The organism is Erwinia sp. HR93, assembly GCF_034555055.1.
Taxonomy (GTDB): domain Bacteria; phylum Pseudomonadota; class Gammaproteobacteria; order Enterobacterales; family Enterobacteriaceae; genus Apirhabdus; species Apirhabdus apintestini.
Genome location: NZ_JAXUDP010000001.1, coordinates 3,682,345 through 3,797,687, shown reverse-complemented (window position 1 = coordinate 3,797,687; position 115,343 = coordinate 3,682,345). Strand labels below are relative to the sequence as shown.

The window sequence follows — 115,343 nt, the reverse complement described above, 5'->3', positions numbered from 1 at the left end:
TATGACGTTTCTGGGATCAACAGCCGGCGCGCTGCTGGTCCAGCACGTGAAGGCCGATATTTTGCGTCAGGTTCTGCCGCTATTAATCATCTGTATCGGCCTCTATTTTTTACTCACCCCCCGTTTGGGGGAAGTGGACAGGCAGCGGCGTTTATACGGTCTGCCGTTTGCGCTGATAGCCGGCGGCTGCGTTGGGTTTTACGACGGCTTTTTCGGCCCGGGCGCGGGATCGTTTTATGCGCTGGCGTTTGTAACGCTGTGCGGCTATAACCTGGCAAAATCCACGGCGCACGCCAAAGTCTTGAACGCGACTTCCAACGTGGGCGGCCTGCTGCTGTTTATTTTAGGTGGCAAAGTGATTTGGGGAACCGGGGCCGTCATGATGATCGGCCAGTTTTGCGGAGCGCGCATGGGATCGCGTCTGGTGCTGAGCAAAGGACAGCGCCTGATACGGCCCATGATAGTCATTGTGTCTGCGGTGATGAGCGCAAAATTATTATTTGACAGCCACGGACAGGCGCTCCTGCGCTGGCTGGGATACGTATAAGATGACACACCACTATCAGCAATTAATCTCTCTTTTTGATGGCTGTTTCGCCAGCGAATTTAATACTCGTCTGATTAAAGGAGACGATGAGCCGATTTATCTCCCTGCCGATAGGGAAGTTCCGTATCATCGCATTATCTTCGCGCACGGGTTTTACGCCAGCGCGCTGCATGAGATTTCGCATTGGTGCATTGCCGGTGAGGAGCGGCGCCAAAAAGTTGATTTTGGCTACTGGTATTGCCCTGACGGGCGAGATGCCCAGACTCAAAGCCAATTTGAAGATGTGGAAGTCAAGCCGCAGGCGCTGGACTGGCTATTTTGCATGGCGGCGAATTACCCGTTTAATGTAAGCTGCGACAATCTGGAGGGCGATTTTGAGCCCGATCGCGTTGCTTTTCAGCGCCGCGTGCACGCTCAGGTTATCAGTTATCTGGAACGCGGTGATACTCCGCCGCGTGCCGCACGCTTTATCGACGCTTTGCGTCATTATTATCATACGCCGCCGCTGGTGGCGGAACGGTTTCCATGGCCTCAAGAATGACAGCATTGGCCCTCTGAACCTGAACCCGAGGATACGCGATGATCGCCGAATTTGAAGCCCGTATACTGACGCTCATTGACGATATGGTGGAGCGCGCCAGCGACGATGAACTATTTGCCGGCGGGTACTTACGTGGGCACCTGACTCTTGCCGTCGCTGAGCTGGAAAACACCAGCGACCGTTCTCCGCAGGCCGTTTCCGCAACAGTAGCGCGGAGCCTTGAAAAGGCGATTCAGGCGGGCGAACTATCGCCGCGCGATCGGGCGCTGGTGTTGGCCATGTGGGATAAATTGTTCCATCAGGCGAACGCTGCCTGACGGCGCAGTGTATTTAAGCAATCAGCCGAACGCCGGTCAGGCATTCGGCTTTTTATTGCCAACTGAAAACCACGTCCTGTGGACGTGGTCATCAACAGGTTTTGGCTCTGCCCTGTTGTTTTGGGATTTAAATCTCACAAGACTGGCAGTAAGGAATTTGGTATGTCTCTTTGGGGCATCAAAGCAATGCCGCCTTCTATGAAGGCGGATTCTTACTTCCAGCTGAAAACCACGTCCTGTGGACATGGTTTTCAGTTAAGAATAAGAACCGCAGATTTGCGGCTGACAGACAAATAGCGAGCGTCTTTTTTAATCTGCGCTCACGGCGCCTGGCGGAGGCATTTTTCTGTCTCACCGGCGCTTATCACTATTAAAACCGGGTTGCACCGGCTGGCTCGCCGTGAGCAACCCATTGGCTAAGTATGTTATGCCCCAGCCCGGGCGGTTTTAACCTGTTTTCCTTTTAACAACTTACGAACCCAAAAGCGATTGGGGCTAAGCGCTGCCAGCGTCTGCGCGTCCAGCGGCAGCGGCTCAGCGCTCATTTGAGCGGCAAGAAGTTCTGCTGCGAGCGGTGCGCTGCACAGGCCGCGTGATCCCAGTGCGCCTAGCATAAACAGATTCCGGTAAACGGGAGCCTGCGCGACCTGCTCTGGCGTGATGGCCTGGGTATCCAGACTCGCATAGCTCTCAAGCGTTGCCGCGTAGTTAGGCACATTGCCCACCAGCGGTAAATGATCGCGGATTGCGCAGCGGATGCCGCAGCGCGCCTCTCCGGCGCTGACATCCACCTCATAAACCCAGCGCTGCTGTGGCAGACAGTGGATCAAACGCTGTCGGTTGTTATCCTGATCCTCTGCGCTGTATATCGCCTGTGCCGCCCCGCGGTGATAGCTGGCCCCGATGCAGTGACGCTGGTTCGCGGGATTGCAGGGCGTGAGATAGCCGTCGTAGCACAATACCTGGCGTAATTCCTTCAGCGCAGGGGTTGTGGGGATATGACTGACCTGGCCGCCGACCGAATAGCAGGGCAGCCGGGTCGTTTGCGCAAACTGGTCAAGACGGTGGCCGTTAGCCAGCGCCACGCTTTGGTGCGTTTGCGTCTCGCCGCTGGTGAAAGTGATACGCCAGCTATCACCGTCCGGGAGTAACCCGGCGGCCTCTTTACGATAATGTAACGCCAGCCCCTGCTGTTGTGCCAGTTCAAGCGCGGCGGCGGTGAGCTGCGCCGGGTATAGCCAGCCACCGGCGGGATAAGTGATACCTTCGCAGGCGGTTTCCAGCCCGCAAAGCGCGGCGCTTTGCTGTGCATCAACGGCATGCGCCAGTTCAGGCGGCAGATCCAGTGTCAGCATGCGCGCGATCTTACGGCGGCTTTTATCATCCCACCCGAGCTGCGTAACGCCGCACCAGGCGTGCTCGAAGGTAAATGGCAGTGTGTCATAGCAGCGGCGGGCAAAGGTAAACGCGGCGGGAAAGAATTGCGTTAGCGCGGGATCGTGACCGTTTAGCAGCGGGTAAAGCGCTCCCTGACGGTTGCCAGAAGCGCCGGCGGCCGGCCGCTCATCCTGACAGTAGAGTGTGACCTGCCAGCCGCGCCGCAATAGCGCCAGCGCCAGTAGCGCGCTGGCGACGCCGCCGCCGATAATTGCCGTTTCGGGCCTGCCGTGCGCCGCATCGCGCGCATACCACGGTGTTTGAATGAGCGCAGGCAGAGCCTGGGGCAGTATGCCGGTGAGCATTTCACGTTTGCGGCCAAAGCCTTTACGCTTTTGCATCCGAAAGCCGGCTGCTTCCAGCCCGCGTCGTACAAAACCGGCTGCGGTAAAGGTTGATAATGTACCGCCCGCCCGCGCCAGTCGCGCCATGCCGTGGAATAGCGTTGGTGTCCACATATCGGGATTTCGGGACGGGGCGAAGCCGTCCAAAAACCAGGCGTCGACCTGGCCCTGAAGACTGTCATCCAGACAGGAAAGCGTGTGGTTAATATCGCCATACCACAAATCGAGAGTAACGGCGCCCTCGTCAAGTATTACGCGCTGGCAGCCAGGCAGCGGCAGCGGCCACTGCTCCTGAAGCTGCTGCGCCATATCACGTAACTCAGGCCAGCGCGCGTGAGCGGCCCGTAAGTCAGCGGGGGTAAGCGGATGCTTCTCAAAGCTGATGAAATGTAGGCGACGCAGCGGAGCTTCTGGATGTGCCCGACGAAAATCGCGAAACGCCTGCCACAGCGTTAGAAAATTAAGCCCGGTACCGAAGCCGCTTTCCGCCACAATCATGAGTGGCCGCGGGTGCAGGGCGAAACGTTCGGGGAGTTGATTGCCGTTTAGGAAGACGTGTCGCGTCTCTTCCAGCCCATTGTCATTGGAAAAATAAACATCATCAAACTCTCGGGATACAGGTGTACCCTCATGGTTAAAGGTAATCGCGGCAGGCTGTATGCGGGTTTGTTTCACGTAAGTTACTCGTGTGACAGGCGGTGGGCCGATCTTAACGATGTGTGGCGGAGCGTGCAAATTTCCCTCTTAATTTGCTGATCGGACTTGTTCGGCGTACAAGTGTACGCTATTGTGCCAATCGAATTCTTATATAAGTACGACATACAGAGGTATTGAATGAAACGTGCAGTGATTACTGGCCTGGGCATCGTTTCCAGCATCGGTAATAACCAGCAGGAAGTCCTGGCATCCCTGCGTGAAGGCCGCTCGGGGATCACTTTCTCTCAAGAACTGAAAGATTCTGGCATGCGCAGCCATGTCTGGGGCAATGTAAAACTGGATACCACGGGCCTTATTGACCGTAAAATTGTGCGTTTCATGAGCGATGCGTCTATTTACGCCTACCTTTCTATGGAACAGGCGGTGCAGGATGCGAAGCTTGATGCGGACGTTTACCAGAATAATCCGCGCGTGGGTCTGATTGCCGGTTCGGGCGGCGGGTCTCCGCGATATCAGGTTTTTGGCGCTGATGCGATGCGCAGCGCGCGCGGCCTGAAAGCCGTTGGGCCGTATGTTGTGACTAAAGCGATGGCTTCTGGCGTTTCCGCCTGTCTCGCCACGCCTTTCAAAATTCACGGCGTAAACTATTCCATTAGCTCTGCCTGTGCCACATCTGCGCACTGTATCGGTAATGCCGTAGAACAAATTCAGTTAGGTAAACAGGATATCGTCTTTGCCGGCGGCGGCGAAGAGCTGTGCTGGGAACTGGCCTGTGAGTTTGACGCGATGGGCGCGCTGTCGACTAAATACAACGATAATCCGGAATGTGCTTCCCGTACTTACGATGCCAATCGCGATGGATTTGTTATCGCCGGCGGCGGCGGTATGGTGGTTGTAGAAGAGCTGGAACACGCCCTGGCGCGCGGCGCGCATATTTATGCGGAGATAGTTGGTTACGGTGCCACCTCCGACGGTGCTGATATGGTAGCGCCATCGGGTGAAGGTGCGGTGCGCTGCATGCAGATGGCGATGCACGGCGTTGATACGCCTATCGATTATTTGAACTCGCACGGTACTTCTACGCCGGTTGGCGATGTGAAAGAACTGGGCGCAATTCGGGAAGTCTTTGGGGATAAGAGCCCGGCGATTTCCGCAACCAAAGCGATGACCGGACACTCTTTGGGCGCTGCAGGAGTTCAGGAAGCCATCTATTCTCTGCTGATGCTGGAACACGGTTTTATCGCGCCGAGCATCAATATTGATGAGATGGATGAGCAGGCGGCCGGGTTGAATATTGTTACCCAACCGACCGATCGTGAGTTGAATACCGTGATGTCGAACAGTTTTGGCTTCGGCGGAACTAACGCTACGCTGGTTATGCGTAAGTATCGCGCCTAGACAGTGATGCTGGCCTCATTTTGGTGAGGCTTAGCGCAATGCGCGTTAAAACCCGGCAGATTGCGACGGCAATCCGCCGGGTTTTTTATTGCCAACTGAAAACCACGTCCTGTGAGCGTGGTCATCAACGGGCTCTGCCTTGTTGTTTTGGGATTTAAACCTCACAAGACTGGCAGAGACTTTTTTAAGGGATTTGGGATGTCCCTCTGGGGCATCAAAGCAGTGCCGCCTTCTATGAAGGCGGATTTTTACTGTTACCCCTAAACACCTCCTGGGGAGGTGGTGATTTATCCTGTAGGGCTATAGTCTGAAGAATGCCCATGCCGGAATAGCTCTGCTTACTCATCGCAAGTAAAAGGAGACAAACCAACACGGGGCTTTACAGGCGTTCATCACAGGTATATTGGCGTTGCAAATACCGACGCCAACGTATCGATTCAGGAGCCTTAAAGACAGGCCGGGCAAGGAGCTTTACAGGGCAATCTACATTCTATGCGGACTATGCGGCATAAAGGATTGTGAAGTTCCGGCGTTAAATGTTCAGCCAGCTCATGTACATCTGGTGGTCATCGTCCGACCTAAAATATTGATATCAACGCGAATGGGTCATTTGAAAGGTCGCAGTGCCATCAGGCTCTGTAATCGTTTTCCACCCATCGGGAAGAAGCTCCGGGGAAACCCTTTTGGACCCCGTGGGTAGTTTGTAGATACGGCAGGTGTGAACGAAGAAAGAATCAGAAGATATGTGCGGCATCAGGGGAAAACGGAGCAAACACATGAACAGCAGATGAAATTGCCGGAAGGTGACAATAGCCCTAGGGGCTTTCTCAAAAGCCACCGTCTAAGAAGGTGGTTTTTTACTGTCCGTTAAATGGGGTGTTTTGCCGGAGACGTCATCGCCTGGGGTGTGGCCTGGCCGGGAAAATCTACGCATGCCAAATCCCATTTTGTGGCTCACAGCTGATAAAAACTGGCGGAGAAACTGCGCGGGAGCGGGTTTCAAAAAGCTTTCGACGGCGGTGACTTTGCCAATGTCATATTGTCTTAACGTGAACTTGTCGCTTTCGGATACCGAAGAGAAAACCTGTTACTAAATGGCAGTCATCCAACAACTGTGAGGCAAAAGTCACCCTGTTCAAGCTCCCGCCGCGCGGCGCTGTCCAGCGCGCCGTCGGTAACGATATCAGTGAGCGCCCCCAACGGAGCGGCGTGAAATAAAGACCAGGTACCGTATTTGCTGCTGTCTGCCAGTAAAACCCGCCGACGGGCATTACCCACCACGCTACGCTTTAATGCGGCTTTTTCTTCGGTGGGAGCGGTAATGCCTTTTTCCAGACTCCAGCCGTTGCAGCTCACGAAAGCGATATCTGGCCAGATATTTTGCAGAAGCTGCCGCCCGTGTTCGCCTACGCAGGACTGGCTGCTATCGTCAATACGCCCGCCAATCACGGTGACTTCTATTTGTCGAAAGTCGGCGAAGAACAGCGCGATATGCAAATCGCTGGTGATAACGCGCAGCGGCAGATGCGTAACCTGGCGCGCCAGTTCAAACGTGGTGGTGCCGGCATCGAACAATACGGCATCGCCCGGCCTAACCATAGATGCGGCTGCGGTGGCAATCGCGCACTTTTCTGCCAGATTGCGCTGGCGTTTTTCGCGCGTTGTTGGCTGGGCGGGGATAAATCGGTTTAAGGTGACTCCCCCGTGAGTGCGGCTAATCACACCTTCTTTATCAAGCCGAATTAAATCGCGGCGAATGGTCGCGGGCGAAGCGTGAGTAACGGTGACTAATTGCTCGACCGTCACCAGATTCTGGCTTTTGAGAAAGTCCATAATCCGTTCAATGCGGTTATCGCCCTTCATACTGTTGCGCGCGCTCTTCATACCTTTAGAAAGAGCCGTTATGCTCGCAAACTTTTATCAGCCTGTCCAGGCAATCTCCGCCTGCGAAAGCCGCAGGGACGTTGACACTTTCCCCTGATTACAGGCACACTTGCAGCGCCGTCGCTTCTGGCGGCACGCAAATACAGTCACATTGACTCCACGCACCCTTGTTAACCTGAAATCGGGGGAGAGGGCGCGGTTATTCCTCGCCTTATTTTGTGCTCCCCTGGAGTGAGCGGTATGTCTGCAGTAAATCAAAAGAAAAAAACGCGGTCTGAAAATCTCTCTTTGTTCCGCATCGCCTTTGCGGTGTTCCTGTGTTATTTGACGGTGGGATTGCCGCTGCCGGTGATCCCTTTATTTGTGCATCAGGAGTTGGGGTTCGGTAACACACTGGTAGGCGTCGCGGTAGGGATCCAGTTTCTGGCAACGGTGCTGACTCGCGGCTACGCGGGTAAGCTGGCCGACCAGCGCGGCGCAAAACGTTCTGTTTTACAGGGCATGTTTTCCTGCGCGCTGGCGGGAGGCGCATGGCTACTGGCGGCGCTGCTCCCCGTAGATGCGGCAATCAAGCTGGGGTTACTTCTGCTCGGAAGGCTGGTCCTTGGATTTGGCGAAAGCCAGTTACTCACCGGCACGCTGGCCTGGGGAATGGGGCTGGTAGGGCCAGCCCGCTCAGGTAAAGTGATGTCCTGGAACGGCATGGCGATTTACGGCGCGCTGGCGGCAGGGGCGCCGCTGGGGCTGTGGATCCACGCGCGCTTCGGGTATGTGACCCTCGCGGGTGTAATCATGGTGCTGCCATTTGTCGCATGGTTATTTAACGGCGGCGTTAAAAAAATCGCGCCACAGCAGGGGGTGCGCCCTTCGCTGTTGAGCGTGGTTGGGTTAATTTGGCAGCCGGGGTTGGGGCTGGCGCTACAGGGCGTGGGATTTGCGGCTATTGGTACATTTGTCTCTCTGTGGTTTGCCAGCCGGGGCTGGCCGATGGCTGGCTTTACGCTGACGGCGTTTGGCGGAGCATTCGTACTGATGCGTATTTTGTTTGGCTGGATGCCGGACCGCTTCGGCGGCGTGCGGGTCGCTGCGGTGTCGCTGATGATTGAAACCGGTGGCCTGCTGCTGCTCTGGCAGGCTTCTAACGCCTGGCTGGCGCTGCTGGGCGCGGCCCTGACCGGCTGTGGCTGTTCGCTTATTTTCCCGGCGCTGGGCGTTGAAGTAGTTAAACGCGTGCCGGCCCAGGTACGTGGGACGGCGCTGGGCGGCTACGCCGCATTTCAGGATATCGCATATGCGGCCACCGGCCCGTTAACCGGGCTGGTGGCAACGTCGCTGGGGTATCCGTCGGTGTTTCTTACCGGTGCTATTTCCGCCGGGACAGGCATTCTGGTGACGTTAGTTGCTTTTCGCAGGAAAAAAATGCCGCCTGGCGAAAAGCAGCCTTAGCGCAATTTATATCAATAACCAGAATAAAATCACTAGTATCAGCACGATGAGCAGGCGACCCGGATGTGCAGCAACCAGTGTCTTAATGGGGTCAAGCACTGGTGCAATAAGCGGCGTATACTCCGGCGCCTCTTCTTCATGGCGGATTGCAGAGAGACGCTCCGCCCGCTTGAAAAATAAGTGGTTAAGAATATCAAGCGTTTGTGCCGGAGTTAGTACTGTCTGCGGCGTAACATTATGCCGCTGCTGGGCGTAATCATTTATTTCACGCCATTCGGTGCTCTCCAGCGGCTGTTTTAACGCTGCCTGCAGCGTATGTAAGTTCGGCGCCGGCTGCTGCGTCAGCGTCTGGCGCGCGGTTAGCCACGTGGTTAATAACGCGTAATGGCGCGCGGGGATTAAGTCTCCGTGTTTAACGCCGGAAAGTTCCATCATTGATTGCCAAATCAGCCGGGTTGATTCGCCGGTAGTGGCGCTCAGCCGGGCGGCCAGTTTATTCAACGCGCTGTGTTCCACCGGAAGTAGCGGCCTGTCGGTGGCTGGCCGCTGCTGCGGCTGCGGTATCGCTAATTGGCCGTTCTGCAATTTAACCAACACGTCTTTCAGCTGCTCGGGACTCAGTTGACTAAGAACCGTTTGCCCCCACGTAGCGCGAATAAATTCGCTGACCGCCTGCCGGTTGTTGCCCTGCTGCAGCAAACTGGTCAGTTGCTGGAGCGTCTGTCGCGTGGATTGATGAGACTGCGCCTGTTCAAGGCGCTGATTAAGGTAATGTTCGGCCGCTGGAAAATGCTGCGCGCTCAGCGGCCGATCGTTGCGCAAATTAATCGCGTGTTTAAGTCCGGCCCACACCTCAGCGGTTTGTTGCTGGGTCAGTGCGACAATACGCGTAATAATACGCTCCAGCGCGGTGTGCTGCTGGGGCGTGAGCGGCTGGCTCTGGGGGCCGCCAACAGGAAGATCTCCCGGAGGACGCGCGCCAGCGCCCGGAATGGGGTGCATCATTGATAATCCTTACGTTGACCAGAGAAGGGGGTATGCGCCGGGCCTGACCGCGGTTGAGTATGCCTGGCGGCGAGATTATGGCACACTTATTCTCTTTATACTGCAACCTTGCCTCTGCGTTGAACAATGCGGCGAACAAGCGGTGAAATGGCGCGCAATAGCGCCGCATTGTTGAACATTTTCACCGCTTTCTGGTTTTTAATTTCGCACTCAAACAGGTATTCGCGTGAAAATTCTCGTTGATGAAAATATGCCTTACGCCCGCGAGCTTTTTAGCCGGCTGGGCGTGGTTAAATGCGTGCCGGGGCGCCCCGTTCCCGACGCTGAATTGCAGGATGCCGATGCGCTGATGGTGAGGTCGGTAACGAAGGTAAACGCCGATCTGCTTTCCGGTACCGGAGTCCAGTTCGTTGGCACCGCCACTGCGGGTACCGATCATGTGGACCAGGACTGGCTACAACGGGCGGGGATCGGTTTCTCCGGCGCGCCGGGATGCAATGCTATTGCAGTGGTGGAATATGTATTTTCCGCGCTGCTGATGCTCGGTGAGCGCGATGGATTTCATTTGCGCGATCGCGTGGTGGGGATTGTTGGCGTTGGCAACGTCGGCGCCAGGCTGCAGGCGCGGCTTGAAGCGCTGGGAGTACGAACGCTGCTTTGCGATCCGCCGCGCGCCGATCGCGGCGATGACGGCCAATTTTATCCTCTGGAAACCCTGGTGGCACAGGCCGATGTGCTGACGTTTCACACGCCGCTATACGACGCTGGCCCTTATCAAACGCGGCATTTAGCCGATGAAGCTCTGCTGCGCGGGTTAAAACCGGGCGCTATCTTAATTAACGCCTGTCGCGGCCCGGTAGTCGATAACGCGGCGCTGCTGCGTTGCCTGGAGGAGGGGCAATCCCTGAGCGTGGTGCTGGATGTTTGGGAAAATGAGCCAGAGCTGAATACGGCGCTGCTGCAGCGGGTAGATTTAGGCACCGCCCATATCGCAGGTTATACCCTTGAAGGCAAAGCGAGGGGGACGACACAGGTGTTTGAGGCCTATAGTACATTTATCGGCCAGCCGCAGCAGGTGGCTCTGGAAACACTGCTGCCAGCGCCTGATATTACGCGCCTCGCGTTGCATGGTCCGCTGGATGAACCTACGCTCAAAAAACTGGTGCACCTGGTGTATGATGTGCGCCGCGACGATGCGCTGCTACGCCCGGTAGCGGACATACCCGGCGCGTTTGATAAATTGCGTAAGCATTACTGCGAACGGCGTGAGTGGTCTTCGCTGTACGTGCAGTGCGACGATGCTAACGCCGCGACGCTTTTACAGATGCTGGGCTTTAATGCCGTGCATCATCCTATACGTTAATCCGCATAAGCTGGCCCGCTGAGACTGACGGCGGGCATCACATTTTGTTGTCTGGAGTAAATCACCATGTCAGAAGGCTGGAACATTGCCGTATTAGGCGCAACCGGAGCCGTGGGCGAAGCGTTGTTAGAACAACTTGCCGAACGCCAGTTTCCCGTCGGAGAGCTTATCCCGCTCGCCCGGAGTGAGAGCAGCGGTGAAACCCTGCGCTTTGCCGGTAAAAGCGTTGTCGTGGAAGATGCGGAAACGTTTGACTGGACTCGCGCTCAGCTTGCCTTTTTTGTCGCAGGTAGTGACGCCTCAGCGCGCTATGCGGAGGAAGCGGCCAGCGCGGGATGTCTGATTATTGATAGCAGCGGACTGTATGCAATGGAGCCGGATGTGCCGCTGGTGGTGCCGGACGTGAATCCAGACGTGCTGGCGGATTATCGCAACCGAAATCTGGTGGCCGTCGCCGATAGTTTGACCAGCCAGCTTCTAACGGCGCTAAAACCTCTGATTGATGAAAACGGGCTGGCGCGAGTCCAGGTAACCAGTCTGCTTTCAGCCTCGGCCCACGGTAAAAAAGCCGTAGACGCATTGGCAGGTCAAAGCGCCCGTTTATTAAACGGGATGCCGGTAGACGACGATGATTTTTTTGGCCGTCAGCTCGCTTTTAATATGCTGCCCCTGTTGCCCGACCGTGAGGGAAGCGTTCGGGAGGAGCGGTGCCTGGTAGACCAGGTGCGTAAAGTACTGCAGGACGACGGTGCAATTGTTTCAGCAAGCTGCGTGCAGTCGCCGGTATTCTACGGACACGCACAAATGGTTAGCGTGGAAGGATTGCGCCCGGTATCGGCCGAGGAAGCCCGCGATGCGCTGGGGCGCGCTGAGGATATCACGCTGTCGGAAGAGGATGACTTCCCAACCCAGGTCGGCGATGCATCCGATAATGCCCGGCTTTCCGTTGGCTGTGTGCGCAATGATTACGGCGCACCGGATGTCATTCAATTCTGGTCGGTTGCCGATAATGTTCGCTTTGGCGGGGCTCTGATGGCTATCAAAACCGCAGAGAAACTGATTCAGGAGTACCTGTACTGATGGACGCGCAGCCAACGTCGCTTTACCGCCTGGCGCTGGGCATTGAGTATGACGGCAGCCGCTACTACGGCTGGCAGCGCCAGCGTGAAGTGCGCAGCGTACAGGAAAAGCTGGAAAAAGCGCTGTCGCAGGTTGCTAATGAATCCGTTAGCGTTTTTTGCGCAGGGCGAACCGATGCCGGCGTTCATGCGACCGGCCAGGTGGTTCATTTCGAAACCCAGGCAGCGCGCAAAGATGCGGCGTGGACGCTGGGGGTTAACGCCAATTTGCCGGGTGATATCGCCGTGCGCTGGGTGACGGAGGTGCCTGAATCTTTTCATGCGCGCTTTAGCGCGACGGCGCGCCGCTATCGCTACATTATCTATAATCACCGGCTACGCCCGGCGGTATTACAGCGTGGGGTAACGCATTTCCATATGCCGCTTGACGCCGGGCGTATGCACCGTGCGGCGCAGTGCCTGTTAGGCGAAAATGACTTCACGTCGTTTCGCGCCGTACAGTGCCAGTCTCGCACCCCGTGGCGTAATGTGATGCATATTCAGGTTGAGCGCTACGGAGCCTGGGTGGTGGTGGACATTAAAGCCAATGCGTTTGTACATCATATGGTGAGGAATATTGTCGGTAGCCTCCTCGAAGTGGGCTGCGGTAATCAGCCCGAAGCCTGGATTGCTGAACTGCTGGCGGCGAAAGACAGAACGCTTGCGGCGGCGACGGCAAAAGCCGAAGGACTTTATCTGGTTGCGGTGGATTATCCAGACGCGTACGCTATCCCCCGTACCCCATTAGGGCCGCTTTTTTTAGCGGATTGATATCCGTTGAGGAAATAAATCATTATGGATTTTATCCGTTTTGTTATTGATTTTATTCTGCATATCGATACGCATCTTGCGGAAATGGTTGCCCAGTATGGCATTTGGGTGTACGCCATCTTATTCCTGATCCTATTTTGTGAAACGGGGCTGGTGGTGACGCCTTTTTTACCCGGTGACTCACTGCTGTTTGTGGCCGGCGCGCTCTCGGCGCTGCCAGGTAATGATTTGAATGTTCACGCAATGGCGCTATTAATGACGCTGGCGGCGATTATCGGTGATGCGGTGAATTACGCGATTGGCCGGCTGTTTGGGGAAAAACTGTTTAGTCATCCCGACTCGCGAATTTTTCGCCGAAGCTATCTCGATAAGACGCATGCATTTTATGAGAAGCACGGTGGTAAAACGATAATTTTGGCCCGTTTTGTGCCAATTGTGCGCACTTTTGCTCCGTTTGTCGCTGGAATGGGACATATGTCATATCGCCATTTTGCCGCCTGGAACGTCTCCGGCGCGCTGGTTTGGGTACTGTTGTTTACCTATGCCGGGTATTTGTTCGGTGATTTACCTATTGTGCAGGAGAATCTGAAATTATTGATTGTGGCGATTATTGTCGTTTCTGTATTGCCCGGAATTATAGAAGTTGTGCGTCATAAGCGAGCCAGCGCTCGCCAGGTAAAAGAGTGATTCTTGGTCAATACCACCACTTTTTTATCCAAACTCGCCCGACGTTGTGTTTTAATGGGCGGCATTTATGGTCTGTGGGCGGCAAAAATGACATCATTTTCCCCATGGAAAAACTGGCATAGACCAGGTTCAGGCAGAAAGGTCATCAATGAGCTGGATTGAACGAATTCTCAACAAAAGCAATATCTCCCCAACGCGTAAAGCAAGTATTCCAGAAGGGGTGTGGACCAAATGTGATAGCTGCGGCCAGGTGCTGTATCGCGCCGAACTGGAGCGCAATCTGGAAGTGTGCCCGAAGTGCGATCACCATATGCGGATGTCCGCGCGCGAACGTTTGCACAGCCTTCTCGATCCCGAATCTATGGTTGAACTGGGCAGCGAACTGGAACCCAAAGATATACTGAAGTTTCGCGACTCGAAGAAGTATAAAGATCGTTTAACCAGCGCCCAGAAAGAAACCGGTGAGAAAGATGCGCTGGTGGTTATGAAGGGCACTCTGTATGGCAATCCTGTGGTAGCTGCGGCCTTTGAGTTCGCCTTTATGGGCGGTTCGATGGGATCGGTAGTTGGGGCGCGCTTTGTGCGTGCGGTGGAGCAGGCGCTGGAAGACAATTGTCCGCTGGTGTGTTTCTCCGCGTCAGGCGGTGCCCGAATGCAGGAAGCGCTGATGTCGCTAATGCAAATGGCAAAAACCAGCGCTGCGTTGGCGAAAATGCAGGAGCGCGGTTTACCGTATATTTCGGTATTAACCGATCCGACGATGGGCGGCGTCTCGGCGAGCTTTGCGATGCTGGGCGATCTGAATATCGCGGAACCAAAAGCGCTGATTGGCTTTGCCGGCCCGCGCGTGATTGAACAGACTGTACGTGAGAAACTGCCGCCGGGCTTCCAGCGCAGCGAGTTTTTGATTGAGAAAGGCGCCATCGATATGATTGTGCGACGCCCGGAAATGCGGTTTAAACTCGCGGATATTCTGGCGAAACTCATGAATCTTCCCGCCCCGGATCCTGAAATACAGCCGGCCCCGGTAGCGGAAACCGCACAGGACACCGATGCCTGACGGTTAACAGGCAGCGCTTCGGCGCTGCCTTTGCATCTCTGAACGCCTGCCACGGCGCGCCGCATTCGCGACAGGTTACGGTTAGCGTCTTTGGCGGGCCTGAACTGAAGCAGGTAACATGGCACAGACAATTCCTCAGGCTACGTCGTCTCTCCCTACGTGGCTTTCTTATCTGGAAAACCTCCACGCAAAAACCATTGATTTAGGCCTTGATCGGGTACGTCAGGTCGCAGAGCGGCTCGATGTGGTTAAGCCTGCGCCGTTTATTTTTACCGTAGCTGGCACCAATGGAAAAGGCACAACCTGCCGGGCGCTGGAGGCTATGCTGATGGCGGCGGGTTTGCGCGTTGGGGTATACAGTTCACCTCATTTGGTGCGATACACCGAGCGCGTGCGCATTCAGGGCGATGAACTGGCAGAAGCGAAGCATACCGCTTCATTTGCGGCCATTGAAGCGGCGCGCGCAGCTATCAGCCTGACCTATTTTGAATTCGGCACGCTGTCCGCTCTGTGGTTGTTCAGACAGGCACAGCTGGATGTCGTGATACTGGAGGTTGGGTTAGGCGGGCGTTTGGATGCTACCAACCTGGTTGATGCCGATGTTGCCGCGATAGCCAGTATCGCGCTCGATCATACCGACTGGCTGGGGCCGGACAGAGAGAGTATTGGGCGCGAAAAAGCGGGCATTTTTCGTGCGCATAAGCCTGCCATTGTTGGTGAACCCGATATGCCGCGCAGCATTGCCGCCGTGGCTGAAGCAACGGGCGCGCTGCTTCAGGCGCGCAACGACGCCTGGCGCTATAGCGCAGATGATACAAGCTGGGCATTTTCCGATACGTGCGGCGAACTGGCCGCGCTTCCGCTGCCGCAGGTTCCATTGCCCAATGCGGCTACTGCGCTGGCCGCGCTGCGCGCTAGCGGTTTGCCGGTGAGCGAGGCGGCGATACGCGCCGGTCTGGCGCAGGCGGCGTTGCCCGGCCGTTTTCAAATAGCGGGTAAAGCGCCGTGTGTGATACTCGATGTGGCGCATAACCCTCATGCCGCCGCGTATCTGGTTGATCGTTTAAATCAGCGGCCGCGCGCTGGCCGTCTACTGGCCGTGGTCGGGATGCTGCACGATAAAGATATTGCCGGTACGCTTGCGTGTCTGGAGCCGCTGGTGGATAGCTGGTATTGTGCTTCTCTTGAAGGGCCGCGCGGCGCAACGGCTCAGCGGTTGCTCGCGCACCTGCCCGCAGGGGTTGGGCCGGGGTTTGATAGCGTAGCCGAGGCGTGGCGCGCGGCGTGCGCAGAGGCGAATAAAGACGATACCGTGCTGGTATGCGGCTCTTTTCATACCGTAGCGCAGGTCATGTCGTTAATGGAGGCAGAGAAACGCGGTGGCGAGTAAATTTCAGAATCGATTAGTTGGGACGATTGTGCTGGTGGCCGTGGGGGTTATCGTGCTGCCGGGGCTGCTGGACGGGCAAAAAAAACACTATAAAGATGAATTCGCCGCTATTCCGCTGGTGCCAAAGCCCGGTGATAACAATGAGCAGGATATGCTTCCACCCGTTAGCCAGTCTTTGCCCAGCCAGCCGCCGGAAGGCGCGGCGGAGGAGATTAGGGCCAGTAACGCCGCAGGCGTAGATGCATCTCGCCTGCCTGAGATGGCCGGTGAGCGTATGGACGACACGCCGGTGAACGAGGTGAGTACGCCGGCGCCGAAACCCCAGCCAAAATCAAAACCACAGGTTCAGCCCCAACAAAAACCTGCGCCAAAGCCGGAAAATAAACCTCAGCCAGCGCCGCCGCCAGCGCCAAAACCGCAGGTTAAGGATATCGCGCCAGCGGGCAGCGCCTGGGTTATTCAACTGGGTGCGTTAAAGAATGCGGATAAAGCCAATGAAATTGTGGCGAAACTTCGCGGGGCAGGTTACCGAGCCTATACCATTCCTGCTACGCCGGTACAGGGCAAGATAAATCGTATCCTGGTTGGGCCTGATGCTTCTCGTGAACGGCTGGAAGCTTCTCGCGCAGAATTAACGCGGTTATCAGGTGGTTTGAGCGGCGTAGTAAAAAAATATACCCCGTAACAGCACGCTGTAACATAATGCATCCGCGCCGGCGAGAGTGGGTCACACACCGCCGGCAGCCTAAATAGTGAACTATTTTGCGCCGTTTTCTTTTTGTGCCAGAGGACGGAAACCTCTACGCAAACGTTTTCTTTTTCTGTTAGAATCTGCCCCGGACGGGAAGCCAGGGTAGATTTGTGTGGGATTTTTATGGTTTGGATTGATTACGCCATTATTGCAGTTGTAGGTTTTTCGAGCCTGGTAAGCCTGATTCGCGGGTTTGTACGGGAAGCGCTTTCACTGATTACCTGGGGATGCGCTTTTTTTGTCGCCAGCCATTATTACACTTACCTGGCAAGCTGGTTCACAGGCTTTAATGATGCACTGGTACGAAACGGGATTGCGATCGCGGTACTGTTTATCGCAACGCTGATTGTCGGCGCCGTGGTGAATTATGTAATAGGGCAGTTGGTAGAGAAAACAGGGCTTTCAGGGACCGATCGCGTTTTAGGCGTCTGCTTTGGCGCGCTGCGTGGCGTGTTGATAGTCGCCGCGCTACTATTTTTCCTGGATACTTTTACCGGTTTGTCAAAAAGCGCCGACTGGCAGCAGTCGCAATTGGTTCCGCAGTTCAGTTTCATCATTAGGTGGTTTTTCGACTACCTTCAAAGCTCGTCGAGTTTCTTACCCCGGTAATAACGCCGGGGGCGCGGCTTAATGAGGAAAAGACAGTATGTGCGGTATTGTCGGTATCGCCGGTGTTATGCCGGTAAACCAGTCGATTTATGATGCGTTAACGGTGTTGCAGCATCGGGGCCAGGATGCCGCTGGCATTATCACGATTGATAAAGCCAATCATTTTAGGCTGCGTAAAGCGAATGGCCTGGTGAACGATGTGTTTGACGTGCGTCATATGCAGCGCCTGCAGGGCAATATGGGGATCGGGCACGTCCGTTATCCGACCGCTGGCAGTTCCAGCGCTTCTGAAGCGCAACCATTTTATGTGAACTCACCGTACGGTATTACCCTGGCGCACAACGGTAACCTCACTAATGCGCATGAACTTCGGCGTCAGCTTTTTGAAGAAAAACGGCGCCATATCAATACGACTTCCGACTCGGAAATTCTGCTAAATATTTTTGCCAGCGCGCTGGATAGCTTTCAGCATTATCCGCTGCAGGCTGACAATATCTTCGCCGCCGTCGCGGCGACCAACCGGCAAATTCGCGGCGCTTATGCCTGCGTGGCGATGATTATCGGCCATGGCATGGTGGCTTTTCGCGATCCTAACGGGATCCGTCCTCTGGTGTTAGGAAAGCGCGACGTTGACGGAAGCGGCACTGAATATATGGTGGCGTCCGAAAGCGTGGCGCTGGACACGCTGGGCTTTGCGTTTTTACGCGACGTTGCGCCGGGTGAAGCCGTTTATATTACCGAGCAGGGGCAGCTTTATACGCGCCAGTGTGCGGATAATCCGGGCTATTCCCCGTGTTTGTTTGAGTATGTCTATTTCGCGCGCCCGGATTCATTTTTGGATAAAATTTCCGTGTATAGCGCTCGTATTGGTATGGGGAAAAAACTCGGTGAGAAAATTGCGCGCGAATGGGAAGATTTGGATATCGATGTGGTCATTCCAATCCCCGAAACATCGTGCGATATTGCGCCGGAAATCGCTCGAATTCTTGATAAGCCTTACCGGCAAGGTTTTGTCAAAAATCGCTATGTTGGACGGACGTTTATTATGCCGGGCCAGCACTTACGTCGTAAATCCGTGCGGCGAAAATTAAACGCGAACCGGGCTGAGTTTCGCGGTAAAAACGTGCTGCTGGTGGATGACTCGATTGTCCGCGGCACCACGTCCGAGCAGATTATCGAAATGGCCCGCGAGGCGGGTGCGAAAAAAGTTTATCTCGCCTCGGCGGCGCCGGAAATCCGGTTTCCCAATGTCTATGGTATCGATATGCCAAGCGCACACGAGCTGATTGCTCACGGGCGTGAAGTCGAGGAGATCCGTCAGATAATCGGGGCGGATGCGCTGATTTTCCAAAGTCTGGATGATTTAATTGACGCCGTGCGCGCCGGGAACCCGGATATTCCTCAGTTTGAATGTTCAGTTTTTAATGGGATATATGTCACCAAAGATGTGGACCTTGCCTATCTGGAATATCTTGAATCGCTGCGCAGTGACGATGCGAAAGCCTTACAGTGCCAAAGCGAAGAAGAAAACCTGGAGATGCATAACGAAGGTTAAGGCGCCGGGGCGATACGTTGACGCGGCGCGGATTCTCCGGCAAAGTCAGCCCTTCTATGCGTGAAGGGATGAACACTATGAAACGATTGATTATCGGGATTTCTGGCGCCAGCGGCGCCGTTTACGGCGTACGCCTGCTCGAAGTATTAAAACCGATATCGGACGTTGAAACGCATTTAATCATGAGCCAGGCTGCGCGCCAAACGCTGGCGCTGGAGACGGATTATGCGCTGCGCGACGTACAGGCGCTGGCGGATGTGGTACACGATGCGCGGGATATTGCCGCCAGCGTCTCGTCAGGATCGTTTCAGACACACGGAATGGTGATTGCACCTTGTTCTATTAAGACGCTTTCCGGCATTGTACACAGTTACACCGACGGGCTGTTGACGCGTGCCGCCGATGTAGCGCTGAAAGAGCGGCGGCCTCTGGTGCTGTGTGTGCGTGAAACTCCGCTGCACCTTGGGCATTTGCGCCTGATGACCCAGGCGGCGGAAATGGGCGCCGTTATCATGCCACCTTTGCCCGCTTTTTATCACCGCCCCGACGGCCTGCAGGCGGTTATTGATCAGACCGTTAACCGTATTCTCGATCAGTTTTCCATTGCGTTACCTGAGGATTTATTTACGCGCTGGCCCGGTGAGGGGCGTTAATTTGTTTTGCCAGCGCGGCCGCTTGTCTTTATCCGCGAAGCAGGACGCTGAATACAGGTACCTGAGTCATAGGCCGCATTTTATCCTGTAAGGGCAGCGCTGTTCTGAGGATCGCTAAAACTGCATCAAGGTTTATCTGCAGCGCTGCGGGCTGGAATACACGGGCGCAGACGCGCTGTGATTAACGCAACAGATTACGCAGTGCATCTTCCAGCTCAAACCAGCGAAATTCAAATCCTGCCGCCTCAAGCCTTTTGGGTAGCGCTCGCTGCCCGCCGAGTACCAGCACCGCAGATTCTCCCATAAGCAACCGAATGGCGGCGGCGGGGACGCGTATGAGCGCCGGGCGATGTAAAACGCGTCCCAGCGTGTGCGCAAAGTGTTCGTTGCGCACCGGATAGGGAGAGGTCATATTGAACGGCCCGTGCAGTGGGTTATCCAGAAGCCAGAGCAGCGCGTTAACCATATCCTCAATATGAATCCAGGGAATATACTGGCGACCATTGCCGGTTGGGCCGCCCAGACCGGCGCGAAATAGCGGTAATAGTTTATGTAGCATACCGCCCTCGGCGGATAGCACGATACCCGTGCGTACGAGGCAGACTCGGGTGCGATCGCTGCGCGCCTGGCAGGCGATTTGTTCCCAGCGTGCGCACAGCTTATGGGTAAATTCGTTATGGGGAGGTTCTTCTTCAGTGACAACCACTTCGCCAAGGTCACCGTAATAGCCGATGGCAGAGCCGGAAATAAGGGCTGAAGGGGGCGTGTGGCTGGCGTTGATTAAATCGACCAGCCGCTGAGTGAGTTCCCAGCGGCTGCGGCACAGGCGCTCTTTCTGCGCGGCCGTCCAGCGTTTATCCGCGATGGGTTCGCCGGCGAGATTTATCACCGCGTCGTAGCCATCGAGCGTGCTGCGATTATTCAGCCCCTGCCACAGCGTCACCCGGTCACCCAGTTTACTCTGGGCATCATTGGGGCTGCGCGTGACGACGGTGATTTCGTGTCCCAGCGCTAAAAGTCTGGAGACCAGCCGTTGACCTATTAGCCCCGTGCCGCCGGTAATCACAACGTTCATATTTCCTCCGCCTGTGCTTCTCGTCTATTTTTACGGTTTATATTATTCAGTAAAGCAGGGTATAGGTGGGACGCGGTTAGCGGCGCCAGCTCATCGTGATGGAGACCGAGTCGGTGTAGCGAAGCGCGTGAAGTTTATCGATCTCTACTTCAGCATAGGTTACCCATGGATTATCGTGAACGATATTAAGTACGTCCTGGGTTAATTTTTCCAGCAGCGCGAAGCGCTGGTTTTCAACGTGCTGAATAACGGCCTTTGTGATAGTGCGGTAATTGAGCGCGTCGGCGATATCTTCGCTCTCGCGAGCGCGCTCGGCCGGATAGTGCAGTACGATATTGATAACGATGTCCTGACGGTTGGCGATTTCTTCTGCTTTGATACCGATATAAGTGCGCAGATGCAGGTTTTTAATACGGATCACGGCGTCCGGTAGCGGTGGCATAGGGATTCCTCAGGAGTGATGCGCGGGTGAGTGGCGCGGTTTGCGGATAATCAGTCGGTGGCCCGGCGTAACTAAAACTATTTACGGCGTACCCTATGATACATGAGGCGGCTCCCGGCGACATTGATTACCTGAGCGAAGGTAACCTTTGCAACACCGCCGGGGAGCAGACGATGGACTTGTCTGGCTGCACATCTCTATTGTCGTATTAGCTTGCAGTAGTAAGGATGAGATGTCGCGTATCCCGACGGCTGAATCGGGGTATTGAATAAGGTATTATGAGTGCCGTCCGGTGTGAAAAGGGGTTGGATAAATGAAGATGATGTTTGCGTCTGATATTCACGGCAGCCTGCCTGCTACAGAGCGGGTATTGGCGCAGTTTACTCGCAGTGGAGCGCGCTGGCTGGTGCTGTTAGGCGATATCCTCAACCACGGTCCGCGCAATACGCTGCCTGAAAGTTACAATCCTGCCGGTGTTGCATCAGCGCTGAACCGCTATGCGTCCAGCATCATTGCCGTACGCGGCAACTGTGACAGCGAGGTGGATCAGATGCTGCTGGACTTTCCAATAACCGCGCCGTGGCAACAAATAGTGACAGGCGACCGGCGCCTGTTTTTAACTCACGGGCACCTCTATCACCCCGATAATCTTCCCCCCCTTACTTCCAATGATGTATTAGTATTTGGACATACACATTTGCCGCTGGCTGAACGCCGCGCGCAGGCGCTATTGTTTAACCCAGGATCGATAAGTATTCCTAAAGGCGGCTACCCCGCAAGCTATGGCACGCTGGATGCTGGCATTCTGAGCATTTATGCTCTTGATGATAACGCCGTTATTGCACGTCTTGAGATTACGCCGTAACTTACTGGCGACGCAGGCCGTTTGTGAAGAGCAACATGGCCGTTGTCCGAGTCTGAAACAGTCATGCGCCTTACAGAGCGCCCGGAATAAAAGGTTTCCCGATGGTGGAGCAGAGTCTAACTGGCACAGAATGGGTTGATATCGTCAACGAAGAAAATGCAGTGATCGCACAGGCCAGCCGCGAGCAGATGCGCGCTCAGCGTCTACGCCATCGTGCAACATTTATTGTGGTGCATGACGGAATGGGTAAAATTCTGGTGCAGCGGCGGACGGAAACAAAAGATTTTATGCCGGGTATGCTGGATGCAACCGCCGGCGGCGTGGTAATGGCCGATGAAGCCATCCTTGATTCTGCGCGCCGCGAGGCGGAAGAGGAACTGGGCATTGCCGGAGTCCCTTTTGCCGAGCATGGTCTTTTTTACTTTGAAGATGAGCATTGTCGGGTTTGGGGCGCGCTATTTAGCTGCGTTTCACATGGGCCATTCGCACTGCAGGAAGATGAAGTCAGCGAGGTTTGCTGGATGGCGCCAGAGGAGATAACGGCTCGCTGTGATGAGTTTACCCAGGATTCACTTAAGGCTCTGGCCTTATGGATGAGCCGCAACGCGCACAATTCGCCGCTTCGGGTGCCGGAACCTGCGGAGTCAGTGCTTTCTGACATCGCGGCGGAAAGCGATCGCGACGGTATTTCCGATGAAATAAAGTAGCGCGGTTTTTACGCCGGTGTCGCGGTATGGCGCGCTGACGATCGCCTCTTGCTTCTCATCCCTGCGTGGTCCGGGCTTCTCGGGCCATCGTCCTCTTTTCCCTCTACACGCTTGAGCCTCCGGAAAAAGGTGAGCAAGAAAGGCGGCTGCGTTTGGGCGCAATACGAGCGCCCGCCGGGCGTTGCTTAAGCTGTCACGAATGCGCGGAGCGTTTAGCGGTGAAGCCAGAAGTGTGCACACGATAATCTCTTAACCTCAGGCCTGTTAATTGATTTAAAAACCCATGAACTAAAAATGATTACCGGGCGGGCGATCAATTATGTGAACAGAAGCTCAATGGCGCGCCGGAAAGGCGCCTATAAAAAAGGCCGCCTTATTAAGGCGGCCCCGAGTGTATATCAATACTAAAGTTTACTGCTGGCTTGACTGAATTGCCGTCAGCGCGATGGTATACACGATATCATCGACCAGCGCGCCGCGCGAGAGATCGTTAACCGGTTTGCGCATACCCTGCAGCATTGGACCAATGGAAATCAGATCCGCCGAGCGCTGCACCGCTTTATAGGTCGTATTACCGGTGTTCAGATCCGGGAAGATGAACACGGTAGCACGGCCTGCAACCGGTGAGTTTGGCGCTTTTGATTTCGCAACGTCTGCCATTACGGCAGCGTCATACTGCAGCGGGCCGTCAATCATCAGATCCGGGCGTTTTTCCTGCGCCAGACGCGTCGCTTCGCGTACTTTCTCTACGTCACTGCCCGCGCCGGAGTTGCCGGTGGAGTAGGAAAGCATCGCTACGCGCGGTTCAATACCAAAAGCGGTAGCGGAATCGGCGGATTGAATAGCGATTTCAGCCAACTGCTCTGCGGTGGGATCCGGGTTAATGGCGCAGTCGCCATACACATAAACCTGCTCAGGCAGCAGCATGAAGAAGACGGAAGAAACCAGGGAGCTTCCCGGTGCCGTTTTGATTAGCTGTAGCGGCGGGCGAATAGTATTCGCCGTGGTGTGCACCGCGCCGGAAACCAGGCCATCGACTTCGTTCTGCTCCAGCATCATAGTGCCCAGCACAACGTTATCTTCCAGCTGTTCGCGGGCGACGGCTTCTGTCATCCCTTTATTTTTGCGCAGCTCGACCAGGCGCGCAATATAGCTTTCACGTACCACGTCCGGGTCTACAATTTCGATGCCTTTACCGAGCTCAACGCCCTGAGCGGCGGCAACGCGGTTAATGACTTCTGGGTTGCCCAGAAGCACGCAGGTTGCGATGCCACGCTGGGCACAGATAGCTGCGGCTTTAACGGTACGCGGCTCATCGCCTTCTGGCAGTACCACGCGCTTACCGGCTTTACGCGCCAGCTCAGTGAGCTGATAACGGAAAGCGGGTGGTGACAGACGGCGACTGCGTTCAGACGTTGCGCTCAGGGATTCAATCCATGTGGCATCAATGTAACCCGCCACATATTCCTGTACTTTCTCGATGCGCTCATGATCGTCAACCGGCACTTCCAGATTAAAGCTTTGCAGGTTGAGTGAGGTCTGCCAGGTATTAGATGTGACGGTAAATACCGGTAAACCGGTGGCGAAAGCGCGTTCACATAGTTGCTTAATACGCGGGTCAATTTCATAGCCGCCGGTTAATAGCAGTGCGCCGATTTCTACGCCGTTCATCGCTGCCAGGCAGGCCGCTACCAGCACATCCGGGCGATCCGCTGAGGTCACTAATAGTGAGCCAGGACGGAAATGCTCCAGCATATTTGGCAGGCTGCGCGCGCAGAAGGTAACGGATTTTACGCGGCGAGTATTGATATCGCCCTCGTTGATTACCGTGGCGTTTAAGTGGCGCGCCATATCGATAGCCCTGGTGGCAATCAGATCGAAGCTCCAGGGGATACAGCCCAGCACCGGCAATGCGCTTTGCTGTTTAAACTGCTGGGGGTCGACGCTGATGATCTGCGCTTTGTTGGAATCATCAAAGATCTCTGACAGATCGGGACGGGTGCGCCCCTGCTCGTCAACCGGTGCGTTGAGTTTATTTACGATAACGCCGGTGATATTAGTATTCTTTGTGCCGCCGAAGCTGCTGCGGGTCAGTTCCAGGCGCTCTTTAAGCTGTTCTGCCGTGTCGGTGCCCTGAGACATCACGAAAACAATTTCTGCATTTAGCGTTTTCGCAATTTCATAATTTAGCGATTGCGCGAACTGGTGCTTGCGGGTAGGGACCAGGCCTTCAACCAGCACGACTTCCGCATCTTTGGTATTCGCATGGTAGCGTGCGATGATCTCTTCCATCAGCACGTCTTTTTGGTTGCTGGACAGCAGCGACTCAACGTGGCTCATATTGAGCGGCTCAGCGGTCGGCAAATCGGAGTTTGCGCGCACGATGCTGGTAGTTTGATCGGGCGCATCGCCGCCGGTGCGCGGCTGAGCGATAGGTTTAAAGACGCTCAAACGGACGCCTTTACGTTCCATAGCACGGATAACGCCAAGGCTGACGCTGGTCAGGCCGACGCTGGTTCCGGTAGGGATGAGCATGATAGTACGGGACACGGTATAACCTCTTTCGTTAACGCCCGGCATAGGCGAGCGCGACACAAAACAGTACCGCCAGCGAGGCTGGCGGTAGAGAATCAGGCAGTCAGGCGGCTGGCGTCCTGAGCGATAACCAGCTCTTCATTGGTTGGAATCACCATTGCCGGCACAGTGCCTTCTTTGTTGATGAAGCCTGATTTACCAAAGCGAGCGGCCAGGTTGCGTTCATGATCCACTTCCAAACCCAGTACGCCCAGTTTAGCTAACGACAGCTCGCGCACCATTGCGGCGTTTTCACCGATACCGCCGGTAAAGACAACGCCGTCCAGACGGCCGTCCATCAGCGCCGTGTAGGCACCAATGTATTTCGCGAGGCGATGGCAGTAAACGTCCATTGCGCGTTTAGCATCGGCTTTGCTGTCGTAGTTATCTTCAACGTAGCGGCAATCGCTGGTGACTTCAGTCAGACCCTGCAGACCAGACTCTTTGGTCAGCGTTTTATTAATCTGATCGATGCTCATACCCAGATTATCATGCAGGAAGAAAATGATAGCCGGGTCGATATCGCCAGAGCGCGTACCCATTACCAGGCCTTCCAGCGGCGTCAGCCCCATTGAAGTATCAACGCACTGGCCGTTGCGGATGGCTGAAACGGAACCACCGTTGCCCAAGTGACAGGTAATAATATTAATCTGCTCAACCGGTTTGTTCAGCATTTTGGCCGCTTCCTGGGTCACATAGAAGTGGCTGGTGCCGTGGAAACCATAGCGACGCACGCCGTGGTCTTTATACATTTTGTAGGGCAGAGCGTAGAGGTACGACTCTTCCGGCATTGTCTGATGGAATGCGGTATCAAATACGGCCACATTCTTTTTCGCCAAAGATGGGAAGGATTTCAGCGCTTCCTCAATACCGATCAGGTGAGCCGGGTTATGCAGCGGGGCAAAAGGCGCCGCGTCTTTAATTCCCTGAATCACGCTATCATCGATAATGACGGAGCGGGTGTATTTCTCGCCGCCGTGTACAATACGGTGGCCAATTGCCGTGAGCTGTGCGGACAATTCAGGTTTTTGAGCCAGAATCGTGTTAACAATAAAGTTCAGCGCTTCGCTGTGGGCTGCGCCAGCACCCAGCGCCGCTTCCTGTTTTGCACCATCCATTTTCCATTTAATGCGGGCTTCAGGAAGATGGAAGCATTCGGCCAGGCCAGAAAGGTGCTCTTCGCCGTTCGCTGCATCGATAACTGCGAATTTAAGAGAGGAGCTACCGCAATTCAGAACCAGTACTAACTTACTCGACATGGAAGTACCTACTTTATATATGTGGCTAAAAAAACGTCAAACATCTTCTCATCGTAGCGCAAGACGACGCGGACGTTTATGATTAACGTCATGCCAGGTCCGATTTTTGGCATGATGAATAAAAAGGCGCACGCTAATATAGAAAAGCGTAAGGGCGGGCCGTTAGCAACCCCCTTTCTTGACAGGCGGCGCATTGCCTTCTACGACCATCGTGAAACCCAGAAGGATACCTGATTGCGTCCCGCGATGACAAAATATTTTGAAGATTGCCCGATTCAGTTGTTATCTTGCTTGAAAAGTTTATTTTTTGCTTATGTATTTGAGGTAAAGCCATGTCAAAACTTCCAGAATATCGTACCGGTGGCTTGCGCCTGTTCCAGCGCGGGCAGCGTTACGCAAAAACGTGGCCCCTTGAAAAGCGGCTGGCACCGGTATTTATTGAAAACCGCATTATTCGTGCGACCCGCTTTGCGATACGATTTATGCCGCCCGTCGCCATGTTTACGCTCTGCTGGCAAATTTCGCTGGGCGGGCAGTTAGGCCCTGCGGTTGCAACCGCGCTGTTTGCGTTGAGTCTGCCATTGCAGGGGTTATGGTGGCTCGGAAAACGCTCTGTGACACCGCTACCGCCGTCAATATTAAACTGGTTTTACGATATTCGCGGTAAGCTTGAACTGTCCGGGATGGCGCTGACGCCGGTGGATGGTAAGCCGGACTATCAGGCGCTGGCCGATACGTTAAAGCGCGCATTTCGTCAATTGGATAAAACTTTCCTCGACGACTTATAAATTATCTTTTCATATTACGCCCTGTAATAAGCGCGGGTATACCAGTCAGGAAGCAGGGCGCGGGTATAAAATTTCGATATTTTACTAATACTATTCTTTGCAGGAGTAACGCCGAAATGGAAATGACGAATGCCCAACGCCTGATACTTTCGAACCAGTACAAAATGATGGTTATGCTCGATCCTGAGAATGCCGAGCGTTATCGCCGCCTGCAAACCATCGTTGAGCGTGGATTTGGGTTGCAAATGCGTGAATTGGATCGGGAATTTGGTCAGTTGACGGAGGAAACCTGTCGCGAAGTGATTGATATTATGGAGATGTATCACGCGTTGCACGTTTCCTGGAGTAATTTGAAGGATAAAATCGACATTAATGAATGTAGGGTGACTTTTTTAGGGTTTGATGCCGCGACCGAAGCGCGTTTATTAAGTTATGTGCGCTTTATGGTAAACGTTGAAGGCCGTTATACGCATTTCGATGCCGGAACTCACGGTTTTAATGCGCAGACGCCGATGCTGGAGAAATACCAGCGGATGCTGAAAATTTGGCATGCCTGCCCACGCCAGTACCATCTCAGCGCTAATGAAATTACACAAATCACTCACGCCTGAGCGCCGTAAGCCAGATGGGAAACTGGCGGCATAAAATTATACCGGCTTTCGCTTTTCTCTAGGTTTGACAGGCCGAAATAGTTGGCGATAACCAGGCCCGCTAATTACATCTCCCTTTGATTTACCCCCTCATTCAAGGGGGTTTTTTTATGGCAATATGCTTATTGATGGAGCAGGGGAGGAGATGATGAACGCAGAATTACTGTGGACGATCGCGCTATTGCTGGCAGCGGTAGTGCTATTTGCATCCGGTAAAGTGCGTATGGAGGCCGTTGCGCTGGGGGCAATTATCGCCTTTGTGCTTAGCGGTACATTAACACCGGCCGAAGCGTTCTCTGGTTTCAGCGATCCTAACGTCATACTCATTGCAGCGCTATTTGTTATTGGCGATGGCCTGGTGCGCACCGGGGTGGCGACGCGGCTGGGCGCCTGGCTGGTGCGAGCGGCGGGCAGCAGCGAAACCCGTATGCTTATCTTATTAATGCTAACCGTTGCCTGCCTCGGAGCGTTTATGAGCTCCACCGGCGTCGTGGCCATTTTTAACCCGTGGTGCTTAGCGTATCCAGTCGCATGAAAATACCTCCGTCAAAATTAATGATGCCACTCAGTTTTGCAGGTCTGATTAGCGGCATGATGACGCTGGTCGCTACGCCGCCCAATCTTGTTATCAATAGCGAGCTTTTGCGCGAAGGGCTGCCAGGATTTCATTTTTTCAGCGTTACTCCTCTTGGGCTGGTGGTACTGGCGGCTGGCATCGGCTATATGCTGCTGGCACGCCTGGCGTTTGCCGGACCTGAAACGGATAGCGGGAAAGAGGGCTGGCGTCGCAGCTCGTTTCGCGATTTGATTAAAACATATCATTTAACGGGACGGGCGCGGCGCCTGGCGGTGCGCGTCGGTTCTCCGCTGATTGGCCAGCGGCTGGACGATGTTAAATTAAGAACGCGCTACGGGGCCAACGTGATTGGTATCGAACGCTGGCGGCATTTCAGGCGAGTCATTATGAATGTTTCCGGCGATACGCAATTGCTGGCGCGCGATGTACTGCTGATTGATATGTCCGCTTCCGAAGTCGATTTGCGGGAATTTTGTCATGAGCAACAGCTTGAACCTCGCATACTAAGAGGCGAGTATTTTTCTGAGCATGCGCTTGACGTTGGTATGGCAGAGGTAATGCTGGCGCCGGAGTCCGCGCTGGCAGGCATGAGCGTGCGCGACGCGGCGTTTCGTCAGCGCTTTGGGCTAAATGTTATCGGGCTTAAGCGCGCAGGGCTGGTGCTGGAAGGCGGTTTGCTGGATGAAATTCTTCAGCCCGGCGATATTTTGCTTATTGCGGCAACGTGGAAGGTGATTCAGCTTTTAGGCAACCGCAGCCGTGATTTTGTTGTGTTGGGTTTACCAGCAGAAGAGCGAGATGCTTCACCGGCACACAGTCAGGCGCCGCATGCTATTTTTTGTCTGGCGCTGATGGTTGCGCTAATGCTCACGGATGAAATCCCGAACCCGATTGCCGCAATGATTGCTTGCTTACTTATGGGGAAATTTCGCTGTATTGACGCGGCCAGCGCGTGGAAAGCGATCCACTGGCCTGGCATTATTGTTATCGTTGGTATGATGCCGTTTGCGCTGGCGCTGCAGAAAACCGGCGGCATAGCATTAATCGTTCAGGGGCTGATGGCGATAGGCGGCGGTGGCGGGCCTTATTTAATGCTGATTTGTCTGTTCGCGCTTAGCGCTATTATCGGCCTGTTTATCTCAAATACGGCGACGGCCGTATTGATGGCTCCTGTTGCGCTGGCCGCCGCCAGAAGCATGGATGTCTCGCCTTATCCTTTTGCGATGATGGTGGCGATGGCGGCTTCTGCGGCATTTATGACACCGGTCTCTTCTCCGGTAAATATGCTGGTGTTAGGCCCGGGAGGATATCGCTTTGGCGATTTTGTTAAACTGGGCGTGCCTTTCACGCTATTGGTTATGCTGATATGCGTACTGTTAATCCCGCTACTATTTCCTTTTTGAACCCCGGGAGCGGGGCATCATCATAGCGGCGTATCCTGGCTTATTTCATCCAGCGACAGATGAAAACTGGGAACAAAGACTTGCATAAAATAGTCCATTTCATCGCTGCGCCGCTCGGCCAGCGTTTTTTCAAGACGGCCTTTAGCCAGGCGGAATTCATTGTTTCCTGCTGAAAGCTCTTCGAGGCATTTTAACCAGGCACAAAGCGTATCGGCCTGCTTAACAATGGCGGTTTCTGCTTCACTGTGGCTTTCTTCGTCAATAAGAGGCGCAAAGATATCTCGCAGAGCTTCCGGCACCATCTCAATCAGTTTTTGCTGGGCGATTTTTTCAATCGCTTTATATTCGTGAGTAATTTGAGGGTTAAAGTACTTCACCGGCGTTGGTAGATCTCCGGTTAATACTTCACTGGCATCGTGATATAAGGCCATCAGCGCGATACGCTCAGGGTTAAGCTGCCCGCCAAAGAGTCGATTTTTTATCGCAGCCAGCGCGTGGGCTACCATGGCAACCTGCAGACTATGTTCCGAGACATTTTCTGTACGCACGTTGCGCATGAGCGGCCAGCGATTAATCAGCTTCAGGCGTGCCAGGTGGGCGAAAAAGTGGCTTTGCATGGCAGTTTTCCAGGTAAGAGAAAAGCAGAGGGCGCCCCTTATGGGCACCCTGAAACTATTATTGGCCAAACGAGCGTAATACCTTAATTATGGCATTACTGATGATAGGTGGTTAAAAACCGCCCAAATTTACTAATCGCTAGCTCTAAATCATCCATGCGCGGTAGCGTGACGATGCGGATATGATCGGGCCACGGCCAGTTGAAGGCGGAGCCTTGCACCAGCAGCACTTTTTCCTGCAGCAAGAAATCCAGCACCATCTTTTGGTCGTCATGAATATTAAACCGCTTTGCATCAATGCGCGGGAACATATAAAGCGCGCCGCGAGGTTTAACGCAGCTTACCCCCGGGATTTCATTAATCAGCTCCCAGGCCCGGTTGCGCTGCTCATATAAGCGACCGCCTGGCATAATAAACTCGCTGATGCTTTGATAACCCCCAAGCGCGGTTTGAATAGCGTGCTGGGCCGGAACATTGGCGCAAAGGCGCATCGAAGCCAGCATCTCCAGCCCCTCAATATAGCTTTTAGCGTGCTTTTTGGGCCCATTCAGCACCATCCATCCCTGCCGAAATCCGGCGACGCGATAAGTTTTGGATAAGCCATTAAAGGTAATGGTTAGTAAATCCGGTGCCAAAGTGGCAATAGAGTGATGCTGGGCACCATCGTAAAGGATTTTGTCATAGATTTCATCGGCGAAAATAAGCAGATTATGTTCACGTGCTATCTCGACGATATCCAGCAGAAGCTCTTTAGAATAAACGGCACCGGTGGGGTTATTAGGATTAATAATAACAATGCCGCGCGTGCGTGGCGTTATCTTCGCGCGGATATCATCGAGGTCCGGGAACCAGTCTGAAGATTCGTCGCACAAATAATGTACGGCGTTGCCCCCGGATAGCGAAACAGCGGCGGTCCACAGCGGATAGTCCGGCGCGGGAACCAGCATTTCGTCGCCGCTATTAAGAAGAGCCTGCATTGATTGCACAATCAATTCGGAAACGCCGTTACCGATATAGATATCTTCGACTGTGACATCCAGCATACCGCGCTGCTGATAGTGTTGCATGATGGCTTTACGAGCGGAATAAAGGCCTTTTGATTCGCTATAGCCCTGTGCGGTGGGAAGGTTACGAATGACATCGACTAAAATTTCATCAGGTGCTTCAAATCCAAATGGCGCAGGATTACCGATGTTAAGTTTGAGTACTTTATTGCCTTCTTCTTCGAGACGTTTTGCCTCTTTCAATACCGGACCGCGAATGTCGTAACAGACGTTATCAAGTTTGCTGGATTTTTCAATGGGGGACATGGAATGACCTTTTCTTGTTGTAACGGCTTCCCACCATGGAAGCGACGCCTTTGCCACTCTACTCTTACGGCGGCCTATTTTGAAGCGCTGACGAGGAGGCAAAAGCGAAAATTTATTTTCAATTTACGTCCTGGCAAAGTCAGGAATCGTAAAAATATTCATTTATTGACAGTATTGATAATTTAATGAATACGATCTGGCACTTTTATTGATGGAAAATTTCATTGTGAGATAGAAAAATCCTAAATAGGTCTATGAACATGCAAATAGAATATGCTTACTCTTAAGTAAAAATTGATGTTTTCATAATGAAATGTTCAGAGAGTGGTCTTTTTCCTATAGGTATCTTGCAGGGAAATCTGACATTCCATTGTTATTCATAAGTGAGTAGATAACGCTGGCGCTTTATTTTCCTGATACCTTGCTAAGTAAAAAAGTCTTATAAAGATTATGTGTTCAGGCTTTAAAAGTGAAATAGATCAGACAAATCGCAATAAGGCTTATAAACCATGCAAATATGCGCTAAAATATCCCAGCTTATGTTTTACCATGGGGTTAGTATCACCCTGCGGGCCAGAGATGGTAACGATTACAGTCGATTATGTTGCTGAATGCGATGCTACAGTAATTGCAATGTTAAATGTTGCTTTACTTTATCAATCACTGGACGCTATTAAGAAAAATCACTGCTGAAGCGATTTAAGCTTAATACGTTGCATTATTTAGTAATGCTGGCACAAAACAGAAAGTACGCATGCTACTCCAAAGGTCAGAATATTCATCTTATAGCGGAAGGGCGGGGAATTAATCCTGCGGATTTATTGCCAGCGGGATAATTACAATGCACATCCGTTTATTTGACGGCTATTATTCACCTCAGGCTAGCTGCAAAAAAAATTCTTTATCTCTTTGATAATATACAGCAATAGAACCAGGGAAGCCCTGTAGGGCAACCTACTAGTGAAAATTATGATAAATGCAAATCGTCCGATACTTAACCTTGACCTCGATCTGCTGAGAACGTTTGTTGCAGTCGCCGATCTGAATACTTTCGCTGCTGCTGCGGTTGCCGTTTGTCGCACGCAGTCTGCGGTCAGTCAGCAAATGCAACGCCTGGAACAATTAATAGGCAAAGAACTGTTCGCTCGCCATGGTCGCAATAAATTGCTTACTGAGCATGGCATTCAGCTATTGGGGTATGCCCGAAAAATTTTACGTTTTAATGATGAGGCCTGTAGTTCGCTAATGTTTAACGATCTACAGGGGACGCTGACGCTAGGCGCCTCAGATGAAACCGCTGACACAATACTTCCTTTTCTCTTAAATCGGATCAGTTCGGCCTATCCCAAATTGGCTCTCGATGTCAGAGTATTACGCAACCCGCGTATACCGGAAATGCTTAATACTCAGGAAGTCGATTTAGTGGTCACTACCTCGCAATTGGCACACGCAGAATGTGTATCTCTGCGCACTTCGCCAACGCTGTGGTATTGCGCTGCGGATTACCAGTTCCAGAAGGCGGAAGCATTGCCTTTGGTGTTGCTTGATGAACCGGGTCCGTACCGTGAAATGATGCTGAGTCATTTAAACGCCGCGGGGCTTGGCTGGCGTATCTCTTATATGGCTTCCACACTGTCTGCTGTTAAAGCCGCTGTGAAAGCTGGTTTAGGGATAACGGCTTGCCCGGTAGAAATGATGGGGCCAGAGCTGCGCGTGTTAGGCGTAAGCGATGGACTCCCTGTGCTACCGGAAACGCATTATCAGCTATGCCGTCATCCTGATATCGAAAATGAGGTAGTAAAAACTATCTTTGAAGCGATGGAGAATGACAATAATCCCTGGCGCTATTACGGTGATTCCGGTGCAACCGAGGCAAGCGGCCTTAATAAAGAGGAAGGATAATCGAGCGGGACTCATCGTCCCCCGCTTTAACCACCCTTGATAAGTAAAGGCACCGCTATAATCTCTTTGGCGGTGCCTTTAGCTTTTATGGTCTTTATACCTTTAAGATACCTGCGTTAACTCCATAATTCTGTAAGATGCGGGGTTACCGTGCGTTGTAAACATTATTTATTGATGTGTTACAAAAGGCGGGGCGTTTGGGTTTGTTTTTTTCATTAATTAACAAAAATGTGTCACAGATCAAAAAAATAGATCGTCAGGGGGGCAGGAATAGTTTTGAATTCCTGCCAGAATGGAAAAGGGTACGCCCCTTTCACACGGTGATGGACTCGATTCACCTAACTCTGATGTCTGACGGCCTGTGGGCATGTTATGAGGCACTAAGTGTTAATGAAATTGAGTCCATGTAAACTAATGTGTTGGTGCTTTTGTTAAAGTTGACAAAGGTTATTGAAAGGAGTAAAAAGCCCCATCGTTCGGCTGTCTTAGCGCTTTCTGACAGTTTTTGTGCGGTTTTTTGTTCCTCCCCGTGAATCTGTGGTGTTTATCTGCTGGTGAACAAGGCAGAAGTTTTGGCACCACCACAAGAGTTAAGCAATGAGTATGTCAACATCCACTGAAGTCATCGCTCACCACTGGGCGTTTGCTATCTTTCTTATTGTTGCCATTGGCTTATGTTGCCTGATGCTTGCCGGCGCCTGGTTTTTAGGGGCTCGCGGGCGTGGAAGGCATAAAAATACGCCTTTTGAGTCAGGTATCGAATCCGTGGGCACTGCGCGCCTGCGTCTTTCAGCCAAGTTCTATTTGGTGGCGATGTTCTTCGTCATTTTTGACGTTGAAGCGCTGTATCTGTACGCGTGGTCAACCTCCATACGCGAAAGCGGGTGGGTAGGGTTCGCCGAGGCCGCGATCTTTATTTTTGTACTACTGGCCGGTCTGGTTTATCTGGTACGCATTGGCGCTCTGGACTGGACGCCTGCGCGCTCACGTCGTGAGCATATGAATCCGGAAACCGATCCGCGAACTACTCCCCGTCAACGCTAACCGCGAGGCAATAAGATGGACTATACGCTCACCCGCATAGATCCCAACGGTGAGAATGACCGTTACCCCTTACAGAAACAGGAGATTGTCACCGATCCCCTGGAGCAGCATGTGCACCGTAGCGTTTATATGGGCAAGCTTGAGCACGCTCTGCACGATATGGTTAACTGGGGGCGTAAAAACTCTCTTTGGCCGTATAACTTCGGTCTCTCCTGCTGCTATGTCGAAATGGTTACCTCCTTTACCGCGGTACACGATGTCGCGCGCTTTGGCGCCGAGGTATTACGCGCTTCGCCGCGTCAGGCGGATTTTATGGTGGTTGCTGGAACCTGTTTTACCAAAATGGCTCCGGTTATTCAGCGCCTGTACGACCAAATGCTGGAACCTAAATGGGTCATTTCAATGGGCGCCTGCGCTAACTCCGGCGGCATGTACGATATTTATTCTGTTGTGCAGGGCGTTGATAAATTCCTGCCGGTAGACGTTTATATTCCAGGCTGCCCGCCGCGTCCTGAGGCTTATATGCAGGCGCTGATGCTGTTACAGGAATCTATCGGTAAAGAACGCCGTCCGCTCTCATGGGTCGTTGGCGATCAGGGCGTTTACCGCGCCAATATGCAATCAGAACGCGAACGTAAACGCGGCGAACGTATCGCCGTTAAAAATCTGCGTACACCAGACGAAATTTAATTGGCGGCTAGCATCGTGGAATTCTCCCCCGCATTTTAATAATTAATAGCGCGGGGTTATGAACGTTAGCCTGCACAGAACCATTTGCAATGGTGAACAATATGACCGATTTAACTGCGCAAGACGCTACTCTGCCGGCATGGCAAACTCGCGATCATCTCGACGATCCGGTTATTGGCGAACTGCGTAACCGTTTTGGGCCGGACGCTTTTACCGTTCAGGCGACCCGCACCGGGGTTCCGGTCGTTTGGGTGAAAAGAGAACAGTTGCTGGAGGTAGGGGAGTTTTTGAGAAAACTGCCCAAACCTTATTCCATGCTGTTTGATTTACACGGAATGGATGAAAGATTACGTACTCACCGCGAAGGGCTACCCGCCGCGGATTTTTCCGTTTTCTATCATCTGATTTCCGTTGAGCGTAACCGCGATATTATGCTGAAGGTTGCTCTATCCGAACAGGATTTAAATGTCGCAACCTTTACCAAATTATTTCCTAACGCCAATTGGTACGAGCGTGAAACCTGGGAAATGTTTGGCATTACGTTTACTGGTCACCCGCATTTGACGCGCATTTTGATGCCGCCGACCTGGGAAGGACATCCACTGCGAAAAGATTATCCGGCGCGCGCTACTGAGTTCGATCCCTTTACGCTAACCAAGCAGAAAGAAGATCTGGAAATGGAAGCGCTAACCTTCAAACCTGAAGAGTGGGGTATGCAGCGCGGTACCGAGAATGAGGACTTCATGTTCCTGAACCTCGGACCTAACCACCCCTCCGCGCACGGGGCATTTCGCATTATTCTTCAGCTTGACGGTGAAGAGATTGTCGACTGTGTACCTGATATCGGGTATCACCACCGCGGCGCTGAAAAAATGGGCGAACGCCAGTCCTGGCACAGCTACATTCCCTATACTGACCGCATCGAGTATCTGGGCGGCTGCGTTAATGAAATGCCTTATGTACTCGCAGTCGAGAAGCTGGCGGGCATTACGGTGCCCGATCGCGTTAATGTGATTCGCGTTATGCTCTCCGAGCTATTCCGCATTAACAGCCATTTGCTGTACATATCAACGTTCATTCAGGACGTTGGGGCGATGACGCCGGTATTCTTCGCATTTACCGATCGCCAAAAAGTGTATGACGTGGTGGAAGCGATTACCGGTTTCCGTATGCACCCGGCGTGGTTCCGCATTGGCGGCGTGGCGCACGATTTACCGCGCGGCTGGGATCGCCTGCTGCGCGACTTCCTTGACTGGATGCCGAAGCGCCTTGCCGAATATGAAAAAGCCGCGCTGCGCAATACTATCCTGAAAGGGCGCTCTCAGGGCGTTGCCGCGTATGGCGCAAAAGAAGCCCTGGAATGGGGAGCAACCGGGGCCGCGCTGCGTGCGACCGGTATTGATTTCGATGTTCGTAAAGCGCGTCCTTACTCCGGTTATGAGAACTTTGATTTTGAAGTTCCGGTCGGAGGGGGCGTTAGCGACTGCTATACCCGCCTGATGCTGAAAGTGGAAGAGCTGCGCCAAAGCCTGCGTATTCTTGAGCAGTGCTTGAAAAATATGCCGGAAGGCCCGTTTAAAGCCGATCATCCACTGACGACGCCGCCGCCGAAAGAGCGCACGCTACAGCATATTGAAACCCTGATTACTCACTTCCTGCAGGTTTCATGGGGGCCAGTCATGCCTGCCAATGAATCTTTCCAGATGGTTGAGGCAACTAAGGGTATTAACAGTTACTACCTGACCAGCGATGGCAGCACCATGAGCTACCGCACGCGTATTCGTACGCCGAGCTATGCGCATCTCCAGCAGATCCCGGCGGTCATTCGCGGTAGCCTGGTATCGGATCTCATCGTTTATCTGGGTAGTATCGATTTTGTTATGTCTGATGTGGATCGCTAACTATGCACGAGAATCAACAACCACAAACTGAGGCTTTTGAGCTGAGTGCGGCAGAGCGTGAAGCGATTGAGCACGAAAAACATCACTACGAGGATCCGCGCGCGGCCTCAATTGAAGCGCTGAAAATTGTTCAGAAGCAGCGTGGATGGGTGCCGGATGGGGCGATACACGCTATTGCCGACGTGCTGGGTATTCCCGCCAGCGATGTGGAAGGCGTTGCGACGTTCTATAGCCAAATTTTCCGCCAGCCGGTAGGGCGCCACGTTATTCGCTATTGCGATAGCGTAGTGTGTCATATTACCGGCTATCAGGGGATTCAGTCAGCGATTGAAAGTCACCTGAAAATTAAACCGGGACAAACGACGTTTGATGGCCGCTTTACCCTGCTGCCCACCTGCTGTTTAGGCAATTGCGACAAGGGGCCAACAATGATGATTGATGAAGATACGCATTGTCATCTTACCCCTGACGGCATCCCTGAACTTCTGGAGCAGTATAAATGAAGACCATTATTCGTACTGCCGAGACCCATCCGCTGACCTGGCGCCTGCGCGACGACGAGCAGCCTGTCTGGCTGGATGAATATCGCAGTAAAAACGGCTACGACGGCGCACAGAAAGCGCTGGGCGGTATGGCGCCGGATGAAATAGTGGCGCTGGTAAAAGATTCAGGCCTCAAGGGCCGCGGCGGCGCAGGATTTTCAACCGGTTTGAAATGGAGCCTGATGCCGAAAGACGAATCCATGAATATTCGCTACTTGCTGTGCAATGCGGATGAAATGGAGCCTGGCACCTATAAAGATCGCCTGTTGATGGAACAACAGCCGCATTTGCTAATTGAGGGCATGCTGATCGCGGCATTTGCTTTGAAGGCATATCGTGGTTACATCTTCCTGCGCGGTGAATACGTTGAAGCCGCTGCTAACCTGCGTCGCGCGATCGATGAGGCAACTCAAGCCGGGCTGCTGGGTAAAAACATTCTTGGCACCGGTTTTGATTTCGAGCTGTTCGTGCATACCGGCGCCGGGCGCTATATCTGCGGTGAAGAAACCGCATTGATTAACTCGCTGGAAGGGCGCCGCGCGAACCCGCGCTCTAAACCGCCATTCCCGGCCACCTCCGGCGCGTGGGGCAAACCCACCTGCGTGAACAACGTAGAAACGCTGTGCAACGTGCCCGCTATCCTGGCCAACGGCCTTGACTGGTACAAGGGATTATCCAACAGCGAAGACTGCGGTACTAAGCTAATGGGTTTCTCTGGCCGCGTGAAAAATCCGGGGCTATGGGAACTTCCGTTCGGTATTACCGCACGTGAAATTCTGGAAGACTATGCCGGCGGTATGCGCGATGGCCTGAAATTTAAGGCCTGGCAACCCGGGGGCGCAGGGACTGATTTTCTGACCGAAGCGCACCTCGATTTACCTATGGAATTCGGCAGCATCGGCAAAGCGGGCAGCCGTCTCGGTACGGCGCTGGCGATGGCGGTTGACCATGAAATTAATATGGTCTCGCTGGTGCGTAATCTGGAAGAATTTTTTGCGCGCGAATCTTGCGGCTGGTGTACGCCATGCCGCGATGGTCTGCCGTGGAGCGTGAAGATTCTGCGCGCTCTGGAGCGCGGTGAAGGGCAGCCTGGCGATATTGAAACGCTGGAGCAGCTTTGCCGCTTCCTCGGGCCGGGGAAAACGTTCTGCGCCCACGCGCCTGGCGCGGTGGAGCCGCTGCAAAGCGCAATTAAATACTTCCGCGATGAATTTGAAGCGGGTATTAAACAGGATTTCAATAACCTGCATACCATCGGTGGTATTCAGCCTAATTTGTTGAAATCGCGCTGGTAAATATTTTATCCCGTTCAGCGCGGTGTATTTTTCTGAACGGGAAGTGAAATTTTAAAATTAACGCCTGATAGATAACCTGATCATGCGGACTGAAACAGGATAGTTAGCGAGAGCGCAACCCGGGATTATATCCTGCAATGCGCGCAGAGCGGACACTGCACTCATTCTGTATCAGAACTAATAATTACGGTTATCGGGCTAACTGGAAGCATGCTGACTATGGCTACGATTCATGTAGACGGCAAAGAATATGAGGTAAACGGAGCAGACAACCTTCTGGAAGCGTGTCTCTCTCTGGGCCTTGATATTCCTTATTTTTGCTGGCACCCGGCGCTGGGCAGCGTTGGCGCCTGCCGCCAGTGTGCGGTGAAGCAATATCAGAACGCGGAAGATACGCGCGGCCGCCTGGTCATGTCGTGTATGACGCCGGCATCGGACGGAACCTTCATTTCGATTGATGATGAAGAGGCAAAACAGTTCCGTGAAAGCGTTGTGGAATGGTTAATGACTAACCACCCGCATGACTGTCCGGTATGCGAAGAGGGCGGTAACTGCCACCTGCAGGACATGACGGTAATGACGGGGCATCGTACCCGCCGCTATCGCTTTACTAAGCGCACCCACCGCAATCAGGATCTGGGACCGTTTATCTCCCACGAAATGAACCGCTGTATCGCATGCTATCGCTGCGTCCGCTATTACAAAGATTACGCCGACGGTACGGATTTGGGCGTATACGGCGCGCATGACAACGTGTATTTCGGGCGCCCGCAAGACGGTACGCTGGAAAGCGAATTCTCCGGGAACCTGGTGGAAATTTGCCCTACCGGCGTATTTACGGATAAGACGCACTCTGAGCGCTACAACCGTAAATGGGATATGCAGTTCGCGCCCAGCATCTGCCAGCAGTGCTCGGTGGGCTGTAACATCAGCCCGGGGGAACGCTATGGCGAACTTCGTCGCATTGAAAATCGCTACAATGGTACGGTTAACCACTACTTCCTGTGCGATCGCGGGCGTTTTGGCTACGGCTATGTCAACCTGAAAGACAGACCTCGCCAGCCGGTACAGCGTCGCGGCGACGACACCATTGTGCTCAACGCTGAGCAGGCGATGCAGGGCGCAGCGGATATTTTGCGTCAGTCTAAAAAGACCATCGGCATTGGCTCACCGCGCGCCAGCATTGAAAGCAACTTTGCGCTTCGTGAATTAGTCGGCGCAGAGAACTTCTATACCGGCGTTGCCGCCAGCGAACAGGCGCGCATTCAGTTGATGCTGCAGGTACTGCGCGACAGCGGCGTGCATACGCCCGCGCTGCGCGATATCGAATCTTACGATGCGGTACTCGTGCTGGGCGAAGATATCACCCAAACCGGCGCGCGCGTGGCTCTTGCCGTGCGTCAGGCGGTGAAGGGGAAAGCGCGTGAGATGGCGGAGGCGCAAAAAGTTGCCGACTGGCAGATTGCCGCCATCATGAATATTGGCCAGCGAGCAAAGTATCCGCTTTTCGTCACAAACGTTGATGATACGCGACTGGATGACGTTGCTGCATGGACGTATCGCGCGCCGGTAGACGATCAGGCGCGGCTTGGATTCGCTATCGCCCACGCGCTGGATAATAGTGCACCGGCGGTTGAAGGACTTTCCGATGAGCTGCAAACGAAAGTCGATATCATTGTGCAGGCGTTAGCCGGGGCGAAAAAACCGCTGGTGATTTCTGGCACTAATGCAGGAAGTGACGCGGTTATTCAGGCTGCGGCGAACGTCGCGAAAGCGCTAAAAGGTCGCGGCGCTGACGCTGGCATAACGCTAGTGGCGCGTGCGGTCAATAGCCTTGGGTTGGGCATGATTGGCGGCGGTTCGCTGGATGAAGCGCTTGAAGAACTTGAAAGCGGACGCGCGGATGCGGTGGTCGTTCTGGAAAACGATCTGCACCGTCACGCCAGCGCTTCACGCGTAAAAGCCGCTCTGGCGAAAGCGCCTCTGGTGATGGTCGTCGACCATCAGCGCACGGCGATTATGGACAACGCGCATCTGGTGCTCTCTGCGGCAAGCTTCGCTGAAAGCGATGGTACGGTGGTAAACAATGAAGGACGCGCCCAGCGCTTCTTCCAGGTCTACGATCCCGCCTATTACGACAGCCATACCGTGATGCTGGAAAGCTGGCGCTGGCTGCATGCGCTGCATGCGACCATTGAAAACCGGAGTATTGACTGGACTCAGCTCGATCACGTTATCGACGCCTGTATCGCGAAACTGCCGCAGCTTGCCGGTATTAAAGCCGCTGCACCCGACGCAAGTTTCCGCGTGCGCGGACAAAAACTGGCGCGTGAACCGCATCGCTATAGCGGACGTACCGCCATGCGCGCGAATATTAGCGTTCATGAGCCGCGTCAGCCGCAGGATAAAGACACCATGTTCGCCTTCTCGATGGAAGGGAATAACCAGCCTGACGCACCGCGTTCGCAGATCCCCTTTGCCTGGTCTCCGGGTTGGAACTCCCCGCAGGCGTGGAATAAATTCCAGGCTGAAGTGGGTGGGCCTCTACGCCACGGAGATCCGGGCGTTCGTCTGATTGAAGCCGGAACAGGCTCGCTGGGCTATTTTGCGCAGGTGCCGGAAAGCTTCCGAGCTCAGGAAGGTGAATGGCGAGTTGCGCCGTATTACCATCTGTTTGGCAGCGATGAGCTATCTCAGCGTGCGCCGGTGTTCCAGTCTCGTATGCCGCAGCCGTATATTTGCCTGAACTCGAGCGATGCCGCGAAGCTGGGCGTAAGTTCAGGAACGCTACTTTCGTTTACCTGTGAAGGTCAAACGCTCACGCTGCCGCTGCGACTTTCCGAGGGGCTTACCGCCGGTCAGGTTGGCCTGCCGATGGGGCTGCCAGGGATTGCGCCGGTATTGGCTGGTGCGCAACTTGAAAATCTAAGGGAGGCCGCGCAATGAGCTGGTTAACGCCGGATTTAATTGACATCCTGTTAAGCATTTTGAAAGCGGTCATCATCCTGCTGGTGGTTGTCACCTGTGGGGCGTTCATGAGTTTTGGTGAACGCCGCCTGCTAGGGCTGTTTCAAAACCGCTATGGACCTAATCGCGTAGGGTGGGGCGGTTCGCTCCAGCTTATGGCGGATATGATCAAAATGTTCTTTAAAGAGGACTGGATCCCGCCGTTTACCGATCGCGTCATTTTCACCCTGGCGCCGATGATAGCCTTTACTTCTTTGTTACTGGCTTTTGCTATCGTGCCGGTGAGCCCGACCTGGGTTGTTGCCGACCTGAATATTGGGATTCTGTTTTTCCTGATGCTGGCGGGGCTTGCCGTTTACGCCGTGCTGTTTGCGGGCTGGTCCAGTAATAACAAATACTCGCTGCTGGGCGCGATGCGCGCATCCGCTCAGACGCTGAGCTATGAAGTGTTTCTGGGGCTTTCGCTGATGGGCGTTGTCGCACAGGCCGGCTCATTCAATATGAGCGATATCGTCAATAATCAGGCGCATTTATGGAACGTGATACCGCAATTCTTTGGCTTTGTCACCTTTGCCATTGCCGGCGTCGCCGTATGTCACCGTCACCCGTTTGACCAGCCGGAGGCCGAGCAGGAACTGGCCGATGGTTACCACATTGAATATTCCGGGATGAAATTCGGCCTGTTCTTCGTGGGGGAATATATCGGTATCGTGACTATCTCAGCGCTTATCGTAACCCTGTTCTTTGGGGGATGGAACGGCCCGCTGCTGCCGCCGTTTATCTGGTTTGCGTTGAAGACGGCGTTCTTCATGATGATGTTTATTTTGATTCGTGCATCGCTGCCGCGTCCGCGCTATGACCAGGTTATGTCTTTCGGCTGGAAGATTTGCCTGCCGCTGACGCTGGCTAACCTGCTGGTGACTGCTGCGGTCATTCTCTGGCAGATGCCATAAGGGGTGAGAAAACCATGACGTTAAAAGAATTAGTGGTTGGTTTCGGCACCCAACTACGCAGTATTTGGATGATTGGACTGCACGCGTTCGCAAAACGCGAAACGCTGATGTATCCGGAAGAGCCGGTTTATCTGCCGCCGCGCTATCGTGGCCGCATTGTGCTGACGCGCGATCCGGACGGTGAAGAGCGCTGCGTGGCGTGTAACCTGTGTGCCGTAGCCTGTCCGGTCGGCTGTATTTCGCTGCAAAAAGCGGAAACTAAAGACGGCCGCTGGTATCCGGAGTTCTTCCGCATTAACTTTTCCCGCTGTATTTTTTGCGGGCTGTGCGAGGAAGCATGTCCGACGACGGCTATCCAGCTTACGCCTGATTTTGATCTGGGTGAATTTAAGCGCCAGGATTTGGTGTATGAAAAAGAAGACCTGCTAATCTCCGGCCCGGGTAAATATCCGGAATATAACTTTTACCGTATGGCGGGTATGGCTATCGATGGCAAAGATAAAGGCGAGGCCGAAAACGAGGCTAAACCTATCGATGTCAAAGGCCTGTTACCTTAAGGAGTCGGGAATGGAATTCGCTTTTTATATTTGCGCCCTTGTGGCCATCCTGACCACCTTACGGGTGATCACGCACACGAATCCGGTACATGCGCTGCTGTATCTGATTATTTCGCTGTTGGCGATATCCGGCGTCTTTTTCTCGCTGGGTGCATACTTTGCCGGCGCGCTGGAAATTATCGTTTATGCTGGCGCAATTATGGTGCTGTTCGTGTTTGTGGTGATGATGCTGAATCTGGGGCACACCGTCGAAGAACAGGAAAAAGCGTGGCTTAAGCCGCAGCTTTGGGTAGGGCCTGGCGTGCTATCCGCTGTTCTGCTGGCCGTGATGGTGTATGCGATCGCTGGTTTAAACGACCAGGGAATTGACGGCAACACGATCGGCGCTAAACAGGTTGGTATCACGCTGTTTGGGCCTTATGTTCTGGCCGTTGAGCTGGCGTCAATGCTGCTGCTGGCCGGGCTGGTCGTTGCCTTCCACATTGGTCGTGAAGACCGGGTAGGGGAAGTCTTAAGCAACCGGGCCAGCGATAGCGCGAAGAGAAAAACGGAGGAGCACGCATGATCCCTCTTCAACATGGACTCATCCTCGCTGCGGTGCTGTTTGTGCTCGGACTTACCGGCCTGGTTATCCGTCGCAACCTGCTTTTTATGCTAATTAGCCTGGAAATTATGATTAATTCTGCGGCGCTGGCGTTTGTGGTGGCGGGAAGTTATTGGGGGCAGACGGACGGGCAGGTCATGTATATCCTGGCTATTAGCCTTGCCGCTGCGGAGGCCAGTATCGGTCTGGCGCTGCTGCTGCAGCTCCATCGTCGTCGCCAGAATCTGAATATCGATTCAGTAAGTGAGATGCGCGGATGAATCTGCTTTGGTTAACTATTTTATTGCCGCTGATTGGCTATCTGCTGCTCGCGTTTTCCCGTGGGCGCTGGTCGGAAAATCTGTCTGCTACCGTGGGCATTGGCTCAGTGGGGCTGGCGGCATTGGTTGCCGCCTGGGCGGGCGTTGACTTCTTTAACCACGGCCAACAGGCGTTTACGCTACCCCTGTGGACCTGGATGTCGGTCGGGAATTTCAATATTGGGTTTAACCTGGTGTTGGACGGTCTGTCTCTGACTATGCTGTGCGTAGTAACCGGGGTCGGCTTCCTTATCCATATGTTCGCCTCCTGGTACATGCGCGGTGAGGAAGGCTATTCGCGCTTTTTCGCCTATACCAACCTGTTTATCGCCAGCATGGTGATTTTGGTACTGGCGGATAACCTGCTGATGATGTATCTCGGCTGGGAAGGGGTAGGGCTGTGTTCTTACCTGCTGATTGGTTTTTATTATACCGATCCGAAGAATAACGCCGCGGCGATGAAGGCTTTCGTTGTGACCCGCGTAGGGGACGTTTTTCTCGCGTTCGCGCTGTTTATTCTTTACAACGAACTGGGTACGCTGAATTTCCGTGAAATGGTTGAACTGGCGCCGCAGCATTTCGCCAACGGCAGCACCATGCTGCAATGGGCGACGCTGATGCTGCTGGGCGGTGCGGTAGGTAAGTCTGCCCAGTTGCCTCTGCAAACCTGGCTTGCGGACGCGATGGCTGGCCCAACTCCGGTGTCTGCGCTTATCCACGCGGCAACGATGGTTACCGCAGGCGTTTATTTAATTGCCCGCACGCACGGCCTGTTCCTGATGACGCCGGAGGTGCTGCATCTGGTAGGGATCGTGGGGGCCGTTACGCTGGTGATGGCGGGTTTTGCCGCGCTGGTGCAGACCGACATTAAACGCGTGCTGGCCTACTCGACCATGAGCCAGATAGGCTATATGTTCCTTGCCCTGGGCGTTCAGGCCTGGGATGCGGCTATCTTCCATTTAATGACGCACGCGTTCTTTAAAGCGCTGCTGTTCTTAGGTTCCGGCTCGGTAATCCTGGCCTGCCACCATGAGCAGAATATCTTTAAGATGGGCGGGCTGCGTAAGTCGATTCCCTTGGTGTACGCCTGTTTCCTGGTGGGGGGCGCCGCGCTGTCCGCGCTGCCTCTGCTGACTGCGGGCTTCTTCAGTAAAGATGAAATCCTTGCTGGGGCTATGGCAAACGGACATATCAACCTGATGGTTGCAGGGCTGGTCGGTGCGTTTATGACCTCGCTGTATACATTCCGTATGATTTTCATTGTGTTCCACGGCGAAGAGAAAATTAAAGCTCACGCAGGTAAAGGGATCACTCATCATCTGCCGCTGCTGATTTTGCTGGTGCTGTCGACCTTTATCGGGGCGCTGATTGTGCCGCCGCTGCAGGGCGTATTGCCTGCGACCACAGAATTGGCACACGGCCAGGTGATGACGCTTGAAATCGCCTCCGGCGTTATCGCCGTAGCGGGGATTTTGCTGGCAGCCTGCCTGTGGCTTGGCAAACGTCGGCTGGTGAATGCCGTGGCGAACAGCGCGCCGGGTCGTTTCCTGAGCACCTGGTGGTTCCATGCATGGGGCTTTGACTGGCTGTACGACAAAGTCTTTATTAAGCCGTTCCTGGGTATTGCCTGGCTGCTGAAGTCAGATCCATTGAATCAGTTGATGAACTTACCGGCGCTGCTCTCGCGTACCGCGGGGCGCGGATTGCTGCTAAGTGAAAACGGCTATGTACGCTGGTATGTAGCATCCATGAGTATCGGCGCCGTTGTTGTGCTGGCGCTGCTCATGATATTGCGCTGAGTTGTGAAAGAATCAGAGTGAATTTTCTTTGGTGAGAATTCGTTGAAAATCAGGTCCTGAAACCGGGCGTCATCGGCGGCGTCAGAAAAGACGCTGCCAGACTTTACGCCGTCGTCATGAATATACGGCGCGTACAGGCGGAAGATACCGGGGCGCCCGGGCAGGACTTTAATAAGGAATAGAGATTGCCATGTTATTACCCTGGCTGATATTGATTCCCTTCATTGGCGGCTTTCTGTGCTGGCAAACGGAGCGCTTCGGCGTCCGCGTGCCGCGTTGGATAGCGCTGATTACAATGGGGTTGACGCTGGCGCTGTCGCTACAGCTTTGGCTGCAAGGCGGCTACTCTTTGACGCAATCCAGCGGATTACCGCAGTGGCAGTCAGAATTCCTGATGCCGTGGATCCCGCGTTTCGGCATTAATATTCATCTGGCGCTGGACGGATTATCGCTGCTAATGGTAGTGCTGACCGCGCTGCTAGGCGTGCTGGCGGTACTGTGCTCCTGGCGTGAAATCGAGAAATATCAGGGCTTCTTCCACCTGAATCTGATGTGGATTTTGGGCGGTGTTATCGGTGTGTTCCTTGCAATCGATATGTTCCTGTTCTTCTTCTTCTGGGAAATGATGCTGGTGCCGATGTACTTCCTGATAGCGCTCTGGGGACACAAAGCCTCGGATGGACAAACGCGTATCACGGCGGCGACCAAATTCTTTATCTATACCCAGGCGAGCGGTCTGGTGATGCTGATTGCGATTTTGGCGCTGGCGTTTGTGCACTATAACGCGACCGGCGTCTGGACCTTCAGCTATGAGCAATTGCTGCACACGCCGATGTCCCATAACGTGGAATATCTGCTGATGCTGGGCTTTTTCCTCGCGTTTGCGGTCAAGATGCCGGTGGTGCCGCTGCACGGCTGGCTGCCGGACGCGCACTCGCAGGCGCCTACCGCAGGTTCTGTCGACCTGGCGGGCATTTTGCTGAAAACGGCGGCTTATGGCCTGCTGCGCTTCTCGCTGCCTCTGTTCCCTAACGCGTCAGCCGAGTTTGCGCCGATTGCGATGTGGCTCGGGATTATCGGTATTTTCTACGGCGCGTGGATGGCGTTTTCACAGACGGATATCAAGCGTCTTATCGCTTATACCTCCGTTTCCCATATGGGCTTTGTGATGATTGCGATTTATTCCGGCAATCAGCTTGCCTACCAGGGTGCGGTGATTCAGATGATCGCGCACGGCCTCTCTGCGGCGGGTCTGTTTATTCTTTGCGGTCAGCTCTACGAGCGCCTGCACACTCGCGATATGCGTCAAATGGGTGGGCTGTGGAACAAAATCAAATGGCTGCCCGCGCTGTCTATGTTCTTCGCCGTTGCAACGCTTGGGATGCCGGGAACCGGTAACTTCGTCGGCGAGTTTATGATTCTGTTCGGCAGTTACTCAGTGGTGCCAACAATTGTAGTGATCGCTACCTTTGGCTTGGTTTTCGCATCGGTTTACTCCCTGGCGATGCTGCACCGCGCCTACTTCGGCCAACCGAAGAGTGACATTGTGAAGCAAACGCTGCCGGGAATGTCGCTGCGGGAGCTGTTTATTATTCTATTGCTGGTGGTATTGCTGGTGCTGCTCGGGATCTTCCCGCAGCCGATTCTGGATACCTCGCACGCTGCAATGAGCAATATTCAGCAGTGGTTTACCAGTTCAATTTCAACTACAAGGCCGTAATTCGCCATGACAATAACTCCACAACAACTGATCGCGCTACTGCCGCTGTTGATCGTCGGATTGACGGTGGTCGTTGTGATGCTCTCCATTGCGTGGCGACGCAACCATTTTCTTAGCGCCACGCTGTCAGTGATTGGGTTAAACGCCGCGCTGGTGTCTCTCTGGTTTGTTGGCCAGAACGGCGCGATAGACGTTACCCCGCTCATGCGCGTGGATGGTTACGCAATGCTTTATACCGGGCTGGTGCTGTTAGCGAGCCTGGCGACCTGCACTTTCGCTTACCCCTGGCTGCAGGGATACACCGACAATAAAGAAGAGTTTTATCTGCTGGTGCTGATTGCTGCGATGGGCGGGATTTTACTGGCCGACGCGAATCATTTGGCTTCGCTGTTCCTCGGTATTGAACTTATCTCGCTGCCGCTGTTTGGGCTGGTGGGCTATGCGTTCCGCCAGAAACGTTCGCTGGAAGCCAGTATTAAATATACGCTGCTTTCCGCCGCGGCCTCTTCTTTCCTGCTGTTTGGTATGGCTCTGGTATACGCTGATACCGGCAATCTGTCCTTTATTGCGCTGGGCAAAGGGCTGGGTGATAACATGCTGCACGAGCCGCTGCTATTAGCAGGGCTGGGAATGATGATTGTAGGGCTTGGATTTAAGCTGTCGCTGGTGCCGTTCCATCTGTGGACGCCGGACGTGTATCAGGGCGCTCCTGCGCCGGTGTCAACCTTCCTGGCAACTGCCAGTAAAATCGCTATTTTTGGCGTAGTGATGCGTTTGTTTCTGTACGCGCCGGTAGGGGATAGCGAGGCGGTGCGCGTAGTGCTGGGGATTATCGCCTTTGCGTCGATAATCTTTGGTAACCTGATGGCACTGAGCCAAAGCAACATTAAGCGTCTGCTGGGGTTCTCTTCTGTATCACACCTTGGTTACCTGCTAGTCGCGCTGATTGCGCTGAAAAGCGGTGAAATGTCGATGGAAACCGTGGGTGTTTACCTGGCCGGTTACCTGTTCAGCAGCCTGGGCGCTTTCGGCGTCGTCAGCCTGATGTCCAGCCCGTATCGCGGCCCGGATGCGGACTCACTGTTTTCTTACCGTGGACTGTTCTGGCACCGGCCCGTGCTGGCTGCGGTGATGACGGTGGTAATGCTCTCGCTGGCAGGTATTCCGATGACGCTGGGCTTTATCGGGAAATTCTATGTGCTGGCGGTAGGCGTTGAGACACATCTGTGGTGGCTGACCGGTGCCGTAGTGGTAGGTTCCGCCATCGGGCTCTATTACTATCTGCGCGTGGCGGTAAGCCTTTATTTGAACGCGCCGCAGCAGATGAATCGCGATGCGCCTGCTAACTGGGCGTACAGCGCTGGCGGTATTGTTGTGCTGATTTCCGCGCTGCTGGTACTGGTGCTGGGCGTATGGCCTCAGCCGCTGATTGACCTGGTGCAATTAGCTCAGCCGTTAATGTAGTGGCGCTGTGCCTTAGATAAGAAACTTAAAAGGAGAAACCCCGGTTTCTCCTTTTTTACGTCAGACTGCTGACTGCTGACTGCTGACTGCTGACTGCTGACTGCTGACTGCTGACTGCTGACTGCTAACTTCATACCTCTGGTCGGGCATAAACGTAAATGAGCTCTAGGCTCACTGGGATCTTTTATCGGTTCCACCTTTGCCCTGATCGCTTCCTTAATTGATTACCTTCATTTCACCAATCAGCGCCGCCACCGGAGTGCAATGGCCGGCGTGTGCGGATAAAATAATGATACCGATTTTTATTGCTACCTTTAAACCAGCCGCCGTTTTGGCACCGCCTTATAGCCCTATACGCATTCCATCATGAGCCTGTAAGGTATTGGGAAAAATCGACCGACATTCTGCCAGCAATCGGGCGGCACCCGCTGCGTCATAGCGAGAGCTAATGTGGGTTGCGATTAACTGGCCCACTGTAGCGTCGCTGGCGAGCTGCGCCGCCTGCACGCTGGTGGAGTGACCGCGCGCGTTGGCCTTAACCATCATTGCTGCCTCAAGGGTGGTTTCATGAACCAGAATATCTGCGCTTTGCGCCAGCCCCAGCGCAGCGGTGCAGGGCGCCGTATCGCCTAAAATGGCCAGTTTTTTACCCGGGCGGGGAGGGCCAAGATAATCGGCGCCGTTAAGGAGCCTGCCGTCATCAAGACGCACGCACTCTTTCTGCTTCAGGCGTTGAAACAGCGGCCCGGGTTTTATGCCTTCCTGTACCAGCCGCCTGGCATCCAGCGTGCCGGCGACATGCTGGTTAATACGCCACCCGTAGCAGGTTAATGGGTGTGCCAGCGCCGCGGCGCTGACGCTATAGCCGCCGTCGTCAAATAGCTCTCCGTCGGAATCCACTTCAATGATGTCCAGCGGGTAATCAGTCCACGAGCCGCTTAACCGGAGCGTTAGCGTAATAAATTCCCGCAGCCCGGGCGGCCCGTAAACCGTCAGCGGTGCGGCAATGCCCGACATAGAGCGCGAACACAATAAACCGGGTAGCCCAAAAAGATGGTCGCCATGCAGGTGTGAGATAAAAATCTTTTCGATTTTTGCGGGGTTAAGCGATGTGGCGAGCATCTGATGCTGAGTGCCTTCACCGCAGTCGAACAGCCAGATAGCGGCGGAGGGAGTGTCCATGAATACCGCCAGTGCAGAGACATTTCTGGCGCGCGTAGGCACCCCTGCCGATGTGCCCAGAAAACAGAGTTCTCGCATGAGCGCGCTCCTGTGAATGGGATGAATTCGAATGAGGTTGCGACAGACGATATGCTTGTCAAACCCCGTTACCTCACTTTATCCTGGTGGCACTATCTGCAAAAGGAACGCTCATGATTCAATGGCAAACTATCCCGGCGTCACGCCTGTCCGCCCGGCAATTGTATGCGCTATTACGTTTACGCTGTGAAGTATTTATCGTCGAGCAAAACTGTGTTTATCAGGATATTGACGGCAGGGATCTTGACGCTGAAACGCTGCACGTTCTCGGCTGGGGTGGGGATGAATTAGTCTCCTGCGCGCGCATAATGCCGCAAAGCCAGCGCGTAGTCATCGGGCGCGTGATTGTCGCCGTTACGCAGCGCGGTGCCGGCGTGGGGCAGCAGCTTATGGCGCGGGCGCTGGCGGAATGTGGGGCACGCTGGCCGGGGCGGCCGGTTTATCTTAGCGCGCAGGCCCATTTGCAAAACTTCTATCAGCGGCTGGGATTTCAGCCGGTTACAGAGGTTTATGACGAAGACGGTATTGCGCATCTTGGGATGCAAATCGAGGGCGGCCAGGCAAATTTTGCGCAGGTTGACTATAGTCAGTGAAGACATCGACCCAAATGGAGAATGTGATATGAGTTATAACCCGGATGAAAGTCGCTATACGTTGGATGACGATTTAACGCTGCTCAGCGATACACTGAATGAGGTCCTGCGATCGTCGGGCGATCCGGCGGATGAGAAATACATTGAGCTAAAAACGCGGGCCGAACAGGCATTGCACGATGTGAAAAAACGCGTAAGCAACGCCTCTGACAGCTACTACTATCGTACTAAGCAGGCTGTCTATCGCGCTGATGATTATGTGCGTGAAAAACCCTGGCAGGGCGTTGGAATAGGTGCCGCCGCGGGGCTGGTATTGGGCCTGCTGTTATCGCGCCGCTAAACAAAAACGCCTCATATTTGGGGCGTTGTGCTGTTACCCCGTGAGCGGGTTTTTTTTTTGCCCCGCAGACCACGTATACTGCGTGGCTTTGCGGGGGAAGTGTAAATATGGCGGATTCTCTGATTGATGGTCTGGCAGCGTTGCGACGGTTATTGCGTGAAGCTCCCCCCTTGCAGTCGGGGCTAACGCAATTACACATAACGCTACCCGTCCGGCATGACCACACTATACTCCCCTGGCTCGCCTCGCAGCAGATTTGGCCGCAGTTTTACTGGCAACAGCGCGACGCTCGCGATGAAATTATGGCCCTTGGTGCCTGTCAGACTTTCGGCTCAATGGCACAGGCAACGCGGTTTCAGCGGCACTATCCTCAGGCGGTCATCTGCGGCCTGAATGCGTTTGATGCTGCGTCCGGGCAGCTTTTTTTGCCCCGGTTGCTCTGGCACCGTACCCGGCAAGGTATTTCGCTGACGCTGAATATCCTGGCTTCGCAGCAAAACGCGCCGGGCGCGGATACGCTAGCGTTTCTGGAAAGCTTGCATCACGGTCAACCCCTGCGAAAGTTTAACGCTCACATTCGCGCTGAAACCCAGCTCCCTGAGCGCCCGGACTGGACGTCGCTTATCCAGCGCGCCACTGAGGCCATTGGTCGCGGTGAGATGGCGAAAGTGGTGCTCGCTCGCGCCAGCGATATTCTGTGTGAAGATGCGCCGCTTCCGACGGCGCTGCTGGAGGCCAGCCGACGCGTTAACGCGGGCTGCTATCATTTCCTTATGGCGTTTGATGCGCACTCTGCGTTTCTGGGGTCTTCGCCTGAATGTTTATGGCGGCGGGAAGGGCGCGCGCTCTACACGGAGGCGCTGGCAGGAACGGTCGCCGCAGGCGTAAACGATGAGGAAGCGCGCCGATTCGGTGACTGGCTGCTGCAGGATGAAAAAAACCGGCGTGAGAATCATCTGGTGGTGGAGGATATTTGCCAGCGCCTGCAGGGTGAGGCAGACGCTATTCGCGTTGCGGCGCCTGAAATCCTTCGCTTACGGAATGTTCAGCATTTACGCTGCGCTATTGAGGCGATATTGCATCAGCCGGATGATTTAATCTGCCAGCGCCGGCTCCAGCCCACGGCGGCGGTCGCCGGCTTGCCGCGCGATACGGCGCGCGCGTTCATCAAACGCTATGAGCCATTTGAACGCGAGTGGTACGCCGGCTCGTGCGGTTGGTTTAGCGCTGAACGCGCGGAATTTTGCGTTAGCCTGCGCTCTGCCAGCGTGTGCGATAATCGGGTGCGATTGTATGCCGGCGCTGGCATTGTCGCCGGCTCGCAGCCGGACCAGGAGTGGCAGGAAATTGATAATAAAGTGGACGGTTTACGTTCGCTTTTCTTCGGCGATGCCGTGTGAGCGCCCTGCATACGATGCATATCAAAAATATTCAGGCGTACAGCCCCTATAATACCGACCAAAATTGATACCGGACAATATTATGTCAACAAGCTCATTTAACCGCCGCTGGGCGACGGTGATTCTGGAAGCGCTGACGCGCCACGGTGTGCGTCATATCTGTATTGCGCCCGGGTCGCGCTCGACGCCGTTGACGCTTGCAGCGGCGGAAAATGACGCTTTTATTTGCCATACGCATTTTGATGAGCGCGGGCTGGGGCACCTGGCGCTCGGACTGGCAAAAGCGGGCGATGCCCCGGTGGCAGTGATCGTCACGTCAGGAACCGCAGCAGCCAACCTCTATCCGGCAATTATCGAGGCGGGGTTAACCGGGGAGCGGCTGGTGATGCTCACCGCCGACCGCCCGCCAGAATTGATCGACTGTGGCGCTAACCAGGCGATTCGCCAACAGGGGCTTTTCGCATCCCATCCATCCCAGACGCTCTCATTACCGCGCCCGGCGCGGGAGATCTCCGCGCGCTGGCTGGTTTCGACGATTGATAGCGCGTTAGGGCAGCTTTCTGCTGGCGCGCTACACATCAATTGCCCGTTCGCTGAGCCGCTCTACGGTGAGATGGATAATGAAGATTTGGGATGGCAGCAGGCATTAGGCGACTGGTGGCAGGGAGAGCGCCCCTGGCTGCAGATGCGCAGTGTCGCAGCAGCGCTAACGGAGCCGGACTGGCCGCTTTGGCGGCAGCGGCGCGGCGTCATCGTCGCCGGGCGCCTTAGCGCGCGCGATGGCGAACGCGTGGCGGCCTGGGCTAAGGCGCTGGGTTGGCCGTTGATAGGTGATGTCTTATCGCAAACCGGCCAGCCTCTATCCTGCGCCGATTTGTGGCTGACGCACCCGGATGCCGTAACGCGGCTCAGCGAGGTGCAAATTGTGGTGCAGTTTGGCGCCAGTTTAACCGGCAAACGGCTGCTGCAGTGGCAGGCTCACTGCCAGCCGCAAGAGTATTGGTTAATCGACGCGCTGCCCGGGCGTCTCGATCCCGCGCAGCACCGGGGGCGTCGCCTCACGGTAAACCCCGATGAATGGCTACAGGCGCACCCTGCAGATAAGGTACCGCGCACGCCCTGGGCACCTGAGCTTTCCGCGCTGTCCTCCCGCGCATACCAATTTGTGGCAAAAGAGTGCGTTAACTCTGGTGAAGCGCAGTTGGCTCATCGCCTGCCTGAACTACTGCCTGAAGCGGGGCAACTGTTTCTCGGGAATAGTCTGGTCGTACGCCTGGTTGATGCGTTTGCCAAAATGCCGCAGGGATATCCGGTTTGGAGTAATCGCGGAGCCAGCGGTATTGATGGGCTTATTTCGACGGCGGCAGGCGTGCAGCGCGCCAGGCCTTGCCCGACGCTGGCCGTCGTTGGCGATCTCTCTGCGCTGTACGATTTGAACAGTCTGGCGCTGCTGCGCCAGGCGCCGGCGGCGTTTGTATTACTGGTGATTAATAATAACGGCGGGCAAATTTTTTCCATGCTGCCTACGCCGGAATCCGCCCGTGAGCGTTTTTATTGTATGCCGCAAAACGTAGAATTTGCGCATGCCGCGCAAATGTTTGGCCTGCACTATAACGCCGCAGAGAGCTGGCCTGAGCTGGAGCGGGCGCTATCGACCGCCTGGCAGCGCCCGGGGGCGAGCGTTGTAGAGCTTAAAGTGGCGCCGACCGCTGGTATTCAAACCCTGCAGCGGCTGCTGGAAAAGGTGAGCCTGCTGTGATACTGCATGTAGAGACAGCGCCGGGTCGCTTTCCGGGGCGCCCCTGTCTGGTATGGCTACACGGGCTTTTAGGCTGCGGCGCCGAGTGGCGTGAAGTCGCCGACGCCTTTCACGACTGGCCGCAGATGTGGGTCGATTTGCCCGGTCACGGGGGATCGGCGCAGGCAGTGACGACAGGGTTTGACGACGTTAGCGCGCGGCTTAGCGCGACCCTGCTGGCGCACGGCATTACGCGCTACTGGCTGGTAGGCTATTCGCTGGGCGGACGTATCGCTATGTACCACGCCTGTTATGGGGACGCCCGCGGGCTAGAAGGCCTAATCGTTGAAGGCGGCCATCCGGGGCTTGAGGATGCGGCGGCGCGTGAGATACGTCTGCAACATGATAGCGGCTGGGCTGAGCGCTTCCGGCGCGAACCGCTGCGTGAAACGCTCCAGGCGTGGTATCGCCAGCCGGTGTTCAGTGATTTAAACTCGCAGCAGCGTCAGGCGCTTATTGCTCTGCGCACTCACAATTGCGCACGGGGCGTGGCGGCGATGCTGCAAGCAACCTCGCTGGCGCATCAGCCTGATTTGACCGGCGCTTTACGGCGGTTGCAGATTCCCTTTTTCTATTTTTGCGGCGAGCGCGATGTGAAATTTCAGGCGCTGGCCCGGGCGCGGGGGCTACCTCTGCGCGATATCCCGGCGGCGGGGCACAATGCACATCGGGAAAATCCGGCGGCATTTCGTGCCGCGCTCCATGAACTATTGCTTGCTAACGATGAGGATCCGGCATGATTTATCCAGACGAACAACAGCTTTATGCACCGGTAGAGTGGGACGATTGCTCTGAGGGATATACGGATATCCGTTACCATAAATCCGCTGACGGGATTGCGAAAATAACGATTAACCGCCCGCAGGTGCGCAACGCCTTTCGTCCTCAGACGGTAAAAGAGATGCTACAGGCGCTGGCGGATGCCCGCTACGACAATAACGTTGGCGTTATCGTACTGACCGGTGAAGGTGATAAAGCGTTTTGCGCCGGCGGCGATCAGAAAATTCGTGGCGATTACGGTGGTTATAAAGATGACAGCGGCGTGCATCACCTTAACGTGCTGGATTTCCAGCGCCAGATCCGCACCTGCCCTAAACCGGTAGTCGCGATGGTGGCGGGCTTTGCCATTGGCGGCGGCCACGTATTGCACATGATGTGTGATTTAACGATAGCTGCAGAAAACGCGATGTTTGGCCAGACTGGCCCTAAAGTCGGTTCTTTTGACGGCGGCTGGGGCGCGTCGTATATGGCGCGTATCGTTGGTCAGAAGAAAGCGCGTGAAATCTGGTTCCTGTGCCGACAGTACAACGCGCAGCAGGCGTTAGAAATGGGTCTGGTAAATACCGTTGTGCCGCTGGCCTCTCTGGAGAAAGAGACCGTTCGCTGGTGCAGAGAGATGCTACAGAACAGCCCGATGGCGCTGCGCTGTTTGAAAGCGGCGCTCAACGCTGACTGCGACGGGCAGGCGGGACTGCAGGAGCTGGCCGGAAATGCGACGATGCTATTCTATATGACCGATGAAGGCCAGGAAGGGCGGAACGCCTTTAATGAAAAACGCACGCCGGACTTCAGCAAATTTAAGCGGAATCCGTAATGCGTCAGGCGCAGGTTTGGCGCTATGCCCTGCCAATGGATGCAGGAGTTGTGCTGCGTGAACGGCGCCTTAAACAGCGCGATGGTCTTCTTATTTGCCTGCGCGAAGGCGCGCACTGTGGCTGGGGCGAAATTACGCCGCTGCCAGGGTTTAGCCTGGAAACGTTGGAGCAGGCGCAGGCCGTGGCGCTGGCGTGGATTGCGCTCTGGCTGCGCGAGCAACCGGCGCCGCTGCCTGATGCTCCGGCTGTGGCTTTTGGCCTGAGCTGCGCGCTGGCCGAGCTGGCGGGTGAGCTGCCGGAAGACGCGGATTTTCGCTGTGCGCCTTTGTGTGCGGGCGATCCTGACGCACTGTTCGCAGCGCTGGTCGCAACGCCCGGTGACAAAATAGCAAAGATGAAAGTAAGCTTGTATGAAGCGGTGCGCGACGGTTTACAGGCCAGTATGCTGCTTGAGGCTCTGCCGGATTTGCGCCTGCGGCTGGATGCCAATCGCGCCTGGACGTTGGAAAAAGCGCGGCAGTTTGCGCGCTATATTTCCCCGGCACTACGTGCGCGTATCGACTTTATTGAAGAGCCCTGCCAGACGCGCGATGCATCGCGACAGTTTGCGCAGGAGACCGGCATTGCTATTGCCTGGGATGAGAGCGTGCGCGAAGCCGACTTTCGCATCGTGGCTGAGCCGGGACTGGCAGCCCTGGTGATTAAGCCGACGCTGACCGGCAGCCTGACTCAGATCCACAGTCTTATTGGACAGGCCCATGCGCAGGGATTAACCGCGGTGATCAGCTCGTCGCTGGAATCCAGTCTTGGCCTTACGCAGCTGGCGCGCATTGCGGCCTGGCTGACCCCCGGAACATTACCCGGGCTGGATACGCTGTCTTTGATGCGTGCGCAATTGGTGCGACGCTGGCCGGGTAGTGCGCTGCCCTGTCTGGAGACCGGAGCGCTGGAGGTGGTGCTGTGACGTTTGCAGACTGGCCGTGGCGACACTGGGGCAATATCCAACGCGATAAGACAGCGCTAATCATTGATGACTTGCCGCTTACCTGGCAGGCTCTGTGCCAGCGTGTTGACAGGCTGGCAGCCGGGTTCATTGCCCAGGGCGTGCGGGAAGGTGACGGCGTTGCTTTACGCGCGGCGAATAGCCCGTCGGTGCTGCTCGCCTGGCTGGCGCTGATGCAAAGCGGGGCGCGCATTCTGCCCATAAATCCCAAATTACCGGCAATGTTGCTGGGGGAATTACTGCCAGCAATGACGCTGCGCTTTGCGCTGGATCTGGCGGGCGATGCCATGACTCTGAATTTTACGCCGCTAACGCTTTGTGAGTCGCATGAGTCTGATGCGGTTCAGGTGCCGTGGCGTGCGGACAGGCTGGTATCCATGACGCTGACGTCAGGCTCAAGCGGCTTGCCGAAGGCGGCGGTGCATACGCCAGAAGCCCATCTGGCCAGCGCGGAAGGGGTGTTGACGCTGATGCCGTTCAGGCACGGCGATAACTGGTTATTATCGCTTCCGCTATTTCACGTTTCCGGGCAGGGGATCCTCTGGCGCTGGCTGCTGGCGGGGGCGACGATAACGGTGCGCGACCTGCACCCACTGCATCAGGCGCTTGCCGGCTGCACCCATGCGTCACTGGTACCGACCCAACTGTGGCGGTTATTAACCCAGTCGTTATTGCCGAAATCGTTAACACACGTACTGTTGGGCGGTGCGGCAATTCCGGTCGAGTTGTCTAAAGAAGCGGAAGCGCGCGGGGTTAACTGCTGGTGCGGCTATGGCTTAACCGAGTTTGCCTCAACGGTTTGCGCAAAGCGTGCCGATGGCTTACCCGATGTAGGGTATGCGCTGGCGGGCAGAGAAGTGAAGCTGATCGAGGGTGAGATTTTGCTGCGCGCTCGCAGTATGGCCAGCGGATACTGGCGTAATGGCAAGCTGGCTGCGCTGTCGGATGAAGACGGGTGGTTTCACACCCGCGATCGCGGGGCGCTGGAGCAGGGCAAACTTACGGTGATTGGGCGGCTGGACAATCTTTTTTTCAGCGGCGGCGAAGGTATTCAACCAGAAGACGTTGAGCGGGTGATCGTCCGACATCCTGAAGTCAGCCAGTGTTTTGTTGTACCGATAGCCGATGCTGAATTTGGGCAGCGTCCGGTAGCCGTGGTCGAGTGCGCGCAGGCGTTAATTCCTGAATCTCTGGCCATATGGGCGACGGATAAGCTGGCTGGTTTCCAGTTACCGGTGCGCTGGCTGCGGCTGCCGCAGGCGCTGGCAAACGGCGGGATTAAAATTTCGCGCCGGGAAGTACAGCGCTGGGTAGCGGCGGGCGGCCAGGACGCGCCGTGATTACCTGCCTGTGGGGCATCAGGTGCCGATAAGCAACGGGCACGATAACTCGGGCTGATAACCGGAAGAGATTAAGTAAAAAAACCGCGCTTCGGCGCGGTTTTTGGCTATCACAAACGTGAAATTAAAACGGGCGATGAGCGCGCTTATTTCACCTTTAACGCATTCAGCGCGCTCTGTACGCCGGCGCCGTATTCCGGATGTACTTTAGCGAAGAGCGCTATTTGACGCTGCTGGATATGCTCAGGAACCTGTACCAGTTCACCGGCGATGCGCTGGAACATACGCTGATGTTCCTCATCGCTTAGCAGCTCGTACAGTTTGCGCGGCTGGCTAAAATAATCTTCGTCTTCACGGTGATTCCAGTGATCGGCTGCGCCCTCAAGCGATAGCGGTGGTTCGCTATAGTCTGGCTGCTCCTGAAATACCCCGAAGCTGTTAGGCTCATAGGTCGCGCCGTTGCCGCTATTGCCGTCAATGCGCATAGCACCATCGCGGTGATAGTTATGGAACGGGCAGCGCGGGGCGTTGACCGGGATTTGATGATGGTTCACGCCAAGGCGGTAGCGATGGGCATCTCCGTAAGAGAATAAGCGGCCCTGCAGCATGCGATCCGGGGAAAAGCTAATGCCAGGAACAATATTCGCTGGCGACATTGCAACCTGCTCGACCTCAGAGAAATAGTTTTCCGGATTGCGATTTAGCTCCAGCTCCCCTACTTCGATTAGCGGATAGTCGCCGTGCGGCCAAATTTTGGTTAAATCGAAAGGGTTGTACGGGACTTTAGCGGCATCGGCCTCTGGCATAACCTGGATGTAGAATTTCCAGCGCGGGAAGTCGCCTTTTTCAATAGCCTCATACAGATCGCGCTGAGAGCTTTCCCTGTCTTCGGCAATAATAGCGCTGGCTTCGTCATCCATCAGGTTCTGGATGCCCTGCTGGCATTTCAGGTGGAATTTCACCCAAAAACGCGCATTCTGCGCATTAATAAAGCTGAAGGTATGGCTACCGAAACCGTGCATGAAGCGGTAACTGCGCGGCAGCCCGCGGTCGCTGTAGTCAATAGTTAGCTGATGCAGAGCTTCGGGCAGGTGGGAGAAAAAGTCCCATTTATAGATTGGGTTACGCAGGTTAGTGCGCGGATCGCGTTTCACGACGTGATTTAGATCCGGAAATTTTAATGGGTCGCGCAGATAGAATACCGGTGTATTATTGCCGACTAAATCCCAGTTGCCTTCCTCCGTGTAGAACTTCATAGCGAAGCCGCGAATATCGCGCTCGGCGTCTGCTGCCCCACGCTCACCGGCGACGGTGGAAAAACGCAGGAACATATCCGTTTTTTTGCCCGGTGCCGAGAACATTTTTGCACGAGTATAGCGGCTAATGTCTTTTGTAACGGTAAAGGTGCCGTAGGCGCCGGAACCTTTAGCGTGCATGCGTCGCTCAGGAATGACTTCACGATCGAAGTGAGCCAGTTTTTCAAGGAACCAGACATCCTGCAGCAGCATGGGCCCACGCGGGCCCGCGGTCATCGAGTTATTATTATGGGCCACGGGAACGCCTGCGGCGGTGGTCAATCCTTTTTTACTCATCTATTGTCTCCATGAAAGAGTAAGGAAAATGTTTTGCATGCTTTTTTATATTATGCGAAGCAATAACTTACGTTACGTCTTATTTTACCCTACTTGTTGATCGCGCGCAATTTGGCTTTTTCTATTACAGCCATACGTTTTCCTATCGCCAGAAATGTGAAAGCGATAACTTTTTGCTGTATAGAACTCGCCTATGTGCCGCCGCCCGGGCTATGTCCCAAAGCGATGTGCCGGAAATGTGATACACCACGGCGAGTTAGGGCTTTTTTTGCCAGTCTCTGGCTAATGCTGACAGCGGGATAAAGGTTTTGGCGTTTTGGATTTGGCTACATTAATAGTCTGCGTTTGAAGGAATGGACTGGGCGACAGCGCGGTTTGCGCGATTTGCTCAGTGGGTCGAAGCAGAGCGGAAGCGCTGATACCGACCGACTTGTGAAAACAAACGTGACGTAACGCACTTCTCTTTTGTCACCTGAAAAGGATTTTATTATGGCAGTTCGCGGCTATCCGTTTACGGCAGGCGTGTTGTTAGCGCTTGCCTTTTTTACCTCATTTTTCGCCCGGGCTACGGAGCAGACTCAGACTCCTGAGCTGACGTTTTATCTGGTCCGACACGGTCAGACCTGGTCCAATATCCGTGAAATGACCGTTGGTGGTGGGGGTAACGCGCCGTTAACGGATAAAGGGCGCTATGATGCGCGCAGTCTGGGGTTGGGGCTGGCAGATGTGCCGTTTATTGCCGCCTATAGCAGTACGCTGGGGAGGGCGATTGAAACCGCAGGCTATATTGTCGAGCGGCGTAATTTATCTCCTGTACGCCATCTTGAGGATCTGAAGGATATTGGCTGGGGAGAGGCTGAAGGCGGGACAGTGGATGAGTTGACCCAGCGCTTTGGCCATTCGGGCAATGACTTTTTATTTTATTTTGGCCGCTGGGACGATGCGCATTTTCATTCGCCCGTGAAGGCCGAAACGATGTATCAGTTTCGCCAGCGTTTTGATAGCGCTTTGCGCTCAATAGCGCAGCGCCATCAGGGGCAAAGCGGCAATGTTCTGGTTGTCGCCCATTCATCATTAGGCTTTTATTTGCAGCAATTTCGCGGCGATGCGCCGCTGGCGCATCTTTCCAATACCAGCGTATCGGTGTTGAAATATCGCAGCGGGCGCTTTCAGTTAGTCGACTTTAATAACAGCGATTATCTACAGCGTGGCCGCGAAGCGATGGAGGCTCAGGGGGCTTATCACGTCGTACTATTGGCTAACCCTTTAACGTTACTGCATCAGCGCGGCGTGATCGAGGGGTTGACGGATTCAGACTATACCCAGGCTGGGCTGGCAGCGAATCAGACGCTAAATCGCCGATTCCATGATATTCAGCCTGCGGCTATCTGGAGCAGCCGCCTGAGACGAGCAGATAAAATGGCCCATGATGTTTTTGCCGGACGCCGGGTTGCAGAGGTTGCGTATGATGACAGACTGAATGAGCTGTTCGTCGGGCAGCTTGAGGCAACACCGTTAGCCGATTTGGCGGCGGACAGCGCGCTTGTCTCTCGGGGGCAAATTACACATTTCTCGCCGGCCAAAACGGGAGAGAGCGGACAGGTAGCGGCGTGGCGCCTGCAGCAATTTTTAAATGAGACGTTGCCTCGTTACACTCCGCAGCAGGGGCCAGTAATGGTGTTTACGCACCCTTATATTATGCGCGCGTTTGCAGAGCGTTATGTGCCTGGCTGGCGAGATGATAATAGCGACGGCGTGAAAATAATGGAGCTTAATGTTAATAATGGAATATACAGCATTAAACAAGCGGAAACGATTAAGCCAAGATAAAAGCGTAAATAATAAGGCGTACTCGCCGACTTTTATCCGCTAGCTATTTATTCAAATTAACGGTGAGGTTTACTGCTTCACCGTTTTTTTATTGTCTGACAAATTAAGCCGGGTGCCTGGATTATTAATCGGTAGAGGTGGTCAGTGAAATTGTACAGGCCAAACGATGACACTTTTTTACCCGCGTTAACCATTGAGTATCGCATTGCCTAATCTGGCTAATCTCGGTATTTACTTATCGGCATCGAGTTAAATCGTCTATTCCTTCATTAATCATTCGCCGCTAACGGAAATATAATAAAGGCATAATGGATTTTTTTACATCCAACTGATTAACTATTTTAATTTCAAGTGGTTAGGTTATGATGCCGCCTTTGGTATCATGGTTCTACTCTGCGATTATCGGTATTGTATAAATAGCCCTGCTCTTTATAAGACTTAATTAGATAATTTCGCCTGCGCTAAATTATAAATTCTTATTGCCGGTGTGAGCGAAAACGAAATAAAACGCAAAAATAACGCGTCAGAATGTGTTCATTTCTGTACTTTTGTAATAATGATGCAACATAATGTGCGATGTTTCACAGTACAATGCCGGGTTTTCCTGCATCATCATGCGCGAAAAGGAACATGATATGTTTCGAGTGCCAGCAATGAAAATAACAGAAGACAATAAAAGAGCGATTATCGCCACGGAGGCTGCATGCTAAGTATTTTTAAACCTGCCGCGCATAAGGCGCAATTACCAGCGGAAAAAATAGACCCCACTTATCGGCGTTTGCGCTGGCAAATCTTTATGGGCATATTTTTTGGCTATGCGGCCTATTATTTAGTGCGTAAAAACTTTGCATTGGCGATGCCCTATTTGGTTGAACAGGGGTTCTCGCGCGGGGACCTTGGGTTTGCACTATCCGGTATTTCTATTGCCTACGGCATTTCTAAATTCATCATGGGATCGGTATCTGACCGCTCTAATCCGCGCGTTTTTTTGCCGGCGGGGTTAATTTTGGCAGCGCTGGTCATGCTATTTATGGGATTTGTGCCTTGGGCGACATCCAGCATTATGGTGATGTTTGTACTGCTATTTTTGTGCGGCTGGTTCCAGGGAATGGGCTGGCCACCGTGTGGTCGTACCATGGTGCACTGGTGGTCGCAAAAGGAGCGAGGCGGCATTGTTTCCATCTGGAACTGTGCGCATAACGTCGGTGGTGGTATTCCGCCGCTGCTGTTTCTTCTTGGGATGGCATGGTTCAATGACTGGCACGCGGCGCTATACATGCCCGCGCTGGCTGCAATCCTGGTCGCCTTTTTTGCCTTCGCCATGATGCGCGATACGCCTCAGTCGTGCGGTTTGCCGCCGATAGAGGAGTATAAGAATGACTACCCGGACGACTACAGCGGCTCTCATGAGCAAGAGCTGACCGCAAAACAGATTTTTATGCAATACATTTTGCCCAATAAACTGTTGTGGTACATCGCTGTTGCAAACGTGTTTGTTTACCTGCTGCGTTACGGCATTCTCGACTGGTCGCCGACCTATTTGAAAGAGGTGAAACACTTCACGCTGGATACTTCATCCTGGGCTTATTTCTTCTACGAATATGCGGGTATACCGGGCACGCTGCTGTGCGGCTGGATGTCTGACAAAGTCTTTAAAGGTAATCGTGGCGCAACCGGTGTTTTCTTTATGACGCTGGTCACTATCGCGACCATCGTGTACTGGCTAAACCCGGCGGGCAATCCCGGCGTGGATATGGCCTGTATGATTATTATCGGCTTTCTGATTTACGGGCCGGTAATGCTGATAGGCCTGCATGCGCTGGAACTGGCGCCGAAAAAAGCGGCGGGAACAGCAGCAGGTTTTACCGGGCTGTTCGGCTACCTGGGTGGCTCGGTCGCGGCCAGCGCAATTGTCGGTTATACCGTTGATTTCTTCGGCTGGGACGGCGGCTTTATGGTGATGGTCGGCGGGAGCGTACTGGCGGTGATTTTACTGCTGGTGGTGATGCTGGGTGAGCGTAAACATCATCGCATGATGAAAACCCGGTCATAACAGGAGTAAGCGATGACAAACTCATTGGTTTTATGGGGAAGTAGCCTGCTGCTGGCAGGGATAATGGTGAGCGCGAGCGCGGCTACGCCTGAGAAAATCGTTATCGCGCATCGGGGCGCCAGCGGTTATCTCCCTGAGCATACGCTACCTGCAAAAGCGATGGCCTATGCGCAGGGAGCGGATTTTCTTGAGCAGGATTTGGTGATGACGAAGGATGACCAGTTGGTTGTGCTGCACGATCATTACCTGGATCGCGTTACCAACGTCGCGCAGCGGTTCCCCGATAGGGCGCGTAAAGACGGGCGCTACTACGCGATTGATTTTACGCTGGCGGAAATAAAATCCCTGAAATTTACTGAAGGGTTCGATATTAAAGACGGCAAGCCGGTGCAGACTTATCCGGGCCGATTCCCGATGGGTAAATCAGATTTTAGGGTTCATACCTTCCAGGAAGAGCTGGAGTTTATTCAGGGGCTGAATCACTCAACCGGGAAAAATATCGGTATTTATCCGGAAATCAAAGCGCCCTGGTTTCACCATCAGGAAGGGAAAGATATTGCGGCGCGGGTGCTGGATGTATTAAAGCAATACGGCTATACCGGGCGTGAGGACAATGTTTATCTCCAGTGCTTTGATGTAAATGAGCTACAGCGGATTAAAAAAACGCTCATGCCGGAACGGGGCATGAATTTGAAGTTAATTCAGCTTATCGCCTACACTGACTGGCATGAAACGCAGTGGCGCAAACCCGATGGTACATGGGCTAACTACAGCTACGACTGGATGTTTAAACCCGGCGCCATGAAACAGATTGCGCAATACGCCGAGGGTATCGGCCCGGACTATCATATGCTGGTGGCCGATGGCGCAACTAAAGGCCATATTACGCTGACGGCCATGGTGAAAGAGGCGCATGCCAGCAGGCTTGCAGTGCATCCGTTTACCGTTCGATCGGATGCGCTACCGAACTATGTGTCTGATGTTAATCAGCTTTATGATTTGCTGTATAACAAAGCCGATGTCGATGGGCTGTTTACCGACTTCCCGGATAAAGCGGTGAAATTTCTGAATAAGAATTGATATTGGTTACGCAGCGTTAAATCAAAAAGGGCCGATTTCGGCCCTTTTTGCTGTCTCAGAGTGGGCCATTTATGGCCGCTTTAGCACCGATTCATGGGCGTTTCTCTGCGGTTTAATTCGGCGTTTTGTGAGTGAGTTAACCTGCCGAATGCGTAGTTGCTGCCGATGTCGACTCGTATCGCTGTCGGCAGAGGGGATTGACGCGCTGATGCAGGGCTAAATTCTGCGTGCGGGCTGGAGGAGGGGCTAAAGGGGTTAGCCCACGCAGCTAAAGTGCTGCGCGCAGCAGCTATATATCGATTTCCACATCGCCGCGCGCCTTGCAGCAGCACGGCAGAATTTCGCCCGGCTGTATGAATGCCAGCGGTGTATTTATCCAGTGAACTTCTCCGGCGACGAGACGCATACGGCAGGCGCCGCAGTAACCTTCACGGCACTGATATTCCACCGCGACATTATGAGACTCCAGCGCCGCCAGCAGCGACGGATGTTCATCGCTGCACTGGAGATCGGTGCCGGAGACGCTTAGCCGGATACGCGTGTTAGCCATTAGAGCTGGAAGTTACTCAGGTCATCGGCATCAATATTCGAATCTATTTGCCCGACCAAATAAGAACTCACTTCCACTTCCTGCGGTGCGACCTGTACATTATCAGAGACCAGCCAGGCGTTAATCCACGGAATAGGGTTTGAGCGCGTCTGGAACGGTAGATCCAGGCCCACCGCCTGCATGCGTATATTAGTGATATATTCCACGTACTGACACAGGATATCTTTGTTCAGCCCAATCATAGAGCCGTCGCGGAACAGGTAGTTTGCCCACTCTTTTTCCTGCTGAGCCGCCATAACGAACAGGTCATAGCACTCCTGCTGGCACTCTTTAGCGATTTCTGCCATTTCCGGATCGTCTTCACCGCTGCGCATCAGGTTTATCATGTGCTGAGTGCCGGTGAGATGCAGCGCTTCGTCGCGAGCGATAAGGCGGATAATTTTCGCGTTGCCCTCCATCAGTTCGCGTTCTGCGAAGGCGAAGGAGCAGGCAAAGCTGACATAGAAGCGAATCGCTTCCAGGGCGTTAACGCTCATCATGCACAGATAGAGCTTTTTCTTCAGCTCATGCAGGTCAACGACGACAGCTTGGCCATTGATATGATGCGTACCTTCACCGAGCAGATGCCAGTAGCTGGTGAGTTCAATGAGATCGTCATAGTAGTTAGAAATATCCCGGGCGCGCTTGAGGATCTCTTTGTTGGTGACAATATCATCAAAAATAATCGACGGGTCGTTAACGATATTGCGGATAATGTGCGTGTAGGAGCGCGAGTGAATCGTTTCAGAGAACGCCCAGGTTTCCACCCAAGTTTCCAGCTCCGGAATTGAAATCAGCGGCAGCAGCGCGACGTTAGGGCTGCGGCCCTGAATAGAATCCAGCAGCGTCTGATATTTTAGGTTACTGGTAAAAATATGTTTTTCATGTTCCGGCAGTGCCTGGAAATCAATGCGATCGCGTGAAACGTCCACTTCTTCCGGGCGCCAGAAAAAGGAAAGCTGTTTTTCAATAAGCTTTTCGAAAATTTCATATTTTTGCTGATCGAAACGGGCCACGTTAACCGGCTGACCGAAGAACATGGGCTCTTTAAGCTGGTCGTTTTTCGTCTGTGAAAATGTGGTGTATGCCATGAGTGTATTCCTGTGAATCAGAAAAAAGGGATGGGCTGCGCCATCCCTCTGTCGTCAGATCTTACATGCGCCGCTTTCGCAGCCGTCATCCTGGATAGAAGGCGCCAGATCGTCCTGGGTATCTTCTGCGCCGTCGCGAGTGTTCTGATAGTAAAGTGTCTTCACGCCGAATTTATAGGCTGTGAGCAAATCTTTCAGCAATTGTTGCATCGGCACCTTACCGCTCGGCCAGCGCTGAGGATCGTAATTGGTATTTGCTGAAATCGCCTGATCGATAAATTTTTGCATGATGCCGACCAGCTGGAGATAACCGTCGTTGTTGGGCAAATCCCACAGCAGTTCATAGTTATCTTTCAGGCGCTCATATTCCGGGACGACCTGGCGTAAAATACCGTCTTTCGACGCCTTAATGCTGATATGACCGCGCGGTGGCTCGATACCGTTGGTGGCGTTGGAGATCTGCGAAGAGGTCTCTGACGGCATCAGCGCGGAGAGCGTTGAATTCCGCAGGCCGTGCGTCTTAATCGATTCACGCAGGCTTTCCCAGTCGTAGTGCAGCGCTTCATTGCAGATGGCGTCCAAATCTTTTTTATAGGTATCGATTGGCAGTATGCCCTGCGCCCAGTTGGTTTCATTAAACCACGGGCAGGCGCCTTGTTCTTTCGCCAGATCGTTTGAGGCTTTCAGCAGCCAGTACTGAATAGCTTCAAACGTTTTGTGAGTCAGGTTATTCGCGCTGCCGTCAGAGTAACGCACGCCGTGCTTCGCCAGATAATAGGCAAAGTTGATAACCCCGATGCCGAGCGTGCGTCTCCCCATGGCACCGCGTTTCGCCGCGGGAATCGGGTAGTCCTGGTAATCGAGCAGGGCGTCGAGCGCGCGCACGGCAAGAATGGCCAGCTCCTCCAGTTCATCGAGATGATTAATCGCCCCAAGGTTGAACGCGGAGAGCGTACACAGCGCAATTTCGCCGTTTTCATCGTTCACATCCTGCATCGGTTTGGTCGGCAGCGCGATTTCCAGACACAGGTTGGATTGCCGCACCGGGGCGATTTCCGGGTTAAACGGGCTGTGCGTATTACAGTGATCGACGTGCTGAATGTAGATACGCCCGGTAGAGGCGCGTTCCTGCATCATCAGAGAAAACAAATCGGCCGCTTTGACCTGGGATTTTCGTATGTTTTCATCATTTTCATATTGTACATACAGGCGCTCAAACTCATCCTGGTCTTCAAAGAAGGCGTCATACAGGCCCGGAACGTCGGACGGACTAAACAGCGTAATATCGCCGCCTTTTAGCAGGCGGGTATACATCAGTTTGTTGATTTGTACGCCATAATCCATGTGGCGAACGCGGTTTGCGTCAGTGCCGCGGTTATTCTTCAGCACCAGCAGGCTTTCTACTTCCAGGTGCCACAGCGGGTAGAATAAGGTTGCTGCGCCGCCGCGTACGCCGCCCTGCGAGCAGGATTTCACTGCGGTCTGGAAATGTTTGTAGAACGGAATGCAGCCGGTGTGAAACGCTTCGCCGCCGCGGATAGGGCTGCCCAGTGCGCGGATGCGCCCGGCATTAATCCCAATGCCCGCGCGCTGAGACACGTATTTTACTATCGCGCTGGACGTGGCATTAATGGAATCCAGACTGTCGCCGCATTCTATCAGTACGCAAGAGCTGAACTGGCGCGTTGGGGTGCGGACGCCGGACATAATCGGCGTCGGCAGGGAAATCTTAAACGTTGAGATAGCATCGTAAAAGCGCTTAACGTAATCGAGACGTGTTTCGCGCGGGTAGCCGGAAAACAGGCAGGCTGCGACCAGAATATAGAGGAACTGAGCGCTTTCGTAGATTTCACCGGTTACCCGATTCTGGACTAAGTATTTTCCTTCCAGTTGTTTCACCGCCGCGTAGGAGAAGTTCATGTCGCGCCAGTGATCGATAAAACCGTCAAGCTGGGCGAACTCCTCTTCCGTGTAATCTTCCAGAAGATGGGCGTCGTATTTGCCCAGCTCCACCATATTCACTACGTGGTCGTACAGTTTCGGCGGCTCAAACTGACCGTAGGCTTTTTTACGCAGGTGGAAAATAGCCAGCCGAGCGGCCAGGTATTGGTAATCCGGCGCTTCGCGTGAGATAAGATCTGCCGCGGCCTTGATTATGGTTTCATGAATATCAGAGGTTTTGATGCCGTCATAGAACTGAATCTGCGAGCGTAGTTCTACCTGTGAGATGGAGACGTTATTCAGCCCCTCGGCGGCCCAGTCCAGGACACGGTGAAGTTTATCCAGATTGATGCGCTCAGTGCGGCCATCACGTTTTGTAACCAGTAGGCTCTGATTCATGTGGGAAATACCTGTCCGTGAGATGAATATATCCCCTGCGTTTTATCCACAGAGTTCGTTTGTGACTAACTCTGTGGATAAATACTATATCTAGGGGCTTTAACATAAATGAATCACTATATGGTGAGTATTCTAGTAAGGAATCGCGCGAGGACAAGTATTGATTTTGTCATGAAATTAAGGTTGTGGATTTCAGATTATCGCGCAGCCCTCGCCGGCTATGGGCTGGTGTACTTGTCAATAATCCGTGAAAAAAAATCAAAATATGACTGAATGATGGTTTCTTAAACGTGTGAGAAATTATGCGCCCTGGCGCTATGCTTTGCTGTAAATTAATGAGCCTCGCAGCGAGGAAAATTAATCAATATTATATTTCAGTGGGTTGCCAGAAATCAGGTCAGATTTTTGCAATTGGCTGCGACAAGTGAAGCGGCGATCGGCGCGTTAACACGGTATGCGGCGGTTTTCGCACTATTTGGCGAACTGCGGCTCTTCACGCACTGGCGATGGTAGTCATGAGTTTACCCAGTGTGAATAGATATTATCTTTTAGTGCTGGTGAGTTTTCTGGTTAGCATGGCGGGCAATTTGGCCGCAAATTGGCAAACAACTGGCAGGGGAAATTATTGATGCCTGCGGCAGGGTAATTAAGGAGGAGTGTGGGTTAATATCAGCCCTGATACTGGCCTTTGCCGTACTGTTATCTTTTGTTAAGGCTGAAAGCCGTGGTTGTTAACTTTCTATCTACGCCGCCCTGCGGCTCCCTGCGGCGCTGCCGGGAGCCAGAAAGCGTTTAGCGGGCCTGGGTATGTACCATATAGTTAACGTCGACGCCGGGCGCCAGCCGAAAATGGTCGAGCAACGGGTTGTAGTGTAAGCCGGTCATATGGCGCTCTTGTAGCGAGGTTTCGTCGACCCAGCTTAGTAGCTCTGCTGGCTTGATAAATTTGCTCGCGTCGTGCGTGCCACGCGGCACCATGCGCAGAATGTATTCGGCGCCAATTACCGCCATCAGCCAGGACTTTCCGTTCCGGTTGAGCGTTGAAAAAAAGACGTGTCCACCGGGTTTTACCAGACGCGCGCAGGCATGTACCACTGAGCGCGGATCGGGAACGTGCTCCAGCATTTCCATACAGGTGACGATGTCATATTCTCCGGAATGCAGTTCCGCATGCTGTTCCACCGTTTGCTGCACATATTCAACCTGCGCGCCGCTTTCCAGTGCATGCAAACGCGCTATCTGCAGAGGCTCTGCGCCCATATCCAGCCCGGTTACGATGGCGCCTTCTTGTTCCATACTTTCACTTAAAATTCCACCGCCGCAGCCGACATCGAGAATTTTTTTCCCAAACAGGCCGCCTGCCCGATCGCAAATATAGCCAAGGCGTAACGGGTTAATGCGATGCAACGGTTTGAATTCGCCCTGCGGATCCCACCAGCGGGTGGCGACTGCTTCGAACTTTGCGATTTCGTGGCTATCGACATTCGGGGAACGCGCTGCATTTTCTGCATTCATGGGACGTTTACTCCTTGCTTTTATCATGCCTGCGAGTATATCAGGCCGCGCGCCTGAATAAAGCGCTGGCGCACGGCTTAACCGCTTACCTGAGTGCGCCGGGCTGTGTTATAATTTGCGACCTTTGAATCCGGGATATTAAAGAGGGATAGCGGTTACATGAGCGACCTTGCCAGAGAAATTACGCCGGTTAACATTGAGGAAGAACTGAAAAGTTCCTATCTGGACTACGCGATGTCGGTGATTGTTGGCCGTGCACTGCCGGATGTCCGTGATGGCCTCAAGCCGGTTCACCGTCGCGTTCTGTACGCCATGAACGTATTGGGCAACGACTGGAACAAAGCTTACAAAAAATCGGCCCGTGTTGTTGGCGACGTTATCGGTAAATACCATCCCCACGGTGATTCAGCCGTCTACGATACGATAGTGCGCATGGCGCAGCCTTTTTCGCTGCGCTATACGCTGGTAGACGGGCAGGGGAACTTTGGTTCTATCGACGGCGACTCCGCGGCGGCGATGCGTTATACCGAAATTCGTCTTGCAAAAATTGCCCATGAATTAATGGCCGATCTCGAAAAAGAGACCGTTGATTTTGTCGATAACTACGACGGGACGGAAAAAATCCCGGAAGTGATGCCGACAAAAATCCCTAATTTGCTGGTGAACGGCTCCTCCGGGATTGCGGTAGGTATGGCGACGAATATTCCGCCGCACAACCTGACGGAAGTGATTAACGGCTGTCTCGCTTATATTGATGATGAAAACATCAGCATTGAAGGGCTGATGGAGCACATACCGGGCCCGGATTTTCCTACTGCCGCTATCATTAACGGGCGTCGCGGTATTGAAGAAGCCTACCGCACCGGGCGTGGCAAAATTTACATCCGCGCTCGCGCAGAAGTAGAAGCTGACGCGAAAACCGGGCGTGAAACCATTATCGTTCACGAAATTCCCTACCAGGTGAATAAAGCGCGATTGATTGAAAAAATCGCCGAACTGGTCAAGGACAAACGCGTAGAAGGCATCAGCGCTCTACGCGACGAGTCTGATAAAGACGGGATGCGCATCGTTATTGAAGTGAAGCGCGATGCGGTGGGCGAGGTGGTGCTGAATAACCTCTATTCCCAGACGCAATTACAGGTTTCTTTCGGTATTAACATGGTGGCACTCCATCATGGTCAGCCCAAAATTATGGCGCTGAAAGAAATTCTGGAAGCGTTCGTGCGTCACCGCCGTGAAGTTGTGACGCGCCGCACTATTTTTGAATTGCGTAAAGCGCGCGATCGCGCGCATATCCTGGAAGCTTTAGCGATAGCGCTTGCCAATATCGATCCCATTATCGAGCTTATCCGTCGTGCTCCGACGCCGGCAGAAGCGAAAGCCGGGCTAATTGCCCAGCCGTGGGCGTTAGGTAACGTGGCGGCGATGCTGGAGCGTGCGGGCGATGATGCAGCGCGTCCGGAGTGGCTGGAACCAGAGTTCGGCATTCATGACGGTAAATATTATCTTACCGAACAGCAGGCGCAGGCTATCCTGGATTTGCGTTTGCAAAAGCTGACCGGCCTTGAGCATGAAAAGCTGCTGGACGAATATAAAGAATTGCTCGGACAGATAGCCGAGCTGCTGCATATTTTGGGTAGCGCTGAACGTTTGATGGAAGTTATTCGCGAAGAGCTGGAGCTTATTCGCGATCAGTTTGGCGATGAGCGCCGCACTGAAATTACTGCCAATAGCGCTGATATCAATATTGAAGATCTGATCAACCAGGAAAACGTGGTTGTCACGCTGTCGCATCAGGGCTATGTGAAGTATCAGCCGTTGACGGATTACGAGGCGCAGCGTCGCGGCGGTAAAGGTAAATCTGCCGCGCGTATCAAAGAAGAAGACTTTATTGACCGGCTACTGGTGGCGAACACGCATGACACTATCCTGTGCTTCTCCAGCCGCGGCCGCCTTTACTGGATGAAGGTATACCAGCTTCCTGAAGCCAGCCGAGGCGCGCGCGGGCGTCCAATCGTCAATCTGCTGCCGCTGGAAGCGAACGAACGCATTACCGCTATTCTGCCGGTGCGTGAATACGAAGAAGGTATAAATGTCTTCATGGCTACCGCCAGCGGAACGGTGAAGAAAACCGCGCTTACAGAGTTTAGCCGCCCGCGCAGCGCGGGGATCATCGCCGTTAATTTGAATGAAGGCGATGAGCTTATCGGCGTCGATTTAACCGACGGTAACGATGAAGTTATGCTGTTTTCGGCGCTGGGTAAAGTCGTGCGCTTTAAAGAAGATGCGGTGCGCACCATGGGACGTACCGCGACCGGGGTTCGAGGTATTCGTCTGGCAGAGGGCGACAGTGTGGTATCACTGATTGTACCGCGTGGCGAAGGCGCTATCCTGACCGTTACGCAGAATGGTTACGGTAAACGCACCTCCGCGGCAGAATACCCAACCAAATCGCGCGCTACTCAGGGCGTTATCTCCATTAAGGTTACTGAGCGAAATGGCCACGTTGTGGGCGCCGTTCAGGTGGATGACTGCGACCAGATAATGATGATAACCGACGCGGGGACGCTGGTGCGCACGCGCGTTTCCGAGGTCAGTATCGTTGGACGTAATACTCAGGGCGTTATCCTGATCCGCACTGCGGAAGAGGAAAACGTGGTTGGGCTGCAGCGCGTTGCAGAACCGGTGGACGAAGAGGATCTCGACGCCATTGACGGTACCGCCGCGGAAGGCGATGACGAAATCGCACCGGAAACCGAGGGGGATGATATGCCGGAGAGTGACGAAGAGTAATCTGGCGTTACTTTCATGGAAAACAGGCCGGCGCGGCAGCGTGCCGGCCTGTTTATTGCTGCCTCACAATCTCCTCCTGTGAGGCGGTGATTGATTGTTATCCCTGAATTCTGGCGTAATTCATCCCATTGAATTTACGTTTTTTCTCCCGTGTAGGCGCCTGGAAAGAAGCGCTTACCCCGGCGAAAAGTAACCGGTGAGTTGCCGGCAGGTTGTCATTGCGGGCGCAGGCGTTTATCGCTACCTTATCGGCATTATTTAAGATTGCAGGTGAAAGGACGCCGGAGCCGCTTTGAAATATTTTGTCTCTTTCCGATCGACGCTAAAAGTGTCGCGCTACCTATTTCGCGCGCTGGCGCTATTGCTCTGGCTGTTAATCGCTCTATTTTCTGTCTTTTATATCGTTAATGTGCTGCACGTTAAAGAAATGGAAATTCAGCAGGCATTTACGCTGAGTTACGACCAGGCGCAGCGCTATATTCAGCGCACTTCCGACGTAATGAAAGAGCTGAAATATATTACTGAAAATCAGTTTGTCGCCAACTCAGCAACGGCTCAAAATCAGAACAGCGATGCGCTGGAGCCACCGCGCGCGCTGTCGCTCCCCGGGGGACGTGAGCAGGGCTGCCAGATAATGAGCCATTCGCTGACGAATTCAGTGAAATCGCTGCGCTGGTTTATGGAAAACTGGCACGATAACCTCTCTGCCTCATACGATCTTAATCGCGTTTTTCTAATTGATGGCCCGAGCCAGTGCATGGTCGATTTCGGGCTACGTAATATGCCGCTTGAGCGTAGTAATACGCTAAAAATGCTTCATGATAAAATTAAACTCTATCGCAGCGCGCCGAAAAATGAGCGCGCGAATAGCCTGTTTTGGATTGCGCAGGGACCAAGGCCGGGTATCGGCTATTTTTATACCTTAACGCCCGTTTACCAGCCTAATGGAACGCAGGTAATGTTGGGGATAGAGCAAACTCTCCGCATGGAGAATTTTTTTACCCCGGGCGCATTGCCGATGGGAGTAACGCTGCTGGATGAAAATGGTCATACCCGACTTTCGTTAACCGGAAACGAGACCGCGCTGCATCCGGATGCGCGCTGGCTACAAAAACGAATGTGGTTTGGCTACACCACCGGTTTTAAACAGCTAATTCTGAAAAAGAATCTGCCTCCTTCATCGCTCAGCGTTATTTACTCTGTTCCCGTGGATATGGTGCTGGAGCGTATCCGGATGCTGATATTAAACGCGGTGCTGCTAAATGTACTGACGGGAATTATGTTATTCACGCTGGCGCGTTTATATGAGCGGCGTATTTTTATACCGGCGGAAGCGGACGCGCAGCGTCTGGAAGAACATGAACAATTTAACCGCAAAATAGTCGCTTCCGCACCGGTTGGTATTTGCATTTTACGCACGCTGGACGGCACAAATATCCTGAGCAATGAGCTGGCCCATAACTATCTAAATATGCTTACCCAGGAAGATAGGCAGCGGCTAACGCAAATTATTTGCGGGCAGCAGGTTAATTTTGTCGATGTGCTGACCAGCAATAATACGAATCTGCAGATAAGTTTTGTGCATTCCCGCTACCGTAACGAAAATGTCGCCATTTGCGTGCTGGTGGATGTGAGCGCGCGCGTAAAAATGGAAGAATCTTTACAGGAAATGGCGCAGGCAGCAGAGCAGGCCAGCCAGTCTAAGTCCATGTTTCTTGCCACGGTGAGTCACGAATTACGCACGCCGCTTTACGGTATTATCGGCAATCTGGATTTGCTGCAAACGCGGGAGTTGCCAAAAGGCGTAGAGCGCCTGGTAACCGCCATGCATAACTCATCGACGCTGCTATTAAAAATTATTAGCGATATTTTAGATTTTTCCAAAATAGAGTCGGAGCAGTTAAAAATAGAGCCGCGCGAGTTTTCGCCGCGTGAGGTAATGAACCATATTACCGCGAATTATTTGCCGCTGGTGGTTCGTAAGCAGTTAGGGCTTTATTGTTTTATTGAACCGGATGTGCCGGTAACGCTAATGGGCGATCCTATTCGCCTGCAGCAGGTCATTTCAAATTTATTGAGTAATGCCATCAAGTTTACGGATATAGGATGTATTGTCCTGCATGTCACCGTGGATGAGTGCTATTTACGGATTCAGGTTAGGGATACCGGCGTGGGAATACCGGCGAAAGAAGTGGTGAGATTATTCGATCCTTTCTTTCAGGTGGGCACTGGCGTTCAGAGAAACTTTCAGGGAACCGGGCTAGGGCTGGCTATCTGCGAGAAGCTGGTCGGCATGATGGATGGCGATATCGCTGTCGAGACTGAGCCGGGAATGGGAAGCCAGTTTACTATTCGCATTCCACTGTACAGCGCACAAACCGCTCCACCCGCAGAAATCGCGGAGTTGGCTGAAAAACGCTGTTGGCTGGCAATACGTAACCAGGCGTTAAGTTGTTATTTAACTTCGTTTTTGTCCCGGAATGGTATTAGTGCAATTGCTTTCGATGGCAATTTTTCTGACGTACATGAAGATATTTTTATCACTGACAGTGAACCGGATGATATCTGGCCGGGCAGGGCGGTCATTTTGTTTTGCCGGCGTCATATTGGCATGCCGATAGAGCGCAGACCGGGGTATTGGGTGCACAGCGTGGCGGCACCGCACGAAATTATGACGCTATTGGGACGTATCTATAGCGTTGAGGTGTCTGTGCCGGGAGCTGCAGGGCTGCCTGCACCGGAAGCGCTGTGTGAACAAAACGACGATATGATGGTGCTCATCGTTGATGACCATCCTATCAACCGGCGTCTTCTCGCCGATCAGCTTGCAACCCTGGGTTACCCTTGTAAAACAGCCAATGATGGCGTAGATGCGCTCAATGTGCTGAGTAAACACTCGGTTGATATTGTTCTCAGCGATGTCAATATGCCGAATATGGATGGCTATCGCCTGACGCAGCGTATTCGTCAATTAGGGCTGACGCTGCCGGTGGTGGGCGTCACGGCAAATGCGCTAGCCGAAGAGAAACAGCGGTGTATTGAGTCTGGGATGGATAGCTGCTTGTCAAAGCCTGTGACCTTAGATGTACTACGACAAACGCTGGCGCTTTATGCCGAGCGTGTAAGGCGCGCTCGGACGTAATACTTATTCCATGTAACGGGTTGGCGTATCACGCAGCGTTTCGCCAACCTCATATTTATACTACGCGGTCGGAAGCTGTTTAATATTGTGCAGTATTGGCTTGCTGACGCTGGATGGCGGTCTGGAAAAATTTTGCGCCATATGTCGTGAGGTGTAATAAAAGGGAGGGAGGCCCTCATCAGCAGAGGGCCAGGGAGAAGCGTGACTACTCTTTATCCGCAGGCGTCAGGCTTACGGAGGAAAGATAGTTTAGCAGCGCGATATCATTATCCACGCCGAGTTTCATCATCGCTGATTTTTTCTGGCTACTGATGGTTTTGATACTGCGGTTGAGTTTGCGCGCGATTTCGGTAACCAGAAAACCTTCGGCAAACAAACGCAGAACTTCACTCTCTTTAGGAGAGAGCCGCTTATCGCCATATCCGCCTGCGCTGATTTTTTCCAGCAGGCGAGAGACGCTTTCCGGCGTAAATTTCTTCCCTTTCTGTAACGCGGCCAGCGCTTTAGGAAGATCGGTGGGCGCACCCTGCTTAAGCACGATACCCTCGATATCCAGGTCCAATACCGCGCTAAGAATTGCCGGATTATTATTCATCGTTAATACGATGATTGACAGGTTAGGAAAGTGGCGCTTGATGTATTTGATGAGCGTAATACCGTCCCCATACTTGTCGCCGGGCATGGAAAGATCGGTGATAAGCACATGCGCATCAAGTTTCGGGAGGTTATTGATCAAAGCTGTGGAATCTTCAAACTCACCGACAACGTTCACCCATTCAATCTGTTCAAGTGATTTTCGGATGCCAAAGAGCACGATCGGATGATCGTCGGCAATGATTACGTTCATGTTGTTCATGTAATAGGCTACCTTGCTAAAGCAAGCTTTTGACGTAAGCGTCAATCTCGCTGATATATTTCTCTATGACCGGGGCATCTTTCTCCTGAATGTGATGCTCCAGCGTTTCACACAATTGCTTACCGGGCGTAAGATTTAACATAGCAAACACCCCTTTTAGGCGGTGAGCCGTTTGCCCTAGCGCAGCAAAATCCTGGTTTGCTGAATCAGTATACAGCCTCTGGACGTCATCCGGTACCGTATCGACGAAGAGCGCATAATAGCCGCTGGCATGTAACTGTGCGTTTTCATCGTTAACGGAGGCGATATCGGAAGCGGACTCGCGGGTCAGCTGCTCTTCAATAAGTTGTAATATAGCGTCCTGCATAGCATGGCGAATATTAAAGTTAACGCGATACTGGCCCGGTCCTAATTTCCTTACGCCTTGCTCATCATCGCTTAAAAGTAGGCCGAAATCAGTAAGATTTGATGGATTATCTGTTAAAAAAAGATCGAAGTCTTGTCCGGGCGCTTTTTCATCGCTGATAATGCACGATGCTCCCATGCTTTCGAGCTGTCTGACGATAATATTTTTGACTTCGCCAGCGGCGATATCAATCAGTGCGGTGAGATCGTCAAGCAGCCGTTCCTGCGGTCTTTCACGCTTGTCCTCAACGGCATCTTCTTCCGCCAGCGGGAGGATAAGGTGCAGGCTGTAGCGCGTTCCTAAATCGAGATGTGATTTAATATTCAGATGACCGCCCATAGTGCGAGCGAGCTTGTCGCACAGGCGGAAAGCAAGGCCGTTCGCTGCGCCTTTATCATCTTCGCTGGGAGCATGCAGGTAAGGAAAGTGAACATTATCAATTTCATCGTGAGTAATACCCGTGCCGGTATCCAGCATCCTAAACAGCAAACGCTCGGGCGCATTTTCTTCCGCACTGATATCCAGCGTGATTTTTCCGATTTTTGTCGTGGTTATCGCATATTGCAGCAGCATACTTAACATTCTGTGAAGCGCAGTACGATCGCCAAAGCGCTCATCATCAGCATTCAAATGATTATTGATGAGAAACTGCAGCCCTTTGCGTCGAATAATTGGCAGGATAGAAGGCACCAGATCGTCAAGAAGCGCCTGTATGGAAAACCGGACGCTTTCCCCCTGCCAGCTTTCGTCTTCCAGTTGATTTAATAATTGGATTTCATCCACCAGGCAAATAATGCGCCGGGCGTCATCGAGAAGCGGAACCGGGCTTTCCTGCTCCCCAAGCGCGGCCAGCCTTTCGGCAAGGCGATTAACCGGCGTTTTTAGCGCTGCGCCAATGTGCTGCATAAAGGCCATTCTGGCCTGCTGATTTTTTTCATATAGCATGTGCGCCTGGCGCAGTTTTTTGGTGACCAGGATTTCTCTATCCTGCTCCCGAATGATAAAGATTTGCGTGCGCGGTACGGCCTGGCTGCGGTATTGGCGGATTTCGTAAAGTTCATTATTAACGGTGGCCTGTATTACGCCCTGATGTCTGTCTGCCATCGCCGCGATATTTTGTAAATTCAAATGAGGTAATAAATGATCGGCGGTGGGATTACTCATTAATGTACGGCGAGTTTCCGGATCGTGAACCAACAGACCTAGCGGTAATAACGCAATAATTTCTTCATTGAGCGCGCGCAGGGTTTTCAGCTCACTGCCCACGGTGGAAGATGCGTCGGCCTGACGCGGGGAGGACGGATGGCGAAACGTAGCGTAGCCGAACAGCGCCAGCGCCAGTAGCCCGATATTTAATAGCAGGGGTAATAGCAGCCCCTGTAACGTATCGATGAGCATTGCGCCAAACGGCACTTTCCAGACCAACTTAAGCTGCGTATCGCTTACCGGAGACGTAATTTCAATACGCGTGCCGTTGAATGAGACGTGAACGCGCCTGGCGCGCTCTTTATCCGTGCCGGTTGCGGTACGCTGCGTTTCATCAGGATCGAGGCGCAAATTGGCGAGCGCCATTGAAGCAGGCAGGAGGTCATTGACTGGGATATCAAAAGCGACGACGGTGGCCAGATGGCCGGGCTGATTGAACGTTGTGCGCAGGGTAAAATAATAGACATTTTGCCAGGACAGGCGTCTTAACGGCGAGAAGCTTTCTCGCTCATCTAGCATATTCGCCTGCTGTAGCATTTCTGCACGGCGCGAATCGACGATGCCATTGACGTTAGCATCCTTGAATCCAGCGGTGAGATCTTTAAGCGGCAGCGTTGAGGTCAGGATGAGGCTATTATCCTGACCGTTGAGATAGTACATCGACCAGGGTAGGCTTTCTGCGCCCCAGAGGGTATCCAGATAGCCGGAAATTCTACGAGCCATTTCGCGTGTACTATCTTCATGCGCGCCAAAAATCAGTGCTTCAATCTTATGACGCGGTTTTTCCAGATAGTAAACATCCTGACGCAGGCGCGTTTCCTGGATATTGCTCTGCTCTTCACTATACGGGATAGCGTTGACGCTATCGTAAATTTGCCAGGTCGCGTATCGGTAGGTATCAACGCGCTTGTGTAACGCGCGCGTGACCTCAGCCAATTGATAGCTTCTGTCCTTTAGCCAGATATTAATGCCACTTTGCACCATCACGCCCATAGCGACTAAGAGCACGACGATAAGCAGTAAAAAGAAGCGTGTGATACTGCCGGGCATTAATGAAAATTTAGGATGGCGCATCGTATCTGACTGACTCATTATTTCCGTTTTGCCTGAGAGGCCTTAGGGCCAAATGTCATTAAAACGCGTGGAGAATATAAGTAGCCACGCGTATGCCATGCGCAAGCATACCGGGAAAAGCAGGCTACGTCATCGTTGGTCAGGCGCTTTATATCCATCGTTTAAATGAAATAAGGTTAACGAGATGGGTTTATGATTTAACTGAATCTGAGAGATATTTATTTCCGCTTAATGATTGCGTGAATAAATATTTACGTAATGGAACTATGGATAATTCAACTAAATAAAAATAAGGATTTTAAAATAAAAGAAGAAATTCCAGGAACAGAGAATTGAAATGAAAAATGTGAGGGGAAGAAAAGGAAAAATAGAAATAAAAAACCGACCTTAAAGGCCGGTCTAAAGACAAACCAAACGTCCATTCCTGAACGAAGGTAATTAATAAAGTTAATGATGATAGCGATTGGAGCTTAGACCGAAAAAGTGTGATCGTTTTGGCAAACCGTGCGGCATATTAGCCTTGTCAAGGCGTGTAAAGATGTTTATGGTTGTGTTTTTACAATTAGTGCGGCTATTTTATCTTTCCGTGCTTAAAAAAAGTTCCCTTGGAATTACATTTTGTAACATGTATATTGCAGACCGAAACATCTAAATAGTTTTAGTATCTCAAACCCATTGGATTCATCCGTATTGTTTTAACAGAATGGGCTGCCAACTGATTAAGAACGACGATCGGTAAGCAGTGGCAATTAAAGTGGCGAAAAAAAGCATATAACGAGGGTTAATAACATGAAAGTTAAAGTACTGTCCCTGCTGGTGCCGGCTTTGCTGGTAGCAGGCGCTGCAAATGCGGCAGAAATCTATAATAAAGACGGCAACAAACTGGATCTTTACGGAAAAGTTGACGGAGAACACTATTTCTCTGACAACGATGGTTCTGACGGTGACCAAACTTACATGCGTATTGGCTTCAAAGGCGAAACGCAGGTTAACCAGCAAATCACAGGCTATGGCCAGTGGGAATATCAAATTAACGCTAATACCGATGAAAGCGAAAATAACGCCTGGACTCGTGTGGCGTTTGCCGGTTTGAAAATAGCCGATGCGGGCTCGCTGGATTATGGTCGTAACTATGGCGTTCTGTATGACGTAAGCGCATGGACCGACGTTCTGCCTGAATTCGGCGGTGACACTTATGGTGCCGACAACTTCCTGTTCAGCCGCGGTAACGGCGTCCTGACCTATCGTAACACCGATTTCTTTGGGTTAGTGGATGGTCTGAACTTTGCTGCGCAGTACCAGGGTAAAAACGGTAGCGCGAAAGGTGAAGATATTGACGGTCGTAAGCTGCAGAAACAAAACGGCGACGGCTATGGCCTGTCTCTGACCTACGACCTGGGCAAAGGTTTCAGCGTGGGGGGGGCGATGGCGTCCTCTAAGCGTACCTGGGACCAGAACAATACCGTAGGCGTATACGGCCACGGCGATCGCGCTGATGCGTACACCGGCGGCGTGAAGTACGACGCGAATGATGTTTATCTGGCTGCAATGTATACCCAGTCTTATAACGGTACGCGCTTTGGCGGTTCCGATTCTGCCGCTTACGGTTTTGCCGATAAGGCGCAGAACTTTGAAGTAGTGGCTCAGTACCAGTTCGACTTTGGCCTGCGCCCGTCTATTGCTTACCTGCAGTCTAAAGGCAAAGACATCGGGAATTATGGCGACCAGGATCTGAAGAAATATATTGATGTGGGTGCAACCTACTACTTCAATAAAAACTTCTCTACCTTTGCGGATTACCAGATTAACCTGCTGGATGATAACGACTTTACCCGTGCGGCCGGTATCAACACCGATAACATCGTAGCGGTAGGTATGGTTTACCAGTTCTAATCATACTTTTCGTTAAAATTAAAAAAGGGCCAGTTGGCCCTTTTTTATGTCTACAGAAAGCCACGTTCTGCCAGATGCGGTGAGTTGCCGCATTGACTATCAGGTATTAGCCTAAAGGCGGTATCGCTGGTTTTCCCTACCGGAAAAATGCAATCAACATCCCGCTTTGTTCCTGTCACTGATAGTCAATGTCTCAGAGATGGTGCGTTATGGCCTGCCTCAGGCTCAATCCCGGCAGGGGAACGCAGTAAATATCTAATCTTACCTTATTGCTGTAAGCCGCATAACACAGCGGTCATCTATGCTGACCCCCGCTTTACTTTTCATGTACGATTATTGCGCCGAAATAAGGAGGAAACGCATGCTGAAACGTCATGCATGGATAATAGGGTATTTCATCGTGTCGTTAAGCGCCTGCGATAGCGATAACCGGTCGCTCCCGTCAGCGATAGCGCTGGAGGGTAAGACCATGGGTACATCTTGGCACGTTAGCATTGCCTCCGGCACTCCCGTTCATCTAAACACACTACGCCAGATTATCCAGCAAACGCTGGATAACGAAGACAGGCAGCTTTCAACCTGGAAACCTGACTCTATGCTTTCCCGGTTTAATCGACAGCAAAGCTCCGCGCCGTGGCCCGTTAGTGAAGCAATAAGCGATATCGTAATCCGATCGCTGCGTATTGGGGCAAAGACTGAGGGGGCAATGGATATCACCGTAGGGCCGCTGGTAAACCTTTGGGGGTTTGGCCCGGATAAACAGCCGCTGAAGACACCAACGCCGGCCCAAATTGCGGCGGCGCGCGCGAAAACCGGCCTACAGCATCTGCGCGTGATTAACGACTCCCGGGGCCAGTGGTTACAAAAAGATGTACCGGAACTTTATCTTGACCTGTCAACGGTCGGAGAAGGATACGCGGCCGACAGCGTGGCGCATTTATTAGAGCAAGAAGGGTTTCAGAATTACCTTGTTTCCGTTGGCGGCGCGGTAACTTCTCGCGGCGTTCGCGCAGACGGCAAGCCCTGGCGCGTGGCTATCCAAAAACCCACGGACCAGGAAAATGCCGCGCAGGCGGTGGTAACGCTTAATGGCCAGGGTATCAGTACTTCCGGAAGCTATCGTAATTATTATGAGCTGGATGGACAGCGGCTCTCTCACGTCATCGATCCGCGCACCGGTGCACCGATCCGACATAAACTGGTGTCCGCAACGGTTATTGCACGCGATGCGCTGGAGGCTGACGCATGGGACACCGGCCTGATGGTGCTAGGGCCGGAAGAAGCGCGCGCGCTGGCGCTCAAAGAAAATCTCGCCGTTTATCTTATTATTAAAGAAGCACACGGATTTTCCGTTTGGGCATCCCCAGGGTTTAAACCTTTTTTGCTGAATAAAACGAATTAAAAAGCAAGAAGGTACGCGTAGGACAGTAGTTTTTCGCCCAAAGTGGTAGAAAACCAGCGGGGAGGAGGGAGAAATGAAAAAAGATGATAGCGAACGGCGCTGGGCGCTTTTGTGCCAGCGCAGCCCGGAAGCGGATTTTTTCTTTGCCGTTATTACTACGGGGATTTTCTGCCGTCCATCGTGTCCGTCGCGCGCGCCGCGCAGGGAAAATGTGCGCTTTTATGATAGCGCTGCGGACGCGCTGCTGGCCGGATTTCGGCCCTGCAAGCGCTGTCACCCCGACCGCTCCGGCGCGCGGGAGGCACTGGAAGCTCGAATAGCAAAAGCCTGTGCTTTGATGGAAGAAAGCGAAGCCCCGCTCACATTACACATGCTGGCCGAGCGAGCGGCAATGAGCCCATGGCATTTTCATCGTCAGTTCAAATTAATGACCGGGCTGACTCCGGGTGCCTGGCAACGTGCGCTGCGCGCCGAACGGCTGCGCAAGGCGCTGGCAGGGGGAGAAACGGTAACGCGCGCACTGCACGAGGCGGGCTATACCTCGGGTGGCAGGGCGTATCGTCAGGTTAAACGGGCGCTGGGTATGAAGCCAAGTCAGTATCGGCGCGGTGGTGAGCTGTTGACGCTATATTTTGCACAGGGCACCTGTCAGCTCGGCGACTATTTGATAGCTGAAAGCGCGCGCGGTGTGTGTGCAGTTTTGCTGGGGGATAGTCCTGAAGCGCTGTTTCAGGAGCTGACGCAGACGTTTTCCCATGCAAGGCTGTTGCCCGGCGATGCCGCATTTGGGCAGCGGATTTGCGGTATTGTGCGCTGGCTGGATAATCCTGCCGAACATGCGTTCTCGCTACCGCTGGATCTCCATGGAACTGTTTTTCAGCGAGAAGTTTGGCAGGCGCTTCAGGCGATACCCGCAGGTGAAACTATCAGTTATCAAACGCTGGCACAGCGTATTGGTAAACCGCGCGCGATACGCGCGGTGGCAAATGCCTGCGCGGCAAATACGCTGGCGGTGATTGTTCCCTGCCATCGCGTTGTTCGTCAAAGCGGAGCGCTGTCCGGCTATCGCTGGGGAAGTGAACGTAAGCGCCGGTTGCTGCAGCGTGAGGCGGCGCAGGAGGAATAGAAATGCTCGATTTGTTTGCCGAGGAGCCAGCCTGGCGCGAGCCGCTCGCCGACGGAGCCGCCATCCTGCGGCGCTTTGCTATTCGCGATGCTTCGGCGCTGCTGGCAGCTATTGAGACGCTTTCTGCGCAGGCGCCGTTTCGCCATATGGTTACGCCGGGCGGTTATTCGATGGCCGTGGCAATGACGAATTGCGGTGCCTCGGGCTGGGTGAGCTCCCGCAGCGGCTATTGCTACACTGCCTGCGATCCGCTAACGGGCGCGCCCTGGCCAAAAATGCCACCGTTATTTTTAACGCTGGCGGTAGCGGCGGCCCGTGCGGCGGGATACGAAAACTTTCACCCGGATGCCTGCCTGATTAATCGCTATTCCCCCGGTGCAAAGCTCTCTTTGCATCAGGATAAAGACGAATATCACTTTGATGCGCCTATCGTTTCTGTCTCGCTCGGGCTACCCGCTATCTTTCAGTTTGGAGGGCTGCGGCGCGCCGATCCTCTATCCCGCCACTATCTGGATCACGGCGATGTCGCGGTCTGGGGGGGAAGCTCACGCCTGTTCTACCACGGTATTGCGCCCTTAAAAAACGGACATCATCCCGAGGCTGGCGCCTGGCGTTACAACCTGACTTTTCGGCGCGCAGCGAAAGAAGAATAAAAATAAGAATTATTCTTGATGTGCCGCGTCAGCCGTTTAAACTGCTCGCAGTTTTAAGTTGCAGTAGGTTGGAATATGAAATTGTTGTGGATTGTCTGGCGTCAGTATCGCTGGCCGTTTTTAATGGTAATGCTGCTCAGCCTTGGGAGCGCCGCGCTGGGCATCGGTCTTATTGCTTTCATTAATCAGCGTTTGATTGAAATGACGGGGCCAACGTTTGCCGTGTTGCCCATTTTCCTGGGGCTGCTGGCGCTGCTTATCCTCATTACGCTCGGTTCTCAATTGGCCCTTACCGTGTTGGGGCATCGTTTCGTCTTTCGTTTACGCAGTGAATTTGTGAAACGTATTCTGGATACCTCGGTTGAGCGCCTGGAGCAATTGGGGCACGCTTCTTTATTAGCCGGCCTGACCAGCGATGTACGGGCAATTACCGTGGCGTTTGTCCGGCTGCCGGAGCTGGTGCAGGGCGTTATCCTGACGATAGGCTGTATGGGCTATCTCGCGTGGCTTTCACCAAAAATGTTGGCGATAACTACAGTTTGGATAGCGGTGACGTTAGTCGGCGGCTGGCTTCTGGTCTCTTATGTCTATCGGCATATGGCCACGCTGCGCGATACGGAAGACTGTCTATATAAGGATTACCAGCTCATTCTGGATGGCAGTAAAGAGTTGGCGCTAAACCGCGAGCGGGCGGAAGACATTTACCTAAACGACTTTTTACCGGATGCCCGGCGCTACCGTAGGCACATTATCCGGGCGGATACTTATCATTTAAGTGCGGTCAATTGGTCCAACATTATGATGTTAGGCGCAATTGGGCTAGTATTTTGGATGGCAAACGGTCTGGGATGGGCAGACACCGGGGTTGCTGCTACCTATTCTCTGACGCTGCTTTTTTTACGCACGCCGCTGTTAGCGGCGGTGGGCGCGTTACCAACGCTACTGAGCGCAGAAGTCGCGTACACTAAATTAAATAAGCTGCAACTTGCTGAATATCAGCCGAATTTCGCCTCTGCGCCGCCGCCTGCCGGCTGGCAAACGCTGGCCCTACGCGATGTGGTTTTTCATTACGGTGCTCACGGGTTTAGCGTTGGTCCAATCAACCTGACTATTCGCCGCGGAGAATTGCTATTTCTTATTGGCGGTAATGGCAGCGGAAAATCAACGCTGGCCATGCTACTCACTGGGCTTTATCAACCTGTATCTGGCTCTTTCTGGCTTGATGACATGCAAATTGAGGCTCACGACAGCGCCCGCTGGCGCGCGCTGTTTTCGGCGGTCTTCACTGATGTGACGCTATTCCACCGGTTGCTGGGGCCGCGCGGTGAGCCTGCAGATCCTCAGCTTATTGAGGAATGGCTCAACAGGCTGCGCATGGGGGAAAAACTGCAGATAGAGGAAGGAAAAATAGAAAATCTGAAGCTGTCAAAGGGGCAGAAGAAGAGAGTGGCGCTGCTGCTGGCGATGGCGGAACAGCGCGATATTATTTTACTGGACGAATGGGCGGCCGATCAGGACCCTCATTTCCGGCGCGAATTTTATCAAATTTTGCTGCCGCATATGAAAGCGCTGGGTAAAACGGTTTTCGCTATTAGCCATGACGATCGCTATTTTAGCCATGCAGATCGTCTGTTAGAGATGCGACAGGGGCATCTAAAAGAATTAACCGATGCTGAACGAACCTGTGCCAGCCGGGATGCAATAAACCATACTGTAAATGAATAGAGTTTTTATTATTTCTTTGGTGAATAATAGCGTGTTATCACGCTATTATTTATTCAGGCAAAATTGATTTTGCAGAGTCAATAGTACATCTATTTATTCGATATTAGTCCGTTCATTGTATTCAACGGTATTAACCTTTAACGCGTGATAATGATTTTCACTACCGGATAAATATCTACTACTATGAAGTTAACTTATATTTTTTATTTCTTATTATCTGAAAAGTTGTTACTAATTTAGGTTGACCCGGTTTAACAAATCAGGGAAACGCTATTAACTCCGCTCCGCACTATAGCGACATATCGTAAATTATCCAGGTCAGATAACGTTACTTTGATCACAAAACAGAAAAAAAAGAACAATAAATCGGCGAAATACGTTTGAAATAATTAACAAAATTAATGGATCATGAGGCCGTCAAGGGAAAGGGGTGAGCAGCGGCCGCTATAAATGCCAGGGAGTGGGGTACCGTATATTCAAGATATCATTGATATCTTATCCGTTCCTGTTTTATTCCTGGCCCTCACCAGTACGGGAAGATGAATTACAATCTACTTTGGATTATCTGGTTATTATGGTTATGGGTGTTGGCCGCATATAGTTTCCGTTGGGAAAGTTCGATACTGCTGTTTCGCACAATCTGGCGGCCTTTATTAACCTTTTTTTTGGTACTTATCGCCGCGTGTTTAAGTAAAAAATTTTTAGTGAACAAGGGAATGGTTATGTTTAAACGCAAAGAGTCTGCCGCGATGCCGGTAAATGATTTTATCCCGACGTCGCCGGCGCAGGAACCTGAAGTAACCGCTGCTCCGGTATTTCAGGAGGAGGAAACGCTATCGCAAATAGTTTCTTCCCTGCCGGAGGTTTCCGATTCAACGACAATTCCAGCTAACTGTGTTATTTCCGGCGAAATTACCTCCTCGGGAGACATTCACGTTAATGGTACCGTGGAAGGAAAAGTTCGCTCGGAGAAAAGCGTCTTTTTATTAAAAGACGGTAAAGTGGAAGGGGAAATAAATGCGGATAAAATTGTTATTAGCGGGCGCCTGAACGGCCTGTGCAGCAGCCGGGAAGTCGAGATCTCAGCCAGCGGTTTTCTTGAAGGTACGCTGGAGTGCGACGAGCTGTTTATTAATAAAAAGGGGCGCTTTTACGGGATATCAAAACCGCTTACGTCGCCAGAAAAACCCGCAGCCCCGCGTCCTGCTTCCGCTGAGCGCCCAATAACCACCACGCTTAGCAGCGTACCGGACTTTTTACGCATTCGTGAACCTATGGATGAGAAAGAGCCTGAACCGGTAAGTTAACGCATTGAAACCCATTTTATGTGGGCCGTATCAGTCAAATTTTGACTCAGACCCACATCTTTGCCCTATTTCGTACAATAAAACGCCGAAGTCTCCCTTTTTTTTCTTTTCTGCATCCCGTAATAGCAGAGGTTGATTATTATTGAGGAAGCCTGCTTTAGGGTATTGACGCACTGCCGCTATAGCGCGTGAGTTTTATCTGGCTTTTTCCAGGGATGCAAGTTTTATGTCTGTACTTACCAATTATACGCCTCATCACCGTGCAGAAGATCGCGCGCGTATTATTCAGATCCTTAGCGGCGATCGCGATATCGCCACCGCTATTGTCGGGAATACCCCGGACGATGATGCCGGGCTGCGCGCTCGCTTCCAGGCACAGCTTCAAACCTTAACTCGCCCTGTATCTCGTCTCCCGCCCCCCGATCTGGCTGATACGCTGGAGGCGCTGCCCGCTCTGGAGCGTCACGCGCTGTGGCGGCTTATTCCGGAGGCAAAGCGTGGGCGCGTGCTTTTGGAGGCGTCAAAACACGTTTGGGACGATCTTATCGAGGAAATGAGCGATAAGGCGCTGCTTAGCGCGTTAAGTACGCTGGATATTGATGAGCAGATGTATCTGGCTCAGCATTTGCCGCGCGATCTGGTTGGGCGCCTGTTAGTCACACTGCCCGCCGGCGAACGCGAGCGTGCCCGGCAACTGATGCGCTATGAGAAACCCAGCGTTGGGGCCATCATGGAGTTTGAAGTTATTGTAGTGCGCGCTGATGTTAATCTGGCTACCGTCCAGCGTTATCTGCGTTTTCTGAAAAAAATGCCAGAAAATACGGACAAACTATTTGTTACTACGCGGGACAGTGAATTATTGGGCGAGTTGGATCTGACGACGATTCTATTACATTCTCCTCAAACTCGCGTCGCGCAAGTGATGGAGCATAATCCAGTTACCTTTTTCCCCACCGATAATGAAGAAGCGGCGGCGCTGATTTTTGAGCGCGATAATCTTATCAGCGCGGCGGTTATTGATGAACAGGGGAAACTCATGGGGCGTCTGGCCATTGATGAGATTGTCGATGTGGTTATTGGTGAAACGGACAGCGATTTACGCCGGATGGGAGGATTAAGCGCCGAGGAAGATGTCTTTGCGCCGGTGATGAAGGCCGTGAAGACGCGCTGGGCGTGGCTGGCAATTAATCTCTGTACGGCTTTTATCGCTTCCCGGGTGATTCACGGGTTTGAAGGCACAATTTCTCATCTGGTGGCACTGGCTTCATTGATGCCAATTGTGGCGGGGATTGGCGGAAATACCGGCAACCAGACAATTACCATGATTGTGCGCTCGCTGGCGCTGCAATATATCCAGCCGGGCAATGTGACGTTCTTACTATTGCGCGAAGTCGGAGTAGCGTTAATTAATGGAATGGTATGGGGTGGGATCATGGGCCTTATTACCTGGGGGCTGTACGGCGACGCGGCGCTGGGTGGCGTGATGACGCTGGCAATGATGTTGAATTTGCTGGTTGCCGCCGTTATGGGGGTGATTATCCCCATGGCGATGTACCATCTGGGGCGCGACCCGGCCGTAGGGTCCAGCGTGATGATCACTGCAATTACCGATACCGGCGGTTTCTTTATTTTCCTCGGGCTGGCAACGCTATTTTTAATGTAGAAGAGCCGGCTTTGTTCGTCAGGCGCTGCAAAGTATCGGCGCGCTTTAATCGTTGAGTTGCCGCTGAGGTTTGATGAAAGCGCTGGCTAAGCGCGATGAGGCTGATAACAGCGGTGTGGTTTGATGGCGCAGATGGCGTGCCCATTGGCATCCAGCGCGGCTACGCCTGAGGTGTTCCTAACCTGAGCGGGGCTAGGGTATGAAACCGGATTGCCGGTACCAGGGGCTCTGCACAGGCGCCGCTGCTGGCACAATTTATAAGATTACGGCCACTGGCAGCTGGAGGCGAAATAGGAGATGAGTCTTAATCTATTTCAGGTCGGGATTAACAAATAAAATCGCTTAGCAGCAGCGGTTTAGCCGCTATCTGAGATTTGATACAGGCGCTAATAAAGGCAGAGTTGCGCCGTTGGTTGCCGGTTACAAACGCGCGAAGCCGGTAATATGTAGTGCAGGTTAAAAACGATAATAATATAGCCCGGCCAGAGCCTGGGCTATATTGGATATCCGTTAAATCGTTATTAGGGATTATTGAGACGCGCTTTTCTGCCTTTATTTATCAGCAACGGCGTATTTCAATACGTTGCCTTCCCAGCCTTTCTTACCGTAGTCATTAACGTGCAGAACTCGTTTGACGGGCGCGCCGGCTTTAAAATTAATCTCTTTAAAGTTGACATATACAATGGTAGGGGCGAACAGGGATTTAAAATAGTATTCACCGTGGCTCATATCGGCGATAGTTTGGAAATACGTGGCATTGCCTTTATTATCCTGTTTACGAACCGTGTATTGACCATAGTCACGCATAATTGCAGCATCGACTCCCGCTTTATCATCCGGCATACCGGGAGCTTCGGCGTTATTATTTACCACGGCCAGGACAAAACCCTGCGCCTGCGCTTTATAATCGGGCTGCGGCACGTGATCGAGATCGTAACTGGCCCGCACAAAGCGTTCATCCGCATCTTGCCCGCCAGGGATATCTTCCAGATCGGCATTTTTATACTTGTCGAGATTTTTCATTTGTTCGGCGATTGAAGGGGGATTGGTCATCACCCGATACTGCTTGCCGTGATAAATATTCACTTTGCCATCGTCGATTTCAATGATGGCAGAATCGCCCGACTTATCTTCAAGCGCAATATGCTTAGTATCGGTTGCGTAATCAATGGGTAATTTTTTAGCTTTAAGGCGCACGTCATTTTGAATGGCGTTTACGGCATCGTTAACGCTGGAAAAATTATCAAGGATATACGTAACCCAGCCGCGGCTTTCCAGCACCGGTTTGCCCTGATTATCCTTTTGTTCCTGCACGCCGTTTGTGTAGTACTGCGTATGAGCAGCCAGGCCCGCTTCGTTCATCCCGTCCATAGGGAATTTATTATCGGCGTATACCACAACGCTCCCATAGCGCGTTTTCCAGTGCGGTGAGGTAGGATCATCGCCGCCGCTGCGTTTTACGCCACGCGGCGTAATGACCAGCGCCGGATCGACCGGGCCAAAAAAATCTAAATTGCGCGCACTAACCATGTAGCCTGGGTATTGGTTCAGAAAAGCGCGGGTACAGGCGCTGGTGCTGCCCATAAACATTGCGCCAGCGGTAAGACCAAGGAGTACAGCAGTTGATTTCATTTGAAATGCTTTCATAGGTAAAAGTTCCGTTTGTTGTTATAAATCTCCTCTAAGCAAAGTTATATACCTAGTTAATATTAGTTTGCTAATTAAATTGCATTTTGAAATGTTACGGAATATTGATATTTATCCGGCGGATTTAGGGCGGTATATAAGGAATGTCACTGCCGTAGAAGAAGGGGACTTTAAGAAAACAGTAATGCAGTAACTGATTATTTACAGCCAGAATCAGTAGGATGTGTCATTGCTATTTCGACGTTGAACACAATATAAAATCCCTATATATCGGGTATGAACCCCGGTTTTGCGCTATTTGATACGACAGGGCTACTCCATAATAGCGCTCTCTGACCTGCATTATTGTATCTGCACGACTATCTATTTATTAATGGATTAACGGTGTGGAAACACCGTTACGGCAGGTAAGTATAATAAGCATATTGATCAATACTATGAATAAATAATAATGACATTGATTGGATAATTTGATGGTTAACGCTATTTAAATTTGTAAATTTGCGGATGCAAATGAAGCAGCTCTACAAAAACTACAGCCCAGCGCGGTAAATGAAGACTCTGGGTATTTATCGCCAGCTGCTGGTCGAGAGAGATGGCTAACGGCCTGATTTTTCGCTATGGCGCATTGCTAAGTCTTTTTGCTCCGACATAACGAGTACAACAGTGCCGTCATCGCTGTTTCTTTCAATCTGAAGGCCAGTCTCATTATCAGTTTCTGACACAATTGCCCGGCGAAGAGGGCAGTAGTGCTTCATAAAAAAGCTTCCGTCAGGCTCTTCTGCCGTGGCTGTCTGTTGTCATCCTCACAGGGGCCAGTTTTAACGGAATGCCATTGATGGCGGTGGCGGCGGTGAGCGTTAGCTACAGAAGGCGAGATGCATTTCAACGCATGATAAATAGGCTCATATTATGCGTAGATATCTAAGCCTATCAGCATGCGTATTGGTTCAGGTAAAACGGATATGCCAGTTCAGAAATCCTCGCCGCTGACCAGCCACATATCTGCTTCTTCGAACATTTCCTCTAACATCCGGTTTAGTTTTTCCCGGTCACTTTTGCTGGCATCGGAATTTAGAGCGTTAGCCTGCATGGGTTTAACCCGCACGGTAGCAGAAGGGAATATTCGGTGAACACGGCGCGTCAATTCATCCAGGATTATTTCGTTTGCGCCGGTTAACCCTGAAACATTGCGTTTGTCATAGACGAGTTCGACGTACATAGATACCTTATTTTACTGGCTAAAAATACAGGCAAATCTACTGTAAATTAATACAGTGTCAAGGAGATCAGAAGCGGAATATCGCGACCGGCGAGTTTGATGATAGACCGGCCGTATTTTTACGGGATTGGGTTCTGCCATCGTTTCACTATGTTAAAATCTGAGAAAACAAAAAAGCAGCCTTAAATGGCTGCTTTATGTAGAGAAATTTGGTCGGTACGAGAGGATTTGAACCTCCGACCCCTGACACCCCATGACAGTGCGCTACCAGGCTGCGCTACGTACCGATTTGTGGGGCTAATACTACCCGTTTCTTCACCGATTGCAAGGGGAGGAGACGCCGAGTGAGCTATAAATAATCAATCAGTTAGCAATAAAGCGTTTTTCATCCGTCAGCACTTGTAGCAGCAGACTTAGCTGCGGCCGCGGCTCTTCAATTTCATCCCCATTGCGGTCCCAGACCTTATAGCGCCCGTTATTATCCAGCACCAGCGTCATATCAGCAGTGGTAATCGCCAGCGTATTGCTATCAGCGCCGATAAGCCAGGGCCTGCGGCGATACGCGCTGAACAGATCCTCGCCCTGAGAATACTCCATCGCCGGTGAACTCACGTGCAGCAACCTCTGCATCAGCGTTGTCATAATATCCTGATGCTCTGTCAGGCGCGTAATTCGCTGCGCGGGCGTGCCCGGCCAGTGAATCACCAGAGGCACCTGAATGCGTGAGCGGTCCCAGGCAAAACTGTCGCGCTGGGTACCAAGAGGGATGCCGTGGCTGGCGGTAATAATCACGACGGTATTTTCTAATTGCCCGCGCTGGCTCAGAGTCTGGAGAATACGCGCAATTTGTTTATCAACGCCGCGCGCCGCGCGTTCATAGCGCTGCGTCAATAATCTTGCATCGGTTTCATTTTGCGTAGGCTGGGTACCGTTAAGCGAAACCCATGAGAACCAGCGATTATCATCCGATGCGTATTTACCCAGCCAGTTTATCCACTGGTTGGTGGTTTGCAGGTCGCTCTGTACGCGCGCCTGAGGCAGCGAGAAATCTGAAAGCAGCGCCTGGCGGTACAGCGGGTTACCAAATCCATCGGAGGCGAACAGCCCAAGCTGGTACCCCTGCTGATTGAGTGCGGTAACAAGAGCGGCTGGGGTGCGGGATGACAGTACGCCGTCCATATACGTGGGCGAGATGCCGTAAAATAGCCCGAAGATGCCGCCATCTGCGCTGTTACCCGCGCTCATATGCTGGGTAAAATTAATATTCTGCCCGGCAAACTGAGCCAGTGCGGGCATGGTTTTCTGCATCTCTACGTAGTTCAGCCCGTCAACGGTTATCAGTAAAACATTGTGACCGCTGCCCATATCGTTATAGCGCAGCGCGTTGAGCGGATATTGCACCGAGACGGCTTCAGGCGATCCTTGTTCCACAAGGCGGCGCTGATACTCTTTCGCGTCCAGCAAACCGTGTTTTTCCAGGAAGCGACGCGCAGTCATTGGGTAGGAGAGCGGCAGATTGGCGCGCTGCATGGTGATCGGGCGATAAAAATTCGCATCCGCCCAAATGTACATTATGTGGCTGGAGAAAAAAGAAACAATAAACAGCACTACCAGCGGTCTGACATAGCGCGCGCGACGGCTAATACTGCGTAGCTTTTGCCAGCACCACGTCGCAAACAGCATTTCAATCAACAAAATCACCGGCACGCTGATAAACATAAGCTGCCAGTCGCGCGCCATCTCTCCTTTATCAGGATTGATGACCAGCTCCCAGACAATGGGATTCAGGTGCAAGTGGAAGCGGGTAAAGACTTCGCTATCAATCAGTAGCAGCGTCATGCCCGCAGTAGCGAAAATAACCGACAGGAAGCGCATTAGCCGCTGTGACATCACCACAAACGTGAGGGGAAACAATATCAACAGATAGGCGGCAAAAACCAGGAAGCTGAAGTGGCCTGCCAGACTGAGCCAGGAATAAACGCGCCCGGTCAGCGTTGCCGGCCAGTCGGCGACTAACAAATAGCGGCTGCCCAGCAGCATCGCTACTAACATATTGAACAGAGCAAACCAGTGTCCCCAGCTAATCATCTGGGAAACTTTTTCACGGTAGCGCTGACGGTTAGTCACCATAACTCGTTCACAGTGTCCTTAGTGCGCGGCGTCTTCGCTGACAGAAGACTGTAGCGCGTCGGCGAATGAGCGGGCCAGCAAACGGCGTTGAGCAGGCGCGACGCTGGTATTAATCAGGTTAGTCACCATGTTTCCCAATACCATCAGGGAAAGATCGGTGGGTGCCCTGTGTTTCTCAAGGACTTCAACCAGTTCAGTCAGGAGCGCCTCAACGCGTTCGTCACTATAGCGGGATGTCTGCGGCATAAAATCGATTATCAGTCTATTCAGGAAAGTGCGATATCTTACCGTAGCATGCGTTATTTTTCTGCTTTTTTATCACCGGTTGCACATCCTCGCCGGCAATGGTTGAATACCGGCCGGTCCAATAGGAGAGTTTATCATGAGTCTGGATATCGACCAGATAGCCTTACATCAGCTTATTAAACGTGACGAACAAACGCTGGAGCTGGTGTTACGCGACACGCTGCTGGAAACCAGCCCGGCGGTAGAAGAAATGATGGCGGAGTTGCATCGTGTTTATAGCGCGAAAAGCAAAGCTTACGGTTTGTTTAATCAGGAGAGCGAACTGGCTGAAGCGCTGCGCCTGTGTCGCCAGGGCGAGGAGGACTTTCTGGGCTTTAGCCGGGCAGCGACCGGCCGTTTGCGCGATGAACTGGCAAAATACCCTTTCGCCGAAGGGGGCATCGTCCTGTTTTGTCACTACCGCTATCTGGCCGTCGATTATCTGCTGGTTGCCGTACTCAATAATTTGAGCAGTATGCGCGTCAACGAGCAGCTGGATATCAGCGCTACTCATTACCTGGATATCAATCATGCGGACATTGTTGCGCGCATTGATATGACCGAATGGGAAACCAATCCGGAGTCAACGCGCTATCTGACGTTTCTTAAAGGCCGCGTTGGGCGTAAAGTTGCTGATTTTTTCATGGATTTTCTCGGTGCCAGCGAAGGGCTAAACGCGAAGGTACAGAATCGCGGGCTATTGCAGGCCGTCGATGACTTTGCGGCGCAGGCGCAGCTTGATAAACATGAGCGGCAAAATGTGCGTCAGCAGGTATACAGTTATTGCAGCGAACAGCTGCAGGCGGGCGAAGATATTGAACTTGCCTCGCTCTCAAAAGAACTGGAAGGCGTAAGCAGTCAAAGTTTCCATACCTTTACCGCAGAGCAGGGATATGAGCTGGAAGAGCACTTTCCTGCGGATCGCAGCACGCTACGCCAGTTAACGAAATATGCCGGCAGCGGTGGAGGGTTAACCATTAACTTTGACGCTATGCTGCTCGGGGAGCGGATTTTTTGGGATCCGGCGACGGATACATTGACCATTAAAGGCACTCCGCCGAATTTACGCGATCAGCTACAGCGGCGGACGGGCAATAACTCATAAGGCAAATATTGCCGGGGCAGGCGGGGGATTCCTGCGCTTCCGCCATAAAAAAACGCCGCATGAGCGGCGTTTTCGACGATAACAGGCGATTAAGCGCGTACGAAGTCGATATGAGTGATTTTCGGCTTGTACGGATGGCGCTGAACGGCCTGAACTTTGACTTTCTCTTCTTTACCGTCGACAACCAGGGTCAGCACTTCAGAATAGAATTTTTCATCTTTCTGGGTATTGATGATCTGGTCGTGATCCAGCTCGATAGCAACCGGCTCAGCGTTGCCGCCGTAAATGATAGCCGGGAACTTGTTAGCTGTACGCAGGCGGCGGCTCGCACCCTTACCCTGCTCTTTACGAACGTTTGCGTTGATAGTAAACATCTTTTTCTCTCTTAATTAGTGCCTGCTACAGGCGACCCAGCAGCAGGCGAAGATTCTGCCCTGCGGACGCAAAGCGGGCGGCATTATAGCCGTATCAGGGGATAACGGCAATAAATGAAAATCTCCGACGCTGCTAAGCGGGTGTAGTACGTAAATGCGCTTTCGCGGGGCAGCGCTTTAAACCCAATATGCAATGGAGTAACATCCCTGACGTTATCGGAGTGAAATCAGTATCGTCATGTGAAGGGATTCTCAGGTAGGGGGCTATAATGTTTGCGGAATTTGGTGTACTGAACTTCTGGACCTATTTTGTCGGCGCCGTTTTTATTGTACTGGTGCCTGGGCCGAATACGCTTTTCGTATTGAAAAGCAGCGTTGGAGACGGCGTGAAAAGCGGTTATTTGGCGGCCTGCGGCGTATTTATCGGCGATGCGGTACTCATGTTTCTCGCCTGGGCCGGGGTGGCGACGCTGATAAAAACCACGCCTGTTCTGTTTAATATTGTTCGCTATCTCGGTGCCATCTACCTGCTTTATTTGGGTGGCAAAATGCTTTATACGACCTTCTTCCAGAAGGCAAAACCCGATGCCAATAAATCGACGCCAGGCGGTGCGATTTTACGGCGCGCGCTAACGCTAAGCCTGACCAACCCGAAAGCTATCCTTTTCTACGTCTCCTTTTTCGTGCAGTTTATCGACGTGCACGCGGCGCATTCCGGCATTTCATTCTTTATTCTGGCCAGCGTGCTCGAAATCATCAGTTTTACCTATCTCAGTTTTTTGATTTTTTCCGGCGCTTTCGTTACCCACTATATCGGCACCAAAAAGAAACTGGCTAAAATCGGGAATTCGCTCATTGGCCTGATTTTTGTTGGCTTTGCCGCGCGCCTTGCCAGCTTACAATCCTGAGGTTTTAGCCGCGCAGCTCATTGGCGCGGCGAAAGCGCCCCTGATAATCAAAGATTTTCTCTCTGACCTGCCACCAGGCGCCTTTTTTACGCGCCACGACAAAATCGGGATGGCGCAGGGCGTGTCTCTGTTGCACGATATCCGCGGCGGTTATCCAGCGTAAGGGAATCCCGGGCGTTCGGCTATGCGGGCGTAAAAAGTTGAGCTCAAAGGCGGTTCGCTGGGCGGGCGTATGTAAACGAAATCGTTCGCTGACATCGGCGCCGTCTTCATCATAATAAGTGATGTTAAGCCATGCGCCTTTCTCATCGGTGCCGTCCCGCAGCGTCATACCGCTACAGCGTAGTACTAACGCATCTTTAAGTCTGAGCGCCGCTTTTAGCATATCATCCGGATCGACCAATATTTCATTACACTGATGGCAGCGGCGTGCGGCAATATCGTTTTCTGCATTACAGTGCGGGCATTGTTTAAAGCGAAAGCGAAAACCGCACTGTTCGCGCACGCCATCGTCGTCTTCAAACCATCCCTGGCAGCGGCGACCGTAGTGTTCGATAAGCGAGCCGTCGGCCTGGACTTTCCCCCAAAACGTATTGGCAAACCCACAGTCAGGACAAAATACCTGCACTGGGACATTGTCTGATGCGCCGCGCGGGCTACCCACCTCGGGCGTATAAATATCATGGGGATTACCGGCGTAATCCAGGATCAAGCAGTCGGTTTTGCCGGGTGCCAGCCGCAGCCCGCGCCCGATAATTTGTTGGTATAAACTCACGGACTCGGTCGGGCGTAAAATAGCGATAACATCCACGTGCGGGGCGTCAAAACCGGTGGTGAGAACGGAAACGTTAACAAGATAGCGAAACGCTTTGCGTTTAAACGTATGAATCAGCGCGTCTCTTTCCGCCGTCGGCGTGCTGCCAATGATTAGCGCGGCCTCGCCCGCGGGCAGCAGCGAGAAGACTTCTTTGGCATGCTCGACGGTGGCGGCAAAAATCATTACGCCGCGTCGCTCCGCGGCAAATTCAACGATTTGATGGACTATCTGCGGCGTGATGCGCTTTTGGCGCGCCAGCTCTTTATTCAGACTTTCTTCGCTGAACAGGCCATTATCCTGCGCTTTTAGCCGGCTAAAATCGTATTGAACCACGGGCATATCAAGGCGCTGCGGGGGCGTCAGCCAGCCATTTTTTATCATATAGCGCAGCGGCAACTCATAAATACAATCAGAAAACAGCGCATCCTGATTACCGCGCACCATGCCATGATAGTGATAGCGATAAATCCACCCTTTGCCTAACCGGTACGGCGTGGCCGTTAACCCGAGCAGGCGTAGCGCTGGGTTAATTGTGCGCAGGTGAGTCAGGATTTGTTGATACTGACTATTATCGCTGTCGCCAATACGGTGGCATTCATCAACGATGAGCAAAGAAAAAGGCGTGATAAAATCCGCGATATTGCGTGCAACCGACTGCACGCTGCCAAAAATGACTTTTCCGCCGCGCTCTTTTCGCTGTAGCCCGGCGGCATAAATATCCGCGTCCAGCCCCAGCGCGCAGTACTTAGCGTGGTTTTGCTCCACCAGCTCTTTCACGTGTGCTAGCACCAGTACACGGCCCCGCGCCAGCCTCGCCAGTTCCGCGATGACTAAGCTTTTACCCGCGCCGGTTGGCAGCACGATCGCGGCAGGCGTAGTATTGGCACGAAAATGCGTTAACGTTGCAGCGACGGCATCTTGTTGATAAGGGCGTAAACTAAACGACATGGCGGGTAGGGGACTCAACGGCGATACGGGCAAAGCATCATTATGCCATGAAACAAGTGAAAACGGGCTTTTTCCGCCCGCGGACGATGGTTATACTGTTACAGGAAAACATGTCAACGCGCCGACTTAGGCTCGGTATCACCATTACAGGCACTTATTATCCATGCGACTTGATAAATTTATCGCCCGGCAGCTTGGCGTCAGCCGCGCTATCGCGGGCCGGGAAATCCGCGCCCAGCGCGTTACCGTAGACGGTGAAATAGTAAAAGACAGCGCGTTTAAATTACTGCCTGAACACGATGTTGCTTTTGACGGCAGCGTTCTGGCGCAGCAGAGCGGGCCGCGCTATTTTATGCTGAATAAGCCTCAGGGCTATGTTTGCGCTACTGAAGATCCCGACCATCCAACGATACTCTATTTTCTTGACGAGCCGGTGGCACACGAACTGCATGCGGCAGGGCGTCTGGATATCGATACCACGGGGCTGGTATTAATGACGGACGATGGGCAGTGGTCGCATCGTATTACTTCGCCGCGCCACCGCTGCGATAAAACCTATCGCGCTACGCTCGATGCGCCTATTACTGAAGAAGCTGCGCGGAGCGTCCAGCAAGGGGTACAGCTGAACGGCGAGAAATCGCTGACGCTTCCGGCGACGCTTGAAATTCTTACGCCGACAGAAGTGCGTCTGACCATTAGCGAGGGACGCTATCATCAGGTAAAGCGCATGTTTGCCGCCGTGGGTAATCACGTGCAGGCGCTGCATCGCGAACGTATCGGTGCGATTTGTCTGGATGAGACGCTCGCTCCCGGAGAGTACCGGGCGCTAACTGAAGATGAAATAGCCAGCGTCGGCCTGCCGCCGCGTTAATGGCTGGAGAACAACTGTGACGACAAAAGAGCCGCCTTCCTCGCTGAGCATTGTTTTTATTCTGGGGCTGCTGGCAATGTTAATGCCGCTATCCATTGATATGTACTTACCGGCTTTGCCAGCGATCGCCGACCAATTCCATGTTCCGGCGGGCAACGCTCAAATGACGCTCAGCACCTATATTCTGGGGTTCGCGATAGGGCAGCTTTTTTACGGGCCGCTGGCAGATAGCCTGGGGCGTAAACCGGTGATTTTGGGCGGAACGCTGGTTTTCGCTCTGGCGGCGTCGGCCTGTGCGCTTTCCCAGACGATTGGAATGCTTATCGTCATGCGTTTTTTCCACGGTTTAGCTGCCGCAGCGGCGAGCGTGGTTATCAATGCGCTAATGCGCGACATGTATTCCCGGGATGAGTTCTCGCGGATGGTTTCCTTGATGATGCTGATTACCACCATTGCACCACTGCTGGCACCGATGATAGGCGGTGCGGTGCTGGTGTGGTTTAACTGGCACGCTATCTTCTGGATTCTGGCACTGGCGGCGCTGGTGGCCTCCGTGATGATAATGACGCTTATCAAAGAGACGTTACCTCCGGAGCGGCGCCAGCGTTTGCATTTAGGGACTACGGTACGTAATTTTGCCACGCTGTTTCGGCATAAGCGCGCGCTGAGTTACATGATGGCCAGCGGGTTCAGCTTTGCCGGGATGTTTTCATTTTTGACCGCCGGGCCTTTTGTTTACATTACGCTTAATCACGTTAAATCCCAGCATTTTGGCTACTATTTCTCGCTCAATATCGCCTTTTTGTTTGTAATGACTATGCTAAACGGGCGCCTGGTGCGCCGGGTCGGGGCGCTGCGTATGTTTCGTACCGGCCTGCTGATTCAGTTTGTAGTTGCGCTTTGGCTGGTGGGCAGTACTGCGCTACACCTTGGTTTTTGGTCGATGGTCGTGGGAATTGCCGCGTTCATTGGCTGCGTATCGATGGTGTCTTCGAACGCCATGGCGGTAATACTGGATGAGTTTCCCCATATGGCAGGCACTGCGTCTTCGCTTGCCGGAACCTTTCGTTTTGGCATTGGCGCCGTAACGGCGTCGCTACTCTCGCTTGCCACCCTTAATTCAGCGTGGCCAATGATTTGCTCTATCGCGCTGTGTGCGACCTGTTCTATGGCTTTTTATCTGTACGCCAGCCGTTCTGCGCGGCAGTAAACATTCGGGTGCGCCGTCTGGCGCCCCTGACTTTCTATTTATTAATCCACGTCAACGACAGCCGTTCTTCAACCCTTATAATTGTTGTTATTTTGTAAGCGTTAAGATTAAAAAACGTCATTACCTTGTAGTAAAAAGAGTTGAGTTAGATCGTATAAACAGGTAAATATAGCGCCCACGGGCGTAGAAAAAACTAATAACCGCCTGTTCCTTCGGAATTTTATGGGTTAGTCAGGAAGTGAATCTTTGAGTGTTGCCGTTGGCCGTCTGTTCCACGCCTAATATAGCCACCCATCTTTTTCTTCTCAGGCAATAATAAATGCTCCGCAGGAAACATAATTAACTTTTTTTAGCCGGCTTTTCGCCATTTTATTTTTTTTAACACCAACGCGTCTTTGATTTCCTTTCTGCACGTTTGTATCATTTTTTTAACATTTGTGTAAGATAATAATAATAGTAACGCTACCGGGGAATAACGTGAATACTTTACAGTTGTCCATCGTGCATCGTCTGCCGTCGCGCTATCGCTGGTCTGCCGGTTTGGCAGGCATCAGTGTTGAACCGATTCCGCCGCAGATTGGGACTGATGATAATGCGCTTATCGGGTTGAAATTACTCAGCCCAAATGGGGAAAAAGCCTGGACAGTGATGCGCTCATTAAGCCAGGATTTGATAGGCATTGCGGTTAATAGTGCCGTACTGGAATGGGAGGGCGAGCCCTGCCTGTTTGTTGAAGGCCAGGATGAATTTGCTGCTATCTGCTGTCTGAAAAATTCAGGCGTGGCGATTGCTGAAAATGTCAACGCCGCTAATCCGTTTTAACAGGCGGTGAGCGGCGCCAGAAGCTGACGGGTATACGCCGTGCGCGGCGCGCTGAAAACCTGATGACAGGTACCCTGTTCTACGGCTTCTCCCTGCTTCATTACGATAACCTGGTGGCAGAGCGCACGTACCAGTTGTAAATCATGACTGATAAAGAGCCAGGCCAGCGCGTATTTTTGCTGTAGATGTTTTAGTAGTTCGAGTATCTGCGCCTGCACCGAGCTGTCCAGCGCGGATGTGGGCTCATCAAGAATCACGAGCTGTGGTTTTAAAATAAGCGCGCGGGCGATAGCGATGCGCTGGCGCTGTCCGCCAGAAAACTCCGAAGGGTAGCGGGAGCGCATTTCTGCCGTAAGCCCCACTTCCTGCATCACAGTAATCACCTGGCTTTCTCGCTCTTGAGCGCTTAACTGCGGTTGATGGACGCGCAGACCCTCTTCTATTATTTGCTGGATGGACAGACGCGGATTTAAGGCGCTATTAGGATCCTGAAATACCGCTTGAATACGCCGCCGAACCGGCAATAACGCTTTGACGTCGAGGCAGTGCAGCGGTAATCCATCAAACATAATGGTGCCACTGGAGGCTATCAGACGCAGTAGCGCCAGCCCGGTAGTACTTTTTCCTGAGCCTGATTCCCCCACCAATCCGAGGCTTTCACCCGGACGCAGTGAAAAACTGAGCCCCTTAACCGCGTGATGATAACCTACCGTGCGCCGAAGCAGGCCGTGACGCAGGGGGAAACTCACCGTCAGATTATGTACTTCAAGAAGCGGTGGTTGAGAAGGTTTCAGCGCAACGGGTTTTCCAGCGGGCACTGCGTCCAGTAACTGGTGGGTATAAGGATGTCGGGGTGCGTTAAACAAAGTCTGCACCGGGGCCAGCTCAACGCATTTGCCCTGGCGCATCACGGCAACCTCGTCTGCCAGCGTGCGCACGATATTGAGATTATGAGTTATAAAGAGTAGCCCCATGTTCAGATCTCGCTGGAGTGAGCGTAATAATGTCAGAATTTGCATTTGGATGGTGACGTCCAGCGCGGTTGTGGGTTCGTCCGCAATGAGTAATTCCGGGTGAGTCAACAGGGCCATTGCTATCATCACCCGCTGGCGTTCGCCGCCGGAGAGCTGATGCGGATAGTCGTTCAAACGCCGGCGCGCACTGCGGATACCGACGCGTTCCAGCCAGTCGAGCACTTCATTTCGGGCCGCAGCGCGGCGCATCCCACGGTGGAGTGAAAGTACTTCACTGAGCTGTTTTTCCAGCGTGTGTAGGGGGTTAAGCGAGACCATCGGTTCCTGAAAAATCATGGCGATACGATTGCCACGCACGCTTCTTAGCGCTTTTTCCGACGCATGCAGCAGCGAATCGCCGCAGAATTGAATATCGCCTTCGGGATAGATAACCGGCGGTGAGGGCAGCAATCGCAGAATCGATAGCGCGGTAACGCTTTTCCCAGAGCCTGATTCCCCGACCAGCGCCAGCGTTTGTCCGCGCTCTATGCGCAGAGACAGCGCGTCAACCACGCGATTCTGCGTATTTTTCTGACGAAAGGCGATAGTCAGATCCTGAATATCTAACAGCGGTGCTGGCATATTAATAGGCCTTGTGCGGATCGAAGGCGTCGCGAACGGCCTCGAAGATAAAAATCAGCAGCGACAGCATAATCGCCAGCGTTAAGAAGGCGGCTAAGCCCAGCCACGGTGCCTGAAGATTGTTTTTACCCTGCAGTAGTAGCTCGCCAAGCGAAGGCGAGCCGAGCGGCAGTCCGAATCCAAGAAAGTCCAGCGCCGTCAGTGTGGTAATCGCTCCGCAAAGAATGAAAGGCAGAAAGGTTAGCGTGGCCACCATGGCATTGGGCAGCATATGACGCAGCATAATAGCGAAGTCTCCGACGCCCATAGCTTGCGCGGCACGAATATAGTCGAAATTGCGGGTTCGTAAAAACTCGGCGCGCACCGCGCCGACCAGCCCCATCCAGCCAAACAGGGCCGTTATCCCCAGCAGCCACCAGAAATTAGGTTGCACCACGCTTGAGAGCAAAATGATTAAAAACAGCGTAGGCATACCGGACCACACTTCAATAAAGCGCTGCCCCCACAGATCGAGCTTTCCGCCATAGTAACCCTGCAGCGCGCCAGCCAGCATGCCAATAAGGCTGGTACAAAAGGTGAGCGTCAGACCGAACAGCAGGGAGATTCGCGTGCCATATACGATTTTAGCCAACACATCGCCGCCGTTTGCGTCGGTACCGAGCCAGTGTGTACGCGATGGCGGCGTAGGGAAAGGGCGCCTGGTGGCGTAATCAATGCTGGCTGCGCCGTAGCGGACGGGGGCCCAAAGCGCCCAGCCGTTGGCGTCAATTTGCCGGCGCAGCCACGGGTCCTGATAGTCAGCCGGCGTCGGAAACGGGCCGCCGAAGTCTGCCTCACTATAGTCAATCAGCGCGGGCACCAGCCAGCGCTGCTGATAATGTACCAGCAGCGGCTTTTCATTAGCCAAAAATTCAGCAAACAGGCTCAGAATAAAAAGGATGGCAAAAATCCACAGCGACCAATAGCCGCGCCGATGCTGGCGAAAGCGCGCCCAGCGCGCCTGATTTACCGGGCTGAGCGATTTCATGCGCGCCCCTCGAAATCAATACGCGGGTCCACCCACATGTAGGTTAAATCACTCACAATATTCAGCACGAGCCCAATCAGGGTAAAAATATACAGCGTGCCAAACATCACGGGATAATCGCGCGAAACCGTCGCTTCGTAGCCTAATAGCCCCAATCCGTTAAGGGAGAACATGACTTCTATGAGCAGAGAGCCGGTGAAAAACATACTGATAAACGCAGCGGGAAAACCTGCGATAACCAGCAGCATGGCGTTGCGAAAAATATGCCGCAACAGAATCTGCTTTTCGTCCAGCCCTTTGGCGCGAGCCGTTACGACATATTGCTTACGAATTTCATCCAGAAATGCGTTCTTGGTTAGCATCGTGAGTGAGGCAAAGCCGCCGATTACCGTTGCCAGTACCGGTAGCGCGATGTGCCAGAAGTAGTCTGCCACTTTTTGGTACCATCTCAACGCGTCAAAATTTGCGCTTACCAGCCCGCGTAGCGGGAAGATATCCAGCCAGGTTCCGCCTGCAAAACAAACAATCAGGACAATGGCGAACAAAAAGGGGGGGATGGCGTAGCCAATAATAATTAGTGAACTGCTCCAGATGTCAAAGCGGCTGCCGTTATACATCGCTTTGCGGATGCCGAGCGGGATGGAGATAAAATAGATAATAAGGGTGCTCCACAGCCCCAGCGACACGGAAACCGGCAGGCTCTGTTTAATCAAATGCAGCACGGAGGCGCTGCGAAACAGGCTGTCGCCAAAATCGAAGCGGATATAGCGCCATAGCATATCGAAATAGCGCTCATAAAGCGGTTTATCAAAACCGTAGCGATGAGTAATTTCCTGAATAATCTCCGGGTCCAGACCGCGCGCGCCGCGGTATTGATTGTCGCCCGGCCCGGCAATGCCTGGGCGGGTATGGCTTCCTGCGTCAGCGCTCTGAGCACCGCCGGGCATAACCGCCTGCCCGCGCCCGAACTGAATGGCTGCGATGGCCTGATCCACCGGGCCGCCGGGTGCAATCTGAACAATAAAAAAATTCAGCGTAATGATGGCCCATAGGGTGGGGATGATGAGTAACAGGCGGCGTAGTAAATAACGTATCATGGGTATTCCTTAACGCCGCTGCGGCGGTAAAGCAGCGGCCTTCGCCGAATCATACCACCAGGTATCCAACCCCAGCGCATAGCCTGGATGGCGGGAGGGACGCGCGAATTTGTTCCACCAGCTTAATCGTTCAGACGCCTGATACCACATTGGCAACATATAATATTGCCACGTCAGTACGCGATCGAGCGCCCGTCCGAGCGGCAGCAGTCGCGCCTTATCTCCCTGATGCGCCGCGATCTGCGCGATCAATTTATCGACTATAGGGTCCTGTACGCCCGGCGTATTCCAGCTTGAGTCCAGATAGGCAGATGCCCAGCTAATCTGGAGATCGGTACCGGGCCAGGGCATGGCGGGATATAACGCCGGCATCATATCAAAGTCCCGGCGCCGCAGGCGGTTGGTGAGCTGTGAATTATCAACCTGGCGCAGGGTTACGCGGATTCCCACGCGCGCCAGACTATGCTGGAAAGGGAGCGCCCATGCGTTATTGCCGCCGGCCGGTAGCAGGAGTTCAAATTCAAACGGCTTGCCGCTTTGGCCATTTATCAGGCGCTTATTTTTAACGGTCCAGCCAGCATTACGTAATAGTTTGAGAGCAGCGAGCTGCTTGTCGCGCGGGAATCCGTCCGCAGATGTGTGCGGTGGCTGAAAAACGCGATGAAACAGCTCGGCCGGGAGCTGGTTTTTAAAAGGCGCGAGTAGCGTTTGCTCTCCGGCATCGGGAAGTGCGCGCGCCGCATATTCAGTATTTTGAAAATAGCTATTTGCCCGCCGATACGCGCCATAAAACAGCGCTTTATTCATCCACTCGAAATCAAACGCCAGCGCGATCGCTTCGCGCACTCGGCGGTCTGAAAACAGCGGGCGCTGAAGATTAAATGCCAGCCAGCGCGTGCCCTGAGCGGCACTATTTTGCTGCTCCGCTTTAACGATATATCCACGCTCGAAATGCCGGCCGGTATAGCGCGTCGCCCAGTTTTTTGGGTTATTTTCACGGCGAATATCAAAGGCGCCGGCTTTAAAAGCTTCAAAGGCGACATTGTCATCAAGGTAATAATCGTAGCGTAAGGTGTCGAAATTCCAGCGCCCGCGATTGACCGGCAGGCTGGCGCCCCAGTAATCGGCCACCCGCTGCCAGACCACATACTGACCCATCCGCCAGTCGGTGATGCGATAAGGGCCGCTGCCGAGGGGAGGATGTGCGAGCGGCGCACCCAGCGAGCGGTGGCGCCAATATTTTTCTGGCATGACGGGCAGCGTTAGCAGACTCAACATAGTCTCTTTATTTGGCTGCGCAAGGGTAATGCGTACGGTGTGTGGCCCCAGCGCACTGACGGTAACGCCTTTATAGTAAAGGCGGAACTGCGGTACGCCTTCCGTCATAAATTTATGAAAGGTAAAGGCGACATCACGGGAGGTAATAGGGCTGCCGTCATGAAAACGTGCCTGGGGATTAAGCGCGATCTCAGCCCAGGCAAAGTTGTCAGGGTGACGTGCAGAGGTGGCGATCAGCGGATAATAGCTGCCGGACTCGTCGTCAGACGTAGTAAACAGAGAGTCATAAATTTGCCCGGTGCGCTCAGCCGGGTTGCCGCGCAGCGCGTAACGGTTGAAATTATCAAAGGTGCCGATGACGGAAAGCGTCATTTGGCCCCCTTTGGGCGCCTGAGGATTAACGTAATCGAAATGGGTAAAACCCGAGGCATATTTCGGTGCGCCCAGAATCGCGAAAGCGTGGCTGACGTTTGTTTCCCGGGCGCTACCGCTGGCTGAAATCATCAGCGCCAGCATAAACCAATAGATGCGAACGACCATTAATCGCAGTTTCCTGTATTTGGCACGCTTCGCAAGCATAGCGCGAGAATCGAAACGTATTTACCGTCACGTCGGGAATAATAAGGGAGGTGAACGCGTTTGTGAAATAAATGTCCGGGCTAATATTATCTGTTTTCAGTCTGACGGATGGGTAGCCTGCAATAGTGGCGGTGAAGTGATAAGAGGTAAATACCGGGCGCCAGTGACGGCTATATTCCAGGGGCCAGCGAGAAAGCCGGTGCGTTAACGGGTTGGCTCTGTATCCATGTTATTAGCCAGAGAAAGAGCGGAGTAGTAGAGAATACGCATTTTCTGGAAAAGTAATCATGAATAAAAATAAACCCCTTATTGGCTAAGGGAAACGCCGGGTTTATACGTGATATCCATCGCACCAAGAGTCATTTTTGTATGCCAGATTAATCAAAGCACCAAGTTTCATTACCGTACAAAGCGCAATGTTTGTGGTGAAATAATAACCAGAAATAAACGGGTGGGTAGCAATATACGGGACACTGCGCAATGGGTAATAATGGGAAAAATGAAATAAAAAAACGCTGCCAGGCAGCGTTTTAAAACGTTTGGTTATCAGGACATCTTTAAGCCCGCAGCGGCTTAATTAACTGTGATTTAACACCCGGCGCGCCGAATTATAGCGTTTTTTCCAGTAAGGATCGCTGAGCCTGGAAATCATCACGCCGCTACTGGTGGATGCGTGTACGAAGCTGTCGTTACCGATATAAATACCGATATGGCGACCCGTAGAACCGGTATGGAAAAGTATCAAATCGCCGGTGCGTAATTTCCCGCGGGAAACAAACTGGCCGCTGGATTGCTGTTCGCTGGTGGAACGCGGTAATTCCAGACCAAACTGTTCGCGAAATGTTCGTTGAACGAAGGCTGAACAATCAATACCTTTGCGTGAGGTTCCGCCCAGGCGATAGCGAACGCCTTTCCAGCTGGTATATTGATCCATTAGACGAGATTTAATGTCCAGATTATGGACCATTTGCTCGAATTCATCCTGAGAAGCTTGCAGCAAAAAGCCACCGTTATTATCTGCTGCATGCGTATCAGTACGTGTATTTTGTGCGGTATTTGTAGAACTACAGGCCGAAAGCGCTACTGCCATTGCAACCGCGGGGAGCGCCCGCAGAATATATCTCAAAACTGGCTGAGATTTGACCATTTTGTTTATTATCCCTTGATGTCCTTAACGATAAAAATCGTTATGTTATTAACCAAACGTGATGAGAGTAATGACCTGCGTATAATGAGACAATTCTGTAAATCATAAAGTGTGGGATAACGCACACTTTACTTTTGCGGGGAATTCGACCTTATAGCGCAAAACGGGTGAAAGATTACCCGATTCATTTAGCCATGGCGAGCATTTTCATACCCAGATTATCTATATTTTTGTGTGGTGATATAACAAAATGTTTCAGCCTTTGAGGGCAGGTATCGCAAGGTTTTATCGGTTTATTAACGTTTCTTTAAATGAATGTGAAAGTATTTAATTTCAGAATTAAGGCCACCGTGAAAACCGAGTTAAACACCGGCGAAAACGGTCGCCGGTGTAATAGTTTGTTTAATTAAAATTGATCCTGATTCGGGTTTTATTATTTATTCCTTCCCGGAAGACAGCGATTAAGCGAATTAATTAATCGATCGCTCAATGGCGTCATTAGAATCCAGGGTAACCCTACAAGCACTACGGCAAGAGATCCGACGAAAACATCGGTAAACCAGTGGGCGCCAATCATAATGCGCGGCAGCGCGAATAACAGAAATATCATCACGGCGATAATAAACGCGGTTTTGCCGAAGTAGCGCAGCATAAAGCCGCAAAATATTAGTAGCATCATTCCGTGATCGCCCGGGAAGCTGTCGCCAGATGCATCTTTCGTGGGGAAATGCAGCAGGTCGCGCACGCGATTAATATGCGTAAATGTGAGCGTCGGGCTGGGGCGCTTCACCGGGAGCGCCTGACCGATTTGGTTTAGGATCACAGCGCTGAGCAGCATAACTACCCCCATGATGACAATATGGCGACGTTCGTGAGGCGATGCTTTTCGCCAGAACCACAGCATTAATAGCCCCATACACAGCAGTGAACAGGCGTCAAATGCGCGGTTATTCGTGATGGCGACAAACCATAAAAAAGTACGATTGGTGCTCAGCGCGGCGTTAAAAAAATGAAACAGCGCCGAATCAATGGGAAACCAAAAACCGTGATTTACCGGAAGATACCAGGAGAAAAATAGCGCCAGACCGAGGGCGTTAAGCAGCACGATAAGCGGAAAAGAAGCGTGACGTAGCATAGTGTTCCTGGAGAGAAGATAATTTAAGATAAATACGTTAGTTGCGCTCGGGTAAACGAAGCCTCAACAGATCCCGCTGCAGCGCATTCCAGTCGCTATCCGCATAATGAATAAGCTCGATGCGGCTGTCCGGCGGCGCAGCACTCTGTGTCTCGATATGTAAATCGGCGTCCTGGCGGTTAATTCGCACCAGGCCTTCAGGGATACGCAAAACGCCTTTTACGCGCTCCACCGGCGCAAGCCGCGCCCATTCAAGAAGGCCGATGGTATCGAAACACGTCTGGGCATCGAACACCCAGCCGCAGCCATAATAACCCTGCCCCTGATTCAGATGCCGCCGCCAGCGCTGGTGTTCCGGCAGGCTTAAGGCGGCCAGCACGGAAGCAGGTGCCTGGCTATGGGTGTGAGAAGGGTGGGCGGGAAGGTCGCGCAGGTTTTGTCGCGGCGTATCCAGCAAAGAGGGGGCAACGCCGCCCTGGCTGACGGCGATCAGCGTGCGCTCGCCCAGGCTTTCCTGTCGCCATGCGCTCAGCGCCAGTTCTGCGGGCGCATCCAGCTTATCTATTTTATTTGCGACGATGATATCCGCAGCGGCGAGCTGATCCTGAAAATTACTGTCCTGGTAGTAGCGCGCTTCCAGAAGCTGGCGCGCGTCGAGCAGCGCAAGCGTCGCACGTAAATCAATCCATGGCTGATAAACATCAGCGGTGAGCATATCCAAAATTTGTTTAGGATGGCCAAGCCCGGTGGGTTCAATTAAAAGCCGGTCTGGTTTCCCCTGACGCAGCAGCGCGTTCAGGCCAATTTGCATGGGCAATCCATTGACGCAGCACATGCAACCGCCGGGAATTTCTTTTAACAGCGCGCCGCTTGCCGCTAATAGCGCGCCGTCTACGCCCACTTCACCGAACTCATTAACCAGTACCGCCCAGCGTTCATCTGCCGGCTTATGCGCTAATAAATGGCGAATGGTGGTGGTTTTACCGCTGCCGAGAAAGCCGGTAATCAGATTGGTTTTTGTCACGTCGGCTCCGGAAACGCCAGGATAGACAGGAGCGACTATCCTGGCGAAAAAGCGCTGAAAAGAGAAGAGGCGCGCGCAAATAACGCGTCAATAGGCAGGCTTATCCATTAATCAGCCTGGCTATTGCTCCACGCGCGCCGTACTGGCACAGCGCGCGCCAGGCGTGCGTGACTTCCCGGACAAACCCAGCGTTTTCGGGGAGGTCATCACCGAAGATTTCGCACAGCGTTAGCAGAGCGCTTACGCGGTTTTCCGGGGAGCTTTCCGCTACCAGCGCGCTGATTTTTTCCTTCAGAGGATCGCGGAGTTCAAGCGGATTACCGTCGTCGTCACTGCCGCTTATATAGCGCATCCATCCGGCCACGCCCAGAGCAAGGTAGTGCCATTCTCCGCCGTGGCGCAAATGCCAGCGGATACTGTTTAGCATTCGCTGCGGCAATTTCTGACTGCCATCGGTGGCTATTTGCTGCGTAAGGTGTTGCAGCGTGGGGTTACTAAAGCGCGCCGCTAAGGATTGACTATAGTCACTGAGATTAACGTCGGCGATGCTCAGCGTGGGGGCTTGCTCATTCATCATCAGGCGCAGCATAGCCTGCCGAAATAAAGCGTCCTCCATACAGTCGGCGATAGTTTGGTAGCCCGCCAGGCCGCCCAGCCAGGCCAGAAAAGAGTGGCTGCCGTTAAGCATACGCAGTTTCATCTGCTCCCAGGGCGCTACATCGGCCACCATTTGCGCTCCGGCCAGTTCCCAGGCGGGACGTCCGGCCACGAAATTATCCTCAATCACCCACTGTATATACGGTTCGGTACTTACGGCGCAGGGATCGTTAACGCCACAAATAGACGCTATCTCCGCCAGCGTGTCAGGCGTTGTAGCCGGGACGATGCGATCGACCATGGTAGCCGGAAACGACGCATTGTCATGGATCCAGTCAGTCAGGTCTGCGCTCCGGCGCTTTGCCAAATCCAGGATGGCGCGCCTGACGATGGCGCCGTTATCCGGGATATTATCGCAGGAAAGGACGGTAAACGGCGCCAGCCCGCGGGCGCGGCGGCGCGCCAGCGCTTCAACCAGAATTCCGGGCGCAGAATGCGGCGCCTCGGGCTGCTGAAGATCGTGCACAATTAGCGGGTGAGTAAGATCCAGCTGGCCGGTAGCCGCATCGATACAATAGCCTTTTTCTGTAATAGTCAATGAAACGATAGCCACCTGCGGTTCGCAAAATTTCTCAATAATGGCCGGCATCCCGTCCAGCTTTGTATTCAGACACTCATGAACCGCTCCAACAATAATTGTTTTGCTACCCGCCCTATCTTTTTCCTGCACGGTATACAGGTGCTTTTGCTCACACAGAGCCTGCATTAATTTATCGCCGCTAAATAAGCTTATCTCGCATATTCCCCAGTCGCCTCCTTTAAGATTGAGCACGCGGTCAGTCAGTAGCGCCTGGTGCGCGCGATGAAAGGCACCAAAACCAAGATGCACTATGCGGGAGCGGAGTTGATTGCGGTCATACTGAGGTTGCCGGACAGCGGCAGGAAGTTGAACCGATGCGATAGTTTTCATGAAAACACAGTCCTTGCCGGGCGCTAAATCATCCCCATCAGTGTAAAGTTATATGACAGAAAAGGGTATTGGTATGCTTGAATTAACCCATTAATGTGAGGTCGATCAACCAATTCCCGCACATCATTTGACGCTATTGCCTGGGGTTGTATGGTACCTTAAGTGGTAATGCAATAATTGGTATAACAGGTCTTAAGGAGACGATGATGGAGCAAACCTGGCGTTGGTATGGACCGAACGATCCGGTGTCATTGGATGATGTGCGCCAGGCGGGCGCGACTGGCGTAGTGACTGCATTACATCATATCCCAAACGGCGAAGTGTGGCCGGTGGAAGAGATACGTGCGCGCCAGCGAATAGTGGAAGAAAAAGGTCTAACCTGGTCTGTGGTGGAAAGTATCCCCATTCATGAAGATATTAAAACGCATACCGGTAATTATGAGCGCTACATTGCGGCTTATCAGGAAAGTCTTCGTAATCTGGCGCGCTGTGGAATTGATACCGTGTGCTACAACTTCATGCCCATCCTCGACTGGACGCGCACTGATTTAGCCTGGACATTGCCAGACGGCTCCAAAGCGCTGCGCTTCGATCAGATTGCGTTTGCGGCGTTTGAACTGCATATCCTAAAGCGGACCGGCGCAGAGGCCGATTACTCCGCCGAAGAGCAGCGCGAAGCGCTCGCCTATTTCCAGGCTATGTCACCGCAGCAAATTGAAACACTGACGGGCAATATTATCGCCGGTCTTCCCGGGGCGGAAGAGGGCTATACGCTGGATCAATTTCGGGCGCGTCTGGCGGAATATGACGGCATCGACAAAGCGCAGCTGCGCGAAAATATGGCGTACTTCCTGCGGGCGATTATTCCGGTGGCGGAAGAGGCGGGCGTGCGTATGGCTATCCATCCTGACGATCCGCCGCGCCCAATCCTCGGCCTGCCGCGCATTGTTTCCACTATTGAAGATATGCAGTGGATGAAGCAAACCGTCGACAGTATCTATAACGGGTTTACCATGTGCACCGGATCGTACGGCGTGCGGGGAGATAACGATCTGGTACGCATGATTGAAACCTTTGGCGATCGGATTCATTTTACTCACCTTCGCTCAACCTGCCGGGAAGATAACCCGAAAACGTTCCACGAGGCTGCGCATTTGCAGGGCGATGTGGATATGGTCGCGGTGGTAAAAGCGATTCTGACGGAAGAAGCCCGACGCGCGGCGGCCGGTAATGCGCGCCCAATTCCAATGCGGCCCGATCATGGTCACCAGATGCTGGACGACTTACGCAAGAAAACCAATCCGGGTTATTCCGCGATTGGGCGGCTAAAAGGGCTGGCGGAAGTGCGCGGCGTCGAACTGGCGCTTAAACGCGTGATGTTCCCGGAATTGCTGTGATTGGTTGGCGTAATTTCGGCCTTTACTATCAGAGCTATCGCGCTGCCAGCGCCGGGCTTTCCGGCAATGCGCTAAATAAACGTACGGCGTTAATGCCAGGTAAGTTACGGATGTGAGCGCTAAGGCGCAGGCGGGGCGCTACTACAGGCGCCGCCTGAGTAAAATATAGAACAGATGCCGGGTAAAAGCCCGGCAGACTCGCCTGATACACCGGCACCGGTAAGCCCGCAGGCCTGCGGTTCCGGCGCTGGCAGCGCCTTAGAAGGTGCAGCGGTTAGTCGGCGCGGCCCATATAGCGGCGCTCAGCGATATGAATGCGAATTTTTTCCCCGCTATTCAGATATTCCGGTACCTGAATCACTAGCCCGGTAGACAGCGTTGCAGGCTTGGTACGCGCACTGGCGGAGGCTCCTTTGATGCCCGGAGCGGTTTCAATAATCGGTAGATCTACCGTTTGAGGCAGCTCCAGTGCCAGGATTTGCCCATCCCAGGTCAACACCTGCATGCCAGGAAGCCCTTCTTCCGGAATAAACTGTAGCTCCTCGCTAATCTGTTCCTGATTAAAGCTATAGGGCGTGTAATCTTCCTCGTCCATAAAGACATACTCGCTGCCGTCAACGTAAGAAAAATTGACCGGGCGGCGGCTCAGGGTAATGGTATCGAGGATATCGTCACCCTTGAAGCGCTCTTCGACTTTTAATCCGGTGCGCACGTCGGCAAACCGCATTTTATACAGCGTGGACGCGCCGCGGGCGCTCGGGGCCTGGATATCAATATCTTTAACCAGCAGCAGCTTGCCATTGTAATTAATGGCCATACCGCGCTTAATTTCATTAGCTCTTGCCATAATGAAGTCCTGTAAATGGTGTGGCGAAATATCGCGACAAGGTACCCGCGACGGCGCATTCAGGCAAGGCTTTTTGCCCTGCCGCCGTCGGGCGCGGAACAATACGGTT

91 protein-coding genes, 1 tRNA gene and 2 pseudogenes (1 of these 94 running past the window's edge) are annotated in these 115,343 nt (G+C 53.0%); 61 read left to right on the top strand and 33 right to left on the bottom strand.

Going from position 1 to position 115,343, the window contains the following annotated elements; genetic code table 11:
* The 3 genes in view from SFA31_RS17645 to SFA31_RS17635 are tightly spaced (at most 38 nt apart) and all read left to right on the top strand, a layout consistent with a single transcriptional unit that may run on beyond the window.
* Window positions 1-547 carry the 3' portion of a sulfite exporter TauE/SafE family protein gene (locus tag SFA31_RS17645; RefSeq protein WP_322839162.1) on the top strand. It extends 251 nt beyond the left edge of the window, so only the last 547 of its 798 coding nucleotides appear in the window; its start codon lies off the left edge, out of view; its stop codon occupies window positions 545-547.
* 1 nt (window position 548) lies between these two features.
* Window positions 549-1,088 carry an elongation factor P hydroxylase gene (locus SFA31_RS17640; RefSeq protein WP_322839161.1) on the top strand — a complete coding sequence of 180 codons (540 nt, stop codon included), beginning with the start codon at window positions 549-551 and terminating at the stop codon, window positions 1,086-1,088.
* Between the two features lie 38 nt (window positions 1,089-1,126).
* Window positions 1,127-1,405, top strand: a complete 279-nt coding sequence (locus tag SFA31_RS17635) for a YfcL family protein (RefSeq protein WP_322839160.1) — start codon at window positions 1,127-1,129, stop codon at window positions 1,403-1,405.
* 425 nt (window positions 1,406-1,830) lie between these two features.
* Here SFA31_RS17635 and mnmC read toward each other — a convergent pair whose 3' ends face one another.
* Complete coding sequence (gene mnmC / locus SFA31_RS17630; protein ID WP_322839159.1) at window positions 1,831-3,861, bottom strand: bifunctional tRNA (5-methylaminomethyl-2-thiouridine)(34)-methyltransferase MnmD/FAD-dependent 5-carboxymethylaminomethyl-2-thiouridine(34) oxidoreductase MnmC; 2,031 nt, start codon at window positions 3,859-3,861, stop codon at window positions 1,831-1,833.
* Between the two features lie 159 nt (window positions 3,862-4,020).
* Here mnmC and fabB point away from each other — a divergent pair, with 159 nt between their 5' ends.
* Together fabB and tnpA are read left to right on the top strand one after the other, a co-directional pair.
* A complete protein-coding gene (gene fabB / locus SFA31_RS17625) occupies window positions 4,021-5,241 on the top strand; it encodes a beta-ketoacyl-ACP synthase I (protein ID WP_322839158.1) in 1,221 nt (406 codons plus the stop codon).
* Window positions 5,242-5,585: 344 nt separating this feature from the next.
* Window positions 5,586-6,037, top strand: a pseudogene (gene tnpA, locus SFA31_RS17620) (IS200/IS605 family transposase); the annotation flags it as partial.
* 305 nt (window positions 6,038-6,342) lie between these two features.
* Here tnpA and SFA31_RS17615 read toward each other — a convergent pair.
* Window positions 6,343-7,104 (bottom strand): DeoR/GlpR family DNA-binding transcription regulator, encoded by a 762-nt coding sequence (locus SFA31_RS17615; protein ID WP_322839157.1) that lies wholly within the window; start codon window positions 7,102-7,104, stop codon window positions 6,343-6,345.
* 261 nt (window positions 7,105-7,365) lie between these two features.
* Here SFA31_RS17615 and SFA31_RS17610 point away from each other — a divergent pair, with 261 nt between their 5' ends.
* Entirely contained in the window at window positions 7,366-8,571 is a 1,206-nt protein-coding gene (locus SFA31_RS17610) for an MFS transporter (RefSeq protein ID WP_322839156.1), read from the top strand.
* Between the two features lie 6 nt (window positions 8,572-8,577).
* Here SFA31_RS17610 and flk read toward each other — a convergent pair whose 3' ends face one another.
* Window positions 8,578-9,573, bottom strand: coding sequence for a flagella biosynthesis regulator Flk (flk, locus tag SFA31_RS17605; protein ID WP_322839409.1), 996 nt, complete (start codon window positions 9,571-9,573; stop codon window positions 8,578-8,580).
* Between the two features lie 229 nt (window positions 9,574-9,802).
* Here flk and pdxB point away from each other — a divergent pair, with 229 nt between their 5' ends.
* The 10 genes from pdxB (at window position 9,803) to SFA31_RS17555 (ending at window position 19,533) form a co-directional block, all read left to right on the top strand.
* Entirely contained in the window at window positions 9,803-10,939 is a 1,137-nt protein-coding gene (gene pdxB, locus SFA31_RS17600; RefSeq protein ID WP_322839155.1) for a 4-phosphoerythronate dehydrogenase PdxB, read from the top strand.
* 66 nt (window positions 10,940-11,005) lie between these two features.
* Entirely contained in the window at window positions 11,006-12,019 is a 1,014-nt protein-coding gene (locus tag SFA31_RS17595; protein ID WP_322839154.1) for an aspartate-semialdehyde dehydrogenase, read from the top strand.
* Window positions 12,019-12,828, top strand: coding sequence for a tRNA pseudouridine(38-40) synthase TruA (gene truA, locus SFA31_RS17590; protein WP_322839153.1), 810 nt, complete (start codon window positions 12,019-12,021; stop codon window positions 12,826-12,828). The genes SFA31_RS17595 and truA overlap by 1 nt, the downstream gene beginning before the upstream one ends.
* A 24-nt stretch (window positions 12,829-12,852) precedes the next feature.
* A complete protein-coding gene (locus SFA31_RS17585) occupies window positions 12,853-13,515 on the top strand; it encodes a DedA family protein (protein ID WP_322839152.1) in 663 nt (220 codons plus the stop codon).
* Between the two features lie 148 nt (window positions 13,516-13,663).
* On the top strand, window positions 13,664-14,575 hold the full coding sequence (accD, locus tag SFA31_RS17580; protein WP_322839151.1) for an acetyl-CoA carboxylase, carboxyltransferase subunit beta: 912 nt from the start codon (window positions 13,664-13,666) through the stop codon (window positions 14,573-14,575).
* Window positions 14,576-14,693: 118 nt separating this feature from the next.
* Entirely contained in the window at window positions 14,694-15,965 is a 1,272-nt protein-coding gene (gene folC, locus SFA31_RS17575; protein ID WP_322839150.1) for a bifunctional tetrahydrofolate synthase/dihydrofolate synthase, read from the top strand.
* A complete protein-coding gene (gene dedD / locus SFA31_RS17570) occupies window positions 15,955-16,650 on the top strand; it encodes a cell division protein DedD (protein ID WP_322839149.1) in 696 nt (231 codons plus the stop codon). The genes folC and dedD overlap by 11 nt, the downstream gene beginning before the upstream one ends.
* 189 nt (window positions 16,651-16,839) lie before the next feature.
* The gene (gene cvpA / locus SFA31_RS17565; protein WP_322839148.1) at window positions 16,840-17,325 is read left to right on the top strand and encodes a colicin V production protein; all 486 of its coding nucleotides are present in this window, start codon (window positions 16,840-16,842) and stop codon (window positions 17,323-17,325) included.
* A gap of 37 nt (window positions 17,326-17,362) precedes the next feature.
* Window positions 17,363-18,880, top strand: coding sequence for an amidophosphoribosyltransferase (purF, locus tag SFA31_RS17560; protein ID WP_322839147.1), 1,518 nt, complete (start codon window positions 17,363-17,365; stop codon window positions 18,878-18,880).
* A 77-nt stretch (window positions 18,881-18,957) separates the two neighbouring features.
* The gene (locus tag SFA31_RS17555) at window positions 18,958-19,533 is read left to right on the top strand and encodes a UbiX family flavin prenyltransferase (protein ID WP_322839146.1); all 576 of its coding nucleotides are present in this window, start codon (window positions 18,958-18,960) and stop codon (window positions 19,531-19,533) included.
* Between the two features lie 181 nt (window positions 19,534-19,714).
* Here the strand turns inward: SFA31_RS17555 and SFA31_RS17550 are convergent, their stop codons facing one another.
* Window positions 19,715-20,608 carry a TIGR01777 family oxidoreductase gene (locus tag SFA31_RS17550; RefSeq protein ID WP_322839145.1) on the bottom strand — a complete coding sequence of 298 codons (894 nt, stop codon included), beginning with the start codon at window positions 20,606-20,608 and terminating at the stop codon, window positions 19,715-19,717.
* Between the two features lie 76 nt (window positions 20,609-20,684).
* Window positions 20,685-21,050: a dihydroneopterin triphosphate 2'-epimerase gene (gene folX / locus SFA31_RS17545; protein ID WP_322839144.1), complete on the bottom strand. Its 366-nt coding sequence runs from the start codon at window positions 21,048-21,050 to the stop codon at window positions 20,685-20,687.
* Between the two features lie 313 nt (window positions 21,051-21,363).
* On the opposite strand from folX, the gene yfcE reads away from it, so the two are divergent.
* Both yfcE and yfcD read left to right on the top strand, forming a co-directional pair.
* On the top strand, window positions 21,364-21,915 hold the full coding sequence (gene yfcE, locus SFA31_RS17540) for a phosphodiesterase (protein WP_322839143.1): 552 nt from the start codon (window positions 21,364-21,366) through the stop codon (window positions 21,913-21,915).
* A gap of 101 nt (window positions 21,916-22,016) precedes the next feature.
* Window positions 22,017-22,622 carry an NUDIX hydrolase YfcD gene (yfcD, locus tag SFA31_RS17535; RefSeq protein WP_322839142.1) on the top strand — a complete coding sequence of 202 codons (606 nt, stop codon included), beginning with the start codon at window positions 22,017-22,019 and terminating at the stop codon, window positions 22,620-22,622.
* 411 nt (window positions 22,623-23,033) lie between these two features.
* On the opposite strand, the gene pta is transcribed toward yfcD, so the two are convergent.
* Both pta and ackA read right to left on the bottom strand, forming a co-directional pair.
* Window positions 23,034-25,172 carry a phosphate acetyltransferase gene (gene pta / locus SFA31_RS17530; RefSeq protein WP_322839141.1) on the bottom strand — a complete coding sequence of 713 codons (2,139 nt, stop codon included), beginning with the start codon at window positions 25,170-25,172 and terminating at the stop codon, window positions 23,034-23,036.
* Window positions 25,173-25,252: 80 nt separating this feature from the next.
* Window positions 25,253-26,455, bottom strand: coding sequence for an acetate kinase (ackA, locus tag SFA31_RS17525; protein WP_322839140.1), 1,203 nt, complete (start codon window positions 26,453-26,455; stop codon window positions 25,253-25,255).
* 332 nt (window positions 26,456-26,787) lie between these two features.
* Here ackA and yfbV point away from each other — a divergent pair, with 332 nt between their 5' ends.
* The 3 genes and pseudogenes from yfbV to SFA31_RS17510 all read left to right on the top strand — a co-directional run bounded on the left by yfbV (window position 26,788) and on the right by SFA31_RS17510 (window position 29,873).
* Window positions 26,788-27,243 (top strand): terminus macrodomain insulation protein YfbV, encoded by a 456-nt coding sequence (gene yfbV, locus SFA31_RS17520; RefSeq protein ID WP_322839139.1) that lies wholly within the window; start codon window positions 26,788-26,790, stop codon window positions 27,241-27,243.
* 116 nt (window positions 27,244-27,359) lie between these two features.
* A complete protein-coding gene (locus tag SFA31_RS17515; protein ID WP_322839138.1) occupies window positions 27,360-27,854 on the top strand; it encodes a YfbU family protein in 495 nt (164 codons plus the stop codon).
* A gap of 187 nt (window positions 27,855-28,041) precedes the next feature.
* Window positions 28,042-29,873, top strand: a pseudogene (locus SFA31_RS17510) (SLC13 family permease).
* 20 nt (window positions 29,874-29,893) lie between these two features.
* Here SFA31_RS17510 and yfbR read toward each other — a convergent pair.
* Together yfbR and SFA31_RS17500 are read right to left on the bottom strand one after the other, a co-directional pair.
* Window positions 29,894-30,490, bottom strand: coding sequence for a 5'-deoxynucleotidase (gene yfbR / locus SFA31_RS17505; RefSeq protein ID WP_322839137.1), 597 nt, complete (start codon window positions 30,488-30,490; stop codon window positions 29,894-29,896).
* Window positions 30,491-30,585: 95 nt separating this feature from the next.
* Entirely contained in the window at window positions 30,586-31,800 is a 1,215-nt protein-coding gene (locus SFA31_RS17500; RefSeq protein ID WP_322839136.1) for a pyridoxal phosphate-dependent aminotransferase, read from the bottom strand.
* 969 nt (window positions 31,801-32,769) lie between these two features.
* Between SFA31_RS17500 and lrhA the strand changes: the two genes are divergently transcribed.
* From lrhA to nuoN, 14 genes are all read left to right on the top strand, one after another.
* Window positions 32,770-33,702 carry a transcriptional regulator LrhA gene (gene lrhA, locus SFA31_RS17495; protein WP_322839135.1) on the top strand — a complete coding sequence of 311 codons (933 nt, stop codon included), beginning with the start codon at window positions 32,770-32,772 and terminating at the stop codon, window positions 33,700-33,702.
* Between the two features lie 597 nt (window positions 33,703-34,299).
* Window positions 34,300-34,746 (top strand): NADH-quinone oxidoreductase subunit NuoA, encoded by a 447-nt coding sequence (gene nuoA / locus SFA31_RS17490; RefSeq protein ID WP_322839134.1) that lies wholly within the window; start codon window positions 34,300-34,302, stop codon window positions 34,744-34,746.
* Between the two features lie 15 nt (window positions 34,747-34,761).
* Window positions 34,762-35,436: an NADH-quinone oxidoreductase subunit B gene (locus SFA31_RS17485; RefSeq protein ID WP_322839133.1), complete on the top strand. Its 675-nt coding sequence runs from the start codon at window positions 34,762-34,764 to the stop codon at window positions 35,434-35,436.
* Between the two features lie 89 nt (window positions 35,437-35,525).
* Window positions 35,526-37,337: an NADH-quinone oxidoreductase subunit C/D gene (gene nuoC, locus SFA31_RS17480; protein ID WP_322839132.1), complete on the top strand. Its 1,812-nt coding sequence runs from the start codon at window positions 35,526-35,528 to the stop codon at window positions 37,335-37,337.
* A 2-nt stretch (window positions 37,338-37,339) separates the two neighbouring features.
* Entirely contained in the window at window positions 37,340-37,840 is a 501-nt protein-coding gene (gene nuoE, locus SFA31_RS17475; RefSeq protein ID WP_322839131.1) for an NADH-quinone oxidoreductase subunit NuoE, read from the top strand.
* Window positions 37,837-39,174 (top strand): NADH-quinone oxidoreductase subunit NuoF, encoded by a 1,338-nt coding sequence (gene nuoF / locus SFA31_RS17470; RefSeq protein WP_322839130.1) that lies wholly within the window; start codon window positions 37,837-37,839, stop codon window positions 39,172-39,174. The genes nuoE and nuoF overlap by 4 nt, the downstream gene beginning before the upstream one ends.
* Window positions 39,175-39,393: 219 nt before the next feature.
* Window positions 39,394-42,120: an NADH-quinone oxidoreductase subunit NuoG gene (gene nuoG, locus SFA31_RS17465; protein ID WP_322839129.1), complete on the top strand. Its 2,727-nt coding sequence runs from the start codon at window positions 39,394-39,396 to the stop codon at window positions 42,118-42,120.
* Window positions 42,117-43,094 (top strand): NADH-quinone oxidoreductase subunit NuoH, encoded by a 978-nt coding sequence (nuoH, locus tag SFA31_RS17460; protein ID WP_322839128.1) that lies wholly within the window; start codon window positions 42,117-42,119, stop codon window positions 43,092-43,094. The genes nuoG and nuoH overlap by 4 nt, the downstream gene beginning before the upstream one ends.
* 14 nt (window positions 43,095-43,108) lie before the next feature.
* A complete protein-coding gene (nuoI, locus tag SFA31_RS17455) occupies window positions 43,109-43,651 on the top strand; it encodes an NADH-quinone oxidoreductase subunit NuoI (protein ID WP_322839127.1) in 543 nt (180 codons plus the stop codon).
* 10 nt (window positions 43,652-43,661) lie between these two features.
* Window positions 43,662-44,216, top strand: a complete 555-nt coding sequence (gene nuoJ, locus SFA31_RS17450; protein ID WP_322839126.1) for an NADH-quinone oxidoreductase subunit J — start codon at window positions 43,662-43,664, stop codon at window positions 44,214-44,216.
* A complete protein-coding gene (gene nuoK / locus SFA31_RS17445) occupies window positions 44,213-44,515 on the top strand; it encodes an NADH-quinone oxidoreductase subunit NuoK (RefSeq protein WP_322839125.1) in 303 nt (100 codons plus the stop codon). The genes nuoJ and nuoK overlap by 4 nt, the downstream gene beginning before the upstream one ends.
* Window positions 44,512-46,353 (top strand): NADH-quinone oxidoreductase subunit L, encoded by a 1,842-nt coding sequence (gene nuoL / locus SFA31_RS17440; protein WP_322839124.1) that lies wholly within the window; start codon window positions 44,512-44,514, stop codon window positions 46,351-46,353. Before nuoK ends, nuoL begins: the two co-directional genes overlap by 4 nt.
* 190 nt (window positions 46,354-46,543) lie before the next feature.
* Window positions 46,544-48,073: an NADH-quinone oxidoreductase subunit M gene (nuoM, locus tag SFA31_RS17435; RefSeq protein ID WP_322839123.1), complete on the top strand. Its 1,530-nt coding sequence runs from the start codon at window positions 46,544-46,546 to the stop codon at window positions 48,071-48,073.
* Between the two features lie 6 nt (window positions 48,074-48,079).
* Window positions 48,080-49,537 (top strand): NADH-quinone oxidoreductase subunit NuoN, encoded by a 1,458-nt coding sequence (gene nuoN / locus SFA31_RS17430; RefSeq protein WP_322839122.1) that lies wholly within the window; start codon window positions 48,080-48,082, stop codon window positions 49,535-49,537.
* 342 nt (window positions 49,538-49,879) lie between these two features.
* On the opposite strand, the gene rnz is transcribed toward nuoN, so the two are convergent.
* On the bottom strand, window positions 49,880-50,797 hold the full coding sequence (rnz, locus tag SFA31_RS17425; RefSeq protein WP_322839121.1) for a ribonuclease Z: 918 nt from the start codon (window positions 50,795-50,797) through the stop codon (window positions 49,880-49,882).
* Between the two features lie 113 nt (window positions 50,798-50,910).
* Between rnz and SFA31_RS17420 the strand changes: the two genes are divergently transcribed.
* From SFA31_RS17420 to menE, 8 genes are all read left to right on the top strand, one after another.
* Window positions 50,911-51,390 carry a GNAT family N-acetyltransferase gene (locus SFA31_RS17420; RefSeq protein ID WP_322839120.1) on the top strand — a complete coding sequence of 160 codons (480 nt, stop codon included), beginning with the start codon at window positions 50,911-50,913 and terminating at the stop codon, window positions 51,388-51,390.
* A gap of 28 nt (window positions 51,391-51,418) precedes the next feature.
* Window positions 51,419-51,730 (top strand): stress response protein ElaB, encoded by a 312-nt coding sequence (gene elaB / locus SFA31_RS17415; RefSeq protein ID WP_322839119.1) that lies wholly within the window; start codon window positions 51,419-51,421, stop codon window positions 51,728-51,730.
* A 107-nt stretch (window positions 51,731-51,837) separates the two neighbouring features.
* Window positions 51,838-53,130, top strand: a complete 1,293-nt coding sequence (gene menF, locus SFA31_RS17410) for an isochorismate synthase MenF (RefSeq protein WP_322839118.1) — start codon at window positions 51,838-51,840, stop codon at window positions 53,128-53,130.
* An 82-nt stretch (window positions 53,131-53,212) separates the two neighbouring features.
* Window positions 53,213-54,889: a 2-succinyl-5-enolpyruvyl-6-hydroxy-3-cyclohexene-1-carboxylic-acid synthase gene (gene menD / locus SFA31_RS17405; protein ID WP_322839117.1), complete on the top strand. Its 1,677-nt coding sequence runs from the start codon at window positions 53,213-53,215 to the stop codon at window positions 54,887-54,889.
* Entirely contained in the window at window positions 54,886-55,668 is a 783-nt protein-coding gene (gene menH / locus SFA31_RS17400) for a 2-succinyl-6-hydroxy-2,4-cyclohexadiene-1-carboxylate synthase (RefSeq protein ID WP_416208341.1), read from the top strand. Before menD ends, menH begins: the two co-directional genes overlap by 4 nt.
* On the top strand, window positions 55,665-56,522 hold the full coding sequence (gene menB, locus SFA31_RS17395; RefSeq protein ID WP_322839116.1) for a 1,4-dihydroxy-2-naphthoyl-CoA synthase: 858 nt from the start codon (window positions 55,665-55,667) through the stop codon (window positions 56,520-56,522). Before menH ends, menB begins: the two co-directional genes overlap by 4 nt.
* Entirely contained in the window at window positions 56,522-57,487 is a 966-nt protein-coding gene (gene menC, locus SFA31_RS17390) for an o-succinylbenzoate synthase (RefSeq protein ID WP_322839115.1), read from the top strand. The genes menB and menC overlap by 1 nt, the downstream gene beginning before the upstream one ends.
* Window positions 57,484-58,866, top strand: a complete 1,383-nt coding sequence (gene menE, locus SFA31_RS17385) for an o-succinylbenzoate--CoA ligase (RefSeq protein WP_322839114.1) — start codon at window positions 57,484-57,486, stop codon at window positions 58,864-58,866. The genes menC and menE overlap by 4 nt, the downstream gene beginning before the upstream one ends.
* Window positions 58,867-59,012: 146 nt before the next feature.
* Here the strand turns inward: menE and SFA31_RS17380 are convergent, their stop codons facing one another.
* Entirely contained in the window at window positions 59,013-60,458 is a 1,446-nt protein-coding gene (locus SFA31_RS17380; RefSeq protein WP_322839113.1) for a catalase, read from the bottom strand.
* A 489-nt stretch (window positions 60,459-60,947) separates the two neighbouring features.
* Between SFA31_RS17380 and SFA31_RS17375 the strand changes: the two genes are divergently transcribed.
* From SFA31_RS17375 to glpQ, 3 genes are all read left to right on the top strand, one after another.
* Window positions 60,948-62,288, top strand: coding sequence for a histidine phosphatase family protein (locus tag SFA31_RS17375; RefSeq protein ID WP_322839112.1), 1,341 nt, complete (start codon window positions 60,948-60,950; stop codon window positions 62,286-62,288).
* Between the two features lie 703 nt (window positions 62,289-62,991).
* Window positions 62,992-64,341, top strand: a complete 1,350-nt coding sequence (glpT, locus tag SFA31_RS17370; RefSeq protein WP_322839111.1) for a glycerol-3-phosphate transporter — start codon at window positions 62,992-62,994, stop codon at window positions 64,339-64,341.
* Window positions 64,342-64,353: 12 nt separating this feature from the next.
* Window positions 64,354-65,421 carry a glycerophosphodiester phosphodiesterase gene (gene glpQ / locus SFA31_RS17365; RefSeq protein ID WP_322839110.1) on the top strand — a complete coding sequence of 356 codons (1,068 nt, stop codon included), beginning with the start codon at window positions 64,354-64,356 and terminating at the stop codon, window positions 65,419-65,421.
* 289 nt (window positions 65,422-65,710) lie between these two features.
* On the opposite strand, the gene yfaE is transcribed toward glpQ, so the two are convergent.
* The 4 genes from yfaE to ubiG all read right to left on the bottom strand — a co-directional run bounded on the left by yfaE (window position 65,711) and on the right by ubiG (window position 70,956).
* Window positions 65,711-65,971, bottom strand: coding sequence for a class I ribonucleotide reductase maintenance protein YfaE (gene yfaE / locus SFA31_RS17360; protein WP_322839109.1), 261 nt, complete (start codon window positions 65,969-65,971; stop codon window positions 65,711-65,713).
* Window positions 65,971-67,101: a class Ia ribonucleoside-diphosphate reductase subunit beta gene (gene nrdB / locus SFA31_RS17355; protein ID WP_322839108.1), complete on the bottom strand. Its 1,131-nt coding sequence runs from the start codon at window positions 67,099-67,101 to the stop codon at window positions 65,971-65,973. Before nrdB ends, yfaE begins: the two co-directional genes overlap by 1 nt.
* Before the next feature lie 54 nt (window positions 67,102-67,155).
* Window positions 67,156-69,441 (bottom strand): class 1a ribonucleoside-diphosphate reductase subunit alpha, encoded by a 2,286-nt coding sequence (nrdA, locus tag SFA31_RS17350; protein ID WP_322839107.1) that lies wholly within the window; start codon window positions 69,439-69,441, stop codon window positions 67,156-67,158.
* A gap of 792 nt (window positions 69,442-70,233) precedes the next feature.
* On the bottom strand, window positions 70,234-70,956 hold the full coding sequence (gene ubiG, locus SFA31_RS17345; RefSeq protein ID WP_322839106.1) for a bifunctional 2-polyprenyl-6-hydroxyphenol methylase/3-demethylubiquinol 3-O-methyltransferase UbiG: 723 nt from the start codon (window positions 70,954-70,956) through the stop codon (window positions 70,234-70,236).
* A 159-nt stretch (window positions 70,957-71,115) separates the two neighbouring features.
* Here ubiG and gyrA point away from each other — a divergent pair, with 159 nt between their 5' ends.
* Both gyrA and rcsC read left to right on the top strand, forming a co-directional pair.
* Window positions 71,116-73,749, top strand: a complete 2,634-nt coding sequence (gene gyrA, locus SFA31_RS17340) for a DNA topoisomerase (ATP-hydrolyzing) subunit A (RefSeq protein WP_322839105.1) — start codon at window positions 71,116-71,118, stop codon at window positions 73,747-73,749.
* A gap of 292 nt (window positions 73,750-74,041) precedes the next feature.
* A complete protein-coding gene (gene rcsC / locus SFA31_RS17335; protein ID WP_322839104.1) occupies window positions 74,042-76,891 on the top strand; it encodes a two-component system sensor histidine kinase RcsC in 2,850 nt (949 codons plus the stop codon).
* Between the two features lie 205 nt (window positions 76,892-77,096).
* Here rcsC and rcsB read toward each other — a convergent pair whose 3' ends face one another.
* Both rcsB and rcsD read right to left on the bottom strand, forming a co-directional pair.
* Entirely contained in the window at window positions 77,097-77,747 is a 651-nt protein-coding gene (gene rcsB, locus SFA31_RS17330; RefSeq protein ID WP_138098506.1) for a response regulator transcription factor RcsB, read from the bottom strand.
* A gap of 16 nt (window positions 77,748-77,763) precedes the next feature.
* Window positions 77,764-80,451 carry a phosphotransferase RcsD gene (gene rcsD, locus SFA31_RS17325; protein WP_322839103.1) on the bottom strand — a complete coding sequence of 896 codons (2,688 nt, stop codon included), beginning with the start codon at window positions 80,449-80,451 and terminating at the stop codon, window positions 77,764-77,766.
* A 771-nt stretch (window positions 80,452-81,222) separates the two neighbouring features.
* On the opposite strand from rcsD, the gene SFA31_RS17320 reads away from it, so the two are divergent.
* The 7 genes from SFA31_RS17320 (at window position 81,223) to mgtE (ending at window position 90,202) form a co-directional block, all read left to right on the top strand.
* Window positions 81,223-82,326 (top strand): porin OmpC, encoded by a 1,104-nt coding sequence (locus SFA31_RS17320; protein WP_322839102.1) that lies wholly within the window; start codon window positions 81,223-81,225, stop codon window positions 82,324-82,326.
* A 361-nt stretch (window positions 82,327-82,687) separates the two neighbouring features.
* Window positions 82,688-83,728: an FAD:protein FMN transferase ApbE gene (gene apbE, locus SFA31_RS17315; RefSeq protein WP_322839101.1), complete on the top strand. Its 1,041-nt coding sequence runs from the start codon at window positions 82,688-82,690 to the stop codon at window positions 83,726-83,728.
* 73 nt (window positions 83,729-83,801) lie between these two features.
* Window positions 83,802-84,854, top strand: a complete 1,053-nt coding sequence (gene ada, locus SFA31_RS17310; protein ID WP_322839100.1) for a bifunctional DNA-binding transcriptional regulator/O6-methylguanine-DNA methyltransferase Ada — start codon at window positions 83,802-83,804, stop codon at window positions 84,852-84,854.
* 2 nt (window positions 84,855-84,856) lie between these two features.
* Window positions 84,857-85,507, top strand: coding sequence for a DNA oxidative demethylase AlkB (gene alkB / locus SFA31_RS17305; RefSeq protein WP_322839099.1), 651 nt, complete (start codon window positions 84,857-84,859; stop codon window positions 85,505-85,507).
* A gap of 75 nt (window positions 85,508-85,582) precedes the next feature.
* Window positions 85,583-87,232, top strand: a complete 1,650-nt coding sequence (locus SFA31_RS17300) for a multidrug ABC transporter permease/ATP-binding protein (RefSeq protein WP_322839098.1) — start codon at window positions 85,583-85,585, stop codon at window positions 87,230-87,232.
* A 722-nt stretch (window positions 87,233-87,954) separates the two neighbouring features.
* Complete coding sequence (locus SFA31_RS17295) at window positions 87,955-88,539, top strand: polymer-forming cytoskeletal protein (protein WP_322839097.1); 585 nt, start codon at window positions 87,955-87,957, stop codon at window positions 88,537-88,539.
* A gap of 226 nt (window positions 88,540-88,765) precedes the next feature.
* Entirely contained in the window at window positions 88,766-90,202 is a 1,437-nt protein-coding gene (mgtE, locus tag SFA31_RS17290) for a magnesium transporter (protein ID WP_322839096.1), read from the top strand.
* Window positions 90,203-90,754: 552 nt separating this feature from the next.
* On the opposite strand, the gene SFA31_RS17285 is transcribed toward mgtE, so the two are convergent.
* The 5 genes from SFA31_RS17285 to SFA31_RS17265 form a co-directional block, all read right to left on the bottom strand.
* Window positions 90,755-91,834, bottom strand: coding sequence for a linear amide C-N hydrolase (locus SFA31_RS17285; protein ID WP_322839095.1), 1,080 nt, complete (start codon window positions 91,832-91,834; stop codon window positions 90,755-90,757).
* A gap of 988 nt (window positions 91,835-92,822) precedes the next feature.
* Complete coding sequence (locus SFA31_RS17280) at window positions 92,823-93,071, bottom strand: DinI family protein (protein ID WP_322839094.1); 249 nt, start codon at window positions 93,069-93,071, stop codon at window positions 92,823-92,825.
* A gap of 210 nt (window positions 93,072-93,281) precedes the next feature.
* Window positions 93,282-93,358, bottom strand: a tRNA-Pro gene (locus SFA31_RS17275).
* Window positions 93,359-93,434: 76 nt separating this feature from the next.
* Window positions 93,435-95,201, bottom strand: a complete 1,767-nt coding sequence (gene yejM, locus SFA31_RS17270) for an LPS biosynthesis-modulating metalloenzyme YejM (RefSeq protein ID WP_322839093.1) — start codon at window positions 95,199-95,201, stop codon at window positions 93,435-93,437.
* A gap of 18 nt (window positions 95,202-95,219) precedes the next feature.
* A complete protein-coding gene (locus tag SFA31_RS17265) occupies window positions 95,220-95,447 on the bottom strand; it encodes a YejL family protein (protein ID WP_322839092.1) in 228 nt (75 codons plus the stop codon).
* A gap of 136 nt (window positions 95,448-95,583) precedes the next feature.
* Between SFA31_RS17265 and yejK the strand changes: the two genes are divergently transcribed.
* Complete coding sequence (yejK, locus tag SFA31_RS17260) at window positions 95,584-96,591, top strand: nucleoid-associated protein YejK (RefSeq protein ID WP_322839091.1); 1,008 nt, start codon at window positions 95,584-95,586, stop codon at window positions 96,589-96,591.
* Window positions 96,592-96,680: 89 nt separating this feature from the next.
* Here the strand turns inward: yejK and rplY are convergent, their stop codons facing one another.
* Window positions 96,681-96,965, bottom strand: a complete 285-nt coding sequence (gene rplY, locus SFA31_RS17255) for a 50S ribosomal protein L25 (protein WP_322839090.1) — start codon at window positions 96,963-96,965, stop codon at window positions 96,681-96,683.
* Window positions 96,966-97,234: 269 nt separating this feature from the next.
* On the opposite strand from rplY, the gene leuE reads away from it, so the two are divergent.
* Window positions 97,235-97,873 (top strand): leucine efflux protein LeuE, encoded by a 639-nt coding sequence (gene leuE / locus SFA31_RS17250; RefSeq protein WP_322839089.1) that lies wholly within the window; start codon window positions 97,235-97,237, stop codon window positions 97,871-97,873.
* 4 nt (window positions 97,874-97,877) lie between these two features.
* Here leuE and SFA31_RS17245 read toward each other — a convergent pair whose 3' ends face one another.
* Window positions 97,878-99,638: a DEAD/DEAH box helicase gene (locus SFA31_RS17245; RefSeq protein WP_322839088.1), complete on the bottom strand. Its 1,761-nt coding sequence runs from the start codon at window positions 99,636-99,638 to the stop codon at window positions 97,878-97,880.
* 163 nt (window positions 99,639-99,801) lie between these two features.
* Between SFA31_RS17245 and rsuA the strand changes: the two genes are divergently transcribed.
* The 3 genes from rsuA (at window position 99,802) to SFA31_RS17230 (ending at window position 102,541) form a co-directional block, all read left to right on the top strand.
* Complete coding sequence (gene rsuA / locus SFA31_RS17240) at window positions 99,802-100,509, top strand: 16S rRNA pseudouridine(516) synthase RsuA (protein ID WP_322839087.1); 708 nt, start codon at window positions 99,802-99,804, stop codon at window positions 100,507-100,509.
* 16 nt (window positions 100,510-100,525) lie between these two features.
* On the top strand, window positions 100,526-101,719 hold the full coding sequence (locus tag SFA31_RS17235) for a Bcr/CflA family multidrug efflux MFS transporter (RefSeq protein ID WP_322839086.1): 1,194 nt from the start codon (window positions 100,526-100,528) through the stop codon (window positions 101,717-101,719).
* A gap of 477 nt (window positions 101,720-102,196) precedes the next feature.
* Window positions 102,197-102,541, top strand: coding sequence for a YejG family protein (locus SFA31_RS17230; protein WP_322839085.1), 345 nt, complete (start codon window positions 102,197-102,199; stop codon window positions 102,539-102,541).
* On the opposite strand, the gene yejF is transcribed toward SFA31_RS17230, so the two are convergent.
* The 8 genes from yejF to SFA31_RS17190 form a co-directional block, all read right to left on the bottom strand.
* Window positions 102,538-104,136: a microcin C ABC transporter ATP-binding protein YejF gene (gene yejF / locus SFA31_RS17225; RefSeq protein ID WP_322839084.1), complete on the bottom strand. Its 1,599-nt coding sequence runs from the start codon at window positions 104,134-104,136 to the stop codon at window positions 102,538-102,540. The genes SFA31_RS17230 and yejF overlap by 4 nt on opposite strands.
* 1 nt (window position 104,137) lies before the next feature.
* On the bottom strand, window positions 104,138-105,163 hold the full coding sequence (locus SFA31_RS17220; RefSeq protein ID WP_322839083.1) for a microcin C ABC transporter permease: 1,026 nt from the start codon (window positions 105,161-105,163) through the stop codon (window positions 104,138-104,140).
* A complete protein-coding gene (gene yejB / locus SFA31_RS17215; protein ID WP_322839082.1) occupies window positions 105,160-106,260 on the bottom strand; it encodes a microcin C ABC transporter permease YejB in 1,101 nt (366 codons plus the stop codon). The genes SFA31_RS17220 and yejB overlap by 4 nt, the downstream gene beginning before the upstream one ends.
* A gap of 9 nt (window positions 106,261-106,269) precedes the next feature.
* A complete protein-coding gene (locus SFA31_RS17210) occupies window positions 106,270-108,078 on the bottom strand; it encodes an extracellular solute-binding protein (protein ID WP_322839081.1) in 1,809 nt (602 codons plus the stop codon).
* Window positions 108,079-108,694: 616 nt separating this feature from the next.
* On the bottom strand, window positions 108,695-109,264 hold the full coding sequence (gene mepS, locus SFA31_RS17205; RefSeq protein WP_322839080.1) for a bifunctional murein DD-endopeptidase/murein LD-carboxypeptidase: 570 nt from the start codon (window positions 109,262-109,264) through the stop codon (window positions 108,695-108,697).
* Window positions 109,265-109,697: 433 nt separating this feature from the next.
* Complete coding sequence (locus tag SFA31_RS17200) at window positions 109,698-110,399, bottom strand: phosphatase PAP2 family protein (RefSeq protein WP_322839079.1); 702 nt, start codon at window positions 110,397-110,399, stop codon at window positions 109,698-109,700.
* Window positions 110,400-110,436: 37 nt separating this feature from the next.
* On the bottom strand, window positions 110,437-111,423 hold the full coding sequence (locus tag SFA31_RS17195; RefSeq protein ID WP_322839078.1) for a GTP-binding protein: 987 nt from the start codon (window positions 111,421-111,423) through the stop codon (window positions 110,437-110,439).
* 100 nt (window positions 111,424-111,523) lie between these two features.
* Window positions 111,524-112,990 (bottom strand): mannitol dehydrogenase family protein, encoded by a 1,467-nt coding sequence (locus tag SFA31_RS17190; protein WP_322839077.1) that lies wholly within the window; start codon window positions 112,988-112,990, stop codon window positions 111,524-111,526.
* Between the two features lie 206 nt (window positions 112,991-113,196).
* Here SFA31_RS17190 and uxuA point away from each other — a divergent pair, with 206 nt between their 5' ends.
* The gene (gene uxuA, locus SFA31_RS17185; protein ID WP_322839407.1) at window positions 113,197-114,387 is read left to right on the top strand and encodes a mannonate dehydratase; all 1,191 of its coding nucleotides are present in this window, start codon (window positions 113,197-113,199) and stop codon (window positions 114,385-114,387) included.
* A gap of 274 nt (window positions 114,388-114,661) precedes the next feature.
* Here the strand turns inward: uxuA and yeiP are convergent, their stop codons facing one another.
* Window positions 114,662-115,234, bottom strand: a complete 573-nt coding sequence (gene yeiP / locus SFA31_RS17180) for an elongation factor P-like protein YeiP (RefSeq protein WP_322839076.1) — start codon at window positions 115,232-115,234, stop codon at window positions 114,662-114,664.
* Window positions 115,235-115,343: the final 109 nt, after the last annotated feature.

Coding starts and splice junctions, on each gene's coding strand:
- yfbR (WP_322839137.1), bottom strand. CDS start 30,490: ATGCAAAGCCACTTTTTCGCCCACCTGGCACGCCTGAAGCTGATTAAT.
- nuoA (WP_322839134.1), top strand. CDS start 34,300: ATGAGTATGTCAACATCCACTGAAGTCATCGCTCACCACTGGGCGTTT.
- nrdB (WP_322839108.1), bottom strand. CDS start 67,101: ATGGCATACACCACATTTTCACAGACGAAAAACGACCAGCTTAAAGAG.
- SFA31_RS17615 (WP_322839157.1), bottom strand. CDS start 7,104: ATGAAGGGCGATAACCGCATTGAACGGATTATGGACTTTCTCAAAAGC.
- SFA31_RS17295 (WP_322839097.1), top strand. CDS start 87,955: ATGTTTAAACGCAAAGAGTCTGCCGCGATGCCGGTAAATGATTTTATC.
- yejB (WP_322839082.1), bottom strand. CDS start 106,260: ATGATACGTTATTTACTACGCCGCCTGTTACTCATCATCCCCACCCTA.
- SFA31_RS17585 (WP_322839152.1), top strand. CDS start 12,853: ATGGATTTTATCCGTTTTGTTATTGATTTTATTCTGCATATCGATACG.
- menC (WP_322839115.1), top strand. CDS start 56,522: ATGCGTCAGGCGCAGGTTTGGCGCTATGCCCTGCCAATGGATGCAGGA.
- ackA (WP_322839140.1), bottom strand. CDS start 26,455: ATGTCGAGTAAGTTAGTACTGGTTCTGAATTGCGGTAGCTCCTCTCTT.
- SFA31_RS17245 (WP_322839088.1), bottom strand. CDS start 99,638: ATGTCGTTTAGTTTACGCCCTTATCAACAAGATGCCGTCGCTGCAACG.
- SFA31_RS17190 (WP_322839077.1), bottom strand. CDS start 112,990: ATGAAAACTATCGCATCGGTTCAACTTCCTGCCGCTGTCCGGCAACCT.
- mepS (WP_322839080.1), bottom strand. CDS start 109,264: ATGGTCAAATCTCAGCCAGTTTTGAGATATATTCTGCGGGCGCTCCCC.
- nuoK (WP_322839125.1), top strand. CDS start 44,213: ATGATCCCTCTTCAACATGGACTCATCCTCGCTGCGGTGCTGTTTGTG.
- yfbV (WP_322839139.1), top strand. CDS start 26,788: ATGTCAAAACTTCCAGAATATCGTACCGGTGGCTTGCGCCTGTTCCAG.
- yfcD (WP_322839142.1), top strand. CDS start 22,017: ATGGTGGAGCAGAGTCTAACTGGCACAGAATGGGTTGATATCGTCAAC.
- menF (WP_322839118.1), top strand. CDS start 51,838: ATGGCGGATTCTCTGATTGATGGTCTGGCAGCGTTGCGACGGTTATTG.
- truA (WP_322839153.1), top strand. CDS start 12,019: ATGGACGCGCAGCCAACGTCGCTTTACCGCCTGGCGCTGGGCATTGAG.
- SFA31_RS17550 (WP_322839145.1), bottom strand. CDS start 20,608: ATGAACGTTGTGATTACCGGCGGCACGGGGCTAATAGGTCAACGGCTG.
- yejK (WP_322839091.1), top strand. CDS start 95,584: ATGAGTCTGGATATCGACCAGATAGCCTTACATCAGCTTATTAAACGT.
- leuE (WP_322839089.1), top strand. CDS start 97,235: ATGTTTGCGGAATTTGGTGTACTGAACTTCTGGACCTATTTTGTCGGC.
- glpT (WP_322839111.1), top strand. CDS start 62,992: ATGCTAAGTATTTTTAAACCTGCCGCGCATAAGGCGCAATTACCAGCG.
- nuoF (WP_322839130.1), top strand. CDS start 37,837: ATGAAGACCATTATTCGTACTGCCGAGACCCATCCGCTGACCTGGCGC.
- nuoI (WP_322839127.1), top strand. CDS start 43,109: ATGACGTTAAAAGAATTAGTGGTTGGTTTCGGCACCCAACTACGCAGT.
- nrdA (WP_322839107.1), bottom strand. CDS start 69,441: ATGAATCAGAGCCTACTGGTTACAAAACGTGATGGCCGCACTGAGCGC.
- uxuA (WP_322839407.1), top strand. CDS start 113,197: ATGGAGCAAACCTGGCGTTGGTATGGACCGAACGATCCGGTGTCATTG.
- elaB (WP_322839119.1), top strand. CDS start 51,419: ATGAGTTATAACCCGGATGAAAGTCGCTATACGTTGGATGACGATTTA.
- yfcE (WP_322839143.1), top strand. CDS start 21,364: ATGAAGATGATGTTTGCGTCTGATATTCACGGCAGCCTGCCTGCTACA.
- SFA31_RS17500 (WP_322839136.1), bottom strand. CDS start 31,800: ATGTCCCCCATTGAAAAATCCAGCAAACTTGATAACGTCTGTTACGAC.
- rcsD (WP_322839103.1), bottom strand. CDS start 80,451: ATGAGTCAGTCAGATACGATGCGCCATCCTAAATTTTCATTAATGCCC.
- SFA31_RS17210 (WP_322839081.1), bottom strand. CDS start 108,078: ATGGTCGTTCGCATCTATTGGTTTATGCTGGCGCTGATGATTTCAGCC.
- nuoC (WP_322839132.1), top strand. CDS start 35,526: ATGGTGAACAATATGACCGATTTAACTGCGCAAGACGCTACTCTGCCG.
- nuoH (WP_322839128.1), top strand. CDS start 42,117: ATGAGCTGGTTAACGCCGGATTTAATTGACATCCTGTTAAGCATTTTG.
- SFA31_RS17485 (WP_322839133.1), top strand. CDS start 34,762: ATGGACTATACGCTCACCCGCATAGATCCCAACGGTGAGAATGACCGT.
- mgtE (WP_322839096.1), top strand. CDS start 88,766: ATGTCTGTACTTACCAATTATACGCCTCATCACCGTGCAGAAGATCGC.
- yeiP (WP_322839076.1), bottom strand. CDS start 115,234: ATGGCAAGAGCTAATGAAATTAAGCGCGGTATGGCCATTAATTACAAT.
- purF (WP_322839147.1), top strand. CDS start 17,363: ATGTGCGGTATTGTCGGTATCGCCGGTGTTATGCCGGTAAACCAGTCG.
- flk (WP_322839409.1), bottom strand. CDS start 9,573: ATGCACCCCATTCCGGGCGCTGGCGCGCGTCCTCCGGGAGATCTTCCT.
- nuoN (WP_322839122.1), top strand. CDS start 48,080: ATGACAATAACTCCACAACAACTGATCGCGCTACTGCCGCTGTTGATC.
- yejM (WP_322839093.1), bottom strand. CDS start 95,201: ATGGTGACTAACCGTCAGCGCTACCGTGAAAAAGTTTCCCAGATGATT.
- SFA31_RS17555 (WP_322839146.1), top strand. CDS start 18,958: ATGAAACGATTGATTATCGGGATTTCTGGCGCCAGCGGCGCCGTTTAC.
- SFA31_RS17200 (WP_322839079.1), bottom strand. CDS start 110,399: ATGCTACGTCACGCTTCTTTTCCGCTTATCGTGCTGCTTAACGCCCTC.
- SFA31_RS17610 (WP_322839156.1), top strand. CDS start 7,366: ATGTCTGCAGTAAATCAAAAGAAAAAAACGCGGTCTGAAAATCTCTCT.
- cvpA (WP_322839148.1), top strand. CDS start 16,840: ATGGTTTGGATTGATTACGCCATTATTGCAGTTGTAGGTTTTTCGAGC.
- ada (WP_322839100.1), top strand. CDS start 83,802: ATGAAAAAAGATGATAGCGAACGGCGCTGGGCGCTTTTGTGCCAGCGC.
- nuoG (WP_322839129.1), top strand. CDS start 39,394: ATGGCTACGATTCATGTAGACGGCAAAGAATATGAGGTAAACGGAGCA.
- rnz (WP_322839121.1), bottom strand. CDS start 50,797: ATGCGAGAACTCTGTTTTCTGGGCACATCGGCAGGGGTGCCTACGCGC.
- nuoE (WP_322839131.1), top strand. CDS start 37,340: ATGCACGAGAATCAACAACCACAAACTGAGGCTTTTGAGCTGAGTGCG.
- folC (WP_322839150.1), top strand. CDS start 14,694: ATGGCACAGACAATTCCTCAGGCTACGTCGTCTCTCCCTACGTGGCTT.
- SFA31_RS17320 (WP_322839102.1), top strand. CDS start 81,223: ATGAAAGTTAAAGTACTGTCCCTGCTGGTGCCGGCTTTGCTGGTAGCA.
- alkB (WP_322839099.1), top strand. CDS start 84,857: ATGCTCGATTTGTTTGCCGAGGAGCCAGCCTGGCGCGAGCCGCTCGCC.
- menD (WP_322839117.1), top strand. CDS start 53,213: ATGTCAACAAGCTCATTTAACCGCCGCTGGGCGACGGTGATTCTGGAA.
- rsuA (WP_322839087.1), top strand. CDS start 99,802: ATGCGACTTGATAAATTTATCGCCCGGCAGCTTGGCGTCAGCCGCGCT.
- nuoJ (WP_322839126.1), top strand. CDS start 43,662: ATGGAATTCGCTTTTTATATTTGCGCCCTTGTGGCCATCCTGACCACC.
- menB (WP_322839116.1), top strand. CDS start 55,665: ATGATTTATCCAGACGAACAACAGCTTTATGCACCGGTAGAGTGGGAC.
- gyrA (WP_322839105.1), top strand. CDS start 71,116: ATGAGCGACCTTGCCAGAGAAATTACGCCGGTTAACATTGAGGAAGAA.
- rplY (WP_322839090.1), bottom strand. CDS start 96,965: ATGTTTACTATCAACGCAAACGTTCGTAAAGAGCAGGGTAAGGGTGCG.
- yejF (WP_322839084.1), bottom strand. CDS start 104,136: ATGCCAGCACCGCTGTTAGATATTCAGGATCTGACTATCGCCTTTCGT.
- lrhA (WP_322839135.1), top strand. CDS start 32,770: ATGATAAATGCAAATCGTCCGATACTTAACCTTGACCTCGATCTGCTG.
- SFA31_RS17515 (WP_322839138.1), top strand. CDS start 27,360: ATGGAAATGACGAATGCCCAACGCCTGATACTTTCGAACCAGTACAAA.
- SFA31_RS17285 (WP_322839095.1), bottom strand. CDS start 91,834: ATGAAATCAACTGCTGTACTCCTTGGTCTTACCGCTGGCGCAATGTTT.
- ubiG (WP_322839106.1), bottom strand. CDS start 70,956: ATGAATGCAGAAAATGCAGCGCGTTCCCCGAATGTCGATAGCCACGAA.
- folX (WP_322839144.1), bottom strand. CDS start 21,050: ATGCCACCGCTACCGGACGCCGTGATCCGTATTAAAAACCTGCATCTG.
- SFA31_RS17265 (WP_322839092.1), bottom strand. CDS start 95,447: ATGCCGCAGACATCCCGCTATAGTGACGAACGCGTTGAGGCGCTCCTG.
- SFA31_RS17220 (WP_322839083.1), bottom strand. CDS start 105,163: ATGAAATCGCTCAGCCCGGTAAATCAGGCGCGCTGGGCGCGCTTTCGC.
- SFA31_RS17380 (WP_322839113.1), bottom strand. CDS start 60,458: ATGAGTAAAAAAGGATTGACCACCGCCGCAGGCGTTCCCGTGGCCCAT.
- accD (WP_322839151.1), top strand. CDS start 13,664: ATGAGCTGGATTGAACGAATTCTCAACAAAAGCAATATCTCCCCAACG.
- yfaE (WP_322839109.1), bottom strand. CDS start 65,971: ATGGCTAACACGCGTATCCGGCTAAGCGTCTCCGGCACCGATCTCCAG.
- nuoM (WP_322839123.1), top strand. CDS start 46,544: ATGTTATTACCCTGGCTGATATTGATTCCCTTCATTGGCGGCTTTCTG.
- rcsB (WP_138098506.1), bottom strand. CDS start 77,747: ATGAACAACATGAACGTAATCATTGCCGACGATCATCCGATCGTGCTC.
- glpQ (WP_322839110.1), top strand. CDS start 64,354: ATGACAAACTCATTGGTTTTATGGGGAAGTAGCCTGCTGCTGGCAGGG.
- nuoL (WP_322839124.1), top strand. CDS start 44,512: ATGAATCTGCTTTGGTTAACTATTTTATTGCCGCTGATTGGCTATCTG.
- SFA31_RS17300 (WP_322839098.1), top strand. CDS start 85,583: ATGAAATTGTTGTGGATTGTCTGGCGTCAGTATCGCTGGCCGTTTTTA.
- SFA31_RS17280 (WP_322839094.1), bottom strand. CDS start 93,071: ATGTACGTCGAACTCGTCTATGACAAACGCAATGTTTCAGGGTTAACC.
- SFA31_RS17635 (WP_322839160.1), top strand. CDS start 1,127: ATGATCGCCGAATTTGAAGCCCGTATACTGACGCTCATTGACGATATG.
- SFA31_RS17375 (WP_322839112.1), top strand. CDS start 60,948: ATGGCAGTTCGCGGCTATCCGTTTACGGCAGGCGTGTTGTTAGCGCTT.
- SFA31_RS17640 (WP_322839161.1), top strand. CDS start 549: ATGACACACCACTATCAGCAATTAATCTCTCTTTTTGATGGCTGTTTC.
- fabB (WP_322839158.1), top strand. CDS start 4,021: ATGAAACGTGCAGTGATTACTGGCCTGGGCATCGTTTCCAGCATCGGT.
- SFA31_RS17595 (WP_322839154.1), top strand. CDS start 11,006: ATGTCAGAAGGCTGGAACATTGCCGTATTAGGCGCAACCGGAGCCGTG.
- SFA31_RS17420 (WP_322839120.1), top strand. CDS start 50,911: ATGATTCAATGGCAAACTATCCCGGCGTCACGCCTGTCCGCCCGGCAA.
- apbE (WP_322839101.1), top strand. CDS start 82,688: ATGCTGAAACGTCATGCATGGATAATAGGGTATTTCATCGTGTCGTTA.